Source organism: Desulfogranum marinum (genome assembly GCF_016918565.1).
GTDB lineage: Bacteria > Desulfobacterota > Desulfobulbia > Desulfobulbales > Desulfobulbaceae > Desulfogranum > Desulfogranum marinum.
The window spans coordinates 115,343-230,685 of sequence record NZ_JAFFQD010000001.1; the positions used below are offsets into that span (position 1 = coordinate 115,343).

The 115,343-nt window shown below is 46.3% G+C and carries 95 protein-coding genes and 2 pseudogenes (2 of these 97 running past the window's edge); 49 read left to right on the forward strand and 48 right to left on the reverse strand.

What is annotated here, in order from left to right; all coding sequences use genetic code 11:
* The 3 genes from JWH17_RS00500 to feoB form a co-directional block, all read left to right on the forward strand.
* On the forward strand, positions 1 to 69 hold the final stretch of the coding sequence (locus JWH17_RS00500) for a FeoA family protein (RefSeq protein WP_205220591.1). 189 nt of this gene lie to the left of the window's left edge; 69 of the gene's 258 nt are visible here — the last part of the coding sequence; its start codon lies off the left edge, out of view; its stop codon occupies positions 67 to 69.
* 52 nt (positions 70 to 121) lie between these two features.
* Complete coding sequence (locus JWH17_RS24495; RefSeq protein WP_205220592.1) at positions 122 to 301, forward strand: FeoB-associated Cys-rich membrane protein; 180 nt, start codon at positions 122 to 124, stop codon at positions 299 to 301.
* A gap of 145 nt (positions 302 to 446) precedes the next feature.
* Positions 447 to 2,621 (forward strand): ferrous iron transport protein B, encoded by a 2,175-nt coding sequence (feoB, locus tag JWH17_RS00510; protein ID WP_205220593.1) that lies wholly within the window; start codon positions 447 to 449, stop codon positions 2,619 to 2,621.
* A 95-nt stretch (positions 2,622 to 2,716) separates the two neighbouring features.
* Here the strand turns inward: feoB and JWH17_RS00515 are convergent, their stop codons facing one another.
* From JWH17_RS00515 to JWH17_RS00530, 4 genes are all read right to left on the reverse strand, one after another.
* On the reverse strand, positions 2,717 to 3,349 hold the full coding sequence (locus JWH17_RS00515; RefSeq protein WP_205220841.1) for a class II aldolase/adducin family protein: 633 nt from the start codon (positions 3,347 to 3,349) through the stop codon (positions 2,717 to 2,719).
* Positions 3,349 to 4,443, reverse strand: a complete 1,095-nt coding sequence (gene mtnA / locus JWH17_RS00520; RefSeq protein ID WP_205220594.1) for an S-methyl-5-thioribose-1-phosphate isomerase — start codon at positions 4,441 to 4,443, stop codon at positions 3,349 to 3,351. The genes JWH17_RS00515 and mtnA overlap by 1 nt, the downstream gene beginning before the upstream one ends.
* Before the next feature lie 232 nt (positions 4,444 to 4,675).
* Complete coding sequence (locus JWH17_RS00525; RefSeq protein WP_205220595.1) at positions 4,676 to 5,077, reverse strand: hypothetical protein; 402 nt, start codon at positions 5,075 to 5,077, stop codon at positions 4,676 to 4,678.
* Positions 5,077 to 5,439 carry a hypothetical protein gene (locus JWH17_RS00530; protein ID WP_205220596.1) on the reverse strand — a complete coding sequence of 121 codons (363 nt, stop codon included), beginning with the start codon at positions 5,437 to 5,439 and terminating at the stop codon, positions 5,077 to 5,079. Before JWH17_RS00530 ends, JWH17_RS00525 begins: the two co-directional genes overlap by 1 nt.
* A 509-nt stretch (positions 5,440 to 5,948) precedes the next feature.
* Between JWH17_RS00530 and JWH17_RS00535 the strand changes: the two genes are divergently transcribed.
* From JWH17_RS00535 to JWH17_RS00550, 4 genes are all read left to right on the forward strand, one after another.
* On the forward strand, positions 5,949 to 8,027 hold the full coding sequence (locus tag JWH17_RS00535; RefSeq protein WP_205220597.1) for an HDOD domain-containing protein: 2,079 nt from the start codon (positions 5,949 to 5,951) through the stop codon (positions 8,025 to 8,027).
* A 282-nt stretch (positions 8,028 to 8,309) separates the two neighbouring features.
* The gene (locus JWH17_RS00540) at positions 8,310 to 10,226 is read left to right on the forward strand and encodes a hybrid sensor histidine kinase/response regulator (protein WP_205220598.1); all 1,917 of its coding nucleotides are present in this window, start codon (positions 8,310 to 8,312) and stop codon (positions 10,224 to 10,226) included.
* A gap of 128 nt (positions 10,227 to 10,354) precedes the next feature.
* The gene (gene sppA, locus JWH17_RS00545) at positions 10,355 to 12,229 is read left to right on the forward strand and encodes a signal peptide peptidase SppA (RefSeq protein ID WP_205220599.1); all 1,875 of its coding nucleotides are present in this window, start codon (positions 10,355 to 10,357) and stop codon (positions 12,227 to 12,229) included.
* Positions 12,230 to 12,607: 378 nt separating this feature from the next.
* Positions 12,608 to 13,522 carry a substrate-binding periplasmic protein gene (locus tag JWH17_RS00550; protein ID WP_205220600.1) on the forward strand — a complete coding sequence of 305 codons (915 nt, stop codon included), beginning with the start codon at positions 12,608 to 12,610 and terminating at the stop codon, positions 13,520 to 13,522.
* Positions 13,523 to 13,664: 142 nt separating this feature from the next.
* Here JWH17_RS00550 and JWH17_RS00555 read toward each other — a convergent pair whose 3' ends face one another.
* A complete protein-coding gene (locus tag JWH17_RS00555) occupies positions 13,665 to 14,840 on the reverse strand; it encodes an RtcB family protein (protein WP_205220601.1) in 1,176 nt (391 codons plus the stop codon).
* A gap of 106 nt (positions 14,841 to 14,946) precedes the next feature.
* Between JWH17_RS00555 and JWH17_RS00560 the strand changes: the two genes are divergently transcribed.
* Both JWH17_RS00560 and JWH17_RS00565 read left to right on the forward strand, forming a co-directional pair.
* On the forward strand, positions 14,947 to 15,909 hold the full coding sequence (locus JWH17_RS00560; protein ID WP_205220602.1) for a hypothetical protein: 963 nt from the start codon (positions 14,947 to 14,949) through the stop codon (positions 15,907 to 15,909).
* An 83-nt stretch (positions 15,910 to 15,992) separates the two neighbouring features.
* A complete protein-coding gene (locus tag JWH17_RS00565; protein ID WP_205220603.1) occupies positions 15,993 to 16,919 on the forward strand; it encodes a universal stress protein in 927 nt (308 codons plus the stop codon).
* Positions 16,920 to 16,924: 5 nt separating this feature from the next.
* On the opposite strand, the gene JWH17_RS00570 is transcribed toward JWH17_RS00565, so the two are convergent.
* A complete protein-coding gene (locus tag JWH17_RS00570) occupies positions 16,925 to 19,798 on the reverse strand; it encodes a M16 family metallopeptidase (protein ID WP_205220604.1) in 2,874 nt (957 codons plus the stop codon).
* 416 nt (positions 19,799 to 20,214) lie between these two features.
* Here JWH17_RS00570 and JWH17_RS00575 point away from each other — a divergent pair, with 416 nt between their 5' ends.
* Positions 20,215 to 21,042 carry an SDR family NAD(P)-dependent oxidoreductase gene (locus JWH17_RS00575; RefSeq protein ID WP_205220605.1) on the forward strand — a complete coding sequence of 276 codons (828 nt, stop codon included), beginning with the start codon at positions 20,215 to 20,217 and terminating at the stop codon, positions 21,040 to 21,042.
* Between the two features lie 79 nt (positions 21,043 to 21,121).
* Here JWH17_RS00575 and JWH17_RS00580 read toward each other — a convergent pair whose 3' ends face one another.
* Both JWH17_RS00580 and rpmB read right to left on the reverse strand, forming a co-directional pair.
* On the reverse strand, positions 21,122 to 21,376 hold the full coding sequence (locus JWH17_RS00580) for a hypothetical protein (RefSeq protein ID WP_205220606.1): 255 nt from the start codon (positions 21,374 to 21,376) through the stop codon (positions 21,122 to 21,124).
* A gap of 112 nt (positions 21,377 to 21,488) precedes the next feature.
* The gene (gene rpmB, locus JWH17_RS00585) at positions 21,489 to 21,683 is read right to left on the reverse strand and encodes a 50S ribosomal protein L28 (RefSeq protein WP_205220607.1); all 195 of its coding nucleotides are present in this window, start codon (positions 21,681 to 21,683) and stop codon (positions 21,489 to 21,491) included.
* An 83-nt stretch (positions 21,684 to 21,766) separates the two neighbouring features.
* Between rpmB and JWH17_RS00590 the strand changes: the two genes are divergently transcribed.
* The 9 genes from JWH17_RS00590 to JWH17_RS00630 all read left to right on the forward strand — a co-directional run bounded on the left by JWH17_RS00590 (position 21,767) and on the right by JWH17_RS00630 (position 29,386).
* On the forward strand, positions 21,767 to 22,594 hold the full coding sequence (locus JWH17_RS00590; protein WP_205220608.1) for a class I SAM-dependent methyltransferase: 828 nt from the start codon (positions 21,767 to 21,769) through the stop codon (positions 22,592 to 22,594).
* Positions 22,595 to 22,959: 365 nt separating this feature from the next.
* On the forward strand, positions 22,960 to 23,538 hold the full coding sequence (locus JWH17_RS00595; protein ID WP_205220609.1) for a tetratricopeptide repeat protein: 579 nt from the start codon (positions 22,960 to 22,962) through the stop codon (positions 23,536 to 23,538).
* 369 nt (positions 23,539 to 23,907) lie between these two features.
* Positions 23,908 to 25,608 (forward strand): biosynthetic-type acetolactate synthase large subunit, encoded by a 1,701-nt coding sequence (ilvB, locus tag JWH17_RS00600; RefSeq protein ID WP_205220610.1) that lies wholly within the window; start codon positions 23,908 to 23,910, stop codon positions 25,606 to 25,608.
* Between the two features lie 96 nt (positions 25,609 to 25,704).
* Positions 25,705 to 26,190 carry an acetolactate synthase small subunit gene (gene ilvN / locus JWH17_RS00605; RefSeq protein WP_205220611.1) on the forward strand — a complete coding sequence of 162 codons (486 nt, stop codon included), beginning with the start codon at positions 25,705 to 25,707 and terminating at the stop codon, positions 26,188 to 26,190.
* A gap of 61 nt (positions 26,191 to 26,251) precedes the next feature.
* Entirely contained in the window at positions 26,252 to 26,896 is a 645-nt protein-coding gene (locus JWH17_RS00610; RefSeq protein WP_205220612.1) for a phosphatidylserine decarboxylase family protein, read from the forward strand.
* Between the two features lie 42 nt (positions 26,897 to 26,938).
* Positions 26,939 to 27,538: a 16S rRNA (guanine(966)-N(2))-methyltransferase RsmD gene (gene rsmD, locus JWH17_RS00615; RefSeq protein WP_205220613.1), complete on the forward strand. Its 600-nt coding sequence runs from the start codon at positions 26,939 to 26,941 to the stop codon at positions 27,536 to 27,538.
* A complete protein-coding gene (coaD, locus tag JWH17_RS00620; RefSeq protein WP_205220614.1) occupies positions 27,535 to 28,059 on the forward strand; it encodes a pantetheine-phosphate adenylyltransferase in 525 nt (174 codons plus the stop codon). Before rsmD ends, coaD begins: the two co-directional genes overlap by 4 nt.
* Positions 28,059 to 28,511: a Rieske (2Fe-2S) protein gene (locus tag JWH17_RS00625; RefSeq protein ID WP_205220615.1), complete on the forward strand. Its 453-nt coding sequence runs from the start codon at positions 28,059 to 28,061 to the stop codon at positions 28,509 to 28,511. Before coaD ends, JWH17_RS00625 begins: the two co-directional genes overlap by 1 nt.
* A complete protein-coding gene (locus JWH17_RS00630; protein ID WP_205220616.1) occupies positions 28,508 to 29,386 on the forward strand; it encodes a cytochrome b N-terminal domain-containing protein in 879 nt (292 codons plus the stop codon). Before JWH17_RS00625 ends, JWH17_RS00630 begins: the two co-directional genes overlap by 4 nt.
* Here the strand turns inward: JWH17_RS00630 and JWH17_RS00635 are convergent.
* The 7 genes from JWH17_RS00635 to JWH17_RS00665 all read right to left on the reverse strand — a co-directional run bounded on the left by JWH17_RS00635 (position 29,362) and on the right by JWH17_RS00665 (position 37,459).
* Positions 29,362 to 30,240, reverse strand: coding sequence for an HAD family hydrolase (locus tag JWH17_RS00635; RefSeq protein ID WP_205220617.1), 879 nt, complete (start codon positions 30,238 to 30,240; stop codon positions 29,362 to 29,364). The two genes, JWH17_RS00630 and JWH17_RS00635, sit on opposite strands and share 25 nt — an antisense overlap.
* 3 nt (positions 30,241 to 30,243) lie before the next feature.
* Positions 30,244 to 31,701, reverse strand: a complete 1,458-nt coding sequence (locus tag JWH17_RS00640; RefSeq protein WP_205220618.1) for a glycosyltransferase family protein — start codon at positions 31,699 to 31,701, stop codon at positions 30,244 to 30,246.
* A 109-nt stretch (positions 31,702 to 31,810) separates the two neighbouring features.
* On the reverse strand, positions 31,811 to 32,794 hold the full coding sequence (locus tag JWH17_RS00645) for a glucosyl-3-phosphoglycerate synthase (protein WP_332468347.1): 984 nt from the start codon (positions 32,792 to 32,794) through the stop codon (positions 31,811 to 31,813).
* Positions 32,787 to 33,941 carry a zinc-binding metallopeptidase family protein gene (locus tag JWH17_RS00650; RefSeq protein WP_205220620.1) on the reverse strand — a complete coding sequence of 385 codons (1,155 nt, stop codon included), beginning with the start codon at positions 33,939 to 33,941 and terminating at the stop codon, positions 32,787 to 32,789. The genes JWH17_RS00645 and JWH17_RS00650 overlap by 8 nt, the downstream gene beginning before the upstream one ends.
* The gene (locus JWH17_RS00655) at positions 33,941 to 34,327 is read right to left on the reverse strand and encodes a phosphomannose isomerase type II C-terminal cupin domain (RefSeq protein ID WP_205220621.1); all 387 of its coding nucleotides are present in this window, start codon (positions 34,325 to 34,327) and stop codon (positions 33,941 to 33,943) included. Before JWH17_RS00655 ends, JWH17_RS00650 begins: the two co-directional genes overlap by 1 nt.
* 63 nt (positions 34,328 to 34,390) lie before the next feature.
* On the reverse strand, positions 34,391 to 36,124 hold the full coding sequence (locus tag JWH17_RS00660) for a sugar phosphorylase (RefSeq protein WP_205220622.1): 1,734 nt from the start codon (positions 36,122 to 36,124) through the stop codon (positions 34,391 to 34,393).
* A gap of 72 nt (positions 36,125 to 36,196) precedes the next feature.
* The gene (locus JWH17_RS00665) at positions 36,197 to 37,459 is read right to left on the reverse strand and encodes a glycosyltransferase family 4 protein (RefSeq protein WP_205220623.1); all 1,263 of its coding nucleotides are present in this window, start codon (positions 37,457 to 37,459) and stop codon (positions 36,197 to 36,199) included.
* A gap of 576 nt (positions 37,460 to 38,035) precedes the next feature.
* On the opposite strand from JWH17_RS00665, the gene JWH17_RS00670 reads away from it, so the two are divergent.
* From JWH17_RS00670 to JWH17_RS00700, 7 genes are all read left to right on the forward strand, one after another.
* Positions 38,036 to 38,743 carry a response regulator transcription factor gene (locus JWH17_RS00670; RefSeq protein WP_205220624.1) on the forward strand — a complete coding sequence of 236 codons (708 nt, stop codon included), beginning with the start codon at positions 38,036 to 38,038 and terminating at the stop codon, positions 38,741 to 38,743.
* 58 nt (positions 38,744 to 38,801) lie between these two features.
* Complete coding sequence (locus tag JWH17_RS00675) at positions 38,802 to 40,469, forward strand: FecR family protein (RefSeq protein ID WP_205220625.1); 1,668 nt, start codon at positions 38,802 to 38,804, stop codon at positions 40,467 to 40,469.
* An 11-nt stretch (positions 40,470 to 40,480) separates the two neighbouring features.
* Positions 40,481 to 42,736 (forward strand): CHASE2 domain-containing protein, encoded by a 2,256-nt coding sequence (locus JWH17_RS00680; RefSeq protein WP_205220626.1) that lies wholly within the window; start codon positions 40,481 to 40,483, stop codon positions 42,734 to 42,736.
* 218 nt (positions 42,737 to 42,954) lie between these two features.
* Entirely contained in the window at positions 42,955 to 43,359 is a 405-nt protein-coding gene (locus JWH17_RS00685) for a hypothetical protein (RefSeq protein ID WP_205220627.1), read from the forward strand.
* Between the two features lie 91 nt (positions 43,360 to 43,450).
* Complete coding sequence (locus JWH17_RS00690) at positions 43,451 to 45,931, forward strand: intermembrane phospholipid transport protein YdbH family protein (RefSeq protein ID WP_205220628.1); 2,481 nt, start codon at positions 43,451 to 43,453, stop codon at positions 45,929 to 45,931.
* A gap of 35 nt (positions 45,932 to 45,966) precedes the next feature.
* Positions 45,967 to 46,155 (forward strand): YnbE family lipoprotein, encoded by a 189-nt coding sequence (locus JWH17_RS00695; protein ID WP_205220629.1) that lies wholly within the window; start codon positions 45,967 to 45,969, stop codon positions 46,153 to 46,155.
* 15 nt (positions 46,156 to 46,170) lie between these two features.
* The gene (locus JWH17_RS00700; protein WP_319547487.1) at positions 46,171 to 46,494 is read left to right on the forward strand and encodes a YdbL family probable chaperone protein; all 324 of its coding nucleotides are present in this window, start codon (positions 46,171 to 46,173) and stop codon (positions 46,492 to 46,494) included.
* Between the two features lie 49 nt (positions 46,495 to 46,543).
* On the opposite strand, the gene JWH17_RS00705 is transcribed toward JWH17_RS00700, so the two are convergent.
* The 4 genes from JWH17_RS00705 to JWH17_RS00720 all read right to left on the reverse strand — a co-directional run bounded on the left by JWH17_RS00705 (position 46,544) and on the right by JWH17_RS00720 (position 51,159).
* On the reverse strand, positions 46,544 to 48,241 hold the full coding sequence (locus tag JWH17_RS00705) for an ABC1 kinase family protein (protein WP_205220630.1): 1,698 nt from the start codon (positions 48,239 to 48,241) through the stop codon (positions 46,544 to 46,546).
* An 11-nt stretch (positions 48,242 to 48,252) separates the two neighbouring features.
* Positions 48,253 to 48,564 carry a phasin family protein gene (locus tag JWH17_RS00710; protein WP_205220631.1) on the reverse strand — a complete coding sequence of 104 codons (312 nt, stop codon included), beginning with the start codon at positions 48,562 to 48,564 and terminating at the stop codon, positions 48,253 to 48,255.
* A gap of 254 nt (positions 48,565 to 48,818) precedes the next feature.
* The gene (locus tag JWH17_RS00715; protein ID WP_205220632.1) at positions 48,819 to 49,187 is read right to left on the reverse strand and encodes a RapZ C-terminal domain-containing protein; all 369 of its coding nucleotides are present in this window, start codon (positions 49,185 to 49,187) and stop codon (positions 48,819 to 48,821) included.
* A 190-nt stretch (positions 49,188 to 49,377) separates the two neighbouring features.
* Positions 49,378 to 51,159 carry a chloride channel protein gene (locus JWH17_RS00720; protein ID WP_205220633.1) on the reverse strand — a complete coding sequence of 594 codons (1,782 nt, stop codon included), beginning with the start codon at positions 51,157 to 51,159 and terminating at the stop codon, positions 49,378 to 49,380.
* Between the two features lie 369 nt (positions 51,160 to 51,528).
* On the opposite strand from JWH17_RS00720, the gene JWH17_RS00725 reads away from it, so the two are divergent.
* The 3 genes from JWH17_RS00725 (at position 51,529) to JWH17_RS00735 (ending at position 56,375) form a co-directional block, all read left to right on the forward strand.
* Complete coding sequence (locus tag JWH17_RS00725) at positions 51,529 to 51,708, forward strand: hypothetical protein (protein ID WP_205220634.1); 180 nt, start codon at positions 51,529 to 51,531, stop codon at positions 51,706 to 51,708.
* A gap of 457 nt (positions 51,709 to 52,165) precedes the next feature.
* On the forward strand, positions 52,166 to 55,741 hold the full coding sequence (nifJ, locus tag JWH17_RS00730; protein ID WP_205220635.1) for a pyruvate:ferredoxin (flavodoxin) oxidoreductase: 3,576 nt from the start codon (positions 52,166 to 52,168) through the stop codon (positions 55,739 to 55,741).
* 169 nt (positions 55,742 to 55,910) lie between these two features.
* Positions 55,911 to 56,375, forward strand: a complete 465-nt coding sequence (locus tag JWH17_RS00735) for a CBS domain-containing protein (protein ID WP_205220636.1) — start codon at positions 55,911 to 55,913, stop codon at positions 56,373 to 56,375.
* Positions 56,376 to 56,496: 121 nt separating this feature from the next.
* On the opposite strand, the gene JWH17_RS00740 is transcribed toward JWH17_RS00735, so the two are convergent.
* Positions 56,497 to 57,447, reverse strand: coding sequence for a YkgJ family cysteine cluster protein (locus tag JWH17_RS00740; protein WP_232370803.1), 951 nt, complete (start codon positions 57,445 to 57,447; stop codon positions 56,497 to 56,499).
* Between the two features lie 474 nt (positions 57,448 to 57,921).
* Here JWH17_RS00740 and JWH17_RS00745 point away from each other — a divergent pair, with 474 nt between their 5' ends.
* Complete coding sequence (locus JWH17_RS00745) at positions 57,922 to 58,119, forward strand: hypothetical protein (RefSeq protein ID WP_205220637.1); 198 nt, start codon at positions 57,922 to 57,924, stop codon at positions 58,117 to 58,119.
* A gap of 68 nt (positions 58,120 to 58,187) precedes the next feature.
* Positions 58,188 to 58,991: a histidinol-phosphatase gene (locus JWH17_RS00750; protein WP_205220638.1), complete on the forward strand. Its 804-nt coding sequence runs from the start codon at positions 58,188 to 58,190 to the stop codon at positions 58,989 to 58,991.
* A 47-nt stretch (positions 58,992 to 59,038) separates the two neighbouring features.
* Here JWH17_RS00750 and JWH17_RS00755 read toward each other — a convergent pair whose 3' ends face one another.
* From JWH17_RS00755 to JWH17_RS00765, 3 genes are all read right to left on the reverse strand, one after another.
* Positions 59,039 to 60,670, reverse strand: a complete 1,632-nt coding sequence (locus JWH17_RS00755; RefSeq protein ID WP_205220639.1) for a HEAT repeat domain-containing protein — start codon at positions 60,668 to 60,670, stop codon at positions 59,039 to 59,041.
* A 48-nt stretch (positions 60,671 to 60,718) separates the two neighbouring features.
* Positions 60,719 to 62,446 carry an FAD-dependent oxidoreductase gene (locus JWH17_RS00760; RefSeq protein ID WP_205220640.1) on the reverse strand — a complete coding sequence of 576 codons (1,728 nt, stop codon included), beginning with the start codon at positions 62,444 to 62,446 and terminating at the stop codon, positions 60,719 to 60,721.
* A gap of 688 nt (positions 62,447 to 63,134) precedes the next feature.
* Complete coding sequence (locus JWH17_RS00765; RefSeq protein ID WP_205220641.1) at positions 63,135 to 66,662, reverse strand: hypothetical protein; 3,528 nt, start codon at positions 66,660 to 66,662, stop codon at positions 63,135 to 63,137.
* Between the two features lie 361 nt (positions 66,663 to 67,023).
* On the opposite strand from JWH17_RS00765, the pseudogene JWH17_RS00770 reads away from it, so the two are divergent.
* Both JWH17_RS00770 and JWH17_RS00775 read left to right on the forward strand, forming a co-directional pair.
* Positions 67,024 to 67,551: pseudogene (locus JWH17_RS00770) on the forward strand (arginase family protein); the annotation flags it as partial.
* Between the two features lie 281 nt (positions 67,552 to 67,832).
* Complete coding sequence (locus JWH17_RS00775) at positions 67,833 to 68,222, forward strand: hypothetical protein (RefSeq protein ID WP_205220643.1); 390 nt, start codon at positions 67,833 to 67,835, stop codon at positions 68,220 to 68,222.
* Between the two features lie 220 nt (positions 68,223 to 68,442).
* Here JWH17_RS00775 and JWH17_RS24500 read toward each other — a convergent pair.
* Together JWH17_RS24500 and sixA are read right to left on the reverse strand one after the other, a co-directional pair.
* Positions 68,443 to 69,439, reverse strand: a pseudogene (locus JWH17_RS24500) (glycerophosphodiester phosphodiesterase family protein); the annotation flags it as partial.
* Between the two features lie 237 nt (positions 69,440 to 69,676).
* The gene (sixA, locus tag JWH17_RS00790) at positions 69,677 to 70,147 is read right to left on the reverse strand and encodes a phosphohistidine phosphatase SixA (RefSeq protein WP_205220645.1); all 471 of its coding nucleotides are present in this window, start codon (positions 70,145 to 70,147) and stop codon (positions 69,677 to 69,679) included.
* A gap of 480 nt (positions 70,148 to 70,627) precedes the next feature.
* Between sixA and JWH17_RS00795 the strand changes: the two genes are divergently transcribed.
* Positions 70,628 to 71,200 carry a PocR ligand-binding domain-containing protein gene (locus JWH17_RS00795; RefSeq protein ID WP_205220646.1) on the forward strand — a complete coding sequence of 191 codons (573 nt, stop codon included), beginning with the start codon at positions 70,628 to 70,630 and terminating at the stop codon, positions 71,198 to 71,200.
* A 464-nt stretch (positions 71,201 to 71,664) separates the two neighbouring features.
* Positions 71,665 to 72,300, forward strand: coding sequence for a LysE family translocator (locus JWH17_RS00800; protein WP_205220647.1), 636 nt, complete (start codon positions 71,665 to 71,667; stop codon positions 72,298 to 72,300).
* 45 nt (positions 72,301 to 72,345) lie between these two features.
* Here the strand turns inward: JWH17_RS00800 and JWH17_RS00805 are convergent, their stop codons facing one another.
* The 7 genes from JWH17_RS00805 to JWH17_RS00835 form a co-directional block, all read right to left on the reverse strand.
* The gene (locus tag JWH17_RS00805) at positions 72,346 to 72,567 is read right to left on the reverse strand and encodes a hypothetical protein (RefSeq protein WP_205220648.1); all 222 of its coding nucleotides are present in this window, start codon (positions 72,565 to 72,567) and stop codon (positions 72,346 to 72,348) included.
* 42 nt (positions 72,568 to 72,609) lie between these two features.
* Positions 72,610 to 74,136, reverse strand: a complete 1,527-nt coding sequence (locus JWH17_RS00810) for a DHA2 family efflux MFS transporter permease subunit (RefSeq protein ID WP_205220649.1) — start codon at positions 74,134 to 74,136, stop codon at positions 72,610 to 72,612.
* A 55-nt stretch (positions 74,137 to 74,191) separates the two neighbouring features.
* Positions 74,192 to 75,310, reverse strand: a complete 1,119-nt coding sequence (locus tag JWH17_RS00815) for an HlyD family secretion protein (protein ID WP_205220650.1) — start codon at positions 75,308 to 75,310, stop codon at positions 74,192 to 74,194.
* A gap of 3 nt (positions 75,311 to 75,313) precedes the next feature.
* Positions 75,314 to 75,748 (reverse strand): MarR family winged helix-turn-helix transcriptional regulator, encoded by a 435-nt coding sequence (locus tag JWH17_RS00820; protein ID WP_205220651.1) that lies wholly within the window; start codon positions 75,746 to 75,748, stop codon positions 75,314 to 75,316.
* Between the two features lie 156 nt (positions 75,749 to 75,904).
* On the reverse strand, positions 75,905 to 77,620 hold the full coding sequence (hcp, locus tag JWH17_RS00825; protein WP_205220845.1) for a hydroxylamine reductase: 1,716 nt from the start codon (positions 77,618 to 77,620) through the stop codon (positions 75,905 to 75,907).
* 253 nt (positions 77,621 to 77,873) lie between these two features.
* Positions 77,874 to 78,194 carry a cupin domain-containing protein gene (locus JWH17_RS00830; protein ID WP_205220652.1) on the reverse strand — a complete coding sequence of 107 codons (321 nt, stop codon included), beginning with the start codon at positions 78,192 to 78,194 and terminating at the stop codon, positions 77,874 to 77,876.
* Between the two features lie 387 nt (positions 78,195 to 78,581).
* Positions 78,582 to 79,346, reverse strand: coding sequence for a YdcF family protein (locus tag JWH17_RS00835; RefSeq protein ID WP_205220653.1), 765 nt, complete (start codon positions 79,344 to 79,346; stop codon positions 78,582 to 78,584).
* Between the two features lie 206 nt (positions 79,347 to 79,552).
* Between JWH17_RS00835 and JWH17_RS00840 the strand changes: the two genes are divergently transcribed.
* The gene (locus JWH17_RS00840) at positions 79,553 to 80,533 is read left to right on the forward strand and encodes a DUF2860 family protein (RefSeq protein WP_205220654.1); all 981 of its coding nucleotides are present in this window, start codon (positions 79,553 to 79,555) and stop codon (positions 80,531 to 80,533) included.
* Positions 80,534 to 80,580: 47 nt separating this feature from the next.
* Here JWH17_RS00840 and JWH17_RS00845 read toward each other — a convergent pair whose 3' ends face one another.
* Entirely contained in the window at positions 80,581 to 81,108 is a 528-nt protein-coding gene (locus tag JWH17_RS00845) for a hypothetical protein (RefSeq protein WP_205220655.1), read from the reverse strand.
* A gap of 635 nt (positions 81,109 to 81,743) precedes the next feature.
* Here JWH17_RS00845 and JWH17_RS00850 point away from each other — a divergent pair.
* Both JWH17_RS00850 and JWH17_RS00855 read left to right on the forward strand, forming a co-directional pair.
* On the forward strand, positions 81,744 to 82,337 hold the full coding sequence (locus tag JWH17_RS00850) for a lipid-binding SYLF domain-containing protein (RefSeq protein ID WP_205220656.1): 594 nt from the start codon (positions 81,744 to 81,746) through the stop codon (positions 82,335 to 82,337).
* A gap of 486 nt (positions 82,338 to 82,823) precedes the next feature.
* The gene (locus tag JWH17_RS00855; protein ID WP_205220657.1) at positions 82,824 to 83,606 is read left to right on the forward strand and encodes an enoyl-CoA hydratase/isomerase family protein; all 783 of its coding nucleotides are present in this window, start codon (positions 82,824 to 82,826) and stop codon (positions 83,604 to 83,606) included.
* A gap of 177 nt (positions 83,607 to 83,783) precedes the next feature.
* Here the strand turns inward: JWH17_RS00855 and JWH17_RS00860 are convergent, their stop codons facing one another.
* Positions 83,784 to 84,605: a class I SAM-dependent methyltransferase gene (locus JWH17_RS00860; protein WP_205220658.1), complete on the reverse strand. Its 822-nt coding sequence runs from the start codon at positions 84,603 to 84,605 to the stop codon at positions 83,784 to 83,786.
* 406 nt (positions 84,606 to 85,011) lie between these two features.
* On the opposite strand from JWH17_RS00860, the gene JWH17_RS00865 reads away from it, so the two are divergent.
* Together JWH17_RS00865 and JWH17_RS00870 are read left to right on the forward strand one after the other, a co-directional pair.
* Positions 85,012 to 85,614 carry a cytidylate kinase family protein gene (locus tag JWH17_RS00865; protein ID WP_205220659.1) on the forward strand — a complete coding sequence of 201 codons (603 nt, stop codon included), beginning with the start codon at positions 85,012 to 85,014 and terminating at the stop codon, positions 85,612 to 85,614.
* A 54-nt stretch (positions 85,615 to 85,668) separates the two neighbouring features.
* Positions 85,669 to 86,064: a response regulator gene (locus JWH17_RS00870; protein ID WP_205220660.1), complete on the forward strand. Its 396-nt coding sequence runs from the start codon at positions 85,669 to 85,671 to the stop codon at positions 86,062 to 86,064.
* A gap of 60 nt (positions 86,065 to 86,124) precedes the next feature.
* Here JWH17_RS00870 and JWH17_RS00875 read toward each other — a convergent pair whose 3' ends face one another.
* Positions 86,125 to 87,549 carry a sigma-54-dependent transcriptional regulator gene (locus JWH17_RS00875; protein ID WP_205220661.1) on the reverse strand — a complete coding sequence of 475 codons (1,425 nt, stop codon included), beginning with the start codon at positions 87,547 to 87,549 and terminating at the stop codon, positions 86,125 to 86,127.
* Positions 87,527 to 89,008 (reverse strand): ATP-binding protein, encoded by a 1,482-nt coding sequence (locus JWH17_RS00880; protein ID WP_205220662.1) that lies wholly within the window; start codon positions 89,006 to 89,008, stop codon positions 87,527 to 87,529. The genes JWH17_RS00875 and JWH17_RS00880 overlap by 23 nt, the downstream gene beginning before the upstream one ends.
* 159 nt (positions 89,009 to 89,167) lie before the next feature.
* Between JWH17_RS00880 and JWH17_RS00885 the strand changes: the two genes are divergently transcribed.
* The 6 genes from JWH17_RS00885 to JWH17_RS24505 all read left to right on the forward strand — a co-directional run bounded on the left by JWH17_RS00885 (position 89,168) and on the right by JWH17_RS24505 (position 96,913).
* Positions 89,168 to 90,160, forward strand: coding sequence for an HlyD family secretion protein (locus tag JWH17_RS00885; protein ID WP_205220663.1), 993 nt, complete (start codon positions 89,168 to 89,170; stop codon positions 90,158 to 90,160).
* Positions 90,157 to 92,880 (forward strand): ribosome-associated ATPase/putative transporter RbbA, encoded by a 2,724-nt coding sequence (gene rbbA, locus JWH17_RS00890; RefSeq protein ID WP_205220664.1) that lies wholly within the window; start codon positions 90,157 to 90,159, stop codon positions 92,878 to 92,880. Before JWH17_RS00885 ends, rbbA begins: the two co-directional genes overlap by 4 nt.
* Positions 92,877 to 94,010: an ABC transporter permease gene (locus tag JWH17_RS00895; protein ID WP_205220665.1), complete on the forward strand. Its 1,134-nt coding sequence runs from the start codon at positions 92,877 to 92,879 to the stop codon at positions 94,008 to 94,010. The genes rbbA and JWH17_RS00895 overlap by 4 nt, the downstream gene beginning before the upstream one ends.
* A 336-nt stretch (positions 94,011 to 94,346) precedes the next feature.
* Positions 94,347 to 95,675: an APC family permease gene (locus JWH17_RS00900; RefSeq protein WP_205220666.1), complete on the forward strand. Its 1,329-nt coding sequence runs from the start codon at positions 94,347 to 94,349 to the stop codon at positions 95,673 to 95,675.
* A gap of 183 nt (positions 95,676 to 95,858) precedes the next feature.
* The gene (locus JWH17_RS00905) at positions 95,859 to 96,263 is read left to right on the forward strand and encodes a bacteriohemerythrin (RefSeq protein ID WP_205220667.1); all 405 of its coding nucleotides are present in this window, start codon (positions 95,859 to 95,861) and stop codon (positions 96,261 to 96,263) included.
* A gap of 530 nt (positions 96,264 to 96,793) precedes the next feature.
* Positions 96,794 to 96,913, forward strand: coding sequence for a hypothetical protein (locus tag JWH17_RS24505; protein ID WP_369125023.1), 120 nt, complete (start codon positions 96,794 to 96,796; stop codon positions 96,911 to 96,913).
* A gap of 93 nt (positions 96,914 to 97,006) precedes the next feature.
* On the opposite strand, the gene JWH17_RS00910 is transcribed toward JWH17_RS24505, so the two are convergent.
* Together JWH17_RS00910 and JWH17_RS00915 are read right to left on the reverse strand one after the other, a co-directional pair.
* Positions 97,007 to 97,891 carry a flagellar brake protein gene (locus tag JWH17_RS00910; protein WP_205220668.1) on the reverse strand — a complete coding sequence of 295 codons (885 nt, stop codon included), beginning with the start codon at positions 97,889 to 97,891 and terminating at the stop codon, positions 97,007 to 97,009.
* 459 nt (positions 97,892 to 98,350) lie between these two features.
* On the reverse strand, positions 98,351 to 99,625 hold the full coding sequence (locus JWH17_RS00915; protein ID WP_205220669.1) for a pyridoxal phosphate-dependent aminotransferase: 1,275 nt from the start codon (positions 99,623 to 99,625) through the stop codon (positions 98,351 to 98,353).
* An 812-nt stretch (positions 99,626 to 100,437) separates the two neighbouring features.
* Here JWH17_RS00915 and JWH17_RS00920 point away from each other — a divergent pair.
* Positions 100,438 to 103,215 carry a PAS domain S-box protein gene (locus JWH17_RS00920; RefSeq protein WP_205220670.1) on the forward strand — a complete coding sequence of 926 codons (2,778 nt, stop codon included), beginning with the start codon at positions 100,438 to 100,440 and terminating at the stop codon, positions 103,213 to 103,215.
* A gap of 78 nt (positions 103,216 to 103,293) precedes the next feature.
* On the opposite strand, the gene JWH17_RS00925 is transcribed toward JWH17_RS00920, so the two are convergent.
* The 9 genes from JWH17_RS00925 to JWH17_RS00965 form a co-directional block, all read right to left on the reverse strand.
* Complete coding sequence (locus JWH17_RS00925; RefSeq protein WP_205220671.1) at positions 103,294 to 104,334, reverse strand: ATP-binding cassette domain-containing protein; 1,041 nt, start codon at positions 104,332 to 104,334, stop codon at positions 103,294 to 103,296.
* Positions 104,331 to 105,017 carry a GTP-binding protein gene (locus JWH17_RS00930; RefSeq protein WP_369125028.1) on the reverse strand — a complete coding sequence of 229 codons (687 nt, stop codon included), beginning with the start codon at positions 105,015 to 105,017 and terminating at the stop codon, positions 104,331 to 104,333. The genes JWH17_RS00925 and JWH17_RS00930 overlap by 4 nt, the downstream gene beginning before the upstream one ends.
* Positions 105,018 to 105,037: 20 nt before the next feature.
* Positions 105,038 to 106,255, reverse strand: a complete 1,218-nt coding sequence (locus JWH17_RS00935; RefSeq protein ID WP_205220673.1) for an ABC transporter substrate-binding protein — start codon at positions 106,253 to 106,255, stop codon at positions 105,038 to 105,040.
* A 417-nt stretch (positions 106,256 to 106,672) separates the two neighbouring features.
* Entirely contained in the window at positions 106,673 to 106,861 is a 189-nt protein-coding gene (locus JWH17_RS00940) for a hypothetical protein (protein WP_205220674.1), read from the reverse strand.
* 1,121 nt (positions 106,862 to 107,982) lie between these two features.
* On the reverse strand, positions 107,983 to 108,693 hold the full coding sequence (locus tag JWH17_RS00945) for a cytochrome c biogenesis CcdA family protein (protein ID WP_205220675.1): 711 nt from the start codon (positions 108,691 to 108,693) through the stop codon (positions 107,983 to 107,985).
* Between the two features lie 3 nt (positions 108,694 to 108,696).
* Positions 108,697 to 109,083, reverse strand: coding sequence for a thioredoxin family protein (locus tag JWH17_RS00950; RefSeq protein ID WP_205220676.1), 387 nt, complete (start codon positions 109,081 to 109,083; stop codon positions 108,697 to 108,699).
* Positions 109,084 to 109,135: 52 nt separating this feature from the next.
* Positions 109,136 to 109,369 (reverse strand): thioredoxin family protein, encoded by a 234-nt coding sequence (locus JWH17_RS00955; protein ID WP_232370805.1) that lies wholly within the window; start codon positions 109,367 to 109,369, stop codon positions 109,136 to 109,138.
* 15 nt (positions 109,370 to 109,384) lie between these two features.
* Entirely contained in the window at positions 109,385 to 110,683 is a 1,299-nt protein-coding gene (locus JWH17_RS00960; protein WP_205220677.1) for a permease, read from the reverse strand.
* A 61-nt stretch (positions 110,684 to 110,744) separates the two neighbouring features.
* Positions 110,745 to 111,062 (reverse strand): ArsR/SmtB family transcription factor, encoded by a 318-nt coding sequence (locus JWH17_RS00965; protein WP_205220678.1) that lies wholly within the window; start codon positions 111,060 to 111,062, stop codon positions 110,745 to 110,747.
* A gap of 227 nt (positions 111,063 to 111,289) precedes the next feature.
* Between JWH17_RS00965 and JWH17_RS00970 the strand changes: the two genes are divergently transcribed.
* Both JWH17_RS00970 and JWH17_RS00975 read left to right on the forward strand, forming a co-directional pair.
* Positions 111,290 to 111,454: a hypothetical protein gene (locus JWH17_RS00970; RefSeq protein ID WP_205220679.1), complete on the forward strand. Its 165-nt coding sequence runs from the start codon at positions 111,290 to 111,292 to the stop codon at positions 111,452 to 111,454.
* A 4-nt stretch (positions 111,455 to 111,458) separates the two neighbouring features.
* Positions 111,459 to 112,397 carry a glycerophosphodiester phosphodiesterase gene (locus JWH17_RS00975; RefSeq protein WP_205220680.1) on the forward strand — a complete coding sequence of 313 codons (939 nt, stop codon included), beginning with the start codon at positions 111,459 to 111,461 and terminating at the stop codon, positions 112,395 to 112,397.
* A gap of 460 nt (positions 112,398 to 112,857) precedes the next feature.
* Here JWH17_RS00975 and JWH17_RS00980 read toward each other — a convergent pair whose 3' ends face one another.
* Positions 112,858 to 115,343: the 3' portion of a hybrid sensor histidine kinase/response regulator gene (locus JWH17_RS00980; protein ID WP_205220681.1), read on the reverse strand. The gene runs 145 nt beyond the window's last position; only the last 2,486 of its 2,631 coding nucleotides appear in the window; its start codon lies beyond the right edge, outside the window — the gene reads right to left on this strand; the stop codon is at positions 112,858 to 112,860.

Consider the following 115,343-nt stretch of genomic DNA (forward strand, 5'->3'; position numbering starts at 1 on the left):
AAAATTAACGGCGGAACCATCAGCTTAGACGACATTTCAGCTGCCAATATCCAGGTGGCACCGGTGTAAAAACGCTTCCCGCCGCAATACACAAGTTCTTTCTCCACAGGACGCAAAAAACATGCAGCGCGTTATTGTTTTTATTATCATCAGCTTTGCAGTACTCTTCATTGTCCGTAGAATCTGGAAAATATTTACATCCCAGACGACAGGCCACTGTGGAGGCAGCTGTTCATCCTGTAATAACGACGGCGAGAGCTTACCCAACGTCCACGCTTGTAACAAAAAAACAAACCATTAAAATCATGCTGCAAGCTCAGGCAACCATCCCATCTTCCTGCGTAGACATATACGTTAACATATTGCAATATCTGCGTAGTGCGCTGCAATAGCACCCCTTTATAAACGATTCAGCCCCAACCTTCTGACTTTCAGGAACCCTTCCCATGGACACAGTTATCAATATTGCGCTGGCTGGAAATCCCAATGCCGGAAAAACAACGCTCTTCAACTACCTGACCGGTTTGCGTCAACATGTGGGGAACTATCCTGGTATTACGGTTGAACATATACAAGGATGCTGCCTCCATAACCAACAAGGGCTCAGCATTGTTGACCTGCCCGGCACCTACTCGTTAACAGCATATTCTTCAGAGGAACTTGTTGCCAGGGACTATCTGATCAATGAAAAACCGCAAATCGTCATCAACATTGTTGATGCATCTAATCTTGAACGAAACCTGTACCTTACCTGCCAGTTTCTAGAACTGGGAATCCCCCTGGTTATCGCTCTCAACATGATTGATGTTGCTGAAAATAGGGGTTTGCTTGTAGACGCAGAAAAACTGAGTGAAATTTTGAAAGTACCGGTAGTACCCATTGTCGCCCGTTCAGGCAAAGGGGTGGACCACCTGCTTGATACCGTCATCGCAGCCACGCAAAGCGGAGTAACTCCTGAACCGGCATTTCTCAGGTATGGCTCAGATATTGATGAAGCTCTTAGCGAGATGGTTCCCATTATCAATAAACATGCTCTGCTGACAGACATATATCCGGCTCGTTGGACCGGGGTTAAACTCCTGGAAAACGATGAGCAGGTCTACGAAAAATCAACTGCTGTCAATCCTGAAGCGACACAAGAGCTCAAAAAATACTGCGCCCAAGTGACCGGCCATTTGCAGCAAACCGCAGGTGTCTACCCTGAGGCTGTCATTGCCGACCATCGCTATGGGTTTATTAAATCCATCATGCGACAGCATATCGTTACCGAAAAATTTGTAGGGGACAGGCTCTACACCTCAGACCGAATCGATAAAATAGTGACCCATAGAGTGCTGGGCCCGTTAATCATGGCTTCGATCCTTTTTGGACTCTATGCATTTACCTTCAGCTCCAGCACCTTTCTGGTCGAACTGTTTGCCTCTTTTTTCGCCTTGCTGAGCAGCACGGTGGATTCCGTATTAGCGGACGGCCCCCTCAAATCCATGCTTATTTCAGGAGTCATAGATGGGGTTGGGGGCGTGCTTGGTTTTGTTCCCATTATTATGTTCATGTTTTTTGGCATAGCAATCCTGGAGGACAGCGGATATTTGGCCAGAGTAGCCTTTATGATGGATCGTATCTTCCATGCTTTTGGCCTCCATGGATCTTCGGTGATGCCATTCATCATTTCCGGCGGGATCGCCGGAGGATGTGCAGTACCGGGAGTTATGGCGACCAGAACCCTTCGTTCGCCAAAAGAAAGGATGGCAACCCTGCTGACCGTGCCATTCATGAATTGCGGAGCAAAGCTGCCGGTACTAACGCTGCTTATCGGGGCCTTTTTTGCCGATCATCAAGCTCGATATATGTTTCTTGCAACCGTTATTTCCTGGATCGTTGCCTTGTGTGCAGCTAAATTTTTACGAATGACTGTCCTTCGCGGAGAATCAACCCCCTTTGTAATGGAGCTGCCTCCTTACCGGTTTCCAACCATTAACGGACTTGTTATCCATACCTGGGAAAGGACATGGCAATATATAAAGAAGGCAGGAACAGTCATTCTTGGCATCTCAGTCCTCTTGTGGGCAATGATGACTTACCCAGGACTCCCCGAAGACCAAGTCACATCCTTTGCACAAAAACGTCAGCAGATCATTCAACAATCCGATCAACCCGCAAGTGAGCCTACCACCAAAGCCTTGCATGCACTCAATGCGGAACAAGCTGCGGCAGGACTGAGACATTCCATCGCCGGTCGTATCGGCATTGCCCTCGAACCTGCCAGCCAACTAGCCGGTATTGACTGGCGCACAAACATAGCTCTGCTTGGTGGTTTTGCCGCAAAAGAAGTCATTATTTCAACTCTTGGCACGGCCTATTCCATAGGTGATATTGCCACCGAGGAGCCGACCTCTTTAACCCGGCGTCTTGCAAGTGATCCTGCATGGAATCCGGTTGTTGCCCTGGCAGTGCTTCTGTTTATAATGTTTTACGCTCCTTGTTTTGTAACAGTCATATGTATTGCCAAGGAATCAGGATCCTGGAAATGGGCTTTTTTTTCAATGGCATTCAATACCGCGTTTGCCTTCATAATGGCAGTGACTGTGTATCAAATAGGAATGCTGCTCAACCTGGGATAACCTATTGAGGTGTACTTTGCGACATGCCACCACTGATTAGGGTATGAACCAAGCAGAAAATAAGGGCTATTTGTTCAATGCAGATGGCCCTTATTTTATGGTTTGTATGATCCAAATCGCTCCAGTACATCCTGCATCTGCTCCGCAGACAAAAGAGGCGGATGGCCTATCTGTAAGGCCTGGACATACATTTTTGCAAGTGCCTCTATTTCGATTGCCAGTGGCAGCAAATTTTCAAGATCTTTGGTAAAACAAACCATTCCGTGATGAGCCAAAAGGCAGGCGCGTCGTCCTTGCAGGGTAAGTAACAGGGAATCGGAAAGTTCCTGGCTGCCAAAGGGGGCATACGGCGCCAGTGGAATACTATCTCCACCAGCAATCGCCACCATATAATGAAAAGAAGGGATAGGCTTCTCCAGGCAGGCCAGAATCGTGCACCACGTGGCATGGGCATGAAGGATACAACCTATGTCAGGGTGCTCGACGTACAGGTCCCTATGCATCCGCCACTCTGTAGACGGCTTGCGGATGCCTGAACACTGTCCCGCCATATCCACCAAAACCATATCCTGTGGCTGACACTGCTCATAAGGAAGAGCTGAGGGGGTAAGCAAAAAACCTTTCCCGCTTCGAACACTCAGGTTGCCGGAAGTTCCCTGATTCAAGCCACTGTTATTCATGGCCATTGCAGTTGCTATCAGCTGCTCACGCAGCTCATTCTCAGACATCATTTCTTTTCCGGATAAAGGGCAAGTAAACCTTCACTGTTTGCCTCCGCAACGCCCCGTTCTGTAATAAGCCCGGCAACCAAATGTGCGGGGGTAACATCAAAGGCCGGGTTATAGGCACATGTTCCCTGGGGGGCGATTTCAACCGACTCTACGGTGCCGGCCCCGCTCCTTCCCTGGACAAACAACACTTCTTCTGTGCCCCGCTCTTCGATGGGGATATTTTTCACTCCATTCCCTGTCGCCCAGTCTATGGTTGAACCGGGCAAAGCTACATAAAAAGGAACATTGTTGTCTGCAGCAGCCAATGCCTTAAGATACGTTCCGATCTTGTTGCACACATCGCCATTTGCTGCCGTCCGGTCTGTTCCCACGATGCAGAGATCCACCATACCTCGCTGCATCAGGTGTCCCCCTGCATTATCAACCACCAGGTGATGATCAATTCCTGCTGCCTGCAACTCCCAGGCCGTTAGGTGAGCCCCCTGATTTCGCGGCCTGGTCTCATCCACCCAGACATGAACTGGAATTCCAGCTTGAGCGGCCTTATACACAGGCGCCAGTGCTGTCCCCCAGTCTACAGTTGCCAGCCACCCGGCATTACAGTGGGTAAGTATATCTACCCGCCCTTGCCGCTGCTTCTGCTGCCAAATACGTTCAATAATAGCTGCGCCATGATTGCCGATTGCCTTGTTAACCTCGCAATCTTCTTCGCAGAGCAGCGCAGCCTCCTGATAGGCATACTCAAGCCAGTCCTTTGCCGAATGTTTACTCAGCAAGGTGTTTAACCGCTCGACCGCCCACTGCAAGTTGATCGCCGTGGGCCTACAGCTGATCAGACGCCGACTGATTTGTTCAAGCTGATTTTGTGTGCATTGCTCACGGAGCCCGAGACAGATACCATAAGCAGCAGTAGCGCCGATTAACGGAGCCCCTCGTACCTGCATATCTGTAATAGCAACAATGGCATCTTCCACAGTGGCAAGGGAGTGGATAACAAATTCGTGAGGCAATTTTGTCTGGTCAATTATATTGACGCTTCCCCCTTCCGTTTCCACCCAAATGGATCGAAAACTTTGCCCGTTTACCAGCATATCATTTACTCATTGGAAAAAGAGTTTTAAAAGAATGGCAACTATTCAGCATCACCTTAACTCTCCACGATTTTCTCGACCAGTATACCGATGTATCGAAACGAGACTTATCTGCTACATTGGTCAGCTCGTGAACATTTGGAGCACGACTGAATAGTTACAGTTCGGGGTAGATTGGCATTTTTTAGATCTTCGCTGAATGGTTACCAATAATATAAACCACGCGCTTCCCCTATTGCCCTGACGATGGGATCAGCTCGGGGGTCCAAAAGATGACACCCCGCCCTTCGGCTTCCTCCCAAAAACTCGGCCCATCCCATTCCCTTGTTTGATCCAGATAGCCATCATGGATGACTTTCATAGTGATCTTACTCGTATTCTCCAGCTGCTTTTCGCTAAACTGGTGTACGCCTCGCAGCGGGGTATTACCGAGATAAATCCATTTGCCGGCGCATGGCAAATCTTTGCCCGACGCCTGATACACGACATGGGATCCTTCAGGTTCCGAGTTCACTTTGAAACGTACGGTAGCTGTTTTGGAAGAACAACCAGATATAACCAGCGTGGTTAGAGCTACCCCGAAAAGCAAACATTTGGCAATGGTGGTCGAAGAAATACTCTTTTGTCTATTCATTACTTATTGTTCCTTTTAATCAAATCAACAATAATAGGCTGCGCTTCTTGCTCGGCGTCCTCTCTTGTCTCATGTCTCGTATTAACCCAAAAGGAGGTAATCTCCTCCCTATAACCTGCCTTGCGCAACTGCACGGTCACATATTCCGCTTTACCTTCTTCAGCCTCCCAGAAAACGACCAACGGGGTATGGGTATTTCCCAATGTTGCATCATCCTTGAGATTGACGACTTCTGCTCCGGCAGGATTACTTGTGAACTTTACGGCCCCGTATGTTTTCTGTTTAGCACAACCAGACAGAGCAACGATGATAGCAAGACCGGCAATACCCAAAAAACACTGGATCAACTTTCTTTTACACATTTTTTCCCCTTCACCCTAAGAAAGACATTTATTTATTTGCGATATAAGCTTTTTATCAGGCAACACTACCTAACCACTGATTACAGGGTCAAGTTATATTTGTTAAGAACACCCAAATCCTTGCTAATACATAAGGGTGTCTTAAAGAATTTGTATTTCCATCAAGACCAAGGCGTGACTTTTTTCCAAACGCATGCATCTATCTGATATTCTGATTATTAAAAGACATCACAACGTAGAGCTTGGCAAAAAAAAACATTTTTCAAGGTACCATTTGTCTTTATCTCTTCTTTTCGTTTTTTTTACCCGAGAGAATGAAGATTACTATTGCCTCTTTCAAAAATTCAAATTTTTATACATTTTTACTCATTGATTAAAAAATTTATATTTGTTAACTAAGTAATTTTAGCTATCGCACACCATTAATCTGTTATTTGGCTTTCTACGCAAGCATGGACCACCGACTACAAGCTCTTGACAACCTTAAAATATCAGGAAACTTACCCAGCATGCCCCAAGTGCTGGTTCAGCTTATTGATATCTGTCATGCTCAGGAAATCGATCTGCAACAAGTCATTCAAGTTGTTACCAAAGACGCACCTTTAAGTGCAAAAGTCCTTCAATTGGTGAATTCTGCTTTTATTGGCAGCCGAAAAAATTTTACAGACGTGGCCCAGGCAATTGTTTTTTTAGGCGCAGATGTCATTAAAAATCTTGCCATCAGTGTTTCTGTTCAGCAGGTGTTTAGAAGGGTCGAGACCAACGGCCTGCTCTCTCTGGACAGATTCTGGCATCATAGTTTTCAAACAGCACTGCTTGCGCAAAACATTGCTCAAACAACCTCATTCCCGTCCACTTCTGAAGCCTATCTGGCAGGACTGCTCCACGACATAGGAAAGCTCATCTTATGGATGGCCTTTCCTGGTCAGTATGCGCCACTTTTATTAAAAGGTGTTCGTTGTCACGACGCCAGACTGGCATTTTTGGAACAAGAAAGATTCGAGATCGACCATTGTGAGGCCGGAGGATGGCTCTGCGACCAATGGCAACTCCCCTCCATTCTATCCGACGCAGTAAGATATCACCACCATCCGGTTGAAGAGGTGGCACAAGCTCTCCCACTGACCAAAATTATTGCCCTTGCTGATCTTTTAAGCCATGGAGACCCTCACGATAGAGATATTATTGACACAGCAGGACGCCTTTTACACATTACCTCTTCACAGCTGGAAATTATCACACTTGATGTGGAGGAACAGGTCACCCTCATTGCAGACGAATTTAATATTCGTATTCCCTCTTCTACCAAATCTTCCATGGAAAAGGATAAAGAGAGCGAAGAAGTGCACAAACAGGTCTCTTTAGGGCTTATCAATCGGGTCCGTGACATTAGCCAACTCACAGGCCCTCTTGAAGAATTGCTCAAAGTGGAAACCAGAGACCAGATGATGCTTGTCATTGAGCAAAGCCTAAAAATTCTTTTCAATGAAAGCAACTGTCTCTTTTTTACCTGGTCCAATCATGACAACACGCTCCTTCAAGGCCAAGTTTCCCCAAAAAATCATCTCTTCGGTACTGTTGACCAATTTACCTTCAAGGTAACCCCTGAAGGTAGCAGCCTGCTTGAGAGGGCTGTCAGTAAAAAAAACCTGATTCATTCATTCAATAGCTCAGACGAACAACCAAGAAAATTGAGCCTGCTTGACCAACAATTGCTCCATCTCTTCAACAAGGATGTATTTTCAGCAGTACCAATGGTCTACAATAATGAAGTGCAGGGACTGCTCATCATTGCCTTCCAACAAGAGGACCAAAAACGTTTCCTCAGCCAATTAACCCCTGTTCACATTTTAGCCCAGCATGCTGCTATTGCTCTCTACCTGGAACAGCTTCACCTTCGACAGGCGGAACAGTTAGTGCAAGAACGAATTGATGCAGCCTCTCAGCTTGCCAAAAAAGTAGCCCATGAAATAAACAACCCTGTTGCAATTCTTAAAAATTATACGCAAATCCTCAAAATTAAAAGTCAAAGCGGAGAGGCTATTGATTCCGAACTGGTCATCATAGACGAGGAATTAACCCGTATCGGCAACTTAACGGAACAGTTGCAGGATCTAGCAACAGAACAAACAGATCGTCATGTCAAGCCAATAGAAATCAATACACTTCTTGCCAACATTCTCCATCTGTATACGGCATCCCCGGCAAACAAGCACTCGGCTGAAATTTTATTTACCCCGGATGAGGCCGCACCAATGGTCATAGCCAACGAGGATAGCATCCGCCAGATAATGATGAATCTGATCAACAATGCAATGGATGCGATGAGCGAGAAAGGAACTATTGAAGTTACGACTGCAAAGGTAGCAGACAAAGCGATCATTACAGTTGCCGATAATGGTCCAGGCATCTCGGAACAGGATCAGCAAGAAATGTACACACCGGGATACACCACTAAACACAACGGCCATTCAGGCCTGGGACTTGCGATCATTAAAAAACTGACAGAAGAGATGGGAGGATCAATTTTGTGCCAAAGTAGTCATCAAGGTACAACATTTAGTATCTCGCTCCCTATCAACAAGTGATATCGCTCGTTTTCAATATTTGACATGTTTTTAATTGGACTTCTCTTTCAAAAACAGTTTCAATATTACAAGTGTCTACAAAACAGATTGTTTTTTTTTTACAACTTCCCTAGGCTTCATATTGATCAACACGGTCTCCATGACCAGCACATTAGAATGTCATCAATACAAAGGTATCGACAATGACGGTAATAACCAAACATCCACATACGGTTTTTCACTCTCGTCAGTCTCTCATCATTTTGCCTCCAAATAAATAGCCTTCCTTTTGTAAGCTCACCTATGGGACATTCTATACTAATAATTGATGACGAACCTAACTTCTGTAAAAGTCTAGAGGTTTTGTTTGCAGCAGATGGTTACAAGATAGAAACCGCTATTTCCGGTAAAGAAGGACTCTTCCACCTCGACAACTTTGCGTTTGATGCAGTTCTTATCGACATAGGTCTTCCAGACATTTACGGTATTGAACTGGCAGCCCATACTATACAACAGCACCCAGAAGCGGCTGTCGTAATGCTCACGGGCAGTGCCACTGTTGAAAATGCGGTTGAAGCACTTCGCCATGGTGTGTACGATTTTCTACGAAAACCCTGTGCTCCAGACAGCATTTTACGAACAATTGCCCGTGGAATAGAGCACAAACAACTAGAAAAGGATCTCAAAAACAGCGAAAAACGATTTCGCCAACTCTCACAGGCGACATGGGAAGGTATCATTCTCTACGACAAGGGCACAATGCTTCAGGCAAACAACCAACTGTGCGAAATGTTTGGCTACAGTGAGGATGAATTACTTGGCAAACAGGTATTTGATGTGTTGCTTGACCGCGACTCCATCCAGACCCTGCACCTGCAGACTGACCCAGATACCATCGGCCCCTTTAAAGCCAGTGGTATCAAAAAAAACGGCGAACAATTTCCGGTTGAAATCAGGGTAAAACATATCGATTACCAGGCACAACAAATGCAGGTTGCAGCCATCCGGGATGTGACGACCAGCGAACTTGCCATGCAGCAAAAAATAAACCTTCAGGAACAGCTTGCCGATGCAAAGCGTATGGAGTCTCTTGGGTTGATGGCCGGCTCTGTGGCACACGATCTTAACAACATACTTGCCGGCATTATCACCTACCCTGAGTTGCTCCTTTTAGACCTGGATGATACTTTTAAATATCGTGAAGAAATCACCATGATTCGCGATGCAGGGAAACGGGCCGCAGCTGTCGTCGATGACCTGCTCACAGTCGCCCGCGGTGCCACCTGTAAAAAAGAAATTCAAGATATCAATACCATTATCACAAACTATTTCAGTTCAGTTGAGTACAATACCATTCGGCAGCGCTTTCCTGATGTGACCATAGAATCCTACCTGGATGATAAGCTACACCATGTAACCTGTTCGACCATGCACGTCTCTAAATCAGTCATGAACCTGGTACTGAATGCAGCTGAGGCGATCCAAACAAAGGGTTCTGTTACTGTATCTACAAAAAATATCCATCTCAAAGAGGTGCATAAAGGATACGAAACCATTGAAGCAGGCAATTACACCGTCATCAATGTAGAGGACACAGGATCCGGTATTTCTCCAACAGATCTTAAAAAGATCTTCAGCCCTTTTTACAGTAAAAAAATCATGGGCAAAAGCGGAACAGGTTTAGGCTTAGCTGTCGTCTGGAACACCGTCCATGACCATGGCGGCTATATCGATCTGGTAAGCAATAAAAAGGGTACCCTCTTTTCTCTCTACTTTCCTGCAAGCAGTACTCTTTGTGAAACACCCCAGCGATCTTTTGATAATTCTACCCACAAAGGGAACGGGCAACGTATCCTTGTTGTGGATGACCAGAAAAGCCAGCGCGAAATTGCCATGAGACTGTTATCCCACATGGGCTATAAGCCCTATACGGTGTCTTCAGGTGAAAAAGCGATCGAGTTTGTAAAGAATAACAAGGTTGATCTCGTCATCCTGGATATGCTCATGGAGCCAGGCATAAACGGATGCGAAACCTATCGCCTTATCCTGGAACACGCACCAGAGCAAAAAGCAATTATTACAAGCGGATACTCTACAGCCACAGATATGCACCAGGCCAAAGAACTTGGAGTAACCCAATTCGTTAAAAAACCTTATTCACTCCAAGACCTTGGTGACGCCCTCCAGCAGGTCCTCCCCGGGCTGCCTCTATACACCTGAGAATCTCCCCTCAAAAAACCTCGTACATTACCAATCATTTGACTTTAACGGGGTAAAGCAATACCTTTTTTAGATATTTTGTAAAATAAGTACCACCCATCCAACCACCCCCACTTAAACGAAACAAAATGATAAAAAAAATATTCTCATTTATTTGGCTGCCTTTTCATTGGTTTTGGAAATTGCTCTCAGCCGGGATGGCCGTTTTTGCCAGCTTGCTTTTTTTAGCCTCTTTATTTCTTGTTGTTACCACTCTTTTTTATCGACCTGAAGTAACCATGCCAGATGACGCGGTATTGATCTTTGCGCCGGAGGGAGACATCGTTGAACAACGCTCCCCCATCGACCCAATGGCACAAGTAATCAATAATCTTTCGGGTGTACCGGTAGAAAAAGACATTCTACTGCAGGATGTCCTAGATTGTATCTATACGGCAGCTGACGATTCCAGAATAAATGTACTGTTTATAGCCCCTGACCGACTGGGAAAAGTCGGGCTCAACCAAATAAAGGCCATCGGCAAGGCTGTAGATTACTTTAAAGCAGCAGGAAAAAAGGTTGTCGCCGCTGGCGACAATTATAATCAGGCGCAATATTACTTAGCATCCTGGGCTGATGAAATTTACCTGAACCCCATGGGTGGATTGCGCATCCAAGGTTTCCGGGTATACCGCCTCTACGCGAAGGAACTTCTTGAAAAACTGGCAATTGATTTTCATGTGTTCCGCGTTGGTACATTCAAATCCGCCCTGGAACCCTTCACCAGAAACGACATGTCACCAGCCGCCAAAGAGGCTAACAAGGTCTGGCTGGATGCGTTGTGGGAAATATATAGTCAAGACATTGCTACCCACCGAAAAATGACAAGCCGACAATTCAAATATATAATCGATAATCTGCCGACCTACCTCGAGCAAAGCAAAGGAGACCGCAGCCAAATGGCCCTGCAAGCAGGGCTTATCGACGGCATTAAAACCAGGCAGGAATTACTCGCTTACCTTTCTGAACTCTCCAACGTTCCGCCTGATTCATCAAAAAAATTCCCCCAAATAAGCTATAAAAATTACCTCCAGTCAATTACGCCTTCCTACGCACCCGCCCCGGAGAAAAAAGACAATGTGGGCATCATCACGGCTACCGGCAATATAATGTATGGTAAAGGCGCTGTTAATCAAATTGGATCTCAATTATTGATCGAACAAATTCGTCAAGCCAAAAAAGACAATAATATAAAGGCACTTGTTCTACGAATATCCACCGGTGGCGGAAGCGCTATGGCTTCAGAACTGATCAGGCTTGAGCTACTCTCGTTCCAACAAACAGGTAAACCAGTGGTTGTCTCCATGGGTTCTATGGCTGCTTCCGGCGGCTACTGGCTAGCTGCCGATGCTGATCTCATTATAGCTTCACCTGTTACCTTAACCGGCTCGATAGGTATTTTCGGCGCTATTCCAACCGTCAACAATACACTTAAAAAAATAGGCGTATATGGTGACGGTATAGGCACCAGCAAAACTGCTCTTTTCGGCAATCCAGTCTCTGCGATGTCGACTGCGGAAAAGTCCTACCACCAACTCAGCGTTGAAAACGGATACCGTCAATTTCTTTCCATCGTTTCCCAAGGCAGAGACATGTCCTTGGACAAGGTAAAAATGATAGCTGAGGGAAGGGTGTGGGATGGTAAAACAGCAATGCGCCTGGGCCTGGTAGATCAACTAGGCAACCTGGATAAAGCCATTAAAGAGGCTGCCAAGTTAGCAGGCATAGATGAAAAAAATGCGGTTTATGTTGCTCCAAGACCCAGCAGTCTACTCATGATTTTCAGGCAACTTGGTAACTTCATCAACACTCATGCCGGCCTTCATATAAGCTCAGCACAGATTCCGAAAATTTTCCGTCAGGCAGTTGGCGGCCAATGGGAGATCCTCACATTGGGCTTAAGCTCAGACCCCGGTGATCTCTACGCTCATAGTCTTTTTTCAACAGCGGCATTTGCTTTTTAAAACTTCACCTGCTATTTATGAGTCTGTTGATTTAATAGGATCTTCGTTCAAGATCGAGGCATGTTGTAAAAATAACCACAGGCATATAACTGATATCGGAGTCTACGCTTACCTCCGAGGATTATTTTTTCAGCATAACGAGGTAAGCGTTAGACTCCGAGAGATTGGGCGAAAAGACAGTAAATCAACTGGCTCATTTGTAACCATCAATCTTTATAAAAAAAATGGAATGGAATGGCAGCCTGCCCATTACACCAATCCCTATCCCCAAAGGGTCACTTACAGCACCGGCAAAGCGGGCATATTTCTCCCACTGTGGCATGTATGCCAGTGGCGGCAAGCTTGCAAGCCCATCAAACCTAACTTTTTGGAGTCTCTATGCGCCACCTAGTCGTCTTACTGACCTTTATCTTCCATGTCACCGGCTCCCCTCTTTTCGCCCAGCCATCCCCTGTAATGGTTATATCCGGCAACCCCGAGGCCCCACCTGTCGCATGGAACAAACAAGGTAAACTCCAAGGCGTTGGGCCAAAGCTGGCAACAGACATCCTCTCTCAACTCAACATACAATACTCCATCCAACCAGCCACTGACTGGCTCCAGGTACAGCAACAACTTGTCGCAGGTGAAGTCGACTTGATTGTCTCTGCATACAAAAATAAAAAGAGAGAGCAGCATATGGTGTTTTCGGCCCCATACCTCGAGAGCCCGGTTGTAGCGGTCGTGAAAAAGGGAGACCGTTTTATCTGTAACTGCTGGGAGGATATGATAGGCAAAAAAGGCGTTGCCGGCCAGGGAGAGAGCTTTGGCGACGATTTCGACGCGTACATCAAAGACAAGCTCGATGTGACCTATACTCCCTATCAACGGGCATTTGAAATGCTCGAAGAAGATACAGCAGACTACCTGATCATAGATCTTTATCCTGCTATTATTTATTCAAAACTCCTTATGGTCGAAGACAAGATTGAGTTCATGGAAAAACCCATCGTAGTGCAACAGCTACACATGGCAATATCCAAAAAATCACCCTACCTGGATCAACTCCCAGCAATCAACAACCAGTTAAAGCAACTGAAGGCAGCAGGAAAAATAAAAAAACTGGCTATTGATCAGTACAACAGCTGGCACAAAACATTTAAAGAACGCCAGCATTTTTACGCTAAGGCCCAAAAAAATGCCTCCGATGCCCAGGCAACTTTCAACGCTGAAGCAAGGGACCGGGGCCTTGACAATCTTGCCCGTTTTATTGAAGAGGGAAGACCTTATATGGAAGGCGGGACAGGTCACTGATTACCTGCAGACAGGGCTTCTCCTATAAAGGATGTGCCCTGAAAACGAAAGGGACTGCCTGGTAGTAGTCCCCTTTTTTGCTCATTCATAACAGCAAAAAAACTAACAAGCACGAAGCAGATTGCCAGAGAGGATCCTCGACTTACCCTTTCACAACTGCAAGCGGTGAAAGCTCGACCACTATCTCGACCAAATCTTTTTGGTTGTTCATCACGCTCCCGATATCTTTATAGGCGCTGGGAGCCTCATCTAAATCCCTTTTGCTCCTCAGTCCGTGCAAAATACCCTTCTTTTCAAGCTTGGCTATTTCCTGCTGCAGGTCCAGGCTGCGCTGGGCTTGTTTCCGGCCAAGAACGCGTCCAGCCCCATGAGAACACGATGAAAAGGAATCAGGATTCCCCAGCCCGCGGACAATATAGCTTGTACTACCTTGAGATCCGGGAATAATCCCCAGCTCTCCAGCAAATGCTCTGGTCGCCCCTTTGCGATGAACCAGAACCTGTTGGCCAAAATGGTTTTCTTTTGCAGCGTAATTATGGGCGACATCCAAAGGGGGGTGAAATTCTTCACAGCCCGTTACCTCACTCACAATCCATTGAATCCGGCGCATCATCTCTTGCCGGTTGGCTCCGGCAAAGGCAACACAATAGTTCATCTCTGCCATATATCGCACACCCTCCTTGCTTTCCACCCACAGAGCAGCGAGCTGCCACTGTTTCGGCACCTTCAAGCCGGCATCAACATTTATTTTTTGGGCCAACTTATTGTAATAGCCTGCAACCTTGTATCCAAGATTCCTACTGCCGGAATGGACCATTAGCCAGATATGGTTATCACTCCCACGCTGCAACTCAATAAAATGATTTCCACCGCCAAGAGTTCCAACCTGGTGCCTCCCACTTTCATATTCCCGTGCGATAACAGGCAATTCTTTTTCGACCTCCATATCCGCTAAAGGCGGCATAATCGAATGCGGTCGGGGGGTAAGGTGATGCTTAAAACCAAGGGGAATAGCTCTGCGTATCGAGCCTACAATCTTTTTCAGCTGATCAGTGGTTGCCTCTGTAATACCGGTTTTAACCGCACACATGCCACAGCCAATATCTACCCCCACCGCATTGGGAACAACAGCCCCTTGAGTGGCCAGCACCCCACCTATGGGCATGCCGTAACCGACATGGGCGTCGGGCATAATAGCCACATGATGAAAGGCAAACGGCAGGTTGGCAAGATTTTTTGCCTGCTGCAACGCATCCGGATCAAGATCATCAAGCCAAAGCAAAAGTGGTATTTTTTCAGATTCTATTCTCTTTTTCATGGAGAGCACTTGCTGATTTTACGTAGAGGTTTATAGTGCAACGCTACTGCATTAGCTCAATCAATCCAGCAAACATTTACCTTCCTTAGATCAGGCGACAGAGTCTATGACCGCAGAAAACATGTTTCTCGACTTATGGACCGGATTAGGCTGGCCCCTTATCCGGTTGCTCTTTTTCATCTCTGTTGGGCTAATGATAGCTAATTTGATCGAAGCTCTCAACTGGACAAGAAAAATAGCTTTTCTTGCCAAACCATTGACACGCTTCGGTCACCTTTCTTCTTTGACCGGTGCGTCCTTTTCCATGGCCTTTTTTTCCGGGGTGGCAGCAAATACCATGTTATCGGAAGGGTACGAAAAGAAAACCATCACCAAAAAAGAGCTCATCCTGGCAAACCTGTTTAATAGCCTCCCTACCTATTTTCTCCATCTCCCTACTACTTTTTTCATTACCGCCCCACTTATCAAGGGTGCGGCTGTCGTATACGTCGGCCTGACATTTGGGGCAGCCATACTGCGCACGTTAGTTATTACCCTCCTCGCCCACTTCCTCCTTCCAGCCAAAAACGTTGCCGGTGAGGAATTCAAGCGGGCGGAAACAGCCACGTTTAAAAGCGCCCTTGCAAACACACTGAAAAGATTTAAAAAACGTATAAAAAAAATTATTCGTTTTACAGTACCTATTTATACACTTTTTTATTTCTTTAATCAGTTCGGTCTCTTTACCCTCCTTGAACAATTCATGGCCGAGCGCTTCACCTGGCTTGCCTGGCTCTCCCCTCAGGCAATGTCAATTATAGTTTTACATGTGGCAGCTGAATTTTCAGCCGGTCTCGCTGCAGCTGGTGCCATGCTTGCAGATGGCACCATGGAAACCCGAGAAGTGATACTCGCTCTGTTAGTAGGTAATGTCTTATCTTCGCCAATTCGTGCGGTGCGGCACCAATTTCCTTATTATGCAGGCATTTTCAAACCAGCCTTGGCCACCCAGCTCATCTTCTTCTCGCAAAGCTTCCGCACATTGAGCATAGCCGGCATGGCGCTACTCTACTTTTTTATCAGTTTGTAGACTTTCACACCAGCCTCGTGATAAAATAGCAGAAAGACACCTGAAAAAAACAACCACCCCTCCCCAAAAAGTAGGAGCAAGGAATGGAAAAAACAGTAATGGTGGCCATTGATGGGTCTGTATACAGTTCGAACAGCCTGGACTATCTGATAAAAATATTCGGAAACGAAAGTAGCTTTCATATACACCTGATCAGTGTCGTTCCTGCAGGCGGATCCGGTCAAGACTGGATGTTTGACGTTGACCCGTTACGCCAACAATCCCCTATCACCGAAAAACGCTCCCGGGTGGCGAACCGCTATCTGAAGGATGCCAAGGCAAGACTCGTCCGTAACGGTTTTTCCAAGGAGCAGGTCAGTTACAGCACCCAAATCTCTTCAACATCCATCTCGACAACCCTGCATCATGCAGCCCACCAGGGGCAATACGACTCCATCCTCATAGGCCGCCGTGGGATCGGCACTGTAGGCGGCCTTTTCTTCGGCAGCACCTCTGCGGATTTCATCGAAAAATGTCATGAAATCCCGATGTGGATTATTGATGGAGAGGTTATATCCAAACGATTCCTCCTCGCAGTGCAGAGCCAACCGGAATCACTTATGGCAGCAGATCACCTCGCCTTTATGCTCCAGGATCATCCTGAGGCAAAAATCTGTCTCTATCACTCCAACAGTATGTTTGGCAGGCAACAACCGGCAAAGCCGGAACATTTTCACTCCCAATGGGGAAAACAATGGTGTGAGCAATATCTGGATTTGGAAAACTTTCTTTTCTATGCCCATGCTCAGGTGTTGATTGATAACGGCGTCCCCAAAAACCGCATTTCTCAACTACCGGCGCAAATGCATCTTGACGTAGGGGCGGACTTGCTTCGCCAGGCAAAAAAGCACAACTGCGGGACAATCGTCATCGGTCGCCGAGGTCGACAAGGAGGAAAGGGCCTGCTGAAAGGTGTCTCTGACCGAACAGTGCAGCAGGCCCAGAACATCGCCATTTGGCTTGTCGGATAAAAGCGCTACCTCCTCGAACTGGTAACAAACTCTGCGGCTAACTCCGGCTTGAGGTATAAGGCAGCCAATTGCTTAAGTTCTCTTGTAGTTATTGACTGAAAGTCGTTAACAATAGAAAGCGGCCACTGCAGCTGTTGTGGATGTCTGCTGGAAAGTGCCATAACCGCATGTAGCCAATAGCTATTATTGCGCTGCATATCGCGAATAGAAGTCAGAGTTGGTTCCAGCGCCCGCTCAAGCTCCAGCTCTTCGACACCCTGCTTTCCCAACTCACCGGCTACCTCCTTGACCAACTCTGCCATGGCAAGGGCCTGGTCTGGAGAGACGGTCAATTTACTTTGTAACATCCCAAACCTTTGATGGGTCCGACTGGACTGATTGTACACAACCGGCGAGTAGGTCGCCCCCAGCTCTTCTCTGACCTTCAGGCGCAGGCGATCACCAAGTACTGAAGCCAGCAGGTTCAATCTCCTTGTTCGTGCAATATCCCAAAAATCATCTGTCTGCCAAGCAACAGTAACAAGCGCCTTGTCAATGGAACTGTTTACACGGTGCACAAATTCCTGCCCTTGGGGGAACAAAACCCTCGTGGGCTGGATCAGCGTATGCTCACTACGATTTTCCCGGCCAAAATAACGCTGCACCAGAGCCAAAGCGTTTTGCTGATCAATATCCCCGACAACGTTTATCTCTAAAGGCGCTGCAGAGAAAACCGGTTGCAGCCATTCAACCACCTGATGCAGTTGAACATCCATCATTTGCGTACGGTTTGCCATGGTATAAAAAGGATTGTCACCGGTTAAAAATTTTGATCCGACCAGCTGTCCTTGCCCTTCAACCGTGTTCTGTATCTGGTCAAACATTTTGCCTGCTCGTTCTCGACTTTTCTCAAAAGCTGTCTTACGAAACGCAGGATCATGAAGCTGGGTATATACTAGCTGCAGCAACATCTCAAACTCTTCGGCCAAACTTGTGCCGGTCAGCGAGAAACTCTCAGCTCCAACTTTAAAACCAAGCTCAACATTGGTCCCCGCAAAAACTTGATTCAACTGTTCACGGGTCAAACCACCGACCCCACTCTCCCTGACCACACTTTCAGCAAGCCCAGCCATTCCTGGAGAGGGCTCGGATAATTTTCCCTGACCAAAATGAACAGCCACCTGCACCTGATGCCTCTGGTAAGGGGTTTTTTTAAAATTAATCCGTACCCCACCAGCCAGCTGGACCGTTTCCACACCAATGGTGTCGTAACTTTTCCTTTCCTGCACTCTGCCAATGGTCACCGGCGATTGCAGATAGGGGAAATGCAGCCCTTGCTCATCTTTCCAGTCTAGTGCTGCAACCCGGCTTTGCTCAGCAAGCACTTTGAGTATCTGCTCTTCAGCCTGCTCCTCGTCACTGCCCAAATCGACTGTCCCAACTACCTGTATCAAGCGACGTTCTCTTTTCCAGAGACGAGCAAAAGCCTGTTCCGCATCATCAACCTTCATAGCCTCAAGCATAGGCTTGTATAGGGCGAGTTCCTGCGCGGGTGAGAGGATAGCCTCGTTACTATTGAGCTTACGAATAATTTCAGCAGCAATTTTCGTACTGTTTCTGGTCTTTGCGGTTTGTTGTTGTTTTTTTAAATAGGCAAGTATTTCTTTTTTTGCCCTCTCCAGTTCACTAACGGTAAAGCCGGATTCCATTGTCTGGCTAATGGCCTGCCGCAAAACAGATAGTCCTTCCCGCCAACGGCTATTATCGGTTGAAGCAGTAACTGTGGCATACCCCAGAGTGTCAAGAAAAACACCTGAGTACACATCCGCACTGGTAAAAGGGCTGCCGGGTTTGCGGGCAATTTTTTCCAATCGGTTGTTAAGTATAGATGCAGCCACATAGGCATGCAGCTGTTGCTCTTCCCAGGCTTTGGTGTTATCTGTGGATTGCTCGTTATATACAGTGCCGTACGATATCCTGGTGTACCCTAACTCAGGCTCATGAAGATACAGTACATCTGTCCCTTTTTCCGCCACCCTGCCGAGCTCACTGCACTCTGGTTGGACACTTCCCGGGTTGAGCCCTGAAAAATGCTTTACAACCAGCTGCTCGGCATCGTGCACACGCATATCGCCAACGACCACGACCACCATATTTTCCGGCCGATACCATGCATCATAGTAGGTACGCAAATCCGCACTACCTGCCTGCAGCAGAACTTCCTCAATGCCTATGGGATCTCTTTGCGCTGCACGGGTTCCGGCAAACTCAAAATGCATTTGCTTTTTGCGCACCCTGGCAGCAACGGAATCGCGAGAGCGTTTCTCAGCTAAAATGATGCCTCGCTCCCTATTAACCTCTTCCTCCAGTAATAAAGCACCTCGAGCATAATCAGCCAAGACGAGGAGCCCCTCATCAACCATTTGCCGGTCCCCTTTGGGCAACAGCAGCTTATACACAGTTTCGTCAAATCCAGTATGCGCATTGGTATCTGCACCAAATCCCATGCCAATGGATTGAAAATATTCCACCAGCGTTCCCGGAGGATAATGGGTGGTCCCGTTGAACAGCATATGTTCAAGGTAATGAGCAAGTCCTCGTTGCTTTTCTGTTTCCTGAATCGATCCAGCCTGGACATTTAAATACATACCAACCCTGTTTTGGGGCTCATCATGGGCAAGTAATACATACCGCAGTCCATTATCAAGACGACCAAAGGTCAGATCAGGATCAGGTTGAAGATCACTCTTCTCATGGGGCCAGCTATTGGAAATACAAGGGGAAGTAGAGAGGATTTCTCTCTCGTTAAGGGATGCGCACCCGGAAAATAAAAATAAGCTGCACATGAGCAGCAAAAAAACAGACCCCTGAGGGATGGTTAACCATCTTTTTTGCTTCATGATGTCTCCTGCTGGAAAAAACATTTTTTTGAGAATAGGAAAGGGTACTTTTTAATATTAGATTTTTCGAACAAGATCAGGTAAACCCCGATTGCGGGTGCCGATCTATTGCTTGACCGCAGCCATCTGTTCGTTGCCCAAAGAATACATAATTGGTAATTTCAGCAACGCTCCACAATCTGTCCGTTCTGCATAGGGATGTATGTACGAAGTCGGGGCTTATCAGCTAATCGGTCAGTTTGTGAACATTTGGAGCACTGCTGAACAGTTACAGTTCGGGGTAGATTGACAGTTTATAGATATTCGCTGAATGGTTACCTAAATTGGCCATAACCAAGGAAACGAGCGACTCCGATGAATTGAAAGATAAAGCCATAGCACAAATTGCTTCAACGTAATCACACCCACAGGATGATATGAATATTTCAGGTAAAAACAGCCTTGTTTTAGGAGCTTCCCGAGGAATAGGCCTGGCCATTGCCAAAGCACTTGCAGGCAAAGGGGCTTCCTTGGCTCTTCCCTGGTACGACTGGCCTGAAGATTCTGCTGCCATGTGTGCACTCTTTCAGACCGATACCGAAAAACACATAACCATCGAAACAGATCTTCGCCAGAGCGGTGATGTCATTAAATTGGTCCAGCAAATAGAAAAACAGTTTGGCCGATTGGATATCCTGATCAATAATATCGAGCGAGGTGGAATGCCTGTCATCCATGGTGCCTATCATCGCTCGGTAAACGCAGGCCAGTGGCAACGGGAAATGGAGACAACATTGTATGCAAAATGGCAAATTTTTGAACACTGCCTCCCCTTACTGCAAAAAAGCGACAATGGTGCAGTGATTAATATTTCCTCCATCGCAGCACTTACCGGACGATCAGGCCCTGCAGGTCTTTTTTTTAATGACGGCTATGCAGCTGCCAACAGGGGGATACAGTCATTGACCCACACATGGGCCCGTAGATGTGCACCGAAAATCAGAGTCAACGAGATCATGCTCGGTTTTTTTGACACCCGACACGGGCCGGGAACGCGAGGCTGGAAAGAACTCAGCAAAGCCGAGCAGCAAGAGCTGCTGAACCATACTCTTGTCGGGCGAACAGGCAGGCCGGAAGAAGTAGTGGCAACTGTTCTCTATCTGCTTGAAAATGCTGATTATATGACAGGGGCAACCATCAGGCTGGATGGAGGATACATGCTCGGAGGAGAGGAAGTGCCGGAAATGCCGCCAGGCGTGATTTAAATAAATGATGCTCTAAATAATCACCTCGTCCAGCAACAGACGGCAAGGCTCCTTAACAAACGCTTTTAACCTGGATATTTTACATATCCAGAGCCCACTCTGGAATCCTATGCAGGATATACTCGGTGAGTTTGGCTTTAGAGTCTTCATCGCTTTTGGTAATACCCACATCCTGCATCACCTCGTCATAGTCAAACCAACAAATTTCCTTGTTGCCCTGGTTATAAACGGTCAGGATACGATGATCAGGACGATGAATATCCTCCTCCTCTTGAATCGCCCCAACAAGTCTCGCGGCTTCATCATACGGTAAGAAACGGACTTCTTCGCTCATGAGGACCTCCATACATATTCAAAACGGTCAGTACATCAATACGGCACAGGTGCCAATAAAAAAAGGCGAGAAGAGTAACTCCACTCGCCCTACAATACAAAGGCTTTACTAATCAAGCAGGTTTAACGACAGCACCAGATCTGATACATCGGGTACAGGCATTAATACGTACGGTGCTGCCATCTTTGGTGACAGTTCTTACCCTCTGCAAATTAGGAAGCCAGCGACGACGGGTTTTGTTATGGGCATGACTAACATTATTGCCTGTAACAGGACCTTTGCCACAAATTTCACATACACGGGCCATGATATATTCTCCTAAATCAGGTGTTCAAATTTCACAAACTTTTTATAATAACGGCATTACTTAAAAATGCAAGAGAATTCACCATGCAAATAAAAGAAGTATTAGGCAGATTGCTCACAGACACAGAAATGGAGGCCATGATATGGAGCTACGACCGCATCGGGGACATTCTCATAACTATCATCCCTGAATCACTGAAAAAAAAAGAAAGCCTGATAGGAGAAGCTTTACTCCGGGCCCATCCTACCATTCGGGTGATCGGCAAACGGACAGGTATACACCAGGGAGAATTTAGAACACGTGGGCTGCAAATAATTGCCGGTGAAAACCGTAAAGAGACACTGCACAAAGAAAACGGTATCCTGCTTTACCTGAACCCGGAAACAGTTTACTACTCAGTCCGAATGGCCGGAGAACGCCTGCGCCTGGCAAATCTGATCCAACCGGAAGAACGAATAGCTGTATTGTGCTCTGGTGTGGGGCCGTTTCCCCTGACCATGGCAAAACACAGCAAGGCCCGATTGATTGTCGGCATAGAAAAAAACCCTGTGGCTCACAGCTTTGCCCTCAAAAATATACAGCTAAACAAAATGAAAAAGAGGGTTCGTTTTTACCGGGGAGACGCAACTCAGATCCTGCCGGCATTGCCCCGGCAATTTGACCGTATTGTCACAGTCCTACCTACAGCCGACCCCTCCATGTTTGTCAACTTGTGCCTTCCATCATTGGCGGCCAAAGGAACGCTGCACCACTATGCCATGGTCAACCAGGGCGACAAGCAGACGGTAAAAAAACAAATCATCCGCACATGCAATGAACATGCAAAAAAAATCTCAACTATCACAAGCCACCGTTGCGGGCACTGCGGCCCACGAACCGATCGTTTCTGTTTTACGGTCCGGTTCTCATAACCAAGACATCAACCAATTTATTGTTCGAAGCTTGACGGTCAAGGTGTCCTATCAGGACTTGACCATATCCCACTTTGTAGGGTATCATCCGCTGCAAATAATAAAAAAATTGCACTCATTTAACATGTACTTTATAGAGAGATCGCTCGTAACTGTTCAACAGCACCCCAACTCTCCACGATCTGCCCGCTCAGCATACAGATGTATCGAAGCCGGAGAACACCCGCTAAACTGTTAACTTTGTCGATATTTAGGCGCTGCTAAACAGTTGTAGTTCGCCATCGATTGACAGTTCTTTGATCTTCGCTGAATGATTCTGATCGCTCTTCCCAGTAAATAATGCTCAATTCGCTCAAAGGAAAAACATGTCCCAAAAAGGTTCACAGGTAAAAAAGCAAACACTTTACATCAGCATTGCCACGTCCTTGCTCATCGGGTTTGTATGCGGCGTACTGTACAGTGCCCTGCAAACACCTTCTTTAATGTCGACAGAGGAACACACCCACGATCAAGCAACAGCGGCCATAGAATCTCTTGAACAACAAACCAGCAACAATCCGGATGACAGGGAGGCATGGGTTAATCTTGGTCACGCCTATTTCGATTCCGATCAGCCAAGCAACGCAATCAAAGCGTACAGAAAAGCTCTTGAGCTTATGCCCGGAGATATGAACGTCATGACCGATCTTGGCGTCATGTACCGGCGTAACAAGCAACCAAAGGAGGCCATTGCCATCTTTGACAAAGTGTTGCAGCAGGACCCGAACCATGAGCAAGCTCGTTTTAACAAAGGGGTTGTCCTGCTTAGTGACCTTGATGACAGGAAAGCTGCGATTGTCGAATGGAAAAAGCTCGTCGTTATTAATCCTCTTGCCGCGACACCCTCCGGCACTACGGTCAAAGAACTCATCCTGCAACTGGAAAATCAAGCCCAAGAACCCTAAAAGCAGCTACGCTGTTCACACCCCATGTTAAAGCGGGAAACGAAGTAAACAATCATCTTTGTTTGCCGCTTTAACACTTTATCAGCATCCGATTTACTTACTTACAGTTACTCTTGGCACCCTCTTTTGCAACTCCATAAGCACTTACAGGCGCAACAATACCATACCCCTTTTCACCTCTCTTAAAATTGTTCGCTCTTGACAGCTATTTTCATCGTCTATATAGTCAATGGTTCTCTGTTATCAAAGGTAGAGAAAAGGTAAACACAGATATATATTCTGCGTTTCCAAGGTAGTCGCTTCATCCACTGGTGATGTTACATAACCGCACCCTGCAGGCAACAAGCAACCCACAGCAAAGAGGAAAAAATGAGTAAAATAACAGGCTCTCAGGCAATCATACAATGTCTGAAGGAAGAGGGCGTTGATCTAGTCTTTGGGTATCCAGGTGGTGCTGTTATTGAACTCTATGATGAACTGTGCAAGACTGATATCAAACATGTACTGGTTCGTCATGAACAGGGAGCGGTACATGCTGCAGACGGATTTGCCAGGGCTACGGGCAAAGTAGGCGTTTCCATACTCACCTCCGGACCTGGCGCAACCAACGGGGTCACAGCCATTGCCACTGCTTACTGTGACTCTATCCCGCTGGTTGTCCTCACCGGTCAAGTACCCCGAGCACTTATTGGTAACGATGCCTTTCAGGAGGTTGATATTGTCGGCATCACCCGCCCCTGTACCAAACATAATTATTTAGTCAATGACCCGGAACAACTGGTTCCCACCCTGCGGGAAGCCTTTTACCTGGCAGCGTCAGGACGTCCCGGCCCGGTACTGGTCGATCTCCCAAAAGATGTGATAGGCTCATTGATTACGTATCCGAAAAAAGAGCAACCAAAAATGCAGACCTACCAGCCCAATGTGGAGCCGCATCCCGGCCAGGTGGAAAAAGCATGTAAAGCCTGTCTCAACGCCAAAAAACCGGTACTCTATGTTGGAGGTGGGGTTATCCTCGCCAATGGTAGCAAAGAATTAACGCAATTTGCCAGAAAGCTCAATATTCCGGTTACCATGACCCTTATGGGACTTGGCGCCTTTCCAGGGACCGACCCCCTCTCTTTAGGTATGCTGGGCATGCATGGTACTTATGCTGCAAATATGGCCGTTGCAAAAAGTGACCTGCTCATTGCCGTTGGCTCACGATTTGACGATCGGGTTACCGGAAAACTCGAAGCCTTTGCCCCCAATGCGGAAATAATCCATATAGATATCGACCCCACCTCGATTAGTAAAAATGTTGATGTCGACATTCCCATTGTTGCTGACTGCAAGCAGGCATTGCAGGCAATGAACAGCTGGTTTGAGAGCCATAATGCATTTGATGCGGACACCTTTGCCGCTGGAAATCAACCCTGGGTTGACAGAGTTTTAGAATGGGACAAGAAGCATCCCCTTTGCTACCACGAAGAAGGTGACATAATCAAACCCCAATTCGTGATTGAAAAAATTAACGAGCTTACCGGCGGTGATGCCATTATCACAACCGAGGTGGGTCAGAACCAGATGTGGACGGCTCAGTTCTATAAATTTAACCATCCCCGTCGCCTCCTCACTTCCGGAGGATTAGGCACCATGGGATATGGGCTTCCTGCCGCCATTGGCGCACAATTTGCCTTCCCGGATAAACCGGTGTTTGACATTGCCGGTGATGGCTCTATCCAGATGAACATCCAAGAGCTGGCAACGGCAAAACAATATAACATGCCTGTGAAAGTAGCCATTTTAAACAATCAGTACCTTGGAATGGTCAGGCAATGGCAGGAACTCTTTTACAACCGGCATTATGCATCAACCGTAATGGACCATGCACCGGACTTTGTTGAACTGGCTAAGGCCTATGGTGCCGTCGGCCTGAGAGCAAAAATAAAAAGCGAGGTGGAGCCGGTAATAAAAGAAGCTCTGAGTACCAACAATGTGGTTGTCATGGATTTCTCGGTCAGCCGTGAAGAGGGGGTATTCCCTATGGTTCCTGCTGGAAAGCCCACCACAGAAATGCTTTTGGTATAATAAATAAGCAATCCTGCAGCTCAGCAAGCCGCTTGTGCATTATCGCAGGTAGAACTGCAACTACAGTGTCAAGAATCAACAAGGAGCAACACCCTAATGAAGCATACCCTTTCCGTCCTTCTACGAAACAAACCAGGAGCACTATCCCATGTTACCGGTTTATTCAGTGGTCGGTGCTTTAATATAGAAAGCCTTTGTGTTGCCGAAACAATAGATCCTGAAGTGTCCTGCCTTACTCTGGTAACTCGTGGTAAGGAAGGAGTCATTGAACAGGCAATCAAACAACTCCACAAGCTCATTGATGTCATCAAGGTAACAGACCTCAACGAAAAAGATTTTGTGGAAAGAGAAATGGTTCTCATCCGGGTTAAAGCAGATGCATCAAGCCGGGCAGAGGTGCTTCGCATCATCGACATTTTCCGTGGCAAGGTAGTTGACGTCAGCGCCAATTCCTATACCGTAGAAGTGACGGGCTCTGAATCCAAGATCAAGGCGGTAATCGATATTCTTAAGCCCATCGGCATCAAAGAGATTATCCGCACAGGTACCGTTGCCATGGCTCGCGCCCCAAAATCAAAATGATGCGCGTTCAGAAACATCCAGCCTGGTGCTATCGACAGAAAACATTTTTTCTGGTGAAGTTATGAAACAAACGACTATTCCTATCCACCCTGAAGGATACCCTTTCATTCTTTTCAGCGGTTTTGCCACTCTTATTTTTGCCCTCATTGATCTTTGTATCCCCGCACTGGGGGCACTTCTGCTCACCGGGTTCTCAACCTATTTTTTTCGAGACCCATCAAGGGTCCAGCCTGAACAAGAGGGTGCGATTATTTGCCCTGCTGACGGTAAGGTGATTGTCGTGAACGAAACCGAGGATACCCGTTTTCTTGATGGCAAGGTTAAAAAAATCAGTATCTTCATGAATGTGTTTAACGTACATGTGAACCGAATCCCCATCAGCGGCACGGTCAGCAGCGTTACTTTTCAGCCTGGAAGATTTTACGCAGCTGATAAAGACAAGGCTGTACTCCACAATGAATATGCTGCAGTTACTGTTAATACGCCCAGCCAGCACCAATACTGTGTAGTGCAAATTGCAGGTTTAATAGCACGGCGTATTGTTTGCCAGGTAACCAAAAATGACCCGGTTACTGCCGGTACACGATACGGGCTTATCCGATTTGGCTCCAGAGTTGACCTGTATCTCCCCCTTGAAGCTGAAATAAGCGTCAAAGTAGGAGATAAAGTCAAAGCTGGAGAAAGTTTGCTGGGTATTTTAGCATAGCCTTGAGTCTTCTTTTCCACTGAATATCCGGTCACTCCTCCCATGCGAATAACAGGCGGCACCGTCCGCGGTCGAAAACTGGCTGCTCTCAAAGGTGCCGGAGAAATCATCAGGCCAACCAGTGACCGCGTTCGCGAAGCCCTGTTCAATATCCTCGGTCAAAAACTTGTTAACAGCAAAATCCTTGACCTGTATGCGGGTACTGGTGCCCTGGGCATTGAAGCGCTCAGTAGAGGTGCCGAGCTGGTTGTCTTTGTCGATCAATCAAGAGAAGCGGCACAACTTATCCAGGCCAACCTCCAGACCTGTTTCCCAAAGCCAAAAGCCTCATTTCTCCATCACCGGTTACCGACCCCGCATATTCGCCGGCTGCTTGATAAAAAAGTATCCCCAAAAATAACCTTTGATGTCATCTTCATGGACCCACCTTACAGGCAAGGGCTAGCCGAACATACGCTGCACATGATCGCAGATGCACATTTACTTGCTCCAAAAGCAGTGATAATTGTAGAAGAGCATCGAAGCGTAGAACTGCCCGAGCACATCGGCACGCTACTCCAAAAAGACCATCGTCAGTACGGAGAAACAGCCATTTGGATCTACGATACCACTGCAGAAAAACGGGGGAATAACACAACATGAGCCAGGAACAACATCCGCAATCGAAAGACCGCACCTCTTCTTCTACAGTAGCGGTCTACCCAGGAACCTTTGACCCCATTACCAACGGTCATATTGATATCATCAAACGAGGACTCCAGCTCTTTGACAAAATCATCATCACCATAGCTGTCAATTCGCAAAAACAACCGCTGTTCTCCCTGGAGGAGAGAACACTACTCATTGAACAATCGTTCAAAGACATGGATGGCCGCATTGCAGTGGACTATACCGACGGCTTGATTGTTGATTATGCCATGCAGCAAAACGCCGCTACCATTATCAGGGGATTACGTGCCATTTCCGACTTTGACTACGAATTTCAACTAGCCCTCATGAACCGAAGACTACAGCGTAAGGTGGAAACCGTTTTCCTGATGACTGGTTTTCGCTGGATATACATCAGTTCCACCAGTATCAAAGATGCTGCTAAATGCCAGGGGAATATTACCGGTTTAGTACCGGAGCATGTGGAAAAAGCCCTCAAGGAAAAATTCAGCTGATGTCTGTGACGCAAGCCCCCCGCCCTCTTCCTCCTAAACACTCTCGCAGGTCTCTGCTACGCAGATTGTTCAACTGGTCTGCAGCTGCTGTCGCCCTTTCTCTTCTCTACCCTCTCTTGAAATACACCCGGTTCAGAGTTAAGCCAAAACCTCGCTATGTAACGGTTAACGGCCCCTTGCCCCTGAGCGGGTATCATGCAGAGCGTGATTTTATTCTCTTTGCAGACAGCGAAAATGCCGTAGCGGTATCACGAACCTGCACCCACCTTGGTTGCAGAGTGAATTTTCTGGAAGACCAAGACGCTATCGAATGCCCCTGCCACCAAAGCAGGTTCACCCGCCAAGGCAAACGAATAACCGGACCTGCAGAAAAAGACCTGCCATCCTACGCAGTGGAAATCAAAAAAGATGCCGCAGGGGTAACCACTCAATATGTGGTTGAGCTCATATGAGCGGGCTTGACAAAAAGAATATTCTTCCCGCTATCAAGGCTGCTGTTCTCGGCAATCGTTGGGGGGGCCAGTCCTTAATCAGTTTATACATTTCCCTTGTTTCCGGCATCATCCTCGCCTTGCAGTATGATGCAGGTGAAGCCTTTTACTCCACCGCTACCATTGAGCTTATAGTTCCCTACGGAAGCTTCTGGAGAGGACTCCACTACTATTCAAGCCAGTTCTTTTTTCTTCTCTTACTCGGCCATGTTCTCACCATTCTCTGGAAGCAGGAAGACCTCATCCCCCGCAAAAGCTGGATTCGGCTCTGCTCATCGCTACCAGCAGCTCTGCTCCTCCTTTTTACAGGATATGTCCTTCGTGGCGACGCCACAGGCGAAGCTGCAGGAGCAATCGCGGAAAACCTCTGTCTTTCCATTCCTCTTATCGGTGAATGGATCAATGATCTGTTTTTTGACATACAGGATAGCGGCCTGAGAAAGGTTTACATGCATCACCTCATAGGTCTGGTCGCTATGGGTGCTTACGCGTTGTGGCCTCATTTGAAGCGCTATCCGGCCCTGTGGCGCAACCATGTTTTTCTCATCCTCGGCACCATAATGATTGCTGTCTTTCTGGCCACACCTTCAGAACCGGACAAAATCGGATTATTGCATATTGCGGGCCCCTGGTTTTTCCTGGGATTACAGGAATTACTTCGTTATATGCCTGCGTTTGTTGCTGGGGTCCTCCTGCCTCTGCTGCCTATGGTTCTCCTCTATCTGTTGCCCGGAGACGTTTGCAAACGTAAGGGGTATATATGGGGAATTGGACTTTGGTTGCTGGTATACGGAATAATATCAATAGTGAGCTATGTCAGAATTGCAACCAGCTGAGAAAGCGCATTGATCACCATATCCGGATGTTCATCACTTAACGCCAAATCATCTGGCCACAACCGTAAAGAACGGCTATCACCTGCAAAAAGGACGGTCTGCCACCCTGCCCTGTTTGCAGGATAGATATCTTTTCGCATGTCATTACCAACATAGAGCACGTCCTCCGCGGCAATGCCTTTGTGCTCCAACCTTCGATTCATCTCTGTAAAAAGCTCAACAGCAGGTTTCCCTCTTTTTTCCTGATATGACCATATCAGGAGTTCTTCATCAAATCCTGCTTTAGCCAGTGGCTGCTCAAGGACCATCTCCAACAGCAGAGGAGTATAAAACTGTGCATTAGAAAGAACCCCCACCAGCACATCGGATCGAGACAAGATAGACAACACCTCAGCAAGTCCAGGCATAGGCCAGACAGGATTAACGCGGCATTCGTAAGAGAGCGCTGCCAGGCGCAGCATACTGGCGCTGAATTCGGTAAAGCCCAACCGCTCGACCACCCGGTGCCAGATATCAAGAATATCTATTTCCGGGTACACTACCCCTTCGGCCTGTCTTTGGCGGCGAACCATCTGCACAGTCTCCTCCAGAACGCCTTCAGGAAGATAAGATGTTTTTTTTTGTTGCATTAAAAAACCCGCATCCACCAGCGCCTCACGGAAAGAAAATTGATTTGCAGAAGCAGCATCTGCTCCGACATCACCGGCTGCTGAAGAAAGCAAAGTGCCGTAAATATCAAACACAATTACTTTTGCATTGGCAGGGAAAAACGAAACAGCATGCTTGGTGGGCACTATGGGCAATGGCGTCAGCAATCGATGCAACAACCGACGTTCTGCAGCACTGCCTCGCATGGCCTAATCCACTCGCAGCAGGTGTAAACGTTCCGGCGCCAGGAAGTGATCCAACAAAATTTCACCTTCCAAAGCCTCAACCGAGGAAACAGCCGAGGAAGCGACGTGCTGATAGAGCCTGAAAAGTACTTTTCCATACTCTTTGAGACTGTAGGCACGCTTAAGGATCGCACAGTTATGGGATACAACAGAACTACTATTTTCAGGTCGTGGCAGACATGACGGTTCCAACTCCATACTGTCAGCTCCATTTTTTACAATCCGCCTGATAACTCTTTCCTGAAACGATTCGTCAAGCCTTCCAAAATCAACCCTATCATTTACAATCCAGGCAGCACGCAGCCGCTCCACATCTGCCAATTGCGGCGTACGGCCATACGCAGCCATGCTGTGTTCAAGCCCTTTCCACCCTGCCTCTATCACTTTATCCTCTCCAAGCCAGCGCAAAGGCACATCCACCCTGTGATACCCCCACGGCAGTTTCACTCCAGCCAGACAAAACTCATGGGTTATCTCTTCAAGAATGCGACCGGTAACCGGTCGCCCAATCAACCATGGCTCCAGAAAAGCCATACCAAAACCTTCAGCAACACTTGTCGTTACCAGTGCGTCAGCCTGCCTGAGCATGGTAACAAAACTGAGATCCTTGGTAGCCCCCATTTCAAGTTCTACCGGTAACTCCAGCTCCAAAGCGAGTGCTTTCCATCGTTCATAGCGGGGCCGCTCCAAGGGATTATCAGGTCCCAGGGTAGTGGCAAACCGTTGCTTTTCAGGCGCAACGGCTGCCCACAACAGGAACTCGCCAATATTTTTTCGCCGAATGCCACGCGTGGGATAGACCCACAAATATTCCTCTTGTTGCCGTTTCTCTTGAGGATCAGCGCATTCCAGATGGAGATCCACTGGATTAGGGAGCAGATGCAGGCATGAAGGATCGCCGCCGGCACATTGTATAAAGTTATAATCCCTTTTGTTGAGCAGTGCATAATGGACATGAGTGGCGCGTGGGTAAAGTTGAGCAGAGAGCTTTGCAACCTTTCCTCCTGCCATCTTGTTGAGCATCAACCGGTAATTTGCCGGTCGCCCGTCCTCAGCAAAATCGTGTATCTGCAAGAGCATCGGATGTCCCTGCTTGACCAGCCTGATCAAAACACTGGGTAAGACGGTACTCTTCCCCAGACTGTGATTATGTACATGCCACAGATCAGGCATACCGCCAAGGGCATCACAGGCGGCTTCAACCATTTGCGTATACAACTCGGTGGCTGTAACACGTGGTCGTTCCTGTTCATATTGCAACCCCTTAACCACTTTCCACGCACCGCTAAAGCCCGCTGGAGGGTGTTTCCCGGTTATAACAACCGTCTGCAGCGGCTTATCAGCCAAAGCAGCTAATCCATTTTCAATAATCCTGGTAACACCGCCTGGCTGAAGATGATAATGCACTATCGCTACCCGCATACAGCTACGACCCGATCACGGGATATCGCAGCCACACCATAAAATTTGGCCGGCTCTCTTTCATTGTACCCTCTTGTATTTTCCAGATTTTGAAGCGCAAATCATCCGGTTAGTGTTGCAAGTGAAAAAATTTCTCCTGATACTCTTCTATCTCCTGCATTGCAGGTCGTTCCTCTTCGACAATTTCGTGAATTATCTGCTCATAATGACTCTCACGAACCTGAAACTGGCGAAGATTCATGGTCAACTGTGGCAAATCAACAACCATCCCGTTTGCATTCAGCCTTTTGATAAAGGTTTGCAGGATTCCAAAAGCCATCTTACCAAGATCCCTTATCTCCTGATGACGGTGAACCCTTCTATCCAAGTCCGTCTGGGCAAACGCCTCTAAGCCATATTGAGTATACACATCTATGAGATGCGAAGTTTCTACCCCATAGCCGATGGGAAAGGGTATTTTTTCCAATATCTGTCTGCGTACTGCATACTCGCCGGAAAGGGGCTGAATAATGGCTGTCAATTCAGGGAAAAAAAGTGAAAAAAGTGGCCTGACCAGTATTTCCGTAACTCGGCCGCCACCCGATGACCGTATTTCCTTGGAAAGCGCAAGGGGGCGATCATAAAAAGATTTCACATATTGCACCTCTGGACGGTAAATCAAAGGCGCTACCAGTCCATAAACAAATCGTGGATGAATATTACTTATATCAGCATCAACATAAACAATGATATCGCCTGTTAACTGGTAAATTGCTTTCCACAGGTTCTCCCCTTTGCCCCGCTTAAATCCCTGTTCCGGCAAGATGTCTGCCGAGGAATAGACATCTGCTCCAAAAGCACTGGCCACTTCCAGGGTCCTATCGGTGGATCCGGAATCGATCACAGCAATTTCATCCAGCAAAGGGTAACGGTCCTGTAATTCCGACTTAAACAGCACCACCTCTTTACCAATGGTTTTTTCTTCGTTAAGCGTTGGAATACAAAGCGAAATTGTCAGGCCAAGCGCTTCTTTTCTCCTGATGAGCCTGAGTAGATCCCAAAACTGGCTGTGATGAAACGTATTGCTTTCAAGCCAAGTGGTAATGTTATGCACAGTCACCTCCATCTATGCACAGCAGCAGCCCGATAATCTGGGCGAGCCCGGTAAGCATGGGTTCAATTTCTATATACTCGTCGGCATAGTTTAAATTATCACCATTAGATACTCCGAGGCATACAGCCGGAATATCATGCTCAAGGTATGGTGAGATGGTGGAGGAATAAATCAACGCCTTCGCCTGAACCCCTATGGAATGCATTATTTTTCTGGCCGCGATGACCAGAGGATGAGAGCCGTCAAGCCCGCCGGATCGAGTGCGGGCGATAACTTCAAGATAAGCAGACACTCCTTTTGTCTTTGCCGCTTCATCGAGCATGTTGAGAATTTGTCGATTAATAGCATTGACTTTATCATCGGCATCACTGCGCAGTTGGAATCGCAAATGGGCAGTGCGAGCTGGTAATTTATAGGTGGCCCCTCCCCGTATCGAGCCCAGCACAAGAGCCGTATTTGTCTGCGGGCACAACTCTATCTGTCTCAGTTGGCTGATCAGAGAATTGAGAATTTCAATTGCACTTAAGCGGCACAGCTTTCGATCGACATGACAAGAAATCATACCGCCAAGCGATGCCATGGATCGGTAATGCAGTCTACCAAGCGGGCACCCTTCCACAACAATTCCTGTTGTGATAGGGATGGTAGAGTTACTTAAAAAAAAACGTATTCCCTGCTGATCACCCTGCTCAAGGCTTCTGGTGGGAGCCAGGAGCAGAAGATCACTTTGCAGCTTGATCCCCAAACCTTCCAGCACGGTTGGCAAGGTTGCCAACACTGCCAGCCCCAATGAATTATCCGCCACCCCCGGCCCGCTGATTATTCCCGGTTCGATGGTAAAGCTATGATTATCATTGGCCGCAAAGGGAGTGTCGGCGTGGGCACTCACTACAATAGTTTTATCGCCTCTGGTTCCGGGCATAATGCCCATGCCATTGCCGACCTCGTCACTGGAACAGCTCTGCAAGCCGCATTCGGTAAAACGCTGTTTGATAAAACCAACCCTTGCCTCTTCACCAAATGTCGGCGCCGGGATCTCCCCCACCATCACCACATTGGCAAGCAGCATTTCACGATACGGCTCCAACTCGGCGGCCAACCCCGGCATCCTGGCAAGCTGTCTAAAAACCTCTTGCGCTCCGTCCATTATCCTTGCTCCTGGGCAATCCTGCCGTAATCATCCTCCAAGCGCTCGATATCATCTTCTCCAAAATAGTCACCAAGTTGTACTTCGATGAACACCACATCAACTTTACCGTCATTCTGCACTCGATGTATATCGCCAAGGGCGATGTCAATGGCTTGCCCCGGCCCAAGGGTGATCAAATCGTCATTACGGGTCACCACAGCGGTACCACTTACCATCAACCAATGTTCCTGCCGATGCTTATGCCGCTGCAGAGAGAGGCGATGCCCCGGTTTAACCACAATACGCTTGACCTTATGGTCTGCTTCATCTGCTAATATAGTAAAGCTCCCCCAGGGGCGATGATCGGTAAGTTGTTCATAACTATCCGTGGTAATTTTATCCATTGCTCATCCTCATCGTTTCTACACTGAAAAATGGCCTCACCAAATAATGCCGACAACAGGTTTTCAAGACAACTTTTCCAACCAGAGACACTGGTAAGGTTCCACCAACATCTCAGCTGGGTACTCTTTTTCTGAAATATGATCTTTGAAATATCGTGCTTGCGACTCTTTCATAAGAGCCTGCATGTTCAGTGGCTGTTGTTGACCAGTAACGTTATGGACACAAAACAAAGGAGAGCCTCCGACGGGCAGACGACGGAAAACGAACAATCCATCATCAGCTTCCAGTACCACTTGCAGAGCGTCCGGATGAAAAGCTGCCATTTTTGCTCGTATACGCAACAGCTCTGTATATTTATTGAAAATAGTAGCAGAAAGGCTCGCCGGGTCAGCTAACAGCTTTCGCAGGCCCTCATCTTTCCATCGTCCCCGGTTCACGCTTCGCTTCATGCCGGTTTCATCGACCCCTTTGCGATCATTACGCCCCCCTGTCAGTGAATGAAAATAGATTGCAGGTATCCCCCGCATCCCCAGCATTATTATCTGCGAACAAAAAAAACGAAGAACCTGCCATTCAAGATCATCGGATCCGGCAACATCCTGCATGGCATCAAAATAGGTGATATTGAGTTCATACGGCTGTTCTTTTCCGTTTTCTCCGGTACGGCTTGAGACGTAACCTCCGCATTGCCGTACACTCTCTGCCAGATCATCTATTTCCTCCTGGGTCAACAACCCCTCAAGTGGACGGACACCGATACCATCATGGGAAGCGGTAAAATTTAAAAACGTACAGCCCGGTGGCGGCGGTGATAAAGACTGAGCCCACCGGGTAAGATAACGGGCTGTTCCGGCTTGAATAGCATGGACAAGAAGCGGGGCCAAGCTGAACTGATAGACGATGTGGGCTTCATCGCCTGCTCCGAAGTAGCTGACATTTTCCTTATGGGGCAGGTTCGTCTCAGTGAGCAACAAAGCTCCGGGAGTAACATTTTCCACCACATCACGAAATAGCTTCACCACTTCATGGGTGTACGGATGATTAATACATGGTGTACCGATTTCCTTCCACAAATAGGCAATTGCATCCAAACGAATAATTGCCGCGCCTCTGTTGATGTAGCCGAGCAGAATATCCATCATCTCAAGCATCACATCCGGATTGGCAAAATCCAGATCGATCTGATCGTCACTAAAGGTTGTCCATACCTGTTTTTCTCCTTTCACCGTGGTCACGGACGTGAGCAAAGGTAATGCCCTAGGCCTGACCACTTGGGAGAGATCTACCCCAGGTGGGACTTCAATAAAATACTCCCGCGCAGGAGCAACGGCCCCACGAAAATCATCAAACCATTTTGATTTACTTGAAACGTGATTTAAGACAAGGTCAAACATCAAACGGAATTTCAGCCCCAGGCATTCCACATCACCCCAGGTGCCTAAAGCAGGATCTACCTGCCGGTAATCGACAACCGAAAACCCATCATCAGAACTTGATGGGAAGAAAGGCAGAATATGTATAACCGTGACAATGCCCTCCAAAAAATCACCGGCAAACCGTTCAAGAGTTACCAACCCCGGCTCGTCAGGCTTATGCAGCATATCACCGTAGGTAATAAGAATACAGCTATGCTCATCCCAGCAAGGACTATCAAAACTGCATCGCTCTTCCAGGTAGTTATAACGTCCGGCCACCAAGGCAATTCGTTCAAGCAGCCGATCAACCTGCTGTTGACCGTACAGCTTTGCAAGGCGAGGGCGTAGAGCTTCCTTAAACACATTGGTCAGACGCCACATAATTTCCTCCTGTTAACGTACCGGTATACTTACGATAACCTATGCCCTCAACTGTGAATTAAAAAATATTCGTCACCAGATGCCGTAGGCAATATTATTAATCAATGTCTGCAAACAATATCGCAAGATAGGATATCCATAGTATTGCTTTGCCAGAGCATAATTATGGGTCACCATCTGTTCACAATACTCTGCATCGTCCAAAAGGCGTACTGCCTCTTTAACAACGCTACGATTGACAAATCCATCCATGACAGGCACCTTGAATCCTTTGGGCTCAATATCACGGACCCATACCGGATAGCGATTGACAATGATAGGCACCTTAAAATAAAAGGCCTCCAGCAGCGCATTACCAAACCCCTCGTAAATAGAGGGGTACATCACCAGGTCTGCATGAAGATACAGATCATGGAGGACGTACATTTTCTCACCATTACTATTTATATGCCGCCGGTCACCGACCCGGTGGCCGAAAAAACGAACATCCACCCCTTCCGACTCCGCCAGTTCGGAAATTTGCTCAGGATAGTCACTGCCCTCGTCACCGGCTGCGTGAGAGATAACCAATTTACAGCGAGGATTCTGCAACCGCTTAACCAGGGCAATGGAATGTTCAATACCTTTTCGGGGCACAATTCGGGTAGGCTGGAGGATCAACTTATCTTCAGGGTCAAGGCCGATCTCGCTTCTCAAATCCTGACTATACGCATCAGCGGGTTCCGGAGGGTTGCAAAAATCAAAAACATTGGGCACAAGCATGGAAGAAATGCCTTTGCGCAGAGCCAATTCCTCTCGAGCGGATTGATTAATCACCACATGTTGCAGCTGAATATCTTTTGGGGGAAAACCCATGTCCAGAAAATCAGGCACATTGTTGACTTGGAAACGACTTCGCTCCCAAAAAAAATCGTGATGATGGGCGATGGCCGGCATGCTTGTCTCGGCAAGAAATTCGGTTATGGCCAGTCCAAGAGGAAGGTGCATGGGTATGGTAAGTGCATTCTGCACCAGCAGGACTGAAATATCGAACTCCTTGACAAAGTCATACAAGGTGCCTTTTATGTACTCGGCCAAGTCATGGATACGTCTGGTTACTTCAGGTGGACGATGGCTGTGCCCCCAGATCCGTTGATTGATCCATTCATTTTCCGGGTGGCCAAAATAGGTCTCCGGAATACACATGGATACACCACCGCTTCGATCAAGAACACCTCCATACCAATAGCTGGTGTGCGCATCCCGCCACAGTACCTCAGCCCATTTGGCCGACTCCAATGAAACACCATCTGTTCCGGCAAACCGGGTGGAAATAAATCCGACTCGTTCTGGCATATCCATGTCCGTTTAAGCAATGGGCGATCACCTGCTGCAGACGGATCAGCATGCGACACGGTTCAACATGTTGATACTCCATATTATTATACGTTCTTTCCCGTCCAAGTCAACCACTCCCAGAGCCGTAGGACACGCTCCAGACCATTTTTATTACCAAATACTTACATCACTTTCAGGTAAACTGTTTTACCTAAATCCTGCACGTCGAATGTTAGAAAAAATAAATTCCACTTTAAAAAACAACATATTGAGCAGATAATTGATTTGAAGTTCTATTCACTGTTTGAGTGAACCTATTTTTTCTCACCTTCAACGCCCTTCGGGATCGGCAATTTCACCAAATCTGCTACGTTACCGAAGGCTTGAAGTATTTTTATACGTCTGCGCCTCCGGTGCCTCACATCTTCGGCAAAATTTCCAATTGCAGGATTTAGGTTTTACTGTTTTTTCAAACTGCTGCTGCTTTCGACTCAATGCTTCAGTTTGATGGCACAGAGACGAGAAAACCCCTTGTCCTAATACATCAATCAATGTAATTTTAGCCGTTAATGCCACCTTACCGAGATGATCCCTATGACTGAAAAACTTGATTGCAAACTCCTCGTTTTTGAAGACGACCCGAATATCCAGACCATGCTGCGGACCTATTTCCGCAATCAGGGGGCAGAAGTCATAACAGCAGATAACGGCAAGGATGCTTACCAGCGCATTACCGCCACCCAGCCCGACGTCATTTTACTTGATGTGGTGATGCCGCACCAGGACGGCCTCTCTATCCTTAACGAGATGCGTGCAGCAGCGGTGGAAACACCAGTCATCATTCTCACTGACAGGAACCGTGTGGATGACAAAGTCAAAGGATTGGAACTCGGAGCAGATGATTATCTTACTAAGCCATTTAGTCTGCGCGAGCTGTCTGCCAGGGTAAAAGCTCAGTTGCGGAAATCTGCTAAAAAGGAAAAAACCATGGCTGCCGGTATACACATCGGTCCATTGCAGATAGATACCCAGGCACGAGAAATTTCCCGGGACAATGGAAAAAAAGTGATGCTTACCAAAACCGAGTTCGACCTGTTTGCCTATTTGGCGACCAGACAAAAAACGGTCGTAACACACAGGGAACTTCTTCAGGAGGTGCTGGGCTACGATCCCGATATCGAAACCAAGGCACTGGTAATGCATGTTGCAAATCTTCGCAAAAAGCTGGAGAGCAGCAGTCCCAATACCATCGAAATCTTGGCTGTTCCAGGAGTTGGGTACAAACTGTCTGCAGTGAATTAACAGCTCCGCAATAATCGCCCAGACAACCTTCCGACCTTTTTTCACAGTAGACCACACCATGAACGGACAGGAAAAAAAAAGACGTAACCATTTGCTTCAACCACTACTGCTCTCCATCTTTCTTCTGGCTGTCTGGCTTCCGCAAACGAGTATTGCAAAAGACATGCTGGTACCGCTTCATGTCAAAAGCGGTACCAACCTCATTCACCTTGCTCGCGATTATTGCCATCAAAAAAGCGACTGGAAAACTATTGCCAATATTAACAAGCTCAGGCCACCTTATCTCATCCGTGAACAATCAACCCTGAAAGTACCTCTTTCCCGCCTCAAACACAAAACACTGAAGGCAAAACTGGCAACAATGAGAGGAGAGGTCAACATCGTTGACACAAACGGAGAAACAATCCCAGCAAAAAAAGGAACACTCCTAAGCCCGGGGCAAACAGTGGTTACAGGAGACAGTGCCTACGCCCATATTATCTTCCCGGACCACCGCTATCTGAACATGGAGCCCAATTCAAAGCTGACATTCAACTACCTCATCGGTCTGGTCGACCAAACGGTTAAAATCGATTTTACGCTGCACAATGGAAGAATTTTCAACAAAATAATACAGCGGTTACAGCCAAACGACAGTCATCAGATCCGTACACCCATTGCCATCACCGGTGTACGCGGCACCGAGTACCGAATAAAAGACCAAGGACAGGCGAGCATCTTTGAAACCCTCACCGGCAAGGTGAATGTTGGTGCCGCCGGTGCAGGCATCACGTTGCCGGCTAATCAGGGGAGCAGGGTGCAACCTGGTGCTGCTCCGGAAAAACCCAGGCCATTGCCATCACCTCCTGTCCCACCGCTCCTTAAGCCGATCTTTCGAGTACTTCCTGCTGTGATACCCGCTCCAGAACATCTGCAGGCTGAAACACTTCGGATGCGAATCACTGCCGATAATGCAGGCTTGACAACCGTAAAAGAAGTGTATTGTTCCCCAGACGAAGCATTTGTCATAGACTCGCTTCCGGACGGATCATACTACAGCTTTTTCACGGCCATCGACAACGAGGGCTTTGAAAGTCTTGCCAACGGTCCTCTACCGCTTACCATCCGAACTATCCCCTCGGCACCAGTAATATCCAGCCCAAAGGAGGGCCGGATATCTTGGGACAAGCAGATTACAATTACATGGCTAAAGGGCGAGCAGGTCGATCGTTTCTTTTATCAACTGGCAACTGACAATGCGTTTAAAAACATTGTCGTAGAGCAGGAAACCACAACCCCATCCCTGACCACTCCGGAGCTTGAGCCTGGCGACCATTATTTCCGGGTACAGGCTATCAGTCCAGACGGATTTGTTACGCTGTACTCGCCGCCGCTTTCATGGAAAATGGCAACACAACCAGAAATGCAAAGTGCCACTACCACGGCTTCTGAGCCACTCGCTCTGCGGTGGTCTGCCATGGCTGAAGAATGTACCTATGATCTGCAGATAGCGGAAGACAGACAGTTCACGACTCTACTACTTGACAAAAAAGCGATTACAACCGCTAGCTACGAAGTACAAAAACATCTACTCCCAGGAAAATATTTTGTACGTATTAGAGGCGTGCTCAGTTCTGAAGCTATTGGTCCATGGACAGCCTCGCAGACACTGGAAATCAAACGAGACCCACTTGGCTGGAAAGAAGTCATGATCGGAGTGGTTATGCTGGGCATCATACTTCTTTAATGATAAACCCATTGCAAAACCGTTTATCAATTCCCATCGCGGGTTGCTGTTGCGTTTTATTACTCTACCTTTTTGGCTTCACCCATGGCCTGAGCACCACGGCACAGGATCTTCTTTTTCGTCTTCGCGGCCCGGTTGCCCCGCCGCAATCGATAGTCATCGTAGGAATTGATGAAGGCAGCCTGAAAAAGCTGGGAGCATGGCCGTTTCCTCGCAAAACACATGCTAAACTCCTTGTTCAGCTCTCTCAGGCAAAGGCAATTGGCTTTGATTTTCTTTTTTCAGAGCCAACTGATGACGACGTACTTTTTAACAAACAACTCAACCATTCCCCGCCGGTCATATTTGCCTCGGCCACTACTTTTGAGAATACAATGCTCACTCCCTCACCAGGCCTAGATCAGGTCACAGGGACCGGGCATATTGAAACAATATTTACCACCGACGGCATTGTCCGTGAAATCCCTTTCAACATACGCTCCGGTCAGCAACCCTTTAGCTTGGCGCTACTTCAGGCATCCGGAAAAGAGATTCCCATGCCCCCCACACAGCAGAAGCCACTCCTCATCAACTACTACGGCCCGGAGAGAACCTTTCTTTACCTCTCCTATATCGATGTACTTGAAGGGCATATCCCTCAGGACTTTTTCAAGGATCGCTTTGTGTTCATTGGGGCCGAGGCCATTGGTCTTAACGATACTTTTATTACCCCTTTTTCCCACACCCAGGTTACTCCTGGGGTAGAAATCCAGGCAACTATCCTTGGAAATCTGCTTGAACAACGCTTCCTTCACCCCCTGCCATTACTCTCCTTTTTTCTCGTTGCCCTACTGCTTATCATGGGTGCAGTTTTATGGCCGGTAGTTGGCGAACGCTATAACATCTGCCTCAACTTAATACTCCTCGGTACAGTATGGGTTATCGCTGTTGTATTTTTTCACAACTGCTTTTTTATCGACATAGCACTCTTTTCCGTGGTGCTCTTTCTTACGTATCTCTTTCATCTACTGCAACAAACGCTTTGGGCCGGCAATGCGATTTATATCCAAATTCGCGCCCTCAATAAACGGTTGGACAAGGGTCTGGAGCAAATATACGGATATATACCCAAAAAAAATCACCACCGTAGCAAACGAGGAATGCTCAACACCTTGGGGATTCATCAATACATTGAGCAGTTACAACATGCTGCCGACGCCCTGGGTATGCAGCACACTTTTCTTGACAATTTACTCAACAATGAACTTCCGCCACTGGTACTCTGGGATACATTCTCCGGCCAACCTATTTTCGCAAACATTCACTTCCGTAAATTTTGGCAGCACCATGTCCCTGATGATTCAGGCTTACCAAATTATGCGGTTTTTGCTGATCATATCTTCCGGCATCAGATAACAAATACCGACAAAGTAACAGCCAGTCCCATCCTTGGGCTAGGCACTCCCCTTCACATCGAGATACAAGTACTTAACAACTCCGGCAGGCACTACTTCCAGATCGACATGCATCGCTTTTCAACCGAAGAAACACCCTTTGAGGGGACCATTGCCATCCTCCATGATGTTACCCGACTAAGAGAATTGGAAAAAGTAAAAGATGAAATAGTTTCCATAGTTTCGCATGAACTGAAACTTCCGCTGACAACCATTCTCGGATACGGAGAAATGCTTGCAGATAGCCTGGACCTTGAGCAGCAACAATATGCTGAAACCATCTGCACAGAAGCGAAACGATTGAACCAGCTCATTGTCACCTTTCTTGATATCAATCGTATTGAAAGCGGCAAACAACAATTACAGTTTTTCCCATTTCAGCCACTTACGCTAATTGGTGATGCCATAACCAGCGTCACTCCAGCAGCTCGAAAAAAAGCAATTACGCTCACCGCCCAGCTCCCTAAAAAAACATCCACCATGACGGGTGATGAACTCCTGTTACTCCAAGCAGTTATTAATCTGCTCGACAATGCAATAAAATTCAGCCCTGAAAACAGTAGGGTAACGCTTACCCTTCAAGAAGAGGAACATCATTTCACCCTCAGTATTGAAGACGAAGGCCCAGGCATCCCCGAACAACTACACCAGAATATATTTAAAAAATTTAATCGGGGAAATGATACACTCAGGCAAGAAGGATTCGGCCTAGGGCTTAGCCTAGTCAAAGAAGTCGTCGATAGGCATAACGGACAGATTACGATTCTTAACAAAAACAACAGAGGAACAATTTTTGCTTTACACATTCCCAAGCAAATAACGGTTGAGAGTTAAGTCTCACCAAAAGAGACTCATCCAGGCAAAAATTGCATGGTAGGCGTCCTTCGTGCTCACCTGTTAAATATAATTTTTCCCTGGCAATCAGTACCACCATAGGGAAATCCCTGTTCGTAAAAAAATACGGTATTGCTGTTTATATATGGTACCTGCCGATTCTTTTTCTTTTGGAGACATAGCAAGTAAAACGGCAGGAGGGTTAAGGCCTCAACTCCTTGATTTATAAACAGTATAAAGTTATAGGACGGCGAGTAGGTGAAGGGGTACTGTTGTTGCTTCGCCTGGAAAATGAGAAATTAGAATATATGCGCGTTCAATCACAGATTCTGCTCAACCAACTGGAACTCAACATGAGTTTGGCTCATTGCACAGGAAAAATCGCTGAACTGCAGAATAAAAAAAAATCCCAATCTAAGCGGGAAGCATTTCAAAAATATAATGATGACCGGAAGATGCCTTCTGTGCAGGTATCTGGGGAAGGCATGATGAACGGTAGGCAACTTAACAACAAAAGGGGTATATTCATCCCAAAAGGAGAGAAACTGTTGTGGATAATGACATTGCAGCTAAAACAACTCACAGGCTTGGCTTCACAAGATACTATTGACACGAGTGAATAACCGGCAGAAAGCAAAAGATAAAAGAGCGTGATCTCATGGCCAAGAATCGAACGTTTCAATTTTCTCCATACTATTCCCTCCTTGATTGACTATGCGTAACGCCTTATTTTTTCTGCTCTTTTCTTCACTCCTTCTTACCTTAGCCATCATTTTTCGCCTTCCGCTGTTGGAATGGAGTGTTCCTAAGTATCTCTCCTCTAAAAATTTCCACAATATTTCTCTTGAACTGCACTCTTTCTCTGTTAACCACCTTGAGATTAAAACATTCTCAGCCGATTACAAACACAAACAACAACAGTATAAAGTATCGTTCTCGCAGATGGTGCTTCAATACACAATTACTGGATTATTTGCAAAAAGGGTGGATCGACTTTCTATTCAGCGCGCTGCGATTACCCTCCCGCCTGCTCTTCCCTCCCGAGCACCAACTAAACAAGCAACCATTAATCCATCTACAGTCAAAGATGTGATTAAAAAATTGCAGGAAGTAAACATCCCGGTAAAAGAAGTCGCTATCAAACAACTTTTTTTCAACACAACGAATATAGGGTATTTAAGCAACCTCCCCATTGCCTTGCAGTTAAATTCAAGAGGCAAAGAGCTACACTCAAACCTCCTTTTTTCCCTTACCAATCAAGAGAATATTGAATTTACCCTCCACAGAAAACAGCATCACCCCCTTAGCGTAATTATCCGCCATAGCAAAAAGGAACAAACAGTGCAAACGCTGCAAATTGAGGCAGAGGCTACCCAGCTTAAAGCTCAAGCAGCCTTGTCCATTGAGGAACTCTCCCAGTACGTACAGATCGACCAGCTACAAGGACACACCGGCAAGGTAAAGGCGTCCTTTTCACTCCAGCTGAAAAAACCATTGTCACTCCAATTACAAATGCAGGCTAGTGGCCTGCAACATCCCAGGTATTCAGTCAGGGCACTCAATTTGGCCATGCAGTTAACGCTTGATGCCGATAAACGAATAACCATTAGCAACGCCTCCCGGCTACAGGCTGAAGGGCTAACAAACGGCAAGGTAAAAATAGAGCGCCTTGACCTCCCTGTCAGCAGCACCCTGATACCCGCCGATGGCGGAATAAACGTGTACTTTTCCTCACCTCAACCATGGCAGGTGAAGCAACTTGAAATTGGCGGAACAAATATACAAGATATACATATCCCACCTTTTAGAGAACTGCTTATAACCAAAGACACAACACGCCTCACCCCTCAACTTGCTCCGTTAACAATCCATGGGATGAGTGTTGCCGGATGGCATGTTCCGAAGTTGACTTTCACTCCAGGGGCAAAAGTACCGATCACCATGCAAACAGCCTCTGAAACAATAAAAGTCACCTCTCCTTCCTGGAAAACAACTGCTTTCACGATTGAAAAAGATAAGCTGCAACTTGCCTGTGAATCAATACATGCAGACCTGAAAAATACAGCCATAACTACCACTCTGGAGACTGATCTCTTTCTGAGAACATCTGCGCTTCTTTTGACATCAAGTAAGATGTCTCTACCGGTGAAAGAGATCACCGGAAAAATACTGCTCAAGAACCAACGTCTCAACGCTGCATTGCAGATGATGCCGAGTAAAAATACCGGAAAAATAAAAATAACGGTAAAACACGGCCTGAACTCCGGTAAAGGAATGGCCCGGATGACAACAGATGAGCCTATTCTTTTTTCGCCAACGCAAGGTATTGCCTCCCTTATTAAAGGCGTATCGCTTCCGCTCACCATGACTTCAGGCAAATTCAACACCGACGTGGAAGCCTCCTGGCAAAAAACACGACCATTCATGGCAAAGGCATCGGTACAGGTCACAAACGGAGCCGGCCTCCTCAAAGAAATCCCATTTTCCGGCCTACATATCGACCTAGACCTGGACTTGCTGCCTGAATTACGATCTAACAAGCCCGGCAAGCTGGAGATAGCACAAATCAATCGTGCCATTCCTGTTACCAACCTCCAGGGAATATACAACATTTCACCTTCGGGTAAAGGTAAGCTTCCCAGCTTTGATATCCAACAGCTAAGTGCCGACATCATGCAGGGTAATATTAAAACGGACCCTTTTATCTATCTACCGGGTGCAGACAAACAGGCGGTTACCATTCGGGCTGAGGATATCGACCTGAGCGAGATTGTCGGTGTTTTAAAAGTGAAAGGATTACAGGTTGATGGAAAACTAAATGGTTATCTTCCGCTGACTATTGACCGCAAAAGAGTGAGCCTTGATAACGGGGAAGTGTATGGAAGCAAACACGGCGGCACCATTAGATTTCGCCCGCAGGGGGTACCGACACAGCATTCCCAGCTCACAGCCTACGCACTCAAGGCATTAGAGGAATTTCATTTTACCGTACTCAGGGCACCGGTCAGGTACCAGGCAGACGGCACTCTCCTAATTGATATTCAACTGCAGGGAGTAAGTCCACCCCTCTCGACCACCAGGCCGGTACATCTCAATATTCATACCGAACAAAATCTGCTTTCGCTTCTCAAGAGCCTTCGCTATAATGACGCCTTAACCAAAGACTTGGACAAACACCTGCAGAAACAATATTAAATTTCTGAAACAACCTTGTTCTAAAGGAACCCAACATGTTGAAATTGTTGATCAGCACCATGACTCTGACAGCCTTTCTGATCGGATGTACCCCTACAGTCCAGGTTGCTCCCCCGGAAAAACCTATTACCATTAACCTTAATGTTAAAATTGAACATGCAATTCAAGTTAAAGTAGAAAAAGCACTTGATGATGTCATCAGTAAAGACAGCGGATTATTCTAAGAGGAGGAAAATCCCGTGAAAAAGTTCGTAGCAGTCATTTTTATTACAGTCTTTGTTGCATTGAGCAGTGCTCTCGCCCTGGATCTGCAATCCGCCAAATCCCAAGGACTGGTAGGCGAAACCCCCAGTGGTTACCTGGCACCTGTTGAGGGCGGTAATGCGGAAGCGGTAAAACTGGTGCAATCAATCAATGCCCAGCGTAAAGCACATTATCAGGGTATTGCCAACCGAAACAAAACATCCCTGCAGAGCGTTGAGCTGCTTGCCGGCAAAAAGGCCATTGAGAAATCGCCTGCTGGTCATTTTGTACAGATTAACGGTCAGTGGAAAAAGAAATAATGCTATAGCGGGAAGGAGCTTTTGCCGGACACCCATCCCAATAATGGGGCTACATTTTGCCGTGGCGGATAATGGACAGCAATAACCAGAACCCCATTACTCCGGCCACGACAAAACCGACCAGGCCGATGATGGGAATACCATGCCAACGGGGTGGTATATCAGAGAGAACAATAAGAGAACTACCGATTACAAGGGCGGCAAGAACGATGGCAAAGGACACCCGGTTGGAAACCCGGTCAAGCGCAACCCCAAGAGATTGCACGCCCCGATGTTCGAACTCCATCTTTATCTTGCCGCTTCGCAATTGGCGCGAAATAGCCAGCACCTCTTCCGGCATTTCCTTAAAAAATTGAAGATAAGAAGCGGCCGTATGACTCATTTCGTTCATGACCCGGTCAGGCTGCATGCGACCATACTGGATCTTACGCATAAACGGCTTGGCCAGGTTGATGAGTTGTAAATGTGGGTCAAGCACCAGCCCGACCCCTTCCACCGTGGCCAAGGCCTTCATCATCAAATAGAGCCCTGGTTTAATAGACAGTTTGTGCCGTGAAACCAGGTTCAAAATATCCTGCAAAATTTTTCCCGCCTCCAATTCCCCTAGCGGTCGATAAAGATACATATCCATCATATCGCCAAGATCACCAGCAAGAAGCGCTTGATCTATTTCACCATGTTGCAGGGTAACATTCAAAAGTCCACGGGTTGCCTTACGCTCATCACCGGCAACGAGGCTCAATACAAGATCGGTAAAATCTTCCCTATCTTTAATGGACAGGCGTCCCATCTGACCAAAATCTATGAAACAGACAACGTTACCTGGAAGGATAAAAATATTTCCGGGATGCGGGTCGGCATGAAAAAAACCATGGACAAAAATCTGCTCCATAACCAGAACTGCTCCACGCTCGGCAAGCAGAGGCAGATCAGCACCACTGGCGGTCAATTTTCCAACATCAGAGCACTTGATCCCATCAATATATTCCATGACCAATAACCGCTCGCTACTTAACTGAGGATAGACAAGGGGAATATGGACGGTATCGTTATGCTCAAACTGAAGCCTGAAACGCTCAATATTGGTTAACTCTATGGAAAAATCGATCTCCCGACTCAAGCTTCGTGCAAACTCATGGACAATGGACGATGGGCGATGCCCCTGTACCTCTTCCAGATACTGTTCCATCAGTTCCGCTATATGAGCCAATATCTCCAGATCAACGGCTATAATGTTCTCAATTTGCGGCCGTTGGACTTTGACCACCACCTCCTCACCACCGTGAAGTACGGCACGGTGCACCTGCCCGATGGATGCCGCTGCAAGAGGCGTGGAATCAAAATACCGATAGACCTGCTCCGGTGATTTCCCCATCTCTTCTGCAAAAATAGTGCATACTTCTTCATAGGAAAAAGGCGGGATCTTATCTTGGAGTTTTGCCAGTTCGTCCAGGTAATCAGCAGGGATAAAATCGGGCCTGGTAGAGAGGAGCTGCCCTAGTTTTATAAAGGTAGGCCCCAGTTCTTCAAAAACAAGGCGAAGCCTTTCAGGACGTGAAAGCCTGGCGATCTGTTCGCGGGGCTTTCGATTAATCATGCGTAAACCGGATTCAAGATACTGATCGATATGCAGTCTATCAACCAAATCATCAAAGCCGTACTTGAATAAAACCCGCAGGATGCGGTGATAACGGTTCAGATGCCTGTAGGTACGGCCAATGGCACCAAGTTTACGAATGCTGAACATTCTCAGTCGACCTATTCGCTCTTTTCTTGTGTATTTAATGCCACCTGAAGCTCTTCAATCTGTCTTCGAAGTTCATTGACCTCATCGACCGTTGCCAGATTCAGCTGTTTCACTTTTTCCTCCACCCGCCTGTTTATCCAAAGATTGAGCTGTTCTTTAGCTTTCTCTGATTTGCTCATCAGTTCATCGACAAATTGTTTTCCCTCCTCCTGAGACATTTTACCTTTTTCAATGAATTCCGCTTGGAGCTCTTCAATTTTTTCCTTGGTCAAAAAGGCAGCACCCAGTCCGGCATACACAATATTTTTCATCATTTCTTTCATAACGTCCTCCACCTTTACAGGTTATAAGTTATAGTAACTCGCAAATGAATTGAGCCTTAACCAAGCTGTTAACATTTTAACAAATCATAACTCTTGGTTTCAGTGGGGCACCAATTCATCGGCTATGGACTATAAACAGCTTCCTTCACTAATTCATTTTTATAACTTTGCAGCGAATAAAAAATAACCTTGCCATACTCTCGATCTCTACCTACTCAACATCGCCCCATACACTCACAAAATATTTGAATTATTCACTTTTTATCAATATCTCTATGATACACCTCAAGTACAAAACCGCACCGGCCCAAAAATCGACGAAGGTGCTCAGTTACGGCGACACTACGGTGCCTGCCTCCTGTACACCCTATGGCCACGGTTAATTGCTCTCTTTCCTTTTTCTGATGTTCTTCCAGTAAAAACTGGAGGAAAGGTTCCAGCCTGGCCAAAAAAATATGGCCTTTCTCATTATTCAGGACATGCAGCGCTACTTCCGGATCGCAGCCGTTCCCTGCCTTTAATTCCGGCACCCAGTATGGGTTGGGGAGAAAACGAACATCCAGGACCACATCAGCCTCAGGATACCCATGTTTATACCCAAATGAGTGCAGAACAATATCCACTAGCCACCTCCATAAGCCTGAAAAATAAACATTTCTTTGTTGTAATAATATTATACACGCCCAATGCTAAAGCAACAGAAATAAAGAGATTATTCCAGCACCGAAATACTTTACCATTCCAGCGCAAAGCACAAAAAAAGGGAACAGTCAAACTGTCCCCCTTTGATCCATTTTACGACTGGCTCCCCATTTAGGTGGAGGAGCAAAGCATCCGAATCGATTCAGCCTTTTCAGTAATCCCGCGATTGAGCATTTCTCGATTATAGGCGGCAATCACCTCCTGACGTTTAAGCATTCCCAACACCCATGGTTCTTCCAGTCGTTCCACTACTGGAATTTCGTCAATGCCTTTCACATCAAAAAGCTGCATTGCATCGTATAAATTATCATCAGGAGTAAGCATGATTACATCTCGGGTACAAATAGCACCGACCAGGTAACAAACCCGCTGTTCTGCATCATGGAGGATGTTTTTCACATCCTGCATGGACACAACTCCCACCATCAGTCCCTTGTGGTTCACCACCGGGAAATAAAAACTGTTTTGGGCAAAGCGAAACAATTGAAGCAAATGATTAATATTTGCATTTTCACTAATAAAATCGACGTCTTCTGTGATTGCTTTTCCCACCCGGATTGACTTCATGATTGCCACTTCCCTGCCTTCATGAATATCAATTCCCTGACGAGTAAAATCGACCGTATCAATGGAATCATGGTAAAAACGGCTGGCTATCATGGTCCCTAAAACAGCGGTAAGCATAACAGGAACAATGACCATATTATTGCCGGTCATTTCAAAGAGGAGAAAAATGGCTGTCAAAGGCGCATGGGTGGAAGCCGCCAGAAAGGCTCCGATACCGACGGTTGCATACGCCCCCGAAGATGCAGTGTATTCTGGAAAAAAGTAATGCACAACACCGCCAAAAGCACCACCTATGACGGCACCGATAAAGAGTGCCGGCGCAAAAACGCCCCCTGCTCCGCCGGACCCAAGGGTGATGGCAGTGGCAATGGATTTCAGGAAAACAAGGGCCAGCATTATCCATACGATACCGTGACCGGCGAGGGTCGATTCAATATATTCATACCCGTCCCCCATAACCTGGGGAAAAAAGATCCCGATACAGCCAATCATAAAGGCGCCGATGATAGGCTTGACTTGGGGATGGATCGGGGTCGCCTGGAATTTGTCACGAACGTAATAAAAAAATCGGATATGCGCCACAGCAAGGACTCCAACAACTACAGCCATAAGCGCGTAAAGGGGAATCTCAACAAAATAGTTAACTATCTCAAAATCAGGAATAGGAAAGGCAGGAATTTCGCCGTAATAGGCACGCGAAACAACAGTTGCAAGGGCAGAGGCAATAACCAGGGCCGCAAACGAGGAAATCTCGTACGTTCCAAGCAATACTATTTCTGCAGCAAAAAAAATACCTGCCAACGGCGCATTGAAAATACCGGCAATACCACCGGCAGAACCGGCTGCAATAAAGACCTTCATTCTCTTGCCGGAAACCCTGAATCGTTGCCCTACCTGCGAACCAACCGCACCGCCTATTTGCGCAATAGGGCCTTCCACGCCAGCGGAATTTCCTGACCCAATGGTTAGCGCGGTGGCGGCAATCTTGATAAAAATATTACGTCCCCTGATAACGCCGTTTTCCAGATTCACTCTGCGCAGAAAAGCAGTTAATCCATATCCATTTACCTTTCCGGGAAAAGCAAGGGAGAGAGGGATCAGAGCGACAGCCCCGACCATTGGTAAAAGAGGCAGGAGGAGTTTTCGCCATCCGCCTTCATCAATGCGCAAAAGTTCATACCCACCAACAAAGACCACTTCATGTACCAAATCCACAGATTCACGAAAGGCTATAATTGCAAGGCCCGCCATGACGCCGATGAATGCAGCGATGAAAATTACCCGTGTTTGTTCACCAGGCAGAAACAGTTTGAGCTTAGTCCGCATACATACTCCGACAGAATTCTATTATTCACTACTTTTTCTAATTTTCCAGCCTAAAGAATACGAGACAGGTGGAGTCCAAAAGGTTTACAGGGATACGCAGATAAACGCAAAACAACATGCCCATTAACGCACTTGTAAATCAAAGTTGGCAGATATAACAAAAAGCAGGGAGCTTTGAAACGCTTTTTTACGCTGTATTAAAGATATAGAGGCATTGTTATACGTTTAATGGAAACATACACTGATTTTCACCTGCTTTTATAAGCTACTATTTACATATCCGTGAACAATAACTATAGAGAGACCAGTAACCATTCAGCAGCAAATAATTATTTTTTCCACGAGACCTTATTTCATTGGAAATAGAATATGCCTAAGCAAAACAAAGAAAATCCTTCCCCCCAAAGAGTAGCCTTTCTTCGTCAGCTACCACTCCACGTAAAAGAAACCATAACAGGTGATGAAGCGCACCAGTTTATGTTTGAAGAAGAAATTCCGGAATCACTCTATGAAAAAATCAAAGATTACATAGAGGAAGAAAATCAATAAAACTTCCAGGGTTTGAGATCGTCTCGGCAAGCGCTTGAGGAGCATCATTCTTCAAGATAAAATGTTTCTCCATTCCCCGAGTAGTTAACGGCTTCTCGCCCCTCTTGCATTGCCGCTACAGGACCGAATATGCCCAAAATTCTTTAACATTGCATAATCACATTTTTTAGTATATCTTGTCGCTATTTTGTAGCCTTTCCTTTCTAAAAACTCGTCAGGACAAAGGATACATTACGCATTAAATCTTAGCTTAACTGACTGGAATAATTATTGCCCGACGGATAAGCAGAAACAGATCGTTGAATGAGGCGTCAATCATTTCACGTCGGTAGTCATATCCGCTTGGGCATTACAAGTATTTAGGTTCTCTGTTTGCTGTAAGGAGAATTTACTTTGTTAAAACCCTTTCCGGCTCTTTTGTCGGAAAACAGTAACCACCGTGTAAGGAGAATGAGCTATGTCGCGAAAAATGGTCAACATTGATGGCAACCAGGCATGTACGCATGTCGCATATGCTACCAGTGAAGTCATCACAATTTACCCCATCACCCCATCCTCTCCGATGGCGGCAGAAGCCGATGCCAAGGCTAATGCAAAACAGGAAAATATCTGGGGTTCTATCCCGGTTATTTCTCAGATGCAATCCGAGGGTGGAGTTGCCGGCGCGCTGCATGGTTCGCTGAACTCGGGCGCTCTCTGTACAACTTTTACCGCATCCCAGGGCCTGCTGCTGATGCTGCCCAACATGTATAAAATCGCTGGTGAGTTGACTCCTACGGTTTTCCATGTAACTGCTCGTGCTCTGGCCTACCAGGGACTTTCCATTTTTGGTGATCACAGTGACGTTATGTCTGCCCGGCAAACGGGTTGGGCAATGCTCAGTTCACAGAGCGTCCAAGAAGCACAGGACATGGCACTGATCGCTACCCAAGCCACCCTGATGTCCCGCATTCCTTTCCTCCATTTCTTCGATGGTTTTCGTACCTCCCATGAGGTTGCTAAAGTTGAAGAACTGACAATGGATGACATGAAGGAGATGATCGATGAAGATCTCATTCATGAGTTCCGTGCTCGTGCCTTGACGCCAGATCGTCCATCTATGTGTGGTACAGCTCAGAACCCTGATGTTTTCTTTACAGGCCGTGAGACAGTCAATAAATATTATGAAGCCATCCCTGGTAACGTACAGGCAACCATGGATAAGTTTGCAGCACTGACCGGTCGCCAGTACAACCTGTTTGACTATTACGGTGCACCTGATGCAACCGACGTTATTGTTATCATGGGTTCCGGTGCTGAAGTTGTTACTTCAACCATCGATTACATGGTTGCCCAGGGTGAAAAAGTCGGTATGGTTATTGTCCGCCTTTTCCGTCCGTTTGACCAAACAGCAATGGTGAATGCTCTGCCGTCAACGGTTGAACGCTTGACTGTTCTTGATCGTACCAAGGAACCTGGTGCACTTGGCGATCCGCTGTACCTTGACGTTCGTGCTGCAATCGGTGAAGCGGCAGAAGCAAACCCAACCATGATTCCGCCAGTCATCCTTGGTGGTCGTTATGGCCTTGGTTCTGCTGAATTTACACCTGCAATGGTCAAAGCTGTCTATGAAAATATGACCGCATTTGCACCAAAGAACAAATTCTGTATAGGTCCACACGACGACGTAGCCTTCACCAGCCTGAATTACGACAAGACTTTCAATATCGAAGGTGATGATGTTTATCGCGCCTTGTTCTATGGTCTGGGTTCTGATGGTACCGTTGGTGCTAACAAAAACACCATCAAAATTATTGGTAACGAAACAGAAAACTCTACTCAGGGTTACTTTGTTTACGATTCCAAAAAGTCAGGTTCCATGACTGTTTCTCACCTCCGTTTTGGTGAAAACAAAATCGTTTCTCCTTACCTGATCAACAAGGCAAGCTTCATTGCCTGTCATAATTTTGCGTTCCTTGATAGCTATGACATGCTTGCCAACCTTGAAGAAGGCGGCACCTTTCTGCTGACTACTTCTTTTTCCAAAGACGAAATCTGGAACCACCTGCCGGCATTGGTTCAGAGACAAATGATTGAAAAGAACGTCAAGTTCTTCATCATCGATGCGGTAAAACTTGGTCTCGCTCTTGGCCTTGGCGCGCGCATTAACATGATCATGCAGACAGCCTTCTTCATGATCTCCGGCATTCTCACCAAAGAAGATGCCATTGAAGCGATCAAAAAAGCGATCAAGAAAACCTATGGTATCAAAGGTGACAAGATCGTTAACATGAACTATGCAGCGGTTGACGGAGCGATTGAAAACATCGTTGAAGTCACTCTGCCAAGTGAAGTTAACGGCCATGAAATGCCACCGACTGTTCCTGATGAAGCCCCTAAGTTTGTCAAAGAGATCACCGCAAAAATGATGGAAGGTCATGGCGACGAACTTAAGGTTTCTCAAATTCCTGATAATGGTCGCTGGCCGACAGCCACCACCCAGTGGGAAAAACGTAACATCGCTGTTAACGTATCCCAATGGGATCCGGAAGCATGTATCCAGTGTGGTCGCTGTTCACTTGTTTGCCCACACGGTTGTATCCGCATGAAAGTTGCCACCCCTGAAGCTCTTGAAGCTGCCGGTGCAACTGCTGATTTTAAAACCGCTGATGCAGTAGGTAAAGAGTACAAAGGCATGAAATTCACCATGCAGATCTCCACTGCCGACTGTTGTGGCTGTACACTCTGTGTAAGCGTTTGCCCTGCTCGTAAGAAAGATAAGGATGGCAATAAGACCGACAAGGCTGCCCTGAGCATGGTTCCGAATACTGAGGAACTCTACGAGCATGAAGCTAAAAACTGGGCTGCTTTCCTCAAGTTGCCTGAAGTTGATCGTAGCACCCTCAAAACTTCCACCATTAAAGGAAGCCAGTTCCTGAGGCCTCTTTTTGAGTTCTCCGGTGCCTGCGCAGGTTGTGGTGAGACTCCATATGTCAAACTTGTCACCCAGCTGTTTGGTGATCGCATGATGGTTGCAAACGCCACAGGCTGTTCTTCTATCTACGGTGGCAACCTGCCTACAACCCCATACTGTACACGTGAAGATGGACGTGGTCCTGCATGGTCCAACTCCCTTTTCGAAGATAATGCTGAGTACGGTCTTGGTATGCGCCAGGCAGTAGACAAGCTTGGTATGCAGGCTGTTGAGCTGATTGAAGCCGCTGTTGCTGAAAATCTGATCGATAAAGCCATGGCTGATAGCCTCATTGATGCTACCCAAAATGATCAAGCCGAAATCGAAGCAATGCGCGAAAAAGTTGCAGCGCTCAAAGCTGCACTTGCAGGCAATGATGCCCCGGTCGCCAAACGTCTGATAGGCGTAGCAGACTATCTCGTCAAAAAATCCGTATGGATCTTTGGTGGAGACGGCTGGGCATACGATATCGGATACGGCGGATTGGACCATGTATTGGCATCCGGACAAAACGTTAACGTTATGGTCATGGATACCGAAGTGTACTCCAACACCGGTGGTCAGATGTCCAAGTCTACCCCACGTGCGGCTGTAGCTCAGTTTGCTGCTGGTGGTAAGCGTGCTCCTAAGAAAAACATGGGTATGATCTTCTCTACCTTTGGTAACGTCTATGTTGCTCGTATCTCCATCGGTGGAAATCCACAGCAGGCTGTCAAGGCTATTGCTGAGGCTGAAGCCTATGACGGACCATCTTTGATCATTGCTTATGCACACTGTATCAACCATGGTATCAACATGGCCCATGGACTTGAGCAGCAAAAGAAAGCGGTTGAATGCGGTCACTGGTCACTGTATCGCTACAACCCAATGCTGGAAGCAGAAGGTAAGAACCCTCTGACCATTGACAGTAAAGAGCCTACCATGACCTTTGCTGACTATGCATTGAATGAAAACCGTTACAGGATGCTGAAAATATCCAATCCAGATATGGCTGAGGAACTTATGGCCGAATCTCAAAAGGATGTTGATAAGTCCTGGAAGATGTTGAAAGCATGGGCTAAGGCACTCGAAGCTGAGTAAGTCCAGTCCTTGACATTCAGTTGTACCTAAGCAGCCCTGCCGATTATTCGGCAGGGCTGCTTTTCTTTTTATCTTTTTTTAGCTTGCTGTTTATTTTTCATTTGGTGTTATATACACACAATCAGAAAAAAATATCACACCCTGCAAACAACGTAAGAAGGAGAGAGTAATGCAGTTATTTGCAAAAGATATCATGATTAAAAATTATGATACCATCCATATGGATGAGCCGGCAGAAAAGGCTATTCATAGAATTCTCACCGCTAAAGTCAGGCCCACTGGCCACAAGACAGTCAGTCTTATGGTTATTGATGATGCCCACAGACTGGTGGGAACGATAAGTATGTTCTATATTTTGTATCACCTGCGACCATCTTTTCTCAACTATGGCATTGATGGCGACACGCTTTCCTGGCAGGGTGAGCTTGATCAATTCATCAATTCAGTGAAGGAAAAGACTGTAAGTCAGATAATGAATGCCAATATATTGAGTATTCCACCTGATGAGCCACTCATGGCGATTGTGGACAGGATGGTTAAAGATAGAATCCGACGAATGCCGGTTGTGGATAATGGCAAGTTGGTTGGGGTTGTTTATCTTTCAGATATTTTTTATCACCTTTTTAATAGGTAACATGAATATCATTACATTTTGCACAGAGTGATACAACAATAAAGCCGGAACAGGATGTTCCGGCTTTATTGTTCAGTGTCGCTCCGCAAAAAAGAAACTGGGGATGAACTGGCAGTAACTTTTATCCGTTTTTTTCTTCACGTTCTCGCAACAGGCGATCCCGCTCAGCCTTCAATTCTTCGTACTCACGTTCAGCGTTTTGCAGGGAATTGTCCTGGCGCTGTTTAATCTCTTCTATCTTCGCTTGCAGCTTTTCTTGCTTGATGGGCATCTCGCCGGCACCAAAAAGAGTGTTTGCCAGATACTGAAACGAAAACAACATAAGTTCAATGTCGTCTTCCTTAATTTTTGCCAGTGTCTCTTCATCGACCACATAGGTATCAAGAAAGGAACTTTCAAACACAAACTTTCGAAAGGTATCAAGATCAGTTGATGCCATGAAAAACATTCTTTTGGCAGCATCACTTAAAGTCGCCTGCAAGCCAAAAGATTTACGCCGCATAACTAAACGCAGCCACTCTTTATTCATCTCATCCCGGACATCAACCCCCTGATCTGCACGCCACTCTCTAATTGTCCATTTTTTTGGTTCTTCATGACCTTTGCAGTGATCTTCTTTTACAAGAAAAAAGAACTTCTGTTCAGCTGCATCATTGGTTCCTCCTTCATGAAAATCTGCCATGCCAACAGGATAATATCGACAAGCAGTAGGACGATCTTCATACACGGTGCATCCTTCAGGGGTTACAAAAGGGCACGCCTTTTTTTCACCAACCAATTTTAATTGCACGCCCGGCATATCGGTTTTTTCCAAATAAGTTGGTTCTGTATATTGAGTAATCAGTTCATGCGAAGCAATATTCAGGCGCTTTTTTAATAAAAGGATGTCATAAGGGGTCAAAATAATTTTTATATTATGACAGCAAGCCGTAAAACAACTCACCCCTGGATGACATTCAAACTGGAGAGCGGAATCGAGAGTCAGCTTCTCGGGCAGGATGTTGGATGGATTTTTATCGGTGCTGGTAAAAATTTTTGCATCACTTAATTCTTGTTGCATCTTCTCAGACATGCTTTTCCTCTTTCAGAAACTTCCCGGACAGATTGCAACAATACAAATACAGGAGTTCCAGAATTTCATATTCCCTGTCACCGAGCATGATGCTCAACGACAAAAAACAAATTATTTATGTAAGATTATTTTCCCGGAACTTCATATATTACCATTTCCCTCCTCTGTGTCAAACCCTATTGATTGGTTTTTCTTTTTCTTCTCATCTCGCTCCAACTTCATCTATAAAATTTAGCTACACCTCAATCCCTCTTCAAAGGCAACGCCTTTTCATTAGTTCAGTAACGGGTAAAGAAAAATTTTAATCACCGTATGCAATTTTATGTTTTTTTTCCCTTAAAACTGTTACTAAAACGGGCTGAATGAATTGATACCGATCTTTCTAAAAAGATAGTCTTCCCAAGTATCCATTCAAAGTATCTTAACTTTTGAGTACCTGGTCAATGAGTTTGCTGACCGTACATAACGATCCTAATGAAATTATTTTTATCCCATACCATAGACTTCACCAAAGTTGACACCCTTGTTTATCATCTGCCTGACGGCCCTTCATTCTCTCTGGAAATGCAAAATATAGGGGATCTCGTCGACATTGAGATGGAATACGGCGACATTTGTGATACATCAGATATCGACGGAGTCGTTCACTTTTTCCCGCGAGGCAACGCCTGACTACACGAATCCTGCTAGCCAAACCTTCTCTTGCAGGCTAGCTCAACCCTCCTCATCTCTGCTTCAGCATGAACAAATGCGACCCTATAGATATCGGTTTTGACGGTCATGTACATACCTATCTTTGCAATCACGCCAAGGGTACCATGGAAGAATATGTGGTCGCAGCAATCAGCAGAGGCCTGCATACGCTCTGTTTTTTAGAACATCTGGAAGTTGGAATTACCTATCACCAGCGAAGCTGGCTGAACGAAGAAGACTTTACTGTCTACTTCAGAGAAGGGACTCGTCTCAAAAAGGCGTATGAAGGTCAACTCACTATTTTACTAGGAGTTGAAGCAGGCTATAATCCGGAACAGCAAACCCCTTTTCTCAATCTTCTCAAAGCCTATCCATGGGACAGAATTGGCCTCTCACTTCATTTTTACAGAATAGGAAACAAGCATTTCAACCTACTCAGTCGCCAACCAGACAGCCTCGCTCTGCTGATTGAACATGATCCGGCACTGATCATGGATGCTTATTTTGATTCTCTCTTGGAAGCAATCCTGATTATGGAGCGCTGTGATGTTGTCTGCCATCTGGATGCATGCCTACGACATGCCCAAGAGAGAAGGCTTTCTGAAAAAAACTATATCCAAATCAACACCATTTTGGATACTATGCAACAAAAACAAATCGCTCTGGAAATAAATACTTCAGGCTTCACATTGCGCAAAGCCCCATTCCCGGAAGCAACCATTTTAAACAGGGCAATGCAACGGGGGCTCCTGCTGGTAGCGGGATCAGATGCCCACGCCCCACAACAGGTTGGCCGCCATTTCGACCAGGTTAACGATTATCTGCAACTCGCCTCCAAGCTCTCGATGTAAAAGAGACAACCTGCAAGGTGGTACTATAGCAACTCTCCTTTTTAGCTTTAAGGAAGATTGATAAATTTCCCCATCACCTTTCTCAGGCTCTCCACGTTAAACGGCTTCATCAATATGTCATTGACACCTGCATTGGTTGCGGCCTCATGATCCTGGATGTCACTCTGGGTGGTCACCATTACCACTGGTAAGTCATCGGCACTATACAGTTTTCGAATTTTTTCAGTGAGTTCAATTCCTGAAATATCGGGCATATTCAAATCGGTGAGGACAAATGCCGGTTGCTCTTTGGCCAGCCATTCCAAAGCTGTTTCCGGAAATTCAAACAATACCGGCTCACACCCCAGTTCATGCAAGGTTGCCTTGTAAATACTGAGAATCATCCTTGAATCATCTACGGCACACACCTTCAGCCGACGATTTTTTTCACCGCTGTCGCCTTCTATCCGATCAGCAAATGCTCCCCCAAGTCCTTTTTCGCGAAGCACAGTGGCGTAGTGATTTCTGATGTCAGGATGGGCATGGGGCAAATAGGTCAATGCCAGCTCTTGAAAAAACTCTTCATTGGCCAGACTTAAAAAGATGTTATCCACTTCGGCATTAACTATGATCTTCACTATATGCCTGGCTTCGCTTCCTCCGCTCCGGACAAGATTCTTAATGCCGGCCGAGAGAATTTCATTAAAATTTTTATCAATAGCGCGGGCAGCCGCAGTACAAACATGATCTTCAGTATCTGTTAGTCCAGCTGCCAGGGTATATGCTCCTTTACGAAGCGGAAGCAACGCCAGAGCTTCATAAGCTGCGAACCGTACATTGGCATCTTGGGGAACAGTGTTCAAAAGAGTTCGAATGGGCATAACCGCAGCCTCATCCCCTATCTCGCCCAACACATTTAAGGTATGAACCAAGAGATCATTATCGGTGTCCTTTAAATTTTCAATGAGCGTCGGCACTGCCTTGGAACCAATCTGAGTAAGGGTATCCTTTGCATAGATGCGCATATGCGCGTAATGGGAGCGTAAAGTATCATTAAGTATTCTCAACGATACTTTATCTTGTACTTCAGCAAAAATAGTGAGAATAACCAGATCCAACTCATTATCAGTTCCCATCCTCTCGGCAAGCCGGTGCATGGCTGTTTGCGTTCCGACCTGCCCGAGAGCATAGATGGCGCTGTTGATAAGATTACGATCTGCAGAATACAAAAAATCAGTTAACGTATTAACCGACTCCGGATCACCAATCAGGCCAAGATTTTCAATAATCAATTGCATAACCTGAGTGTCATCGTTCTGACTAAGTAACTCCACCAGAACCGGAGCAGCTTGCTCAAGTTTGAGCTCCCCGGCGGTCTCAATCATAATCGTCTTATCTTTGACGGTGGTGTCACGAAGTGCCTGCAAGAGGACATCAGGATAGGCAATCAGATTAGAGATTAAAGTTTCCCTGATAACAGGGAGACTCACTGCCAGCTCCGGCTTATCAACCAACAAATTATTCAAAAGAGGAACGGTAAAGTCAACATCGGCCTTGAAGAGCTCGTAAAGCAGCCTGTTCTGCGACTTTCTATCGATATCTCCAATATGGGTCAGCACCAGACGAGCTTTCATTCTGTCGCCTGTTTTGATGTTAGCCTGAATCTCTTCAATCATATGGTCAGTGTTTAATTCTGCCATATTCCTCCTATACTGCTCTCTGAATAATTGGATAGATACTATAAAATACTATTTTATATTCCACTCCAGGTCAAGGCGACTGACGACATTCAAGCCTCCACCCACTACATAATTATTTGTTTTCCCAACTGATTCGAGAAAAACCTGCACCTCATAAGAACGAGTCCCTGCATTGCATATGATAATGCATGTCTTGTCATCAGGCACCTCTTGGTGACGCGCTCTCATCTCTTCATATTGGACGAAAAGCCATTTGTCGGCTCCATATTTTTCCACATAGGGTTTGGCTTCGGCCGGATGGCGTATATCAAGAGCCACCCAGTCTGGTTCCGTCGTCATGTCCTCCATCCAGGCAAGAAAACGATCCAACTCGATCTGCCTGAAACGTCCGTCGCATAAATTTTCCGCTGCATACGCGACAGCATTGATGGAATCAATGGCAGAAGAGAAAGGCGGCGCATAAGCCATTTCCACATCGGCAAAGTCCTCTATCGTCGCTCCCTGAGCAATCAATCCTGCCGCCGTATCGATCCGGGCAGAAAGAGAATCGTTCATCATCCCGAAACCTTGTACTCCTAAAACCTTCCTGGTTCTTTTATCAAAAACCATCTGTAAAATCACCACCGCCTGATTGGGAAAAAAATGCGCTCGATCCGGTGGGGAGGTAATGGCATATTCTGCGTCAACTCCTTCTGCTTTAGCCGCTTCATAACTAATTCCGGTTGTAGCAATGCACCGTTCAAAAGCCTTCATGATAAAAGAGCCACACACCCCTTTAAACTGCGTCCGTATTCCTGCCAGGTTGTCTGCAACTACACGTCCCTGACGGTTGGCCAGTGAGCCGAGCGGAGTAAATGTATCGCGACCGGTCACCAAACTGAGACTGGCAACGCAGTCCCCGGCTGCATAGATATCCGGATCTGAAGTTCTCATCCGCCGATCAACTCTAATACCACCCCTGGAAGCGACCTCAAGACCTGCTTCTCCGGCCAATTCACTCCTAGGGCGTACACCGACGGCAACAATGACCAATTCTGCTTCCAGAGTACGCTTAGGCGTTTTTACCGCAGTTACCTTCCCATCATCGTTACCGATAATCTCAGTGGCCGATTCTCCGGTGTAAACATTCACCCCATTCTCCGACAAATGCTTTTTAAGCATACTTGCCATTGGCCAATCAACAATTGAAGGCAGTAACTGCGGTGCCAACTCCAGCAAAGAAGTTTCCACTCCCCATAGATCTTTAAGCGCCTCGGCCATCTCAATGCCTATCGCCCCTCCGCCAATGACAACCGCCTTACCTACCTGCCCCTGAGCTATCCTTTTTCTAATTTCAACGGCCTTATGAAGATTGGCAATGGTAAAGACACCATCCAAATCAGCGCCGGGAATGGGAAGAGCAAAAGGTTTTGCTCCGGTGGCTAGCATCAGCTTGTCATAGGGCAATTCCTGCTTCTCACCACTGTCGAGGTTTATAACCTTTATCACTTTCCGTTCCCGATCGATGGCGGTCGTCCTGGTACGAGTCCGGACATTCACTCCTTTTGCCTTCTCAAAAAACTTCTCATCACGGACAACATGAAAGCTGGTAGCGCGCAACTCACTTGCATCAGACACATCACCACTTACATAATAGGGGATGCCGCAGCCGCCATAGGAAATAAGACTATCCTGGTCTACCAAGGTAATATTCCAATCAGGTTTCAAACGTTTCAAACGACACGCCGCTTTAGGCCCAGCTGCAACAGCACCAACAATAACTATCTCTTTTCCCACGACATTTCTCCTAATATTACCGATAAATTCTCTCAAAACCAACGTATAATCCAGTACCCAGGATAATCTCCCCAACCAGTGCCCAGCCGTAAACAGGTGGTTTACTAAAGGGCTGCCAGGCGCCTGTCGAGTTGAGACATTTCCACTTCAAATCAAAGATTGTGAAAAAATAAAACACAAACATATACCGACTATTGCAAGCATTATTTTTTCGACAATTACTCCGAGTTGAAAAAAATGCTTCTGTTCGACAAGCTCTGGAGAAGAGATAAACGCTCTACAATATACAATACAACGTCACTATTCGACAAATAACGATTACCTTCGCCTTAACCTCCTAACCCGTATTTTCATTAGTTCAGGCGGCGTCAGTTTCATTTTTTCGGCAGTGAAAGGGTAAGCGGATACTCCGATAGTTACCTTTTTTTACTGCAAAAATACAGAAGTAGATGGCGTCGACCGGGCTGACCTTTGGTGACCATTGTGTAAAATTGTAAGTTCTCATTATTGAGTCCAAGCAGCTACAATCGCACAATATCTATCAATTTAACACAATGGTCAGGGGAAATCCGGCTAATGCGATACATCTCATTATTCCTTTTCCCTGTACTTGTCAAAGCACAGATAAACACTTTTTCCCCGTTCTATCAGCAATCATGCTCTGAGCAGGTGTGCGGTGCAGGTCGTCTCAGTTCCCAAATATATTCTCTAATAAACCCGGAATAACCTTTTGTATTTGTTTTTCTACCGCACCGGCAGCTGCTTGCTTAATGATTTCGGCAATGGTTTGTTGGAGATTATCTCTACTGAACAATGGCTCATCAACAGAGCCTTTAATGGGAATATCAATGGTTGTTCCTTCCAGAATCCGGTACCCTTCCTTGCCGACCAACGCCTTGGTAACAGGAATAGTTAAAAGATAGTCCAACGACCCATCATATCCCGCTGACCCATGCAGGGTCATCTCCGCCTCCGCAGCCAAAATGTGCACAGGTGAACAGCTGACGCGACCATTCTCCCCTTGGCAGGTAATCTCTGCATCCTTCAAGTCCAGAGAATCTCCGGAAACATTCACCAGCTGCAATATTTCACGTAGAAAAACATTACTTTCAAGCTGAACCTGCTGGACATCAATAATTGTCCGAAAACGAGTCTTCTCGGCTTCACCAAGCGGGACAAAAAGCGAATCAGCACGCATACTGATCACCCCTTGTGGACGGACAAGAACACCGAACAAAGGATGCATTTTTGCCAGTACATTTTTCACCAACGGTTCCTGCAGGTGAACTGCCGAAAGAATTTCTTCCGGCTTCTGTAGCGAGAGAGCAGCAGTGTCCCCGGTTCCGTCATACAATGGGGAGAACGATAGAGTTCCCTTGTTCAAGTTTCCCGCTGCAGTGAAAATCCCTTTCCCTTTCTCAATAGCGCTGGACAAAGTAAACTTACTGATATCAATCCCCTGGTACTGGATAGCATCTATTCCGCCTTGATAATGGAAAGTGAAAGGGTTACCTTTCTCCCCGCTTTTACTTAAAGCAAGGGAGGCAGAAATGGTCTGTGCGTTTCGCCCTGTAAGTTTAAACTGCTTACCCGTGACGGATTCAAGTAGTGTCGCCAAAAAGGTAAAGTCAGGGATCACCTCCCCTTCGATGGTAATATTAGCTGCATCACCACCACGGAAATCGGCTTTGCCGTCCCAGGTCAAGAGCTGTGACTGTACCGATATCTCCGGTAATACAGCGTCTTTCGTCCCAACAGCATGGTGCAGTTCAATCTTGGCATTGAGATCCTGTTTGTCTACAATTATTTTCTTATCACGGAGATAGGCCAGATCCTGCCCCTGAATTTGCAAAAGTGCCTCAAGCTGCTTGTCACGTCCAAAGACGTGTCCAGAAACGACTGCGCTGCCCTTGCCTTTGACGGCACCAGGCAATTGATCCATCTGATGGATGACTTCCACTAAATTATCTACAGCAAATTCGCTGGTAAAATCCAAGGTAAAATCGCGAGTCAAAAATTGCCAATCGGCAACTTGCATAGAGGCGGAAGGAACTGAAAGTATTCCAGAATCAAAAAACAGATGCGGCAACACCATTTCCCTATGGGTCAGATCAAAGGTTGCCCACCCTTTTTCAACGCTCCCGTAGTCTTTCCAGTCATTAAGCACCACCAAAGGGGCCACATTCACAAAACCAATTGGAGAATCAGGTGTTTTCCCCAATAGAGCAAACCGTACGTGCTGGTCTTCATAGCCTATATCACGATACTGCATCTCCAAATTACTAATTTCAAAATCAAATTTACCTATTTTTAGTAATTGCGGCTCGGTTTTACCGGAGGCCTTTACCGAGGCTACCCCTTTGGCAAATATTTGTTCCTTGTCAGGTCGAATACGATTGAGAAAGGTGGTCAGCGGTTCCAGATCCAGGGAACCGTTAACGGCATACCCGCCGTTGAGCCAACCGCTGCTGCTCCGGCCGGCATCACGCTTCATATCAAACAACTGCGCTTGTCCTTCTCCCAACCAGCTGTCAGTGGAAAAATCTAAGTCCATGCTTCCTTTGCCGTCTAACCAGGAACGCGGAGCTGTTCCTTTCACTGAAAGCTGCAATGGATGCTCAGGGACAAAATTGCCGCGGGTGTCATCCATGGCAAATTTTTTCACGTTCAGTGTGGTCGTTACCTGATACTGTTGATCCTGCAATATCATTGAAGAGCTGTCGAATTCGGCCTGCCCGCGGACCTGGTACTCAGTTTCCACAAAAGTATTCATTGCCTTGGATGCTTTCTCCAGATCCGCCGTTCCGTGGAGTGAAAAATTATCCAAACTGCCATTGCCTTCCAAAGCCAGAAAATCGGTAACAAGTTGTAACTTTGAAAAAAAAAGGCTCCCGCCCCCCTCCTCCTGATACACATCCACAGAAAGAGAGAAAGGGTCATCCCAAAGGATGTGTTGTTGTTTAAAGGCTCCTTGCAAAACACTGCTCCCGGCATTGGCTACAACCCTGTTAACCCCTTTAGATTTTTGTAAAGCAAGGTCAAAATCAAGCTCCCCCTCAGTAACAGTCACATCATCTTTCATCTTAAGGGTATGGGGAAACATGGTGAACAAGGCAGGCAATTGTAACTTCCCGGAGGCTTTTACTTCTCCATTGTTATCATGCAAAGTGCCGCTGCTCTTTAGGCTCAACAATTCTGAATAAAGAAGAAACGTATTGACCGCCCACTCTTTTTCAGATTTCCGCGCTCCATCAATGACAAGTTCCAGTTGTTTAAATTCTGGACGATCAGCTCCCAAAATCCCACCTGTCAACGCAAAGTCATTTATAGTACTGCTCCCCTGAACAACAATATTATTAAAGCCAGCAGTTTTGACCTGCCATTTCCCATTAAGCATTCCCTGCCCTGTAGGAACAGGACCACCGGCCGGCTGCGCGGCTGCAAACGCTCGCAGGAAACCGGTCAAGTCCAGGCGGGTAATCTCGACTTCTGTCGAAGAAACAAGAGCAGGCAAAAGCGGCTGATTATATATGGGCAGGTTAAAAAAGCCTTTTGCAAACACTCTGCCTTGCTGCTCTCCGGACAGCATCTGGAATGCATAGTTCACCGTCCCGTCATTGAGGCGCGCCTGAAAATTAATTTCTTCAGCCAGCGTCTGCAGACCTGGTGCAACCATGGGAGTAATAACTCGTCCTTTACGCACACGAAGGCCGGCAATCAATCCTTCCCAAAAAGGTTTTTCCTTACCCGGGCCTGCCGATTCGTTTTCTATGTTCGACTTCGTTTCGGCTGAGGAGGGATCAATTTCGACAGGTGACTCTGTTTGCGCGGAGCCACTTTCGCTTTTCGCGGCACTGGTTTTCGCTGCAACCGGCACTCGTATGACAGGAGAATCTATAAAAATCTCTCCAACATTGCGCGGAGCCATCAATAATCTCAACAAACTCCGATCAACGGCAACTTGCTGCGCCATGAACAGAGATTGCCCGTCGGATCTACGAAACTGCACCTCATCACATGCAAGGCCTTTCGTCCAACCTCCAGCACAGGATGTAATTGTCAGCTCACCGCTAATAACCTGATTGAGTCGTGGCAGAATAAAATCGAGCCCAACCCGTGAAAAAAGGAAGGTAGGGAGAAAGGCTACGGTTAAAAGCACGAGGAGCAGGCAAGAAGACAATATCCACTTCCATATTTCCCCCCTTCTTTTTCCCATCGCGAGCCTCCTTATTGCCTCTATTCATTGATAATGACATCAGCACCTTGGCCCAAATCCAAGACGTTGTCAATGGTCTTCTTCGCGCTATCAGTTAGAAAAACAGAACATTGCCATTGTCATGCATCTGTTAAATAAACTGTAAAAAAAAGACGTCCACGACTGTCATACCCACTATGAAATTCACCCCTCATTCCTTAGAGAGAAAGTATCTGGCACCAGATTCGCTAATTAACCTGAATAAATCACCCACCTCCAGTTCATAATAATAGACATAATGATGTTCATGGAGACTTTTTTTCTGATTCATTGAGCTCCTTGAAAAGTCTTATCCAGGCCTTGTGAACGGGGAGAACCTGTTGCATTGTTGCATTTTGATGCCCACAGTGACACTATCCCAGAATACTTTGGCCGAAAGTACAACCATGGCACCCCTTTTTACTGGGCCATTGAAGAAGGGTTGATAAAGCCGGAGCACTCAATTCAAGTAGGTATCCGAGGTCCATTGTACAGTAAAGACGCTCTGGATTACCCCAAAAACAAAGGGCTGGAGATAATCACAGGTCCCCAGCTACATGCTATGGGAGTGACAGAGGCAGTAAAAGCTATCAGAAGCCGCATCAACGACCAGCCTGTGTACGTTACCTTTGATATCGATTTTCTTGATGCAGCCTACGCTCCAGGAACAGGAACTCCGGAAATCGGGGGTATTACCACTCACCAGGCACTGCAGCTCATGGTGGGCTCCTGCCTGGGTATGAATCTTAAGGGAATGGACCTGGTAGAAGTTTTGCCGGCCAATGATAACGCAGGCATTACAGCTCTTGCCGGAGCGTCTCTCATCCACCTCTTCCTGGCCTTAGTTGCAAAAGGGGTCGAAGAAAAATGAACCGCCAAATCGTTACAGGCAAAACTCTTCACCTTCTTTTCACGGGAAAGAAAGAACAGCAGCCTGCATTTCCTCACCCTGCTCTGCAGGGTACCTGATCGCTCAACAAGAAAACGCTTCATCCTGACTCACCTTGGGTCAGGATGGTATTTTCTCCAGCTGCTCCCCTACCCTTCAACGAAAAAAACTTCAGTTTTCCGTATAACACTTGAAAACACCCCCGCAAGCGCATTACAACATATTCTCCTAAAATGATTGAAACAAAATAAAGGAGTCCCAAAATGAACAGCAGTTGTGATTTTGCAGTGCCATCAGCCAAAGAGTATACCAAGGCTTTAAAGAAATTAAAAAAAAACATCAGCGACGAGCAACGTCAAATGCTGGAATCCCACTTCAGGTCCGCCAACCAATCAGCTCCCTTTACCAAGCTTGCAGATGCTGTTGGAACTGATGACTATTCAGTGGTTATAGATGAATACGAAAAACTCGGTCGCATGCTTGGTGACACATTACATATGGCCTATTTGGAAAGCGTTGCCAGGCCGGGCGAACCCTTTTATAGCAGTGCCATCGGTTCTGGAAACCCGTACCGCTCTGAAAACGAGCATTACCAACTTGTCATGCACCGCGAGCTGGTCGAAGCATTACGAAATTTAAAATGGTTTAAGTAATTGCACGATACTCTTGAAGTGAGAGGGAGCCAAAAAGGTGTTCCCATGGCAGTAGCCAAATATCTTCGCCGGCCATACCTGTGTAGTCTTTACCGTTGCTGTATCCCAGCTAAAAGCTGGCACCCGTGAAGCAGCATTGTAACAGGTAAACACTGCGTTATCCTCCGCAAAAGCCACAGCTCTGGATTTGCGGAGGACAGGTCTATGTGTGTAAATGGTATTACAACCCTTTGCAATTGGCATAATAAGTGACCGTCGCCGGCCAATCTGAAAAAATACCGATAACGCCGACATCCTGGGCAAGCACGTCAAGCACAGTCATCATATCTCCGTCATTATCGATTGCTCCTTTTGTCGTCTGGTAATACCACCCCCCGCCTGAAACCAAAAGACCTGAGCGCTCAAGTGTCCAGGTAATGATATCCAAACCTGCCTCTTTTGCTTTTTGAGCATAAACAGAAGGGACTACTTTGCCGCTGCCATCAACTGCCAGCAGCATCCACATTGGCGGCGCAATAATCCGGACACCATCGCCAACCAATTCGTCCATGGTAGGTGACCATGTTGCAGGGTTGGTATGGTCAAAATTTTCATCATCGTATCTTCCGTCCAGATAAACACCCTGCTTACCGAACTTAGGCTCATTTTTGATCCAATACTGCACATCCTCCACACTAAAAGATTGGGCAAAAACCTGATCTGGTTTCGCCCCTGCTTGTTTATACTCATCGATCATCTGCTGCGCATATTGTTGCTGGGTATATGTTCCCCCAAAAGGCATGACAACAATGGGTTCCTTTAGTTCAGGAGTCATCTTCACTCCCAGCTCCTGAAACAATGCTATACTTTCCTTGTGGGACACCACGGTTCCACATGTTGCATAGAGGTCGGTTCTCCAGGGTTATATCACTGGCACAACAATTGGCAGCAGCCGGCTTCAGTAATTCACCCGTGCCGGCATCGAATTCCGCGGGGGTAAATGGTTCGCTGCACTTTGCTGCCAGCTCAGGAATGGCAAGAATATTGGTTGTGGTGTGCAAATCACACTGTGAATGACGGCATACAAGTTCTGTATCCTTGGTAAAGGTCACATCACATTCAACAATACCTGCCCCCATACGGGCGGCAGCCTCATAAGATTCTTTCGTATGCTCGGGAAACTGCATAGCCGCCCCGCGATGACCTATGGAGAAATCGCTACGGGCAAATGCCCGTTCAGCATACAAATGTATCGAAGTCGGAGCTTATCTGCTCAATCGGTCAGCTTGTGAACATTTTACGCACTGCTTGTTGGATGGTTACATGAACCAAGACATATATTTGAACCGTGACAGGTAATTTTGCCAAAAACAATTTCATTTAACGCAAGCACGACTTTTCCAAATAGCTCCAGACCAGTCTCCCCCGCACTGCTTTATTCCTCCAATGCGGGAAGTAAGACAGGCTCTGCGTTATCATGTAATATTGGGATTGAGCGTCCATTTAATGAACCAGTCAGCTGCCCCATCTTCCCCTGTTTCGGCATCAAGACAGACAATCCCTGAATTCTGGAACTTATAAACAAGGTTATCTTCGCCGCCTGTGAGCATAAAGGAAACCAAGCGCTGCAAAAAAGGTAAGTGCCCGACCACCATCAGATTCGAATGAGGATCAAGCGTCTCGGCATATTTACGCACATCATCCAGCGGCTTAATACCGGAAATCATTTCTAAAGGAGCTTGCACGGACAGTAGGTCATGAAAAATTAATGCAGTCTGCTCTGCCCGTTTTTTTCCCGAATGGACGATCCGGTTTACGTTTATCGCATATCCAGCAGCAACCTGACCAATCCTTTCTGTTTCTGCTCTCCCCTTGCGACTCAAACCTTTTTCCGGATCAACATCTTTTGACTCGCTCACACCGTGCTGCACAAGAAAAAGTGCCATGGTCTTCCTCCGTTTTTGGTTCCGATAGTCTATCTTGCTTAGCCATTCACTCACCTGATGCACCATCGTAACTCACAGGTCCCCCACGAAGTCTTCCACTGGTTGCTTACCTTTTCAGAGGGACACGATCTTCCGCATAAATAGGCTACCGGAGTCTTTGCTTACCTGCAAAAAAAATCGCGCCTGTCCAAACATGAGGCACCTGTAAACAGCTGCAGGTTATAGGTAGAATAAATCAAAGAGTTACCAACCCAGCAATTCGTTACGCATCATCAACATATTCGCCCCTTCAGCAGGGCATAAGGGCTAATTCGTTGACCACATGGCCGCCCCACTGTTTTTTATCATTAATATCATCTTTACTTCATTATATATTTTCGAAAGAGACTACGCCACAGGAACCACGGCTACGTCTGACTGAATATTGACATTTAACGCGCTCATCTGTACTGTGATTTTAGTTGTTTCAACTGAAGGGACATGTCCCAAAAAACCCGGCAACTGCGTCAGTTACGTGGCCGCCTCAACAAGGAGTACATCATGAAAATGCTGGATCTGCTCACCAAGGAGCAATGGACCGATTTTGAAAAAAACCTGCACAACAACTGGGGCGTTAATGCCTGTGCCTATAACGAGGCTGGAGCCACGTTCACAGGGTTTAAAAACTTCGTCAACCCCCTGTGTAAGGAAATTAAAGCTCACCCAGAGGGCATCCAGGCCATCTGTTCGGTTGCCCACCAACACATAGCTAAACAAGCCAAAGATAAGGGGGCAACCATCATCGAACCGTGCGACGCAGGGCTGCTCAAAATTTGCACCCCTTTGTTTATAAACGATGAATTCGTTGGTATTATAGGCGGATGCGGTCGCCTCCCTGAAGGCGAAGAAGTGGAAAGCTTCATCGTTCACAAGGCCACAGGAGTTACCCTGGAAAAAGTGGAAGAGCTGGCCAAGGAAGTCCCGACCATCACCATGGAAAAAGCGCAGGAAATGGCTACTTTTCTAGAAAACTTTGTCGCCGATATTCAAGCCAAAGCGGTCGGCAACGCCTAACATAATGTTGAAAAAATTTTCAACCAGCAGCCAACAACATGGCTGCCCACTTAGAACCGGGAGAGACATTCTTATGGATACCACCATGCAGGAAAAACTGACTGGATTGCTTTCCTCCCGGCCGGAGACCTTCAAGCAGCCCAAAGCCTGCTTGGTAAAATTCAATCAGCAGCGTTAAGACATGAACGGCGTCACCCTTTGCCTGCTATCCCGTCCGAAGGGCTCCTATACCACACGCGCCGCAGAAAATAAACGCTACCTGTTCAGTATGATAGACGTGATCATCAACGACCTGGTCACTCTCCAGCATCCCCACCCGCCATAGCAACTGCATAGGAATTATTTCACACCTTTTGAAAACACCGCAAATGCTCATAGCCCGGAAGCCACTGTACACACCTTAATAAATGCGTACCCAACATGGACGCTGGCTTTCAGGCGCAACTAGAAATGACATAATACCAATGGATCCCAACACTCTTTTCACCTGTTTAATTGCCGTAACGCTACTGACACTTACGCCCGGAATTGACACCCTCTTAGTCGTGCGTAACAGTGCTCGCGGAGGATGGTACGATGGAGCGCTGAGTAGTCTCGGGATTTGCTCAGGACTTTTTGTGCATGCTTCTGTTTCCGCCTGTGGAATATCAATTATGCTCTTACAGACAGCATGGGCGTATAACGGGTTGAAAATACTGGGTGCTGCCTATCTTCTCTGGCTGGGGCTGACTAATTGGAGCAGATTGCTCTTCAATAAAAAAAACTCTGTGTTTGCCGACCTTTCGGTTACCCCACTCAAATTTAATGGCTTGCGATCTTTTCGTGAAGGCTTTCTCTCCAATGTCCTTAATCCCAAGACCATTGTTTTCTATATGGCTTTTCTCCCCCAATTTATTGATCCAAACAAAGGAGCACTTTGGCAGTCACTCACTGTTGCAGCCATTCACTTCATGGTTGCGATGATATGGCAATGTTTACTTGCCTCTATGGTGGACCGGGCAAAAGCGTGGCTGAAAAGTCCAAGATGCAGCCGAACATTCGATGGATTAACAGGCTCCATGATGATCTTTCTCGGTATCCGACTGGTGTTTACGGACTAAATAGGTATTGTGTCATTCCAGACTCTACCACAACCGACACTCTTTCTAATTCAGGCACTCGATCAGCAGGGGTTCCATTACATACTGTAAAGGTCCTCCGCCGCCTTCAATGTCCCCTGCCAATATGCCGGCATTCCAGAACGCAACCACTAACAGAAAAATCAACATACACGCTAAAAGTGGATACACGATTTTTTCGAGATTGGAAAATGGCGCGCCTCTGCTCTTATGAGCTTTCACGGCATTAGCATTTTCACCCATCTCCATACACTCTCCTTCCATTGCCTACCATTATCATTGAAGCACCTTTCAAGCTACCGATTGCCGAGAGTGCTTCATCAGCAACAAAAGCAACATGGAACAAATAACCATCCACATGATGAGCCTGAAATCATTTAAATAGGCAATGGTCACCGACTGCTTGATTACCTGGGAGTAGAAAGTAACCACACCTTCAATACTTGATAGGCTTTGTTCAAGGGGTGCTTGACCAGTAATAAAAACATCCCTGAAAGGATGGAGCAGCGCAGCAAAATTCGTCTGATTGACCTGGCTGTTTCTCATCAACAACGTCACCACTACGGATATACCGATACTGCTGCCAACATTTCGCATCAAACTATAAAGAGCAGTCCCCTCGGTTCGAAAATGCTGGGGCAGAGTTGCAAAGGTCACGGTGCTAAGGGGTACAAAAACCAGCCCAAACCCAAACCCCTGGATCATTCCAGTCCAAACTATAGTAAAGGCACTTACATCGAGGTTAAAACCGCCCATAATCCTCAGTGCCAGGGCAGTAAGACAGAGCCCGCTGAAAATAAGCAAACGGGTATCAACCTTATTGACCAGACGGCCAACCAATACTAACGCCACCATCGTTCCCATCCCTCTTGGGGCAAGGACATAGCCGGTTGTGACAACTGGGAACCCAAGTAAATTCTGCAAAAAAGGCGGTAGGAGAGCCAAGGTGGCCAGCAGTGTCACCCCAACAGTGAAAATCAGCACCAAGCCAACAACAAAGTTGCGATCACTGAAGAGCTGTGGGGAAATAAAGGGGGTGTCTGTAGTCAAGATGTGGACGATGAACATGTACAGACACAGCGAGGTCACAAGTGCTTCAATAATAATTTCTCGGCTTGCAAACCAATCGAGCGAATGGCCACGATCCAGCATGAGCTGCAAGGCTCCCAGAGATACGCTAAGCAGCAAAAAACCTAACAGATCAAATTTACGCTGATGATCACGCCGGGTTTCCGGAATAGAAAACCAAATGCCCAATGCCGCAACAAGCCCAATAGGAACATTGATATAAAAAACCCAGCGCCAACTGTAGTACTCTGTAAGGTAGCCTCCGAGGGAAGGGCCGAGTATTGGCCCGACCATGATCCCAAATCCCCAGATAGCCATTGCTGAACCGTGCTTTTCCTTTGGATAAATATCCAAAAGGGTTGCCTGAGAAAGGGGCACAAGAGCAGCACCAAAGGCGCCTTGCAGAAACCGAAAAATCACTATTTCTGTCAGCGAGTTTGCGGCTCCGCAAAGGATGGAACTTATGGTAAACCCAATTACAGAAGCGAGAAAAAGGCGTTTACGACCATAACGAGCCGCCAGTATTCCTGTGGGCGGGGTCATAATGGCAGAGGCCACAATATAGGATGTTAATACCCAGGATATCTGGTCCTGGGTTGAAGACATCCCGCCCTGCATGTTCGGCAACGCCACATTGGCAATGGTCATATCCAATGCCTGCATGATGGTTGCCAGCATGACGGACACAGTAATCAATCCTCTAGGCAAAGTGTGCTGAGGCGTTTTCTTCTTCACACTAACGGCTTGCATGCAGGCCTGTTTCTTTTGAATAAAAAAAAACTTTTGATAAACACATAGATAATGCTTACTTCGCTTGTGCTGCCGTAGCTACAGCAGGAAAACGTTTGTGCAGGCTCGCAAGGATAAAGCGACGATGCTCGGTATCAATACGGACAGTGGTACTCATCCCCGCTCGCAACTCTCGATTTTCATTTGTATGCTCGAAAACTATCTTCACAGGAACCCGCTGTACAACTTTCACCCAGTTTCCGGTCGCATTTTGAGAAGGAATAATGGCGTATTTACTGCCCGTAGCAGGACTAATGCTTTCAACACTACCGGTCCACTCCTGGTCCGGATAAGCATCAATTTCAATCTGCACCTTCTGCCCAGCCAAAATATGGGTGAGATCAGTTTCTTTTACATTTGCTTCTATCCAGAAGCTGGAATCATCAACAAGGCTCATCACTGATGTGCCGGATCGAACAAGCTGTCCGATTGCAGGTATCTTGCTGACCCGTCCGCTAAAGGGAGCACGGACAATAGTCTTGCTCAAATCCAGTTCTGCTTTTTCAAACTTTGCCTTGGCCAAACGATATTCTGCCAGATTTTCCGGCGAGTTGTCGGGGTCGCCCTCAAGCCTGGTTAAAATTTGCCCAATTGCAGCCTCAATGATTCGATATTTCTGTTGATTGACGTCCATCACATGCCTGGCATCATCGAGCTTGGCTCCTGAAACCACCTTCCTCTCAGCCAAGGCAGAAACCCTGCGCAGTTCCTTTGCTGCATATGCAATGTTTTTTTGAGCCAGTTCAAGTTCATCAACCTTTTGCAGGTATGCTGCTTTTTGTCTCTTGATATCTGCACAAACTCCCTGCAAATTAGCGCGAGCCTGGTTAAGCTGAATCTGATAATTGGTATTTTCTATGGTGATAAGCGGCGTTCCCGTTGTGACATGATCATTTTCCCGCACATGAACAACCTCAATCGGACCAGACACCTCTGGCCTGACAGTTATCATATCCGACTGGACATACGCATTATCCGTTGCCACATATCGCCCGCCTGTGGAGTAAATAACGAGGCCCATAAAAACTATCAGGCAAGGCACACAAACCAATAACAGCAGACGAAATCGAGAGCTTTTTGTCCTTTTAGCAGAACAGGGCTCTGCAGCTTCGGTTGTCGTTGGCACGTTAGTCATTACTTAATTCCGGCTGAGGTTAGTCTTCATTTTGCGCAATATATCCAGAAAAACGGCAGTTTCTTCATCACTGATCCCCTGCAACGCTTGTGCTCTTGCTGCAAACGCAAACCCTTTGACCTGATCAAGAAAAGGATGGGCTTTTTCAGCAAGATACAAACAAGCGGCCCTCCGGTCATTGGGATCAGGCCGACGCTCTACCCAACCTGCAGTTTCCAGCCGATCGAGCAAACGAGAAAGACTGATCGGTTTTATCTCCAGCCTGTCTGCAAGAACCTTTTGGTTACAACCTTCATGCCTGGCTATATGCACCAAGGCTCTCCACTGCGTCTGGGTAAGGCTCAGCTCCGAAGTCTGTCGATCAATGAACTTCCTCAGTAGAATAGAGACATCATGCATTAACAAGATAATGGAATCGTTGGGGTCTATTTTTTTCATGCCGCCACCCTAATTTGTCCTGCACTTACAAGCAAGAATTATTATAAGCCATGCTTACTATTTTTCATGGATCGACACTCGTTCTCGAGAACAAAAAAAAACGGCAGAAGGTATCCCCTCTGCCGCCTATTTTTCAGAATGCTTTATAAATAAAGCTTATTCGCCAGCCATCATAGCTGCAATATCATCCTCAACTGTACCGATGGGCTTGATGTTAAAATTTTCCACCAATACATCCAAAACAGCAGGAGAAATAAAGGCCGGCAAGGTTGGTCCAAGGCGAATCCCTTTTACTCCCAGGTGGAGCAAGGCAAGGAGTACCGCGACCGCTTTCTGCTCATACCAGCCGATATCAAAGGAGATGGGAAGCTCATTAATATCATCAAGTTCAAAAACTTCTTTGAGCTTGAGAGCAATCACCGCTAAAGAGTAGGAGTCATTGCACTGTCCGGCATCCAACACCCTTGGAATCCCGTCAATATCACCAAGGTTGAGCTTGTTATAACGATATTTAGCACACCCGGCAGTTAAGATGACGGTATCCTGAGGGAGATTCTCCGCAACCTCGGTAAAATAGGCGCGGCCTTTTTGTCTGCCATCACAGCCGGCCATAACCACAAATCGTTTAATCGCGCCTGATTTTACAGCTTCAACGACTTTGTCCGCAAGGGCCAATACCTGATTGTGCGCAAAACCACCGACAATGGTTCCGGTTTCTATCTCTTGTGGAGCACTGCATGTCTTTGCCTGTTCAATAATCGCCGAGAAATCTTTGGCCTGGCCATCCACCCGATCAGTGATGTGGGTTACACCAGGGTATCCTGCTGTGCCTGTCGTATAAATACGTTCTTGGTACGAGTTAGATTTTTTGATAGGAATAATACAGTTGGTGGTCATCAGGATCGGACCGTTAAACGATTCAAAATCGCTATTCTGGTGCCACCACGAACTACCGTAATTGCCCTTGAGATTGTCGAATTTTTTAAATGCAGGGTAATAATTGGCAGGCAGCATTTCCCCATGGGTATATACATCTACACCAGTCCCCTGAGTTTGCTCTAGCAGTTCTTCCATATCCTTGAGATCATGCCCGCTGATGAGAATACCAGGTTTGTCGCCAACACCAAGATTCACTTCGGTAATTTCCGGGTTACCATACGCACCGGTATTGGCCGCATCAAGTGTGGCCATGGTTGTGACCGCACACTCCCCGGCCTTCATCACCAGCGCAACCATTTCGTCCACTGAATGATTTTCAGTGGTAGATGCCATCCCTTCGATGACAAAATCATATATTTCGTCTTTTTCAAGCCCAAGCACTGCCGCATGGTCAGCATACGCGCTGATACCTTTAAGGCCTAAAATGAGTAACTCCCGAAGCGAGCGTACATCTTCATTTTCTGTTGCCAGTACACCTACTGTTTTCGCTTTTTCCTGGAACATGGCAGGATCGCTTGAAAACCAAAGCGCAGAAGCATCCAGCTGAGCCGCCGGTGAACGCTCTTCACCAGGGCTCAGGAAACGCATCAGTTTGGTCCAGATTGATGCTTTCCGTGCGGGTGAGGAAATGCTGTCAAATTGATCTTTAAGCTTGGTCTTGATAACCTGAGAACGTTTGATCCAATTCTCCAGACTTTGATCATCAAAGTTGGCATTAGTGATGGTGGTAAACAAGCCCTGACAGATAAACAAACCAACACTGTTGTCGACCGCTACCCCGGCTTCTTTTAAGCTTTTTGCCAAAACAGCAATACCTTTGAGATCATAAATCAACAGATCCTGCAGGTTGGCAGTCGTATCCTGCTTGCCGCAAACGCCTTTAACAGTGCACCCCGTGCCTTTCGCAGCTTCCTGGCATTGAAAACAAAACATATTCATTATACTCGTTCCTCTTTGTATTTATTGAGCCTTTTTTCTGTAGCGTTGAAACGATGCTTGCATGGGCTAGGTATTGAACCGAAAAGGTCTTGCATGCGCAATCGTCCGAGACCCTGCACGCGATACATTATGTGCAACTTTATATACTCTTTTAAGAAACAACTCTTTGACCTGTATCAAGTTTCAACATTTGTTTTTCCGCTTTCTCGCTATTATCTACTGTTCCGGTAAGTAATCCACTCCCCTCTCAAATCGGTGGTGTGATGGTTACCAGAATTCTCATTTTGGTTTTCGCTCTTACCCCATGAGGTTCACTGATTTGGGAGACAAGCAGATCACCGCTGTTTGCCGGAATCTCCGCATCATTTGCGCCAAGGAAGAAGCCCTCTCCATCAAGGACCAGGATCGATAATTCACCATCCAGATCATGGGAGTGGACAGGAAAGGTGACTCCAGCATCCAGGTTAAAATTTATAATTTTAAAATTCGGTGAATTTTCTACCAAAAAAAATCGTTTCATTTGGCCAGGGGTAAATTCATTGGTGTCATCGAGATGGATAATTTGCATTGTGTGCTCCTGTAAATCCCATTTAAGACTGCTGTTGCAGGGAAGAATAATTCCCTTTCATATTTCCTTAGGATAGAGCAACAGCTATGCCATTTTAAAAATAACCAAATATTAGGGATATACATTTTCAGTTGCAAAAAACACAACACTATAATCGTTGTTTACATGACAACATGTTGCTCAAAAAACAACAAACTGTTCAGAAACAGAATCAGCAAAGAGAAAAAGAGTAGAGACGGAAAAGACTGTACGCGAAGAGGAAAAGTATGGAACCGGCAAAAAAACGAGATGTATGACAACGTATTTTGCCGGATGATTTTTTTGCTGAAAAGCAGGTAAAGTGACGTTTAAGAGGATGGAAAAACAAAACCATTTTTGAGGTATTTTTTACTCATCCTCCAGCAACTGATACGCCCAGTAACCGAGCCACTCATGCAACGCCTCACTGCTCAACATAAGTGCACCGGCGTTGGGCATAAACGAGTTAATATTTAAGGATCTGCGATCTCTGAAATTTGTTGGTGCAGGCAGCACCTTAAACCCCGCCTGCTCAAAGCTCCATTTTGCCCGCATCATATGGATTGCACTGGTTACAAGGAGAACAGTGGTCTTGTTTTCTTGAGCAAGAAGAGCATAACTGTAACGGCTATTTTCGGCCGTGGTTCTGCTTTCCTTTTCCAGCCATCGCACCTGCACATCGTAGCCTTTAAGCAAATCAAACGCCATGGTCTCGGCAAGACTGCGCGGTTCACCTCCCTGAACAGAACCTCCGCTGACCAGTACCGGCAGACCTGTCTTTTTTTGTAAAAAAGCACCATATCTAATCCTGACAAGTTGTTCTGCACCACTCACAGGTTCGCCAAACTCAGGCGCGTAGACGTTTTGACCGGCAGATAAAATAACAATCGCATCGGCCTTGATAATGCCAAGTTGCTCCGTACCCAGCGCAGAATATTTTTCCAGACTCCGAGCAAGAAACGTCGCCACCACCGGGGTTCCCAACAACCAGAGGCTGCAAACAGCAATCAGGAACAGAGCTTTTGCTATTGCAGGGGCTCGTTTGCGAATTTTCCAGACCATCAAAAGAACAACTACCTGCGTAAATGGGGGAAGCAATAAACCTTTGAGTACATATCGCAAATCCATCAACATGGTACCACCATTATTTGTGTATCTTCTATCGGTACAAAAGCAACTTCAACGGTAACTGCTGGATTCCAGCCAACGCAGCCAACGCAGCCAACAACCAATATTTTTTACAAATGATTTCCAATATTTCATTTTTTATTATAAAGCATTATGAGTTGGCGTTTGTTTTCGATTTATCACATAAACCAATATAAAAAGACAGACCTACCATGAAGAAAAAAGCTATCAGCTCCCTCCTTTCATGCAGCCTCCTTTTCTCCGGCGCACTCGTTTCAGCGCAAGAACAAGCACAAGAATCGAGTTCCGTTTCCGGCACTATTGGTTTAGGAGCACTCATAATAAACAGCGGCAACAACCTTAACCCAAAAGGTTCAGAAGAACGACTCGACAATCTCCAATCAGGTGCTGACCGTGAAACAACCGTTATCCCCCCCATACTTGTTAATGCCGTGTGGGACGTGGGAGAAGCAGAGGGAATGAAGCTGTATCTCTCAACCACTCCCCCCATTGACGAAGTAGGCGGTTTCACAATCGATATGGGTGGTTCCTATCGCTTACCAGAGGTAGGAATTTTTGAGGGTTCGTTCTTTGTCTCCCCTTTTGCAAAGGTTTATGAAAATCCTTACCTCGTCGGCGTTAATCGCATTGAAACGGATACTACAAAATTCGGTGCTCAGGTTGGCCTGAATAGGATTATGGGCTCTGGACTCCGCGTAAAATTCATCTATCTCAACGATGATGTCGACGACGATGTCATTGGCGCACTCGAACCGACTCTGGCAAGAGACGGTTCCGTGTACGTGCTGAATATGAACTACTCTTTTTATCCGACTGATACACTGGAGATTCGCCCCCGTGCAGGCGTCCATTTTGGCGACTATGACGGCCAGGCCAACTCGTACACTAAATACAAACTCAGCCTGGAGGCCAGGTACACGCTAGACAAACTAATGATCGTCCCGAGGGCGTATTACAGCCATAGCGACTATGACGAGCAACATCCGGTATTCGATCAAACCAGGGAAAATATTGGCTATGGAATAAGCCTGATGACAACGTATATGGCGCCATTTAATTTCAAGAACTGGTCCACCACAGCTCTGGTGAGTCTGAGCAAAGGAGATAGCAATATCGACTTCTTTGACACCGAGGCTCTCACAATTGGTGGTTTTATAAATTACCGTTTTTGACCAAATCTATCCAACAACAGGAGAAGATCTAAATACAAAGGGTACACTCAAGCACCCTTCTGCAATAGACGCAAGACATGCTGTTCAAGCTGGTATTGTTTACTCAGGAGCTGCCCTGTCAATTTTTCCAGCGCATGCAAGTCTGCAGGTGTGCAGGTATCATAAATGTGTTTGCAGGTATAATTGAGACAGAACATGGGCTTAAAGAGAAAAATACAGCCCCGCTCACCTAGAAATAAGCATTCCTGTCCATTGAGCTGGACAACCTTTACCTCAATACCGGCCAGGCTATTGAAACAAAGCTGAACAGCATCCACCTCACCACTCATAAAACGGCTGCAACAGCCACCTGAAGGGCTGGTCGCACACGTCCCGCAAAGTGCGCCAAGCTCCATGTTCGCCATGTGCAGGTTCAACGCCTCTGCATACTCCTGCAACAAGGAAAACTGGTGTCGAAAATCAGCATCCTGCGTCAACTCTTTGCCAACCATCGACAGAATCTTTTTACTCACCTCAAGCCGATCGCTTACAGAACCAGCATAAATGTGGGAATGACGTATCTGCGTGTTACGCATGTTTCTCCTGGTGAATATCGGAAAGAATGTTTTGTAAAGTGGACCATAGATTCAAATACGCTGTATAAACAATCTAACTCATTACCACCAAACCTTATTACAGTACAAAGTGCTACAAAATCGGCAACGAAGTCGCTCCAGTTACACGGGTTTTCCCCCGCAATGTATACAAACATCACGTTTCGTAATCAATCCAACCAAAATGTTTCATCAGTTGAGGCGGTGGCAGGCTCAAAGATTTTTGGTATTAAATAGGTAAGCGAAGACTCCGGGTAAGCGAAGACTCCGGGTAAGCGAAGACTCCGGGTAAGCTATCGGAGTCTGCGCTTACCTTTTCTTGCCGAAACACTGAAAAAAACAGCGCAGCATAGACTGATCTTCAGTGAACAATTCAGGCTGAAAAAAACTAGAAGCTGCGAAGAAAACCAATCATCGTGGTCAGGATAACTGCTCCATTTTGGCAGTTATTACTACAAGATGGAAGCCAACTCCTTGTGCAACCACGTCGTATATGCTAGGTTTGGTCCCAAGTATCTTCCAGCTTCCTCGTTCACTCATATTGGGATAGCAGGAGATACTTTTTAAATCGTTGTTTATCTTTTGATTCAATACAAAATAATGCAAGGAGAATTACGATGAATCCAATTATACGTTTTGTGGTACTTACTTTTGCTTTTGCCCTTCTTTCCTCCCCTTGTTGGGCTGACAATTATGCAGATACCAAAAAAATGTTTACAGATGCGGGAATCTCAAAAATGTTTCAAACCGCTTACGGGTATGCCCTCTTCCCGACCATCGGCAAAGCTGGTTTCGTCGTTGGTGGTGCGTACGGTAAAGGCAGGGTCTATGAGCAGAACAAATATATAGGCGATACTGCAATGACCCAGGCGAGCATTGGATTTCAGTTGGGCGGCACCGGCTTCAGCCAAGTAGTTTTTTTCCAGGATAAACGAGCACTGGATGAATTTACCACCGGCAACTTTGAGTTCGGTGCCGAGGCACAGGCAACCGCATTGACAGCAGCAGTAGGTGCTTCGGCAAATACGGCTGGAGGGTCAGCAGCAGCAAGTGGCGGCAAAAACAACGCTAAAATAGCAAGCTCCGGGTACAACAAGGGGATAGCAACCTATACCATTACCAAGGGTGGTTTGATGTATGAGGCCAGTGTCGGCGGCCAGAAATTCAGTTTTACAAGACGGGTTGCCGGGGGAAAACATCTGGGACAATAACTCAAAAAATCACTCTCATATTCAGGATAATAGACCGGCAGCAAGTCATAGCCTTTACAAGCTGGGCATACTTGTTAAGATGGCTTGCTGCTTTTTGACCTATTCATTTGGTGAATGAACCCTCCCTGTCGCCTTTTCTCCACCGCCTGCAATAAAAATAACAGAACTTCTCTGTTAGCAGCTAAGCCCATGTTCTATGCTTTGTGGGCGCCCTTCGCAACAACGCTCATTCAATCTGCAGCAAAATAAAATGAGTAAGATGAGCAGAAACGATCCACACTGTAAACTAACTGTTTTCACCTCTCCTCCTGATAAAAATTCAAGGCAACAATCAACACCCGCCCTCTTCCCTTTTTTTCACTGCACATGTAAACACAGCTGTACACTTTATTTTTCAAAAAATCAGGTGCCGCCAGGTTTTCAATTCGGTATCATGTATTTTCAGCTTTTTCTACATTGATGCAGCAGAGGACTACTGGAGCAGATATGAATGAACCGATTGTGAAAACAAACACTAAAAATGAAATATGTACTGTAACCATTAACAGGCCTGAAAATTTAAATGCTCTCAACAGCGAACTGCTCGACGCATTGGCAAAGAGCATTGAAGAAATCAGCACTGCCAACGAAATTAAAATTGTTATTATCACGGGGTCGGGCGACAAAGCTTTTGTTGCTGGAGCAGATATTTCTGAAATGACGGAAATGAATCCTGTCCAGGCGCTCCATTTCTCACGTAAAGGACAAAGACTTCTCGGCAAAATTGAGTCAATGGAGAAAGTTTGTATCGCTGCAGTAAATGGTTATGCATTGGGCGGTGGATTTGAACTCGCCCTCGCCTGTGACTTTATTTACGCATCAAGCAATGCCCAGTTTGGTCTACCCGAAGTCACCCTTGGAATCATACCTGGGTTTGGGGGTACGCAAAACCTGCCGCGGCTTATTGGCCCAAACAGGTCGCGGGAGCTCATTTTCAGCGGAAAAATGCTGAGTGCCGAACAGGCAGAAATATGGGGTATTGTCAACAAAGTGGTCGAACAGGATACTTTGCTGGCAGAAGCAAAAAATATAGCGACAACAATGCTGAAAAACGGACTAACAGCCATTGGCTTTGCCAAAGAAACGATCCGCAGTGGATTGAATATGCCCAAAAACGAGGCCATCCTCCACGAAAGTTCCATTTTTGGCGGTCTTTTTTCTACTTTCGATCAAAAAGAAGGGATGTCCGCTTTTCTTGAAAAAAGAAAAGCTCTTTTTAGCAATGTGTAATGTGCATGTGGCAGACAGGGTACCTGTTCAAAAAGTGTAACCATTTAGAGGTGCTACAGCTGTGTGGGTGAGTCGCCTGCAAAAAATAAGCGGCGGCGAACAATCACCAAGTTAAATCATTTTTTGCAACTCTTCAGCGCACCATAAACACTCTCGCCTTCATCTCGAGCTGAACAGTCACCGATTTTTCTTGCAGACAACAACCATGCTCCCTCCGCGAAAGAGCTTGGCAATTGATCGGGCAAACGGTCGCAAGTACCATTTTGACTTCAATCGTTGATAAACATGTCCCGAACGATACGTGTGCTCATCCACTATGCTAAGCCCCATATTGCTAATCAATTGTCGCAGTGAAGTAGAAGAAAAATGGTGTTGATGATAGGGAATCTGCCACCCTTCCCATTTACGTTCATTCATGCTGCAATCGATAGAGTCATGTACCGGCACATCAATAACGACGACACCGTCATCATGGAGTAAAGAACAAAAGTGCTCCAATGTTGCCGTCGGCTCTATAAAATGCTCCAAGCTGTGCCAAAAGGTAACCGCATCAAAGGGCCCTTGTTGCTCTGTAAACTCCTGCACTTCCCTTTCATCTGTAAATAATTCTATTCCTAATTGTTGCTCGATATACGCCTTGTTGGAAGAAGAGACATCAAAACCATATGGGGTGTATCGATCTTTGCAGGCATACAGAAAAAAACCGAGCCCACAGCCGACATCCAACACTTTGCCGTGCGCTATTTGTTTTTTGACTACCTTAATGCGATGGTCTTCCTGCCGTTTTTTGCGCTGGAGTTCTTTTTCTCCCGGAAGACAAGCCTCGTACTGATCAGTAAAATATTCTTCATCATACAGTCGATCAAGCTCTCCCGGCGCTAGTCTGGGAAGCGTTATTCCATGGCCGCATTCCCCGCATATTTCTACTCGGTAGTCCATAAAAGAATGCACTTTCACATAATCTGTTTGCTCGCATATGGGACACAACTGATTGTTCATAAAAACACTCCTTGCCTGCTCATGTGTTTTTTCTCTGCCTACGAGGAGAATTGAATATATTCGCCATCATGCCCAGGCATATCCCGGCCAGGATTCTACTTATTTTGTTCTCTGGTTCACAGCACCGACACCATCTTTCATTAAAGGCTCTGCTCCCATTAAATGCAACATATTAGTAAGTTATTCCAAGATAAAGCTGACAACCACTTGGTTTCACATCTCTTCTCTCCTTTTCAATTGTTCCCCCCTGCACGTGGTTGAGGCAGACTAAAAAAAGGATGCATTTATTAAAGCACCAACGTTATCTGTAGAGGCCTTTTTTAACCGGCTGAAATGGAGCAGAGTTTCTCAACATAATGGCCCGAACTATGCAACAAAAGGATGCAATCTTTTTAGGAGAAAATATATGATATCAATTGCCCTTTTCCCTTGTAGGTTCACCGATGCTGCACGGATAATAGGTGAGTTATCCTACACCCTTTGCCAGCCTGTTTATACTGATAGCATGTTGCTTGAAGAAATGAGTAAAAAAGAAGGTATCCCGATTAAGACGCTGCAAGAAAAACTATTTTCCGATGACCAGCTAACACATCGGCGCAGCATGGAAAAGGAGATCCTGATTGATCTCCTCCGGCAACGCTGTACAGGTCTTCTGGCCGACTCTACAAACTATATCTACTACGGTTTTTTCAGTTCATTACTGGAATCCAACGACCATTTGATCCAAAAAATATTGATTTTATCAGATGAAAAAAGCCGAATTCGACGAGCAATCCGTCAAGAGAAAATAAACAAGGAAAGTGCACGAAAATTAATCAAAGAATACGACCAAAAGGCTGCTTGCTGGACCCAATTCCTTTTTAACAAATCCCCTTACAGCCCGGATTTATATGACACAGTTATTCGATATGAAGGCCAGGATCTACTTGATGTGATCGCCTATATTTTCATGCTTCAAGAAGAGCGGGTTCAACATGACAAATCAGACGCTGCACCTTTTTTCACGTAACAAAGCTGATAGATAACCTATGAGAATTCCGAGTTCAACCAGATTGAAAAAGCCATGCAGAGGGCCACATCTTTTCGCATCGCAGTAACGGATGTAAACAGCCATATACGAACTTTGATTCAGCGGGAACTCACCCAAGAGGCCTACTCTGCGTTCTGTGTACATTGTGAAGATGACGTTCATGCCTTAATTGAGCACCCCCTTATGTGTGATCTGATCATTCTTGATCCTGAACTTTTCCACCCCTATGGCACTCCCCTGCTCAACACCGTACTCAAGACCTATTGTGCAAAGGAAATTATACTGCACACCTACCAGGGAATACTCGACCCCTTGCCTGAGAGGGAGAATATTGTCCTGATCGAGAAAAATGAGGCAAGTATTGTGGCTATCAAAAACAGGGTTCATAGTTGCCTTAAAAAGGTTCATGAAAAACATATTGGTCATTGAAATTTTTCTAAGAAGTGTCAGCATTTTTTACAGTCTGTAAAAAATGCTGACAAAAGAAACTCAGTCTTTGCGGAATCCCTGTTCGCCAATACAATATTTTTCCATTTTTGCATGTAGAGTCGGCCTGGTGATTCCCAACACTTTTGCGGCCTGGGATTTATTGTTTGCCGTCAGCTCAAGTGCTTCCTTAATCAGGAGTGTGGCAACCTGTTGCAGACAAAATTCATAGGCCTTTTCCTGCTCACCATTTGTGAGTACCGCCCGAACCCACTGTCTAACCTGCTCTGTCCCGACTTTTTTTCTGGTATCCGACTCCTCAACAAGGTGGGGAAAGCTGATATCTTCGGGCGCAATAGGTGCACCACGGTTGAAAATTAGCGTCTTTTTTAAGGTGTTGGATAACTCACGAATATTACCCGGCCAATCGTATTGCTGTAATTTCACCATGGCCTCATCGGTTATCCCAGGGCTTGCACCAGACATTTTATGCGAAAGACGAAGCAACAGATAATTAACCAAAGTAGCGATGTCGTCTTTTCGTTCGCGCAGCGGCGGCATGGTTATGGTAACAACGCGCAGGCGGTAATACAGATCTTCACGAAAGCTGCCATTCTTTACCGCAGCTTCCAAATTTTTATTGGTCGCAGCAATAATTCGCACATCGACATCAACGGGTTCTTTGCCACCCAATCTTTCAATGCTTTTTTCCTGCAGCAGGCGGAGCAATTTTGCCTGAATACTGAGCGGCATATCACCAACTTCATCAAGAAAAACAGTGCCGCCTTGTGCCTGTTCTATCTTGCCCAGACGACGGTGGGCAGCCCCGGTAAAGGAACCTTTTTCATAGCCGAACAGTTCGCTTTCCAAAAGTGTTTCCGGAATAGCCACACAGTTGACCACCATAAAAGGCTTATCCGCCCGATTGGAATAATTATAAATTGCCCTGGTGGCCAGCTCTTTGCCTGTACCGGATTCTCCACGAATCAATACCGTGGCATCGGTGGAGGCTACCCTGCCTATCCCCTTGTATACCTCAAGCATTTGCCTACAGTTACCAACCAGGGCATCTCGACTGGAGAAATCCATTTTCTGCGGATTAACATCCACAGGAGAAGACATACAACGCCCGGTGAATACGGCTTTCTCTATAAGTTGAAGCATATCAAGGACATCAAAAGGCTTATAGATAAAGTCATAGGCTCCTTTTCGAATCACCTCAATGGCAGTTTCGGTACTTTCAAAGGCAGTAACAATGAGAACCGGCAGCTTGGGAAACTGTTGATGCAGGATGTCAAAAACCTCCAGACCGGTCATGTCCGGCAGGCGCACATCCAGGACAGCCACATCAGGCTGGGACGCTTGTGCCGTGGCGATACCTTCCTTTCCACTCAAAGCAACTTCTGTTGTGTAGCCTTCCTGGATAAGAATTTTTGAAAAACTGCTGCACAGTTGCCTGTCATCGTCAATGATGAGAATCAAGCTCATGGACACTCCTTGAGACAGGTATTTTTATTATAACTTCCGCTCCGTTCTCTGTGGATGAAACCAGCAATCTCCCCTTGTGTTCATCAATAATTCTTGCAACTATACTCAGCCCAAGGCCGGAACCATGCTCTTTTGTAGTAAAAAAGGGTGTTGTGATCTTATGGATAATAGGTTCCGGAATTCCAGGACCAGTGTCTGTAATACGCAGAACTGCCAATTCGCCTAGCAACGGGTCTTGCTCACGTGTCTGCCTGATATAAATCTCTCCGCCGTCCTTCATGGCCTCACAACTGTTGGTGATCAAATTAACCAACACTTCCCTTATCCGGTCGCGATCCATCCATATGGTTGCTTCATTGTCGACACTTTCAACAACAAGAACTGTATCATACTGTTCAAGCCTGTATTTGAGCAGATTTGCCACGGAACTGATCAAATCGCCAAGACGATATTCTTTAAACTGGAGTTTGGGGGGACGGGCAAACTCTAGAAAAGCCGTTACTATCTTGTCTATCCGGTCAATTTCGTCTGAGATAACGTGCAAATCTTCATTTTGGGCATCGTTTAAATCAAGAGAGCGGGACAGGGAAAACATTCTCATTTTGATAGAAGTAAAAGGGTTCCGCATTGAGTGGGCCACGCTGGCGGCAAGCTCTCCCACAACGGCCATCCTTTCAGCATGGAGCAAGTTTCTTTTACTTTTTTTCAACTCGTCGTGGGTCCGGTCAAACTCGCGCATCATCCCTTTCAGGGAGTGGCTTAATGATCCCACCTCATTCATATAGCTGTCTTGGGGAGTACTGCCGGTTTCAATGGCCAAATCCCGTATTGGCTGAAGTATCTGCTTATAGAGCACGGAAAAAAACAGCAAACACAAAACAACAAAAACACCTATGCACCAATAAGCCAAAAAGGTGATTTTTGCAGCTCCATGGGTCGCTGTTTTTTCCGTTTCCTGGATAACTCTCCATTGTTGCTCACGAAGTGTTTTACACAGTGTAAGCAGGCTGAAAAAAACATCACGCTGCTGTGCGTGGGAATTGGAGATCCCTTCCATGGATTTTCCTGCCTGGTAGTCGTGAATGGCACGTTCTTTGATCTGCCCGTACTTTTCGTACTCAACAACAATCTGCTCCAAAATATCTTTCTGTTCCGGAGCAAAATGTAATGACTGCGCCTTTTTCAATTTTCGTTGAAACATAGAATGGAACCGGTCAACAGCTTCCAGCCACTCTTTGTTTCCATCAACAAAGTAGTAGGTCAGCAATCCTTTCTGATCGGCCAGAGCCATTTCCATCTCCTGTGCGGTTCTATACTGGACCAGGTCTTTCTGCACGACCCTGCCAAACATACCCGTAACCTGCCGGGTATTCCACACCATAACCAGACTGCACCCCACTACCATCATAGTCATGGCGGCAAATATACAAATGAGCTTGGTTCTCAGGCTGATGTTCATCACTCCTCTTCTCTCTTTGCAACAATAAGCTACCTTAACAAAAGTAACCTCTCTCCTTCTACAATCATGGTATCGGACTTGCAACAATCTAATCAGAGCAAACCAAAGACATGTTTAATCGACAGGGAACGTCTTCACATAAAACAATGAGTGCTGGATATGAAAAAAGCTGCATCTATTTTTAAGATTATTTTTTTTCTCCTGCTTGCAGGTATGGCTACGGCCACCTGGTACTACTATAAAGGCCAAAATAACAAGAGTCTGCCGGAATATATAGCTTCCGGTAACGGTAGGATAGAAGCAACAGAATACGATATCGCCACCAAATATGCCGGCCGCCTTGACGAGGTAATGGCCGAAGAAGGCGATATGGTAAAAAAAGGACAGCTCCTTGCCAAAATGGATACCTATACTCTGGAAACCCAGCTGCGAGAAGCCAAAGCTTACCTGGTTGAGGCAAAGGATAAAAATGAATATGCCAAAGCCATGGCGGCTGTACGTGAGAGTGAACTCAACTTTGCCTTCCGGGAAAAGGAGCGTGCGATCAAACTTTCCCATTTCAACAACATCTCCCAAAAAAAACTGGATCAGGCCATTACCGATTATGAAAGTGCGAAAGCAGAATTGCAAGCTGCCAAAATTCAGATTACCCGAGCTGCATCGGGCACCGAAGCTGCCGCAGCGCGTATTGAGCGACTGAACGCCGAACTTGCGGAAATGGAACTTGTATCGCCGATTAACGGACGCATTCTCTACAAAATAGCCCAAAGCGGAGAGGTGCTTGCCGGGGGCGGCAACGTTTTATCCGTGCTTGATTTAACGGATGTATACATGACCATTTTTCTCCCCACGGTACAGGCTGGAAAAATCTTTATCGGCAGTGAGTCCCGCATTATTTTTGATGCTTTTCCACAATTTGTTATTCCGGCCAAGGTTTCTTTTGTTGCTCCCCGCACCCAATTTACCCCCAAGGCCGTTGAAACCAGAACAGAGAGAGAAAAGCTTATGTTCAGGGTCAAAGTCAAAATAGATTCCACCCTGTTAAAAAAATATGTAAACGTTGTCAAAACCGGTTTGCCGGGAGAAGCCTTTATCCTCATGGATGCACATGCAGCCTGGCCGGAAAACCTGCGCGTTGCCCTGCCACAATGAAAACTAACGCACCCATTATTCTTTCCGAGCTCAGGCACCGCTATGGAAAAAACCAGGCTCTGCACGAGACATCGCTGACTATCCCTGCCGGTAAAATGGTTGGTTTGATAGGGCCGGACGGAGTGGGGAAATCTACCCTGCTAGGCCTCATTGCCGGTGCCCGTAAAATACAACATGGCAGCATTATGGTTTTTAACGGCGATATACGCAATCAGCACTTTCGCAACACCATTTCTCCGCGCATAGCCTTTATGCCACAAGGACTTGGCAAAAATCTCTATGCCACCCTTTCAGTGTTTGAGAATATAAACTTTTTCGGACGCTTATTCGGTATAAAAACCACACAACGGCACCGGCAGATCAAAAGACTCGTCGAGGCAACCGGACTTGCCCCTTTCCAAGATAGACAGGCAGGAAAATTATCAGGAGGAATGAAACAGAAACTGGGACTGTGTTGTGCACTGATCCATGATCCCGACCTGCTCATTCTTGATGAACCCACCACTGGAGTTGATCCGCTTTCCCGTCGCCAATTCTGGGAGTTGGTTAAGCAAATACGTGATCGGCGCCCAGGCATGAGCATACTTATTGCCACCGCATACATGGACGAAGCTGAAGGATTTGACTGGTTGATCCCCATGAATGACGGCAAAGTATTACAGACCGGCACATCAGCAGAACTCAAACAACTGACTACAACCGAGACTCTGGAAGCAGCCTTTATTGCTCTGCTCCTGCACAACAAAGGGTATAAAAAAAGAGCGCTAACCATCCCCCCCTTGCAAGGCAAGACCGATAAAATAGCCATCTCTGCTCAAGGATTAAGCAAAAACTTTGGCCATTTTACAGCAGTGGACAAGGTAGACCTGGAGATCAGGCAGGGCGAAATATTTGGTTTTCTCGGCTCCAATGGCTGTGGCAAAACAACCACTATGAAAATGCTCACTGGTTTACTGCCGGCCACCAGTGGGAGTGCCCGCCTGTTTGACAACCCGGTGCAGGCCGATTCAATGGCAACCAAGCACCGAGTGGGATACATGTCCCAGGGTTTTTCACTCTATGAAGAACTGACAGTGATGCAGAACCTGCACCTCCATGCACGACTCTTCAATCTCCAGGAAGACGATGCCAGGCAGCGTATCAATTCCCTTTTACAAAGATTTAATCTTGTGTCGTATGCTGATGAAAATGCAGGCACCCTCCCCCTTGGAATACGGCAACGCCTTTCCCTGGCTGTCGCTGTAATCCATACCCCGGATCTCCTTATTCTTGATGAGCCGACCTCTGGTGTTGATCCCATTGCCAGAGATAGCTTCTGGGAACTGTTGATTGAGCTTTCTCGAAACCAGGGAGTCACCATCTTTATCTCCACTCATTTCATGAACGAGGCTGAACGCTGTGACCGTATTTCCCTGATGCATGCCGGCCGGGTACTGGTCACCGACGCGCCAGAGGCTATTCGCCGATCGCGAGGAACGTCAAATATGGAAGATGCCTTTATCGCCTACCTGGAAGATGAACAGGACCCGGAAATACCCTTTCCCCAGAACACGCAACTCAGCGGTCAGCGCATCGAGAGTACACACAACAACACATTTGATATTCGACGCCTCCTGGGCTACAGCATACGAGAGTCATTGGAAATCCTTCGAGATCCGGTATTGCTCGCCTTTGCCTTGCTGGGCTCCGCTTTGCTGATGCTGGTTTTAGGATACGGTATTTCACTGGATGTGGAGAATTTAACCTTTGCGGTCCTGGACCGGGATCAGAGTCCGCTCAGCCGTGACTATATCCAAAATATTGCAGGTTCCAGGTACTTTATTGAACGCCCTCCTCTTTACAGTGAGGAGGAATTAGATAAAAGAATGCGTAGCGGTGAGCTCAGCCTGGCCCTTGAAATTCAGCCGGGCTTCAGCGCTGCTCTGAAAAGGGGGCGAATGGCAGAGATAGGTGTATGGATTGACGGCGCCATGCCCTTTCGCGCCGAAACCATTAATGGCTATGTCCAGGGAATGCATCTCAGCTACCTGACTGATCTTGCCAAACGTAAAACAGGAGAAGATATAACGTTACTCCCGGCTACACTTCAACCTCGCTATCGCTATAACCAGGATTTTAAAAGTATTCATGCTATTGTGCCCGCAGTTATTCCCCTGCTGATGATGTTTATCCCGGCAATCCTTACCGCCCTTTCCGTTGTCAGGGAAAAAGAACTCGGCTCCATTGTTAATCTCCACGTTAGCCCCTCTTGTCGGTTGGAGTTCTTACTAGGCAAACAAATGCCATACATTGCCCTGAGTATGGCTGGTTTTCTCTGCCTTATCCTGGTGGCAGTTTTTGTTTTTTCGGTACCGCTTAAAGGGGATATATTTTTTCTGTGCCTTACAGGACTCTTGTATGTAAGCGCTTCCACTGGATTTGGCCTTTTATTATCTTCCTTTACCCGAACGCAGATAGCAGCTCTGGCAGGCACTGCCATTATAACCTTACTGGCAACCGTTAATTTTTCAGGCATGACCGAACCGGTAAGCTCCCTTGAGGGCATGGGAAGGATTATTGGCGACAACTGGCCGGCCTCCTCTTTCATCATTATTGTCCGAGGCGTTTTTACCAAAGGCCTGGGATATGGCGACCTGGCACGCGAATTCAGGCATCTGGTTATTTTTGCACCGGCATTCACTCTTTTGAGTTTGCTGCTCCTGGAGAAACAGGAAAAATGAACGTACAGCACATCTCCGTAAAAACGGTTTACAACCTCTTTCTCAAAGAAATAAGCAGCATCCGGCATGATAAGATATTGCTGGTGCTGATCATATGGGCGTTTTCAGGAGCAATTTATATTGCAACAACAGCAACCTCAACCCAATTGCACAAAGCCCCCATTGCCATCGTTGATGAAGATCAATCGCCGCTCTCCAAACAAATTGGTGATGCTTTTTATGCGCCTTATTTTAACAAACCTGTCTCCATTACTTTCCCTGAGGTCGATCCGGTATTGGACTCTGGTAGCTTTTGTTTTGTCCTTATTATTCCATGCAATTTTCAACGTGATGTTACAGCCGGCAAACAACCTGAGTTGCAAATTAATATTGATGCAACCAGAATGACCCAATCATTCATCGGCAACAGCTATATCCAGAGTATCATTCAAGGCGAATTAACGAACTTTATGGGGAGTATAGACAACGGGACAGAGCTCCCCTTCACACTGGTCCCTCACTATAAATACAACCCCAACCTGAGCAGCGGCTGGTTCGGCAGCATCATGGAAATCCTCAGCAATGTTACTTTTCTCTCTATTATTCTTACTGGGGCAGCAGTGCTTCGGGAACGTGAGCATGGAACATTGGAACATTTACTGGCCATGCCGGTAAGCCCGGTGGAAATCGTGGCCTCAAAGGTTATTGCCAACGGGGTGGTAGTTTTGGTTGCGGTGGTGTTATCACTGTTTATTATGGTTCGCGCGGTCTTGGGAGTGCCGATCCATGGCTCGATTGCTTTATTTGTGGCAGGAACGGCCCTGCATCTCTTTGCCACCACCTCGCTGGGTATTTTTCTTGGCACCCTGGCCCGCTCCATGCCGCAACTGGGCCTGCTTCTGATCCTGACCATTCTCCCCCTGCAACTGCTCTCCGGCAGCATTACTCCCCGTGAAAGCATGCCTGATATCGTGCAACATATTATGCTGGCATCACCCAGTACCCATTTTGTCTCTTTTGCGCAGGCGATTCTCTATCGGGGAGCGGGGCTGGAGACAGTGTGGCCACAATTTATTGTACTGGCTATCATTGGTTTGATCTTTTTTATTACAGCCACTGCCAAATTCAGGCAATTTGTTGCCGACAATTAGAGGGTACTACCAGCAGTATCAGCAGAGAGATGTGGAGGAATCCTGACCAAAAGAGCTGCTCAGCTTTATATGGCTACGCCCTTATCCCTAATCAAGAAAGCTATCCCTCTTATACAACCCCATAGCCACACACCTTTCTTTTTCACTCCAATTACTCTAAAGGTATCGCATTAATGCTTTGAACCCAGTACTATCTTCGCCCGAAAATTAACAAAAAAGCAGAGCAACCAATACGCCGGAAAAAACACTAGCGTCGAAATATCCCCTGCAAAAATGATCACCTTGCCAAAATAATGAATTGCAAAGTATTCAACGACACAATTCAAGGTACAAAACATGCAAAAGTTGGAACGGAAATATGGGATTTGGACAGCTACCGCCATGGTGGTGGGCATTGTCATCGGTTCCGGAGTATTCTTTAAGGCAGACGATGTTCTGGTCGCCTCGGGTGGAAGCTTACCAACAGCATTGCTTGCCTGGGCCATTGGAGGGACGATCATGGTCATCACCGCTTCGGTCTTTGCCAGGATTGCAACCAGAGTAGAGAAGGTCAACGGGGTTGTCGATTATTTTGAAGAGGCGTACGGTCCAAAAGCCGGATATTTGGTGGCCTGGTTTATGACCTTTGTCTATTACCCGACACTGGTAGCTGTACTGGCCTGGGTATCGGCAAACTATACCGTCAGCCTCATGGGCATCGAAAAACAAGTGTGGCTCGTGGCGAGTTTTTACATGGTACTTTTTTTCCTCTTAAATATTTATTCTCCGATATTGGCAGGTAAATGGCAGGTCTCGACCACAATTATCAAACTTATTCCTTTAGCACTGGTGGCTGCGGTGGGCTGCGTTTCAGGACTTGTAAGCGGGCAGACGTTTTCGAGTTTTGCCAATGCAGCACAAAACGTCACCTCCGGGGGTGGTCTTGCTGTAGCAACACTTGCCACAGCTTTTGCTTATGAGGGGTGGATTATTGCAACCTCGATCAATGCTGAATTAAAAGACGCCAAAAAAACGCTACCCAAGGCGCTTTTCTTCGGTGCTTGCCTGGTGGTTGTCATTTATATGCTCTATTACCTCGGTATTTCAGGAATCCTGTCCAACGATGAGGTCATCGTCGCAGGAAACGATGCACCCGTAAAAGTTCTGGCAATTATTTTCGGAAAGCTGGGTGGAACCCTCCTGTCCGTATTTGTGATAATCTCGTGCCTCGGTACCTTAAACGGCCTTATCATGGGCTCGAGCCGCGGAATGTATGCTATCTCCTCACGAGGGCAAGGGCCGAAGCCGGCATTCTTCAGTCGCGTAGACCCACGCACCAACAGTACGATTCTCTCCGCACTCATCGGTTTTACCATGTCCTGCTTCTGGCTCATGGTCTGGTACGGAAATTTTGCAGGCTGGTGGGGGAGGTTCATGGATATCTCCGAACTGCCCATCGCGTTTCTTTATGTCATTTACATTTCTCTTTATTTCTGGGTAATGCGAACATTTACAGATTGCAGCTTCTTTATCAGATATCTCATGCCGTTGTTTGCCGGCGTTGGTTTGTGTTATATTATTTGGGGAGCTGTGCAAAAGGACATGTTTTTGCATTTCTTTCTGCTCACCCTGATTGTGATAGCGGCAGGCCTGCCCTACATGAAAAAAAATCATTTCCCGCGCTAAAATAAACTGGGCAAGCAAGCTGCTCTACCCATTTCACCAGGCTATGCCTACGGGTTCAAGTGGGCCAAGATGATCATACGATATTTATTGGCCATAACAAGGCAAGTGTAAACTCCCATAAATTGGGCTAAAAGATAATCATACAAGATGCCCGTAACATTACACCAGGGTTAATGGAGACTGATGATGGCAGTTATAAAGTGGCGTGATTCCTATAACACAGGAATTGAGGCTGTTGATTTGGAACATCGCAAACTAGTCGAGCTTATTGAAGCGATGTACATAAACGTCCGGGATAAAAAGCCTAAAGAAGCCGTTGAGAAGGTGATGAAGGAGATTGTAGACTACACGCAAAATCACTTTACCAACGAAGAATCGCTGATGCAAAATGCGCAGTACCCAGAACTTGATGCCCATAAAACGGAGCATCAAAATCTGATAGATGAAGTTGCTGTCTTCCAAGACCGTCTGCTCAATAACTTTCCGGATGGCAGAGAGGACTTGTATCATTTTTTGCGGGAATGGCTAATCAATCATATTCTTGATTCAGATAAAAAATTCGCTGATTATATGGCTGACAAGCAGTAGGCATCCTCAAGTATCAACAATGGCGGTTGTTCTCAGATAAAAAATTTTGACAGCCTTGGAACGTAACCCAACAACAGCATTTGCAGTGAGTCCGGCAAAGGGTCAAGCGTTTTAAAACCAAGCCATAATATGCACAAGCAACGTATTGACACGTTGCGACAGATCTTGCTGTGCTGCAAGGGAATCACAAAAAGTCTACTCTCCAATCTACATGATGCTGATCGATAAACCCTCACAATAGCGCGCAGTTTTATGATCCATATTGCCAATGTAATTGTTTAGCCCGGATTTCTCATCAATAAAGTTTTTCGCAGGACAAGGCACAAGCCGCGCAGCTGTAGTGGACTACCGCAAGTGGTTTGTAACGCAGATCCTGTGGAAAAATCTATTGACCCGAAGGGGGAACTTTTTGATTGAAAACAAAAAACAGACTGTTAATTGTGCAGTTATTCATTAATCAATAATATCAATTAGTTGAGTTTAAAATCAAAAAGTTCATGAGAAATTCGGGTTAGCAGGCTCAAAAAGGAATGGGACTTGGTCTCACTGTTGCATTGTCTATAGTGCAACAGCATGGTGGTCATCTCGTCCTCAAATCGAAAGACAATGTCGGCACATCTGTTTTTATCTATCTGCCGGCCACAGCTTAAAAAAATATTTCTCTGAAAAAGTCTTTCTACAGACGACTCGCAACGGGTCTATTGTGCAAAAGCACGGCATCAGATTTATCCAAAGGGGTGGGCTTACCAGTCGCTGAAGTTTACACCAAACGCGCCTTCGATCTCTGCAAGTTTGCGCAGCCTTGCTCGTTGGATGCTTGCCACTAATTTTTCCACTTCAGCCCTTGACGCACGGGATTCCAGGTTGAACTTAACCCCAAACACATATTGCAGGCCCTGATTATCGCGCAGTCTTGTTACATGTCTTACAACTGCTTCCAGAGTCATGAGCAGCATATCATCCGAGGTTATTTGTAAAGATAGCTTGTCGTCAGTTTGTAATGTGGTGTGCTTGCCTTTTGGGTCATACAGGCTCATGCCGTTTATGCTCATATCCATAGGCCGGGTAGTAAACTTGAGCTTATCTCGCTTCCTGTAGGCGATGACGGTTAAGTCCATATCACCGGGGACCTTGACTCTATATTCTCTCGCGCCCTTAACTTGCCGAGCTACTACGGGGAAAGTGGTTTGCAGTACGGGCATTGTATCAATTTTTATCTTTCCATCAAAGTTACAGCAAAATTCCACAGCAGCCTGGGAGGTGAGCACACGTATCAGGATACGTGAGCTTGCATTGATAAGATAATTTCCTTCAGCAGGCTCTAAAGGTGTAAGTATGATGTGATCTGTATTCTCAAGGTATTCCCCTTTGGTGTACAGCACATCCTCATCAGGGGTATCTTCCTCGGGGGGATGGTCCAGAATACGGCAAAAAAAGACGCGTTTGTCGTTGTCTAATTCAACTTCCAGTAAGCTCTCGTCGTGGAGTGCTCCCTGCAGATAGTTTGCCATATGCGTCGAATTGACGACGATATCACCATTGGTAATACCTTCAACTACTGCTTCGCTGCTATATTCTGTCTGAGGAAAGAAGGCTTGAAGCGTATTGATGAGCTCGCTGCTGGACAAAGATGACTCCCATAGCCTCAGGTTTCGGCGGTTAGGAAAACGGTTCTATTGAAATGGATTAAGAGCACTCCCTCTTTAACACAAAGCTACCGACCTGTAAAATAAGTCTTTCACTAAACAACAGCGCAACTCGATCCACACCCATTAGACGGTAAATTCACCTGACATTTCTCGAAGTTGTTTGTTGATATCAAAAACACCAGGTGTCAGCTATTAAAGTAAGAATACATGATATTACATTCGTGGCTCATTTGCATAAATCACCTGATCAGGGGTAGGCTCACAACTGTTGTCAGTTTTTCCGGCTCAGTGGAAATATGTTTACTTTAGCCAAGAGGAAATAGCCGCACCCATCAACAAATGCATCAATGCATGAGATTGTGCCGATCACAGTGCGGCCAGGTCGATAAAAAAGGGATGTAAAGCGTCGGGCATAACCGGCCGGTAGTCAAAAATCACTCAAACTAAGCTGTCTAAAAAAGACTTAATGCATCCACAGCCCTGCTCGATTTTAGAGAAATGGGTTGTGAAATATTTGTCATCAACATTTTCTGCTCCGGGCCACGTGCGTAGCACCTGTTGACCGTCAAAATCGACTCCAGCCACGCGACAACTGAAACTGGTTACAGGCATATAGAAATCAGAACCAGGTAAAACCGCTAAGTTATGTTCCTCAAGCAAGACATCCGCCATTTTGCGGGATGTGAGAATGCCGGCATCGTGCAGCTGCCTGGAGTAATTTTCAAAATCAGGAAAGAGATAAAAAGAGCCGGCCGGTTTGGGGCAATTCAAGCCCATGTCGATAAACTGCGTATGGAGATACGAAAGAATATACCGATAAATATCACAGGTTTTTTTCACAAACGGTCGAACCTGTTCAAAATCACCATAAGCCTTTAAGGCTGCATATTGAATAGGAGCACTTACAGCACTGAATGTTTCACTGACCACGGATTTCAATGCCGACATCATCAACTCCAGGGAATCAGGTATCAGCATCACACCCAGGCGGTATCCACCGGCACCAAAGGCCTTTGAAAGCCCTCCGGAAACAATGGTCCCCTCTGGATAGTACTTTGCCAGACTCCCCATAGGCCACTGGTCAAAATCAATCATGGCATATATTTCGTCGGAGATGACTATAACGTTATAGGCCCGACAGATTTCGGCAATCTCTCGAATTTCTTTTTCATGATAGAGAGAACCTGTTGGATTGTTAGGGTTATTGAAGATCAATAACTTCTGTGATTGTCCGGCACTATAGCATGCTTTGTCCAGGAGTTCCGGGGTAATTCGATAATTATTTTCCCGACTCGTTTGTATGGGAATAATTTCCTTTCCTCGCAGAGCCGCTTGTGGCCCATAACTAACCCAGCTTGGAACAGGTACAAGCAGGGGGCCCTCCATCAAGTAAAAAATCTGAAAGATCAGTTCCTTGCTTCCTGGGCCGATGCACACTTCATGCGTCTTGAAATCATATCCAAACTGCTCCCTGTAAAAAGTGGCAACCGCTTCACACAGTTCGGGCAACCCCTGAGTGGGGAGATAATCTTTTTTATCTGCATTATTTCGAAGTGCCTCCTGGATAATCTCAGGAACAGGAAACGGCGATTGGCCAAAACCAAAGTGAACAATATTCTCGCCCTGTTGGCGGAGTTTCAAAGCCTTGAGGTTTATGGCCAGGGTGGCCGATTCTTTCAGGCTTAATACTAGTGGATTTAAAGCGGGTCTCATTCCTGGCTAGCTCCTGTTATATTATAAAAAAAATGTATTAAATTCGTTAGTAACGCATACAGTGTGTTGCAAAGAATTGCAAGGACACAGAAGGACGGATTTCACTCATCTATTCTTGTATACCCCACTGTTATTGTCTTAAAATTTATACTTTGAACTTGATTTGCCTAAGGGCCAAAATGGAGCGTGGCAAAACTAAAAATTGAAACAGAACTCGCAACATAATTCATGTACACGTATTGATCGGCAAGGATGGCACGATCAGCAGACAGAAAACCGAGGAAAGACAGGGTATTAATTATCGAAAAAGGTATGAAATCGATATCCTGGACGTGGCACTAATAACTTCAAAGCTCGAGTGCTGAAATTACCTAAACAGTTATTATGTTACTCTCCCGGTTGCCTCCACTCTCAGGCTTGCCGATGGATATCTTTCTTGCTGATGGAGCAGAACAAAAAAGGGAACCCCCAACGCCTCCAAAGAACTGTTCGGCATTAGTTGTCAAATCCTTTGATAAAGGTTGGCCATGAAATATGGAGACTTTCATCGATGTGCAGGCATGAAAAACGCCTGCTGCGAGAAACTGTTGCGAAAATTAATAAATATTGCCGGTTTTGCAGAAAAGGAACCAGCGTGCTTGGTCCATCAGCAGTTATTAGTCTCAGGGTAAAGCATTTGCGAAAAGTGGTGGAAAAAGGTAGCGTTAGTGCATTGTATAGACGACTCTTTGTTGCAATTGGCTTTTTTTATGTGTTCCGAAGAAAATGGTTACTTATCACCTCGCCTCAGTTCTCTGAGATTAACACGGGATTTGTATGATAATGAAAAAAAAATAACCTATGAAGAACTGGAAAGACGGGTTCAGGAATTGGAAAAGATTGAATCCAAGTATAACTCTTCCAAGGAAGCATTGCAAAAAAGTGAAAACCTGTTCAAGCTGCTTTATGAAAAAGCCCCTCTCAGTTATCAATCACTGGATGAAAATGGCCATTTCATAGTTGTCAACAAAACCTGGCTTGAAGTCCTAGGGTATGCCAAAGAAGAGGTCATTGGTAAATCCTTTGCAGATTTTCTGCATCCTGACTGGCAGGAGCATTTCAAAGAAAATTTTCCCCGGTTCAAGTCCATTGGTGAAATTCTGGGTGTTGAGTTTGAAATGGTCAAAAAAAACGGCGACCACATTCTGACTTCTTTTTCCGGGAAAATTAGTAGGGATGAAAAAGGCAATTTTCAGCAGACCCACTGTATATTCCACGATATCACCGACCAAAAAAAGACTGAGGAAGAGTTGTATCAGGAGCACATGATGCTGGCCCGAACAGAGGCTGTAGCGCATGTGGGCAGTTGGGAGTGGGAAATAGAAAATGACAAGGTCACCTGGTCGGAAGAATTGTTCCGTATCTTCGGGCTCGAACCTATGAAAGAAGCCCCTTCATTCAATGAGCACCAGGCTTTCTATGTCCCCGAGGACCGAGTGCGCCTGATTGAGGCGGTTGAAGAATGCTTGCGCAACAATGTCCCTTATGATTTAGAAGTGCGTATCACGCGCACAGACGGACAATTACGTCACTGCGTCGTGCGGGGAATTCCAGAGCAAGGTTCCGATGGCGCTGTCAACCGCCTGTATGGCAGTCTGCATGACATCACCGATCGCAAGCGTATGGAAGAAGCAATGCGAGAAAGTGAAAATCTGATCAGCAGTCTTTTCAGAAGCGCACCCGTTGGTATTGGATCTGTTTTAAATCGAGTGCTGATCAAAGTCAACAATCGTCTATGCGAAATGACAGGATACGATGAAACAGAGCTGATAGGCCGGAGTGCCCGGATGCTTTATCCCAGTGATGAAGATTTTGAATTTGTGGGCAGGGAAAAATATGCTCAGATAGCTCACCACGGCACGGGCATGGTAGAAATCCGATGGCAGAGAAAAGACGGCACCATCATTGATGTCCTTCTTAGCTCTTCACCAGTGGACCTGCAGGACAAGTCAAAAGGAGTGACCTTTACCGCTCTGGACATCACCGAGCGTAAGCATGCTGAAATAGCACTGCAGGAAAGCGAAGAAAGGTTCAGAACCATAATGGAGAATATTGATACCATAGCTGTTCAGGGCTATGGACCTGATGGAACTACTCAGTACTGGAACGGAGCATCCGAAAGGCTTTATGGATATAGTCAACAGGAGACTATTGGGCGTAATCTTCTTGATTTGATTATCCCACCTGAAATGAAAGCTGCCGTTGCCAAAGAGATGAGTGAAATGGCTGAGTCTGGTCAGCCCATTCCTTCGGGAGAACTGTTATTGATGCACAAAGATGGTTCACGTGTGCCGGTTATATCCCACCATACCATTGTTAAAGTGCCGGGACGTGCGCAAGAGCTCTTTTGCCTTGATGTTGATATGAGTGCACTTAAAGAGGCAGAAGCGGAACAGGAAAAGCTCAAAAACCAGCTCACTCAAGCCCAGAAGATGGAATCCATAGGCCGCCTCGCCGGTGGGGTAGCCCACGACTTCAACAACATGCTGAGCGTGATTCTTGGCCATACCGAGATGATCCTTGAGGAATTGGATTCTGCAGCACCACTCTTTGCCGACCTGCAAGCGGTGCAACAGGCGGCCAAACATTCGGCCACTCTGACCCGACAATTGTTGACCTTTGCCCGCAAGCAGCCTATAGCCCCAAAGGTTATCGATCTGAACGAAACCGTGGAAGGAATGTTAAAGATGCTGCGCCGGCTCGTTGGTGAAGATATCTACCTGACCTGGCTGCCCGGCAAGAACCTCGCACCGGTAAAGGTTGACCCCTCCCAGATTGACCAGATCCTTGTCAATTTGTGCGTTAACTCCCGGGACGCAATTGTCGACGTGGGCAAAATCACTATCGAGACGGGCGTTATTTCGTTTGATGAAGCTTATTGCGCCGAGCATGCTGGGTTTGTACCCGGCGGGTACATCCTCCTGGCGGTCAGTGACGATGGCTGCGGCATGGACCGGGAGACACTCGATCATATCTTTGAACCTTTTTACACCACCAAGGAGCAGGGCAAGGGCACTGGTCTGGGGCTGGCTTCGGTATACGGGGCGGTCAAGCAGAACAACGGCTTTATCAACGTTTACAGCGAGCCGGGCCATGGGACAACCTTTAGAATCTATCTGCCAAGATTCACGGCAAAATTGGCCGGTATGATAGAAAAAGGGCTGAACCGTCCGGCCGAGGGCGGCCACGAGACCGTTCTCCTGGTGGAGGACGAACCGACGATCCTGCAGATGACTACAATAATGCTTGAAAAACTGGGGTACAGCGTGCTGGCGGCCAGCACCCCCGGCGAGGCCGTCCGTGTGGCTCAAGAACACCCAGGTCGCATCGATCTGCTTTTAACCGATGTGGTTATGCCCGAAATGAACGGACGCGACCTGGCCAAAAACCTGCTGGTTATTTATCCGGACATCCGACGGCTGTTTATGTCAGGCTACACGGCTAACGTCATCGCCCACAAGGGCGTGCTGGACGAAGGCGTGCACTTCATCCAGAAGCCTTTTTCAATGAAAGAGCTGGGAGGGAAGGTGCGTGAGGCGCTGGAGAGTTGACGTGATAATTCAGCAATAGATCATGCGGAGAGTTAATGGGAGATATTGCATTTGGCACAATTGACTTGCGCTGACATTTTACACTTGAGAAGAGCCGAGCAAAGATGCGCCCTCTTTTGTTAAAGAGGATACTCTGTTGCCTTTCCTTATCAGGTCTCGCATTCGGGCAAGCCTTTTATCAATTCCGAGGAGCTCCAAGATAGTTTGTCTCTCCTTATTGTCGGTCTCCAGAACAGCCACAATGCCACCGTTACCTATAACGAGTCGACGATCTGCAGAAAGCGCAAGCAGCGGATCATGGGTGGCCATCAACACTATTTTTTCCTCCTTGACCAGAAGCTCAAGGGCGCGACGCCTATCTACACCGGCGTTTTCAATTTCATCAATAAGAACTATGGGCGAGGCACTGAGGCAAGCAACATCAGCTATCATAAGCGCTCTCGACTGCCCTCCGGATAATGCGGTTACAGGCGTTTCAAGGGTAAACGGTTCTCCAGCAAGTTCAACCGCCGTTCTAAATATCTGTTCGATACGCGAATCTACGTCAGACACAAGTCGGCTCTCGGCATGCATGCGGACAAAAGCACCAACGCTGAGATCAATGACAAAATTCATGTTTTGTGACAACTGTGCGACCAATTGCTGGTCCCCGGACAAACGTTTTTTTTCATCCGGCACCTCTCCATCGAGTAGCACCTGTCGGCCGGAAGGAGTATCCTTTTGAGCAAGACACTCAATATCAGCCAATAATCTGCTTTTTCCGGATCCTGTCGGGCCTACAACAGCAACGACCTCACCGACCCTCAGGACCACCTCATGCTGTTCAGGATCACCATTTTTATCATGACCTGCTTTTATGGTGACTTCAGTAATTGAACGTTGGCCTTGCGAGCTGAATGTCTCCATTTGTTCAATAAAATCAAAACATTGATTTGTTAATGACTGATGATCGAGTGAAAACTCCGTAAGATGAGCGCTTGGAATTGCTTGCAAAAATTCTTTCAGACTCGTCTGGTCCCGTGGCAATGTAATTGCCATCGCGGTGAAAAAATCGAGGAGATACGGACGTTCTTTGACCAGTGTCGACACCTTTTGATCCAGCATGCGTGTTTTTGTCATGAGAAATCCATTGTCTTGACGTTGCCAATCTGGCAATCCTGACCGATCCGTGTCTCTCCCAGACAGTAGGAGCAAAGGGCGGCCGGCATGGTAAATCGAAGCTTGTAGTTCTCGAGGCTTGAAGTTGTCGGCGCATTTTGAAAATGCTTCTGGAGCAGCAGATTGCCCTGCCCGGTGAGCCCGTTTACCGGCAGCACTGCTGCCCTTGCATTAACCTGACGAACACGGAATGCAAAAACCTCACGCTCGGCCTGGGAGACAATATCACCTTTGGTCAGTACAACCACGTCGGCGCTTTTAAGCATTGGTCCGATTTTCCTCGGAGTATGCACACCGCTTAACTGGTCAATAACACAGACGGCAAGCACCTCACGAATATGTGGAGAACAACGGTTGCACAAACCAGCACTTTCGATGACCAGCAGATCAAAACCGCTCTTCTTTCCCCATTGGAGAGCTTGATCTATATTTGCGATAAAGAAGTGATCCGGACATAACCCGCCGGCAAGCCCTTTTTTAACCGAAATTCCGGCTTCGTTATAACGGTGATGATCTTCGCTGGTGAGACAGTCGAACTTCACCACCCCAATCGTGAACCCTCTTGCGATCATTGGCTCGATAGTTCGCAGAATCACCGATGTTTTCCCGCTGGAGGGTGGTCCTGCTACAGTAATGAGCTTGATGGATTTCCGTACAGGTTTACTCATACTTCCGATTTTACCTGCGGCATAAATATCGTATCTATCTCGTTATTGAGTTCCAGCAGATCATCGCGGCGTAAATAATCCCAGCCAAGCCACATGAGCGGTTTATCCTGAACCTCTCCTGTAATATCACCATGGGGCACAGGAAACCTGGCACCCACCAGCACCTGGCCCAGTTCCTTACCGGTGAGGTAGTCAAGTATCGGACGCAGTTCTTCCACTTTAGACGATTTTACCTGTAAGGTTACTGGACTGGCCAGCGCCCCGTCTTCCGGCCATATGATGCGAATCCTGTCTTTTCTCCTGGCCCTGTGGGCAAAAAACTCAGGCATCACGTAAATCGCACCCGGCGCACCGCTGTCGATACGTTTGATCATTTGTGCCGGGTGCAACCCTTGCAGGACGTTGTCACCCAGTTGTTCCAAGCCTTCTTTTCCATAACGTTGATATGTCGGCAACAGTACCGCATGACAGAAGAAGCCGTTGCCACCACGAAGAGTTACACTCTCTTTCCACATGGGATCTAAAAGATCTTTCCAGCAATGCGGCAGCGATCGATCACCCACTTCGTCGAGATTGGCTACCATCACCAGGGGATTGACGCCAAGAATTGAATATTCTCCATTCGGTTCGACGATGCCGGCATCGCTATAATAGGAGTTGGGCGAAAAATTGCCATACCCGCACATCTGCCCTCCGGAAACAAATTTATCATAGAACCTGCGACCGTAAAATGTATTGAAATCAGCTGAAATTATTATGTCGGGCAACTCGTCTACAGACTCGATTCGCTCAACATAGGAGTAGTACGAGAGCTCCTGGTTAAGGTTTCCTTCAACAGCGTATTTCACCTCAATATTCTGTTCACGTTTTAAGCTTTCGAGAAAGGAGGTTATGGCTCTGCTGAATGGCATCTTCAATCCGCACGGCATCAGCGCTAACAGGGTCAGGTCTCCCTGCCTCTTCACATCTTGCAACCCAGGCGCTTCCAACATATCATCTGCCTCGGCGGATTTTTCGAGTATTTTCATAAAACCAGTCTCGCCAATGAAGCGATTTCGCAAAGCAGTCCTCACTGTCAGAAACGGAGACAAAGCTCTCATTCCGTCTTCGGAGACAAGAATATCAAGTCCATGGGCAATAAATACCGCCTTTGTCGAAGGATAATATGTGATAACATCTGCAACTTTCAGATTGGCGGATAAAGCGGGTTTCATAAGAATGCTCCTTGGTAAGACGAGCTAAATAAATAGTACCATTCAGTAAATAGTACCATTCAGCAAATATCTAAAAACTGTCAATTCACCCCGAACTGTAACGGTTCAGCAGTGCTCCAAATGTTCACAAGCCGACCGATGTAGCAGATAAGCTCCGACTTGGATACATCGATATGCTGGGCCTCGGGAGACAGATTGAATTTCTCAGTACAAAGGTAGGGGACTGATTTTTTTTTCATGGTTTTTTATGAAAATTAGATAGCGTAGACTTCGATCTGTCTCCCGGGTTTGAAAGAGAAATAAAATCAGTCCCCTGTCTGCTTAGGCAGATAATTCAGATAATTGGCTGAGTATTGTACGTAATCAGGATAAATATTGCATAGGGATGAGACAGTACAACACGATCCATTTTTATAGTTAGCCAAGCGAATCCAGATAGGCTTTTGTAATCCAGGTATCACCCTCTTCTTCAGTCAGGTCATCCAGCGTTTGGGTAGCTCGACAGATATATTCTTCGGAGAATCTGAGCAGATAGTCTTCAATTTCCAAATTGAGTTCTTTACTGAGTTTTTTAAAAATTTGAATTTGTAATCTGTTCAATTCCATTCTTTTATTCCGTCCAAACATTTCAATGAAGGTTTTGCCATAAACTCATTGTTTATGATCATCACAGGACGTAGAAAGTAGGTTCAAACAACATTCTTTCTATCCCAAGTACCAAGGTAAGGAGGGAGCCGTTCATTCATCAAACCTTGAGACCATCTTGCAGCATAATTGCCTTTTCGCTCACTCTTTTCGTTATGCGTAAAAAAATATCCTCGGAAGCAAGCGAAGACTCCGGTAACCCGTCTATGCGTATAATCATGATCATTCAAAGAGCTAAGCGACCAACGGGAGACTCCGTAGGCTACCTGTGACCACTTACATTGAATTGTGTATTACAAGACTTGAGCCATTCTCTACTTTTCATACTACCATCATATAAAATTGATTAAATTTAGACAGTTACTTACTGAAAGCCGATTTAGGCGATTTCAAGGCCCAGGCATTGTTTTGTGTAGTTTCCTACAAAAAAGAAATAAAATGTCAGGATGGTAGACAGGAAAGACATTATCGGCATCTTTTATGTGAAAAGATGTTTGCATTGGCAATATAAAGAAAGCCAAAGAGGTACTCGGTTGGAATTCCTGTAAATGGATTGCGATAGTTTCCAGGGCACGGTCCAGATTCGCGCGGAAATACTCTCTAAGTGAAAAGGCTAACTTCTCAATGGTAAGGTTAATTAAATAATTAAAAATTTATAATAATTTCAAGAGACTGGGAGCGGCGAGTGCAACGCCGAGCATGAGGAGAGCGCATGGAGAGTGCGGAATACGCGTCCCCCTCCTTGCGTTTGTTACACGATATCTCCTACAACTATGACCAATGCGTCAGCCTATGGGCGCAATCTACTTGGGGAAGTGCCCTGTATGTAGGCCCTGTTCCTGATTAATAGCAGGAACATAAATACTAGACAAAAGCAGCACCGATCTCGTTTGAGGGCTTCTGGAGGAAGCTGTAACTTCGGTTAGCGAGCTTGCGAGACTCCGCAGTTATGAGCCGCCGAACGTATAAGGTGGCCAATTCAAAATGGACACTTTTGTAATACTTGTTCCTGCTATTGTGTTTTCATGGCTTATCAATTCCAGCGGCAAAACCTTATCCTTAAGGACGCGAGGATGTCGAGATCATGAAATCATGGCCACCACCGGCTTGCCGACAAAATATAGCCCGAGGCCACCAATGCACACCCCCGCCAGTTTTCTAAAAAGCATACTGCCTGTAGACCAGTTGCTGTTATCGAGAATTTTCTTAACAAAAGCTGTGGAACTTCCTGCCACGGCAATAGGAATACAATGCCCCACGCCAAACAGGGTAATAAATATGATTCCCGTCATGACTTTTTGTTGAAGAGTTATGATAGCCAGTATTGGAGCAATAAAGCCAAAAGTGCATGAACCTGATAGAACCCCGTATGCTAGTCCCAAGACAAAGGCTCCAAACATTCCTCTAACCTTTATCTTCGCCATCAATCCACTGGAAAAAGAACATTTGGCAAGACCAAGAAAATCGAGTGCTACCCAGACAAGTACTACCCCAACGAGAATACTCATGTAAGGGCCCACATCACCAAGCATCCTGCCCAGGATGGTACAGATAACTCCGATGATGGCGATGGTGATAAATAAACCTATTGTAAAAACAAACGAATAGAGAGCCGCTCTTCGTTCCTCAACACTCTGATCCTGGGCTGCAACGTAGCTTACAATCAGGGGGATTGAGGCAAGGTGGCAGGGACTGAAAAGGACACTCACCATGCCCCAAAGAAAACAGCCAAGGCCTCCTAAGAGAAGGCCCTGTCCCATCCAGGAGTTAATAGTCAGAAATATCTGATCCATAGACTATTTAACCCCAAGTTTCTGTAATTCTGCCACAATGGAGGCTTTATCAAAGAAGCCTTCATGCCGCAGGACTTCTATTCCTGCTGAGTCGTAAAAAATTTGAGTTGGGATCGCTCTGATTCCAAACTTTTTGCCGGCATTCGGCTTCTCCCAGACATCGATAAAAACGATCGCAGCTCGACCTGCATACTCTTTTTCAAGCTCTTCCATAACAGGAGCCATCATCTTGCAGGGAATACACTTCTTTGCCCCCAGGTCAACCATGGTTACCATTCCGGGGACCGGGATTTCTTGTGTATCTGTAGATGCATATGCACTTCCTGCAACCAGGGACACCAACAGAACAATCTGCACAAGGATCAGGCTCGTATTGTTATATATTTTCATTGTATTATCAGCCACAAATCAACAGACTCATTTATATCATGTCTTCTTTTCTTCAACTCAGCATCCCTTTAATTTCTTCAACCGTGGGTACCTTGCCGACCGCTTTAACGTCACCGTCAATAGCGAGCGCGGGTGTCATCATTACCCCGAATTTCATCATCTCATTGAAATCAGAAATCTTCACAATTTCATATTCAACACCTAACTCGGCTGCTGCTGCGGCAGCATTCTCTGCAACCTGATTACACTTCGCACATCCTGGGCCCATAACTTGAAAGATCATCATTTCACCTCTTTTATTTTAAAAAAATGTTCCGAATATCACGCCGCTAATTGTGGCCATGACAACAACAAGACAGACAAAAACAACAGTTTTTTGGGTTCCAACTACACTCCGGATTACCAACATGTTGGGAAGACTCAGTGCCGGCCCGGCAAGGAGCAGGGCCAGTGCAGGCCCTTTTCCCATGCCGCTACCAATCAGTCCCTGAAGTATCGGCACTTCTGTGAGTGTGGCAAAGTACATAAATGCACCGGCAAATGAGGCAAAGAAATTAGCACGTAAAGAGTTGCCCCCAACCGCTTTTGCCACCCACTCCGAGGGAATAAGCCCCTCGTGGCCAACCCGGCCGAGAAGAATACCAGCTATAAAGACGCCTATCAGAAGTAACGGCAGAATCTGTTTAGCAAAATCCCAGGAAGAAGAGAACCACCTGCCAGTCTCCCCCGTATCCAGACTGGTAATAACAGAAAGACCGATAAAGCCGATAGTGAAAGCAAGTGCCGGATGCTCCGGCAGAACAAAGCCGGCTACAGCGACGAGCAGTGAGACAAGGCCAACCTTCCAGGCTTTAACATTGAACCAACCGACAAGAATGACGGCAAAGAGAATAGCAAAACCGGAAGTGATCAACCACTTTGCACCATAAATCGATGCCCAGACACCATTTGGATCCTGGGGTTGGCCCCAGTTTACAAAAACAAGGATTCCGACCATGGAGAAAAAATAAAGACCATTTTGCCACAATGGACGACTGACTTCATCCTCGGGCATTACTATGGCAGCGGCTGCATCGGCTTGTTCATCTTTTCTGAAAATAAACGCCATGGAGGCACCTATGACCACGCTGAAGATAATAGCCCCCAATCCTCGTGCAATACCAAGCTCAGGCCCTAATACACTTGCGGTCAGTACAATTGCCAGTACGTTGATTGCCGGACCGGAATAAAGAAAAGCAGTTGCAGGTCCTAACCCCGCCCCCATTCGATAGATCCCCGCAAAGAGGGGAAGGATGGTACAGGAACAGACTGCCAGAATGGTTCCGGAGACGGACGCGACCCCGTAGGCCAGAATTTTGTTAGCACCTGCTCCGAGATATTTCATCACCGAAGCCTGGCTGATGAAAACGCCGATAGCTCCGGCTATAAAGAAAGCCGGGACAAGACAGAGGAGGACATGCTCCTCCGCATACCATTTCACAAGGTGAAACGCCTCCAATACGGCATTATCAAAACGCGCCGTACCGACCGGCAAATAGAAACAGCTTAAAAATATTACTACTACCCATGTAAGATACTTCCACTCAGTTTTCCAATTCATGACCAATGTCCCTATACTATGCCATTTGGCAAAATGACCAAATGACAACGCAAAAAAAAATTTACAACAGCTTTACCTGTTCTTCTGCTTGATTTTTGATAACCGCTTCAATGCAGGTCATATATTTAAGAATACAAGGTACTTTGAGCCTGTAGTACACCTGCTTTCCGCGTTTTTCATCTGCTACAACGCCTGCTTGTTTCAAAACAGAAAGATGTTTTGAAATAGTAGAAAAATCGGCATCAATGGATTCCGCCAACTCGCAAACACATTTTTCTCCATGCTCAAGCTGCTCAGCCATCCACAACCGGGTTGGATGAGCCAGAGCTTTCAGAACATTTGCTTTTGCTTCTATGATCGCCTTTTGTTTTTTATCCATCCATGTCTCATTGTTTTATATTTTGACATATGGTAATTTGACCAAATGTTATTGTCAAGCATATATTTGCAGCTTGCTACACCAAAAAAAGACGTTGCAAAAAAGTAACGCTCAGGCGGGACCGTGGTTGTGTGCCTGCTCGATCCGCTTTAGGTAGTGATAATGCAAATATTACGTTTGAAAATAAGTAAAATATTCACCACTGTGTCTTTCACAAGGAATCCCCTATGTGTAACCGTCGTTTTACTTCTGGGCCAAAATTTTACCCTCTGAGATATATGCAGATTCAGCGGAAAGATGCTAAACAGTTACAAACAGATTACGATGTTGTGGATAAAGAATTGGCTGACTTCTTTAGAAAAAAAAACAAAGGCACCATAGAGGCAGAATGAACAAATGCTACTTATAGGCCACAGAGGTTGTCACTATCCCGGATATAATCAGAATACCATCCGCGCTTTTGAAAAAGTGGCAATTGAGGGCGTTTCCGCTATCGAGTTTGATGTCCAGCTATGCGCTGACGGTTATCTGGTGGTAATCCATAACCTCGATCTTGAGCAGGTATCCACAGGCAAAGGTGCGGTCTCCACCACCAACTCAGCTACATTGAAAACCCTCTATGCAGGGGACCCGGCACGAGGCAAGGATCGCATCCCTTTCTTACCTGAGGTTTTTGATTTCTTTGCATCTCTGAACACAAAAATTCGACCGACAATGCATCTGGAACTCAAAGGTGAGAATACCGGCATCCCGACTGGTGCATTATTAAATGATTATGTTGGCTCCGGAAAGCTCAATTACTCTGATGTATTGGTGAGCTCCTTTAACTGGCAGGAACTTACCAATATCCGCAAGGTCTGTCCTAACCTTCAAATAGCTCTGCTTGACGGTGCCATCCGTCGCAAGCAGCTCCTCAAAAAAGCAGGGCCAACGATGGAGCCCTATTGCAAACGCATCTTTGCCTATGGCGGTGAGCAATATATGCTGCCTCGCTTTACCTCTGTTGGCAAAAACCTCAAATTACTCGATCAAGAGTGTTCTTCCCCGCAACTACATCGGCTGCTTGCCGAAGAAATCGAAGCCTGTTTGACTGGTCAATACTACACCGATGAGCTGCTCAATACGGCATGTGACATGAATGCCGGGTCGGTCAATCTCTGGTATCACACAGTCTCAGCTCAATTTATTGAAAAAGCACATAAAAGAGAGCTCACGGTGTTGGTCTATACTGCGAATACTCCCGATGCCTGGCAGATGCTTTCCCAGATGGGCGTTGATGGCATTTTTACCGATTACTATGCAGAAGCTGCGCGGTTCTTTACGGATTCAATATAAAGATATTCTGATTCACAATAGAAGATTTTCTTTTCCGGGCAGGCTGTGACCAGAGGCGTTTGCCTGATATAACCTTTAGCTTGAGCCTAAACCGAAGGGGGAACTTTTTGATTGAAAACGAAAAACAGACTGTTCATTGTGCAATTATTCTTTGAGCAATAATATCAATTAATTGAGTTCAAAATAAAAAAGTTTATGAGCAACTCGGGCTAACACCTCAAGCCAAAGGAAAGGACAGGACGGGTTACCTTCGACTTGGCAGTATTACCCTACCCCGCAAGGATCATTTACTCAAATTACCTGACCAGGAACCCCTTTATCAGCCACACACCCTTTATCCTGGTAACCAAATGATATCCATATAGAAACTACTTTTTTCAAGGGGCGTGGGAGGCAACAGGCTAAACCTTGAACTAAGGTGTTCTCAGTTTGCTGCAAAATCATCTCTATCCGCCTTGGTTTACGGATTCATTACTTCACGAATTTTATCTGCAATACTTTGCGAGGTAAAAGGTTTATGGATGAAATTTATTCCTGCCTCCAACACACCTTTATGTGCAATCACATCTGCAGTATAGCCGGACATGAACAGCACCTTAATATCTGGTTTTACTACTGTTATATGAGAGGCAAGCTCCTTCCCCGTCATTTCCGGCATGACCACATCCGTCAACAGAAGATCTATATTGTCAGTTTCGTTTTTAATATAGCTGACTGCTTCGGTAGGTGAGTTTATAGCGGTTACACGGCAGTTCAACCCTTCCAGAATCTCCTTGCATACGTTCAGCAGTTGAACATCGTCTTCGACCAAGAGAATGTTCATAGGCTTAAGCGGCTCTAATCTTGAGTCCTGTAAATTTTTTAAATCGTCTTTTCCCCCTGAATATCTAGGAAAATATATTCTGAACGTGGTTCCAAGCCCAGGTTCGCTATAAATATTGATAAATCCTTTATTCTGCTTGATGATGCCATATACTGTCGCAAGACCCAGCCCGGTTCCCTCATAGATTTCCTTGGTTGAAAAAAAAGGATCGAATATGTGCTGTCGAATTTCTTCGTCCATACCACAACCATTGTCGCTTACGACAAGACAGACATAATCACCAGGAAGAAAATCTATGTTGCGATCGCAATATTCCTCATCAAAAGAAATATTATGGGTTTCTATGTCTATTCTACCAACACCGGAAATAGCATCCCTTGCATTTACACAGAGATTTGTAAGGATCTGACTAATCTGGTCAGGATCTATATAAATAGGCCAAACGGCTTCCCCGCTTGTTACGTTTAGACGAATATTTTCAGTGATAAGCCTGCGAAGCAATGAAAGTGTGTTCTCTATAACCAGGTTCAGGTCAACAACTACGGGCACACTCGTTTGCTTTCTAGCAAAGGCAAGCAACTGCTTGGTTAAATTAGAGGAGTGTACTGCAGCATTTTGGATATCTTTAAAAGTTTTATAAAGAGGATCTTTGGGGTTGATTTTGAGTAAGGCCAATTCGGTATGACCAAGAATAACGAACAGCATATTATTGAAATCATGAGCCACTCCACCGGCAAGTTTGCCGACTGCTTCAAGTTTATTGGCTTGGGCCAACTGTTTTGAAAGCTCTTCTTTCTCCTTCTCTGCCTGCTTTCTTTCGGTGATATCCGTCACCAGGCTTTCAATTTTATCAGGGGTATCGTCTGCATCCAGTACGAGGAAGCAACTGATGGAGATCCATATAGTATCACCATCACGATTGTATATCTGCATTTCGTAATTACGGACAACCCTCTTTTCCAAAAGCAGGGCTAGAAGTTCATTTCTTTCGTCAGGGTTTACATAAAAAGAGGTGGCTTGTGGATGTACCTTGATAAGTTCCGGTGCAGAATCGTACCCCAATATATTTGCCATGGCTGGGTTAGCGGCAACGATTGTGCCGTCGAATTTGGTGAGCATGATCCCTTCAATAGCATTTTCATATATGCTTCGATAGTTGTCTTCACTCTTTTTCAATCCCTCCAGCGTTCTTTTAAGATTTTCAGTCATGGTGTTGAATGACTGTGACAGGATGCCTATTTCATCTGTAGACGTCACATCAATAGCCTCACCGTCCATATTCCCTCTGGCAATTTCTTTTGTTCTAGTTGCCAGAGTTTGTAACGGTAAAAATAAACGGCGCATAACGAACATGATTATGCACCCTGTGAAAATGACACTGATGCAGGTGATAACAACTAAAATTCGCATCATCCGTATTGCCGGAGCCAGTAACTCGCTTTCAGGCAGGACAGTGGCTACCGACCAGCCGGAAATGGGCACCGGCTGATAAAATGCCACCATTTTTGTTTCGTTAAAAGTGTAGCGATAGACTCCAAATTTTCCCCCAATCATAAGCATGCCGAGTTGTTTTTCCGATGGCGAGGGATGATCGGTAATCTTCGCTTGCATGATGAGGTCCGAATTTGGATGGTGAATATAGGAACCGTCGCGAGCGATGATAAAACCATATCCGGTTTTTCCTGCCTTTAAGGCCCGAGCGATCTCTTGGATATATTTCAAGGAAATACCAGCTCCAATCAAACCTTGTGGTTGGTTATCATCATCTTTTATGGGTGCTACAATAAAAATAGTCGGAATGCCGGTGGTCCTAGATATAAGCGGGGGAGTAATCTGTGTTGGCCCGCCAGCCATGATCGAAAGGAAGTAAGGCCTGTTTGCAATGTCGCCGATAAAGATGGAATACTCATTCTGAGAATACTGAACCGTATGATACACTCCCTTTTTGTTGGCAGCGTAAATATCCTGAAAAATATCTGAATATCGGGTGTGAAGCATCTTGTGCCGATTGATATTTAAAGCGTCAAATTTCTTAAAATCGTTATTGATATTTTTAGCATCGGGTGTTGAGGCAATACTTTCCGGCTCTATCATAATTGTTTCAAGCCAGCGATTTATACTTT

Coding starts and splice junctions, on each gene's coding strand:
- JWH17_RS24495 (WP_205220592.1), top strand. CDS start 122: ATGCAGCGCGTTATTGTTTTTATTATCATCAGCTTTGCAGTACTCTTC.
- feoB (WP_205220593.1), top strand. CDS start 447: ATGGACACAGTTATCAATATTGCGCTGGCTGGAAATCCCAATGCCGGA.
- JWH17_RS00515 (WP_205220841.1), bottom strand. CDS start 3,349: ATGTCTGAGAATGAGCTGCGTGAGCAGCTGATAGCAACTGCAATGGCC.
- mtnA (WP_205220594.1), bottom strand. CDS start 4,443: ATGCTGGTAAACGGGCAAAGTTTTCGATCCATTTGGGTGGAAACGGAA.
- JWH17_RS00525 (WP_205220595.1), bottom strand. CDS start 5,077: ATGAATAGACAAAAGAGTATTTCTTCGACCACCATTGCCAAATGTTTG.
- JWH17_RS00530 (WP_205220596.1), bottom strand. CDS start 5,439: ATGTGTAAAAGAAAGTTGATCCAGTGTTTTTTGGGTATTGCCGGTCTT.
- JWH17_RS00535 (WP_205220597.1), top strand. CDS start 5,949: ATGCCCCAAGTGCTGGTTCAGCTTATTGATATCTGTCATGCTCAGGAA.
- JWH17_RS00540 (WP_205220598.1), top strand. CDS start 8,310: ATGGGACATTCTATACTAATAATTGATGACGAACCTAACTTCTGTAAA.
- sppA (WP_205220599.1), top strand. CDS start 10,355: ATGATAAAAAAAATATTCTCATTTATTTGGCTGCCTTTTCATTGGTTT.
- JWH17_RS00550 (WP_205220600.1), top strand. CDS start 12,608: ATGCGCCACCTAGTCGTCTTACTGACCTTTATCTTCCATGTCACCGGC.
- JWH17_RS00555 (WP_205220601.1), bottom strand. CDS start 14,840: ATGAAAAAGAGAATAGAATCTGAAAAAATACCACTTTTGCTTTGGCTT.
- JWH17_RS00560 (WP_205220602.1), top strand. CDS start 14,947: ATGACCGCAGAAAACATGTTTCTCGACTTATGGACCGGATTAGGCTGG.
- JWH17_RS00565 (WP_205220603.1), top strand. CDS start 15,993: ATGGAAAAAACAGTAATGGTGGCCATTGATGGGTCTGTATACAGTTCG.
- JWH17_RS00570 (WP_205220604.1), bottom strand. CDS start 19,798: ATGAAGCAAAAAAGATGGTTAACCATCCCTCAGGGGTCTGTTTTTTTG.
- JWH17_RS00575 (WP_205220605.1), top strand. CDS start 20,215: ATGAATATTTCAGGTAAAAACAGCCTTGTTTTAGGAGCTTCCCGAGGA.
- JWH17_RS00580 (WP_205220606.1), bottom strand. CDS start 21,376: ATGAGCGAAGAAGTCCGTTTCTTACCGTATGATGAAGCCGCGAGACTT.
- rpmB (WP_205220607.1), bottom strand. CDS start 21,683: ATGGCCCGTGTATGTGAAATTTGTGGCAAAGGTCCTGTTACAGGCAAT.
- JWH17_RS00590 (WP_205220608.1), top strand. CDS start 21,767: ATGCAAATAAAAGAAGTATTAGGCAGATTGCTCACAGACACAGAAATG.
- JWH17_RS00595 (WP_205220609.1), top strand. CDS start 22,960: ATGTCCCAAAAAGGTTCACAGGTAAAAAAGCAAACACTTTACATCAGC.
- ilvB (WP_205220610.1), top strand. CDS start 23,908: ATGAGTAAAATAACAGGCTCTCAGGCAATCATACAATGTCTGAAGGAA.
- ilvN (WP_205220611.1), top strand. CDS start 25,705: ATGAAGCATACCCTTTCCGTCCTTCTACGAAACAAACCAGGAGCACTA.
- JWH17_RS00610 (WP_205220612.1), top strand. CDS start 26,252: ATGAAACAAACGACTATTCCTATCCACCCTGAAGGATACCCTTTCATT.
- rsmD (WP_205220613.1), top strand. CDS start 26,939: ATGCGAATAACAGGCGGCACCGTCCGCGGTCGAAAACTGGCTGCTCTC.
- coaD (WP_205220614.1), top strand. CDS start 27,535: ATGAGCCAGGAACAACATCCGCAATCGAAAGACCGCACCTCTTCTTCT.
- JWH17_RS00625 (WP_205220615.1), top strand. CDS start 28,059: ATGTCTGTGACGCAAGCCCCCCGCCCTCTTCCTCCTAAACACTCTCGC.
- JWH17_RS00630 (WP_205220616.1), top strand. CDS start 28,508: ATGAGCGGGCTTGACAAAAAGAATATTCTTCCCGCTATCAAGGCTGCT.
- JWH17_RS00635 (WP_205220617.1), bottom strand. CDS start 30,240: ATGCGAGGCAGTGCTGCAGAACGTCGGTTGTTGCATCGATTGCTGACG.
- JWH17_RS00640 (WP_205220618.1), bottom strand. CDS start 31,701: ATGCGGGTAGCGATAGTGCATTATCATCTTCAGCCAGGCGGTGTTACC.
- JWH17_RS00650 (WP_205220620.1), bottom strand. CDS start 33,941: ATGGACGGAGCGCAAGAGGTTTTTAGACAGCTTGCCAGGATGCCGGGG.
- JWH17_RS00655 (WP_205220621.1), bottom strand. CDS start 34,327: ATGGATAAAATTACCACGGATAGTTATGAACAACTTACCGATCATCGC.
- JWH17_RS00660 (WP_205220622.1), bottom strand. CDS start 36,124: ATGTGGCGTCTGACCAATGTGTTTAAGGAAGCTCTACGCCCTCGCCTT.
- JWH17_RS00665 (WP_205220623.1), bottom strand. CDS start 37,459: ATGCCAGAACGAGTCGGATTTATTTCCACCCGGTTTGCCGGAACAGAT.
- JWH17_RS00670 (WP_205220624.1), top strand. CDS start 38,036: ATGACTGAAAAACTTGATTGCAAACTCCTCGTTTTTGAAGACGACCCG.
- JWH17_RS00675 (WP_205220625.1), top strand. CDS start 38,802: ATGAACGGACAGGAAAAAAAAAGACGTAACCATTTGCTTCAACCACTA.
- JWH17_RS00690 (WP_205220628.1), top strand. CDS start 43,451: ATGCGTAACGCCTTATTTTTTCTGCTCTTTTCTTCACTCCTTCTTACC.
- JWH17_RS00695 (WP_205220629.1), top strand. CDS start 45,967: ATGTTGAAATTGTTGATCAGCACCATGACTCTGACAGCCTTTCTGATC.
- JWH17_RS00705 (WP_205220630.1), bottom strand. CDS start 48,241: ATGTTCAGCATTCGTAAACTTGGTGCCATTGGCCGTACCTACAGGCAT.
- JWH17_RS00710 (WP_205220631.1), bottom strand. CDS start 48,564: ATGAAAGAAATGATGAAAAATATTGTGTATGCCGGACTGGGTGCTGCC.
- JWH17_RS00720 (WP_205220633.1), bottom strand. CDS start 51,159: ATGCGGACTAAGCTCAAACTGTTTCTGCCTGGTGAACAAACACGGGTA.
- JWH17_RS00725 (WP_205220634.1), top strand. CDS start 51,529: ATGCCTAAGCAAAACAAAGAAAATCCTTCCCCCCAAAGAGTAGCCTTT.
- nifJ (WP_205220635.1), top strand. CDS start 52,166: ATGTCGCGAAAAATGGTCAACATTGATGGCAACCAGGCATGTACGCAT.
- JWH17_RS00735 (WP_205220636.1), top strand. CDS start 55,911: ATGCAGTTATTTGCAAAAGATATCATGATTAAAAATTATGATACCATC.
- JWH17_RS00740 (WP_232370803.1), bottom strand. CDS start 57,447: ATGTCTGAGAAGATGCAACAAGAATTAAGTGATGCAAAAATTTTTACC.
- JWH17_RS00745 (WP_205220637.1), top strand. CDS start 57,922: ATGAAATTATTTTTATCCCATACCATAGACTTCACCAAAGTTGACACC.
- JWH17_RS00750 (WP_205220638.1), top strand. CDS start 58,188: ATGAACAAATGCGACCCTATAGATATCGGTTTTGACGGTCATGTACAT.
- JWH17_RS00755 (WP_205220639.1), bottom strand. CDS start 60,670: ATGGCAGAATTAAACACTGACCATATGATTGAAGAGATTCAGGCTAAC.
- JWH17_RS00765 (WP_205220641.1), bottom strand. CDS start 66,662: ATGGGAAAAAGAAGGGGGGAAATATGGAAGTGGATATTGTCTTCTTGC.
- JWH17_RS00775 (WP_205220643.1), top strand. CDS start 67,833: ATGAACAGCAGTTGTGATTTTGCAGTGCCATCAGCCAAAGAGTATACC.
- sixA (WP_205220645.1), bottom strand. CDS start 70,147: ATGGCACTTTTTCTTGTGCAGCACGGTGTGAGCGAGTCAAAAGATGTT.
- JWH17_RS00795 (WP_205220646.1), top strand. CDS start 70,628: ATGTCCCAAAAAACCCGGCAACTGCGTCAGTTACGTGGCCGCCTCAAC.
- JWH17_RS00800 (WP_205220647.1), top strand. CDS start 71,665: ATGGATCCCAACACTCTTTTCACCTGTTTAATTGCCGTAACGCTACTG.
- JWH17_RS00805 (WP_205220648.1), bottom strand. CDS start 72,567: ATGGAGATGGGTGAAAATGCTAATGCCGTGAAAGCTCATAAGAGCAGA.
- JWH17_RS00810 (WP_205220649.1), bottom strand. CDS start 74,136: ATGCAAGCCGTTAGTGTGAAGAAGAAAACGCCTCAGCACACTTTGCCT.
- JWH17_RS00815 (WP_205220650.1), bottom strand. CDS start 75,310: ATGACTAACGTGCCAACGACAACCGAAGCTGCAGAGCCCTGTTCTGCT.
- JWH17_RS00820 (WP_205220651.1), bottom strand. CDS start 75,748: ATGAAAAAAATAGACCCCAACGATTCCATTATCTTGTTAATGCATGAT.
- hcp (WP_205220845.1), bottom strand. CDS start 77,620: ATGTTTTGTTTTCAATGCCAGGAAGCTGCGAAAGGCACGGGGTGCACT.
- JWH17_RS00830 (WP_205220652.1), bottom strand. CDS start 78,194: ATGCAAATTATCCATCTCGATGACACCAATGAATTTACCCCTGGCCAA.
- JWH17_RS00835 (WP_205220653.1), bottom strand. CDS start 79,346: ATGTTGATGGATTTGCGATATGTACTCAAAGGTTTATTGCTTCCCCCA.
- JWH17_RS00840 (WP_205220654.1), top strand. CDS start 79,553: ATGAAGAAAAAAGCTATCAGCTCCCTCCTTTCATGCAGCCTCCTTTTC.
- JWH17_RS00845 (WP_205220655.1), bottom strand. CDS start 81,108: ATGCGTAACACGCAGATACGTCATTCCCACATTTATGCTGGTTCTGTA.
- JWH17_RS00850 (WP_205220656.1), top strand. CDS start 81,744: ATGAATCCAATTATACGTTTTGTGGTACTTACTTTTGCTTTTGCCCTT.
- JWH17_RS00855 (WP_205220657.1), top strand. CDS start 82,824: ATGAATGAACCGATTGTGAAAACAAACACTAAAAATGAAATATGTACT.
- JWH17_RS00860 (WP_205220658.1), bottom strand. CDS start 84,605: ATGAACAATCAGTTGTGTCCCATATGCGAGCAAACAGATTATGTGAAA.
- JWH17_RS00865 (WP_205220659.1), top strand. CDS start 85,012: ATGATATCAATTGCCCTTTTCCCTTGTAGGTTCACCGATGCTGCACGG.
- JWH17_RS00870 (WP_205220660.1), top strand. CDS start 85,669: ATGCAGAGGGCCACATCTTTTCGCATCGCAGTAACGGATGTAAACAGC.
- JWH17_RS00875 (WP_205220661.1), bottom strand. CDS start 87,549: ATGAGCTTGATTCTCATCATTGACGATGACAGGCAACTGTGCAGCAGT.
- JWH17_RS00880 (WP_205220662.1), bottom strand. CDS start 89,008: ATGAACATCAGCCTGAGAACCAAGCTCATTTGTATATTTGCCGCCATG.
- JWH17_RS00885 (WP_205220663.1), top strand. CDS start 89,168: ATGAAAAAAGCTGCATCTATTTTTAAGATTATTTTTTTTCTCCTGCTT.
- rbbA (WP_205220664.1), top strand. CDS start 90,157: ATGAAAACTAACGCACCCATTATTCTTTCCGAGCTCAGGCACCGCTAT.
- JWH17_RS00895 (WP_205220665.1), top strand. CDS start 92,877: ATGAACGTACAGCACATCTCCGTAAAAACGGTTTACAACCTCTTTCTC.
- JWH17_RS00900 (WP_205220666.1), top strand. CDS start 94,347: ATGCAAAAGTTGGAACGGAAATATGGGATTTGGACAGCTACCGCCATG.
- JWH17_RS00905 (WP_205220667.1), top strand. CDS start 95,859: ATGATGGCAGTTATAAAGTGGCGTGATTCCTATAACACAGGAATTGAG.
- JWH17_RS24505 (WP_369125023.1), top strand. CDS start 96,794: ATGGGACTTGGTCTCACTGTTGCATTGTCTATAGTGCAACAGCATGGT.
- JWH17_RS00915 (WP_205220669.1), bottom strand. CDS start 99,625: ATGAGACCCGCTTTAAATCCACTAGTATTAAGCCTGAAAGAATCGGCC.
- JWH17_RS00925 (WP_205220671.1), bottom strand. CDS start 104,334: ATGACAAAAACACGCATGCTGGATCAAAAGGTGTCGACACTGGTCAAA.
- JWH17_RS00935 (WP_205220673.1), bottom strand. CDS start 106,255: ATGAAACCCGCTTTATCCGCCAATCTGAAAGTTGCAGATGTTATCACA.
- JWH17_RS00940 (WP_205220674.1), bottom strand. CDS start 106,861: ATGGAATTGAACAGATTACAAATTCAAATTTTTAAAAAACTCAGTAAA.
- JWH17_RS00945 (WP_205220675.1), bottom strand. CDS start 108,693: ATGGATCAGATATTTCTGACTATTAACTCCTGGATGGGACAGGGCCTT.
- JWH17_RS00950 (WP_205220676.1), bottom strand. CDS start 109,083: ATGAAAATATATAACAATACGAGCCTGATCCTTGTGCAGATTGTTCTG.
- JWH17_RS00955 (WP_232370805.1), bottom strand. CDS start 109,369: ATGATGATCTTTCAAGTTATGGGCCCAGGATGTGCGAAGTGTAATCAG.
- JWH17_RS00960 (WP_205220677.1), bottom strand. CDS start 110,683: ATGAATTGGAAAACTGAGTGGAAGTATCTTACATGGGTAGTAGTAATA.
- JWH17_RS00965 (WP_205220678.1), bottom strand. CDS start 111,062: ATGGATAAAAAACAAAAGGCGATCATAGAAGCAAAAGCAAATGTTCTG.
- JWH17_RS00970 (WP_205220679.1), top strand. CDS start 111,290: ATGTGTAACCGTCGTTTTACTTCTGGGCCAAAATTTTACCCTCTGAGA.
- JWH17_RS00975 (WP_205220680.1), top strand. CDS start 111,459: ATGCTACTTATAGGCCACAGAGGTTGTCACTATCCCGGATATAATCAG.